Raw genomic sequence first — 111,916 nt, 5'->3', positions numbered from 1 at the left:
CCGGGTTGCCGAACTCATCGAGGTACTTCACCGAACTCCTCCTCGAGGATGCCCATCTTCTCGAAGTTCACAAGGGTCTGCCGGGCCGACTCCTCGTCGAGGAGCTGGATGGCGAAGCCGACGTGCACGACCACGTACTCACCGGCCGTCGCGTCCGGCACGTACTGCAGACAAACGTTCTTGCGGACGCCGCCGAAGTCGACCTCGGCCATCGGCACGCCGTCGGCCTCGGCGATGCTGACGATGCGCCCGGGAACTGCCAGACACATGGAAACCTCCCTAAGACGACCCGATCACCAACTGGCCCAGCGCGATGCCGCCGTCATTGGGTGGCAGCAGGCGCGGCCGCAGCACGGTGAAGCCCTGTCTCTCCAGGTCACGAACGGCGATGGCGATCAGCAGCGCGTTCTGGAACACCCCGCCGCCGAGCGCCACCACGTCGAGCCCGGTCTGTTCCCGGGCTCGTTCGGCCAGCGCCACGATCAGCTCGGCCACCCCGGCGTGGAACCGGGCGGCGATCACCGGTGACGGCACTCCGCCGAGAACATCACGCGCGATCCGGCGGATCACCGGACCGGCGTCGGCGACATCCGGGCCGTCCTGACTCACGCACAATTCGAAGTTGTACGGGTCATCGAGTCCCGCGTTCGCCAGGCGCGCGTGGCCTTCCAGCACGATCGCGGCCTCCGCCTCGTACTCCACCGTGTGCCGCACCCCCGCCAGCGACGACACCGCGTCGAACAACCGCCCCATGCTCGACGTCGGCACACACCCGGCGCCGCTGCCGAACTGCCGGGCGAGCAACTCACGCTCGGCGGGCGGGCAGACCACCACGGCCGGGAGCTCCGGGTGCCAGGCCACGCCGGCCGCGTGCAGATGCGCGAGCGCCATCCGGTACGGGCGGAGCACGCTCGCATCACCGCCGGCCAGCGGGACGTACGCCAGCCGGGCCGCCCGCTGGTACGACTTGTAGTCGGCGATCAGCAGCTCGCCACCCCAGACCGCGCCGTCCGGGCCGTAGCCGGTCCCGTCGAACGCGATCCCGATGACCCGCTCGTCCGGCCCCAGCCCGTGCTCGGCCATCACCGAGGCGATGTGCGCGTGGTGATGCTGCACCCGCCGGACCGGCCGCCCGTCCGCGTGCCGCCGGGCCCAGTCGCTCGACCGGTAGCCCGGATGCAGATCGGCCACCACGACCTCGGGCCGCACTCCCGTGAGCTCCTCGAGGTGCCGCTCGGTGGCGGTCAGCGCGTCGATCGTGGACAGGTCGTCCATGTCGCCGACGTGCTGGCTCAGCCACGCGTACCGCCCGCTCGCCACCGCGCACGTGTTCTTGAGATCGGCCCCCGTCGCCAGGATCGGCCCGACCTCGAACGGCAGCGCGATCGGCAGCGGCGCGTACCCCCGCGACCGCCGCACCGGCAGCTCGGCCCCCGCGACGTACCGGCTCACCGAGTCATCGCACGGCACCCGGATCGCCCGGTCGTGCCGCAGCCAGGCGTCCACCATCGGCGCAAGCTTCTCCAGCGCCACGTCGTCGTCGGTGACGATCGGCTCGCCCGAGAGGTTGCCCGACGTCATGACCAGCGCGTCCGGCCCCGGCGGGTCGCCCGGCAGCCCGAAGAGCAGCAGGTGCAGCGGCGTATAGGGCAGCATCAGCCCGAGGTCAGGATTGTCCGGCGCGACCTCGTCGGCCACCCCGTAGTCGCCCCGCCGGGGAACCAGCACGATCGGCCGCCGAACGTCGGTGAGCAGCCTCTCGTCGTCCTCGGTGAGCGTCGCCAGCTCGCGCGCCGTCTCCACGCCGGCCACCATCACCGCGAACGGCTTCCCCCCGCGCCGCTTGCGCCGCCGCAGCTCGGCCACCGCGGCCGGATTCCGTGCGTCGCAGGCCAGGTGATATCCGCCGAGCCCTTTGACCGCCACAATCTTCCCGTCCCCCAGCAGCCGCCGAGCCGCCGCGACCGCCCAGCCCTGGCTCTGCTCACCCCCACGCGCCGCCGTGCTCCCGCTCTGCTCACCCCCACGCGCCGCGGTGCTCCCGCTCTGCTCACCCCCACGCGCCGCCGTCGGTGGCCGCAGCACCAGCTCAAGCGTCGGGCCGCACGACGGGCAGGCGATCGGCTGGGCGTGGAAGCGCCGGTCGTCCGGGTCCGCGTACTCCGCCGCGCAGGCTGGGCACATCGCGAACCCCGCCATCGTCGTCGCCGCCCGGTCGTACGGCAGCGCCGTGATGATGGTGAACCGCGGACCGCAGTTGGTGCACGTGATGAACGGATGCCGGTACCGCCGGTCGGCCGGGTCGCTCAGCTCGCGGCGGCAGTCGGCGCAGATCGCCACGTCCGGCGAGGCCAGGGTCCGCGCCGCCGGGCCGCCCCGGGACGACTCGATCGTGAAGCCCGTGCCCCCTTCCCACGGCAGCTCCTCCTCGGCGACGTCCAGAACCATGGCCAGCGGCGGCGCGTCGGTGCGGAGCCGGATCCCGTACTCGTGAACCGCCTCGGCCTCGCCCTCCACCTCGACCACCACGCCGTCCGCCGTGTTGGCGACCGACCCGGAGAGCGCCAGCGCCGACGCCGTCGCGTAGGCGAACGGCCGGAACCCGACGCCCTGCACGAGCCCCAGCACCGTGAACCGGCGCCGCACCCGCCGGGCCTGGCCGACCAGCTCGAGCCCGCTCATCGCCCGGGACGCCTCCCGCGCGTCGATCACCTCGACCGCGAAGCCGAGGTGGATGAGCACCCACGCACCCGGGTCCGGCGGCTCGTCGAGCATGCCGATGTTGACCTGACGCTTGGCGCCCTCGACGTCGACGAGCGCGAGCTGCCCCGCGAAGCCGTCGACGATCTCGACGACCTGCCCGGGTATGCCGAGGCACATCTCAGACACCCCCGAGCGGCTTGTCGGTCAGGATGCGGTCCAGCAGCGTGCGCACGGCCGCCATCGCGGCCGGGACGGCCGCCTCCACCCGGGGAGTCAGGCCGATCTCCTCGGTCACGGTGTCGATCCGGACCCCGATCACGTACGTCGGGGGGAGTTGACCGCCGAGACGCTCCACGTTGCCGAGCACCGCCCCCGGGCTCATCGCGTGCGCGTCGAAGCCGACCGGCTCGATGTCGCCCGGGCCGACCTCGAGCACCACCAGCTCGCCCGGCGTGCCCGTGCCCAGCGGCAGCGCGTCCACGATCAGCAGCCGCTCGACGTCGTAGAGGATGTCGTAGGCCAGGTGCACGCCGCGGATGCCGTAGTCGTAGAAGCGCACGCCGTCGGGCGGCGGGCCCTCGGCGGCCAGCCGCCGGATCACCTCGGGGCCGAAGCCGTCGTCGCCGAGGAACAGGTTGCCGATGCCGGCTACCAGGATCTTCACATCGAGCGAATCTTGAGGTAGCGCTGGATGTCGGGCAGCGAATCGACCAGCAGCGTGGCGGCGTAGGCGGCGGCCGCCGCGGCCGCGATCGTGGTCAGGGCGCCGATGAGTTTCAGCATGCCTCCCCCTCGGTGATGGGTTCGAGCTCGTCGGGTGCGAAGTAGAAATAGCGGCCGTACCAGTCGTGCAGATCGGACGCCGGATCGTCGACCAGGACCAGGGCCACGTGCGTGCCGCCGTCCACATCGGAGACGACCGTGGTCACCCGGGCCAGTTGGCCGGCGAAGAACAGGTCCTGCGCGTCGGCCCGGCGGTTCGGGTGGACCCGCACGAGGCTGCCCTTGCCGACCCGGACCCCGGCGATCAGCACGGAGTCGGGCCCCGGCTCGTCGGCGGCCGGATCCCACCAGGGCGTGTCGTCGAGCCGGGTGCCGTGCAGGCTCTGCAGCTCGGCCGGGGACAGCGCGTCGCAGCGGTCGACGATCGTGCGGGCGCGCGGGTCGGTCGCACGGGCCTCGGCCTTCTCGTCGTCGGTCATCGTCATGACCCGCAGCGTGAGGATCTCGTCGATCTCGGTGGCGTCGAACAACGAGCCTGGGCTCTGCCCGGCGACGGCCGGGTGGTCGTACAGGATGATCGGCGCTCCCAGCAGCAACGTGTCGGAACCGGCCAGCACCGGCCAGCAGCGTTCCTGCTCGCAGCGTGCGGCGGCCTCGGCGGCCTCGGGCGGCGGATCCTGCATGGAGACGAAGGCCGCGTCACGCGCCTCGACCAGCAGATGCGCCCCGAGCAATGAGTGCCGGATCGCTTCGTCCTTGCTGGTGACGGGTTCCGGGTGCTCGTTGACCACGCGGATCGTGAGGCGCGTGTATCCGTCCGCCTCGGCGCTCTCGACGGTGACCCGTGCCGTCAGCGCCCACCGCCTGCGCACGATGGGTGGTTCCTCGTCCGTCGCCGCCGGGATGAAAACCGGAAAGTCTGACTTGTCGCCCAGGCTCGCCTCGAACGACACCTCGTGCTCGACGGCTTCGTCCCAGCTCAGCAGCGTCTCCCCGGCCAGTTCCCGGGACCCGACCGGCTGCCCGTCGACGTCGTGCACCTGGCGGGACTGCAATTGCAGGAACCGGACGTGAATGGTGACGCTTCCCGGGCGTACGGACGGAATCAGCAGACACCGCATCACCATGCTCGGGGATTCCGCGAAGGCCGGCGAGGTCGCCGCAGGCGGACCGAGCACGCCGAACTGCCACCGCGACCGATTCTTCGCCGCGCTCGCCCGATAGGGATAGAGCAGGTATCCCTCGTAGAGCACGGCATCGGCGACCGCCCGGGCCGCCTCGACGCTCACGGCGCCGTCCGTTTCGCGGCCTCGAGCAGCCGCTGCATGGTCTCGTCCCAGCTGATCAGGTCGTGCCGCGCCCGGAACGCCGCGAGATCGTCGAGCACGTCCGAGCTGACGCGCAGCCAGCCCGAGTTCGGGAAGAAGGCGTCGATCATGTCGCGCCACACCGACACCGGCAGCGAGTAGCGCGCCTCGCACGCCCACGGCACCTGCTCGACCTCGAAGCCGCCATCGCCCTTGGTGAAAATCGTGCCCGAGAAGAGCAGGTTGAGCGGTACCTCGCCACCGTTCAACGCGTGCAGGTAGCGGGTGCCGATCACTTCGAGGTCGTACGTGCAGGGCAGCGCCAGCTCGGCCTCGGTCGACCCGCTGAAGCCCTGCACGGTCGTGTTCGCCTGCATCCACTGGAACGACTTGAGCGTGTCACCCCACCGGGCCCGCTCCCCGAACAGCCCCCGCAGCGCCTCTTCCTCACCCACGTCGTACCGCCGCCGCTGCGGCTCGATCCGAACCTGACTGCGCAGCGCGATCGCGTGCACCCGCCGTCCGGTGGTCTCCTCGATCCGCAGCCGACAGGTGAGCTGCGGGGATGCGGCGTAGGTCTCGGCCAGGACATCCAGGATGGTGAAGGTGTACGCGCTCACGACGCCCTCGCCCGGACCCGCTCGAAGAACTCGGTTACGGCCGCGTGCGCCTGTTGGCCCCCGTCGAAGCCCCGCCAGAGTGTGCGGAGGCGCCCGATCAGCTCGTAGCAGGCATCGATGGGTACGACGTACGCCGCTTGCCCGCGCTTGATCAGTAGGGCCTCGACGTCGGGTTGTAGCTCGATGCGGCTGCCTGTGGATTCGCGCGCGGAATTGTCGTAGGCGGGTGGTTTGCTGGGCCCCGCCCACGACGGGGTGGGGCCGGCCGGCCCCGTTGAGTCCGCCGCGCCGGCAAACCGCAGCTCGATCCGCCCGCCTGTGGATGGCCGCTCGGAATTGTCATGGGTGGGCGCTTCAGTGGTGCCCACCCAGAACAGGGCGGGGGAGGCGGCGGCGGGGGCGGATGAAACGTCCAATTCAGACTCGGTCGCGCCCGCCGGCCCCGGATACAACACGACCATCCGCCCGAGCGCCGAATTGAAGAACAGGAATGCCAACCCGACCGGGATCTGCAACTCCTCCCACGCCCGCTCGTCGAACACCGAGCCGGCCGCCGCGTAGCGGTCCGGGACGGCCCGGTACCGCTGGTGCGCCCCCGAGTCCGTGAAGAGCAGGTAACAGGGCCGGCAAGCGCACAACAGCTGCCGGCTCTGCAGGTCGACCACGTGCCCGTGGGCCGGGTCGATCTCTACCGTGCACATCTCGCAGCGTTCGACGGCGGCCTTCGGGGGCTGCCGGACGACGCGGCGCAGGGTGGCGAGGACGTCGTCGGTCATGGCGTCGGCCGGGTGAACAGCGCCGAGACGGGGATCAGGGGCTTGGGGGCCTCGATCTCGATGGCGGTGATCTCGGGGGCGACGGCCTCGATCATTTGCTCGAGGCCGTGCGGGCGGCGGCCCCGCAGGCGGCACACGCCGCCGGCGGTGACCTCGATCAGCTCGACGCCGGTGCCCTTCAGCGCCAGGCCGATCCGGGTCGGTGCGTCGTGCGGGTGCAGGCCGTGCACCAGCAGCAGGCCGGCGACCAGGTCATCGGCGGCCAGCGCGTCGAGCGCCTCGTCGGACAGCGCGCCGTGGTCGTGGAGCAGCGTGAGCATCCGTTCGAGGCCGGCGCCGTAGAGGTCGGCCACGGTGCGTACGAGCTCGACGCCGTCGGGGCCGGCGGTCGGGAGCAGGGTGTCGATGCGGGCGGCGTACTCCCGCCAGTCGGTGCCGGCCACTCACTGCGCTCCGGCGGACTGCGTGGGGCTGTGCAGCAGCTCGAGCTTCTTGCCGCCGCCGAGGTACATGTGCACGCCGCACGGCAGGCACGGGTCGAAGCTGCGCACCGTACGCATGATGTCGATGCCCTTGAAGTGCTCCCGGTCGTTCTCCTCGAAGATCGGCTGACCCTGGACGGCGTCCTCGTACGGCCCGGGGGTGCCGTAGCTGTCGCGCGGGTTCGCGTTCCACGGCGTCGGCGGGTACGGGTGATAGTTCGCGATCTTCCCGTCCCGGATCACCATGTGATGCGACAGCACGCCCCGCACCGCCTCGGTGAAGCCGCAACCGATGCCCTCGTCCGGCACCTCGAACGGCTCCCACGTCTTGGTGCGCCCGGCCCGGATCTCGGCCAGCGCCTTCTCCGCGAAGTGCAGGGCGCAGCCGGCCGCGTACGCCTGGAAGTAGGTCCTCGCCCTGTTCCGCTCGATCGTGTTGCTCCAGCGCGGGATCTTCCACTCGAACTCGACCGGCCCCTTCAGGGCCGTCTTCGGCAGGTTGATCTTCACCGAGGACCCGGTCGCCTGCACGTACCCGATGTCGACCAGGCCGGCCAGCGCGGTCGTCCAGAGCCGGGCGAGCGGGCCGCCGCCGGTGTCGAGCGCGAGGTAGTCCTTCCCGTCGTACCAGCGCGGCGACATCACCCAGCTGTACTTGCCGTCGAGGTCGCGCTTCTGCGGGCGCGGGTTGGTGTGCTGGTTCCACGGGTGCCGGCGGTCGACCGGGTTGCCCAGGGGATCCCGCGACACGAACATCTCCTGGTCGGTCCAGTCCTCGTAGTAGGAGGAGCCGAGCAGGATGCGGATGCCCAGGTTGATCTCGACCAGGTCGGTGGTGATCAGGTTGCCGTCGACCACGATGCCGGGGGTCACGTACATCTTGCGACCCCAGTCGGTCATGTCCGCGTACTTGAAGTTGCAGGAGTCGGGATCCTGGAAGGAGCCCCAGCAGCCGAGCAGGATGCGCCGGTTGCCGACCTGCTCGTAGCCGGGCAGCGCCTCGTAGAAGAAGTCGAACAGGTCGTCGTGCATCGGGACGACCTTCTTCATGAACTCGACGTAGCGCATGAGCCGGGTCAGATAGTCGGTCATCAGCTGGATCGTGGCGACCGTGCCGACGCCGCCCGGGTAGAGCGTCGACGGGTGGACGTGCCGGCCCTCCATGAGGCAGAACATCTCCCGCGTCATGCGGCTGACCTGCAGCGCCTCGCGGTAGAACTCGCCGGTGAACGGGTTGAGCGAGCGCATGATGTCGCCGATGGTGCGGTAGCCGTGCGTGCCGGCGTGCGGGGCCTCGGTGCGGTTGGCCTGCTCGAGCACGCCCGGGTTGGTCTCGGCGACCATCTTCTCGCAGTAGTCCACCCCGACCAGGTTCTCCTGGAAGATGTTGTGGTCGAACATGTACTCGGCGGCCTCGCCCAGGTTCACGATCCATTCGCCCAGATGCGGGGGCTTCACGCCGTACGCCATGTTCTGCGCATAGCAGGAGCAGGTGGCGTGGTTGTCGCCGCAGATGCCGCAGATGCGACTCGTGATGAAGTGGGCGTCCCGCGGGTCCTTGCCCTTCATGAAGATGGAGTAGCCGCGGAAGATCGAGCTGGTGCTCTTGCACTCGGCCACGGTCTTGTTGGCGAAGTCAATCTTGGTGTAGATGCCGAGGCTGCCGACGATGCGCGTAATCGGATCCCAGGACATTTCCACTAATTCGGTCATGTCCTAACCTTTCGGTGCCGCCACTTGGGCTCCTGGTCCAGGGTGTGCGTGGTGATCTTGCGCAGCCGGGTGATGGTGGCGCCGTACCAGCCGACGGCCGTGGTCGACAGGCGGCCGCCGGGCGGCTCGTCCATGAACGGCATGAACTTGTCGGGGAAGCCGGGCATCGTGCAGCCGATGCAGATGCCGCCCACGTTCGGGCAGCCGCCGACGCCGTTGAGCCAGCCGCGCTTGGGCACGTTGCACTTCACGACCGGTCCCCAGCAGCCCAGCTTCACGATGCACTTGGGCGAGCCGTACTCGGTCGCGAAGTCGGCCTGCTCGTAGTAGCCGGCGCGGTCGCAGCCCTCGTGCACGGTCATGCCGAACAGCCAGGACGGGCGGAGCGCGTCGTCGAGCGGGATCATCGGCGCCTGACCGGTGGCCTGATAGAGCAGGTAGGTCAGCGTCTCGGAGAGGTTGTCCGGCTGGATCGGGCAGCCGGGCACACACACGATCGGGATGCCGGCCTTCGACTTCCACTGCCAACCCAGATAATCGGGTACGCCCATGGCGCCCGTCGGGTTGCCGGCCATCGCGTGGATTCCGCCGTACGTCGCGCAGGTGCCGACCGCCACGATGGCGGTGGCCTTGGGCGCGAGCCGGTCGAGCCACTCACTCGTCGTGATCGGCTGGCCGGTCGACGGGTCGTTGCCGAACCCCGACCAGTAGCCCTCGGCGTGCAGCGACTCGTCCGGGATCGAGCCCTCGACGACCAGAACGAACGGTTCGAGCTCATCGCGGTCGGCCTTGAAGAACCACGAGAGGAAATCGTCGGCGCCGCCGGCCGGCCCGCACTCGAAATCGATGAGCGGCCAGTGCACGGCGATGCGGGGCAGACCGGGAAGAGCGCCGAGGGCGATCTCCTCGACGCTCGGCTGAGTGGCCGCGGTCAGCGCGACCGAGTCTCCGTCGCAGCTCAGGCCCGCATTGATCCACAAGACATGGATGAGGGGATCGTCTGGCATGGAAGACCCGTCTCTCCGGGGTCGTCCCTGACCCCTGGCGGCACTGGGGTCGACGCTCGGCCCGTACGTGTGAGGCAGGTAACACCTTAGCCCTGCGGCGTGTGACAATGTCAATCCGTTCCGTAGATCACCACCTATCCGGGGCATGGGTCATGCACGAGCTGTCGATAGCCGAGAGCATCGTGGACGCGGTGTGCGAGAAAGCCGCGGGCCGCCGGGTGCACCGCGTCACTGTCCGTATTGGAGCATTGACGGCGGTGGTGCCGGCGGCCATGCGATTCTGCTTCGACCTGGCCGTCGAGGGCACGGTCGCGGACGGCGCCCGGCTCGAGATCGAGGAGCGGTCCGGCGCGGGTCGGTGCCGGGTCTGCGGCGAGGTGGTGGAGTTGCCCGACCTGATTCTGCTCTGCCCGTGCGGCAGCGCCGACCTCGACGTCACGTCCGGGCGCGAGTTGCAGATCGTCTCGATGGAGGTGGGCTGAGATGTGCGCGACCTGCGGGTGCGGACATACCCACGGGCATGAGCACGAGGAGATCACCCTCGAGCAGAAGGTGCTCGCGAAGAACGACCTCATCGCCGCCGCGAACCGGGAGCTCCTCGCGGAAATGGGGATCACGGCGATCAACCTGATGAGCTCGCCGGGATCGGGCAAGACCACGCTGCTCGAGCGCACGATCCGCGAGCTGCCCGGCCCGGTCGCGGTCGTCGAGGGCGATCAGGAGACGCGGTTGGACGCCGAGCGGATCCGCCGCACCGGCTGCCCGGTGGTGCAGGTCAACACGGGGGCCGGCTGCCATCTCGACGCGGCCATGTTGCGCGACGCCGTGGAGCACTTGACGCCCGAGCGGAACTCCCTGCTCTTCGTGGAGAACGTGGGGAACCTGGTCTGCCCGGCGTTGTTCGACTTGGGGGAACGGGGGAGGGTCGTGGTCATCTCGGTGACCGAGGGCACCGACAAACCACTGAAGTATCCATACATGTTCGCTGCTGCCGATCTGGTGGTGGTCAATAAGGTCGATCTGATGCCGTACGTGGACTTCGATCTCGCCGCCTGCCGGGAACACGTGGCTTCGGTGAACCCGAAGGCGGAGCTGGTGTCGTTGTCGGCGACCCGCGGGGACAACATGGACGCCTGGCTCGACTGGTTGCGCGCTAGTTGACGCTGGGTTCCGCGTGCCGCTGCCACACCTGGCACAGGTCGGCGCCCGCGCTCGTGCGCAGCACCCGCAGCACCCGGTCGGCGCGCAGGAAGCTCGTGATCTCCGCGGTCACGTCGTTCAGCGTCGCGAGCGGGGTGACCACCACCGGCAGCCGGCCGGCGTCGAGCAGGCGCTCCGCCGCGGCCGCGTCGCGCAGCAGGTCGTGATGGCGGTGGCGCACCCGCATCGGCACGACCTCCTGCCGGGGCAGCCGGACGCGCAGCTCGGCGACCATCGCGTGCTGCACCGACCGGGCGCTCGACCCGAAGACCACCAGGAGCGCGTCGTCGACGGCGAGGCGGGCCAGCCGGGCCACCACCATCTCGGGGTGCCAGGCGGCGTCGCTCTCCCGGACCGCGGCCACCGTGACCGTCTGCCGCGCCTGTTCGGCCCACCAGCCCGCCTCGGGCTCGCGGACCACCATCGGAACGTGCGGTGCACGGTGGGAGCGGCTGCCCCAGGAGCACTCCATGGGCGCCGCGGTGAGCGCTCTTCGCGTCGAGAGTCGTTGCCAGAGCAAGGCAGTCCCACCTCTTGAGTCGTCGGGGGCCGTCGCGGCGGGGGTCACACCGCGTAGCCGGTTGTATCCGGCGTGGTGACCAGGCTGCCCGACGTGGGGGAGTCGCACCAGACCCGCTTCTGTCCACCCAGTTGTGGAGCGAAGGACTTTCCCGCCGGACGAGAGAAACGCCAGGTCAGCGGCCCGACCGGACAGTTGTGTCCGGTGTCGTCGCGCCGGGCTCGCGGTACCCGCCGCTACTGGGCGATGGCATGGGACTAGGTGCTCAGCGGGTGGCGACCCGCAGCGTGAAGCCGCGGAGAGTGCGGATCAGGGGCGCGTAGCCGGGCGTCTCGGCCGCCGCGCTGGCCGGCGCCTCCATGAACGGCATGAACTTGTCCGGGAAGCCGGGCATCGTGCAGGCGATGCAGATGCCGCCCACGTTCGGGCAGCCGCCCACGCCGTTGATCCAGCCGCGCTTGGCCACGTTGCACCGCACGACCTGACCCCAGCAGCCGACCTTCACCAGGCAGTTGGTCGAGCCGTACCCGGTCGCGAAGTCGCTCTGGTCGTAATAGGACGCCCGGTCGCACCCCGCGTGCACGGTCGACTCGAACAGCCACTTCGGCCGCAGCGACTCGTCCAGCGCGATTTCCGGCGCCTGCCCCGACATCTGGTAGAGCAGTTGCAGGATCGTCTCGGCGAGATTGTCCGGTTGCGTGGGGCAGCCCGGCACGCAGACGATCGGCAGTCCCGCCTTCGACCGCCAGTCCCAGCCCAGGTAGTCGGGCACGCCCATGGCGCCGGTCGGGTTCCCGGCCATCGCGTGCACCCCGCCGTACGCCGCGCAGGTGCCCACCGCCATCACCGCGGTGGCCTTGGGCGCGAGCCGGTCCAGCCACTCGCCGGCCGAGATCGGCTGCCCGGTCTCCGGGTCGTTGCCGAACCCGGACCAGTAGCCCTCGGCCTTGTTCGTCTCGTCCGGCACCGAGCCCTCGACGATCAGGATGAACGGCTCGAGCTCGCCCCGGTCGGCCCGGTGCCACCACTCGATGAAGCTGCCCGAACCCTGGTCGGGGCCGCTGTCGAAGTCGAAGTAGGGCCAGTGCATCGCGATCGGCGGCAGGCCCGGCAGGGCCCCCGCGACGATCTCCTCGATGCTGGGCTGAGTCGCGGCGGTCAGCGCCACCGACTCTCCGTCGCAGCTCAGGCCGCCGTTCATCCACAGGATGTGCAGGACCGGCTCCATCGCGCGCACTCTATGCCGGTCGGCGGCGAGAGGAAAGGCCCTCGTCACTCGATCGGTGGTACCCGGTCACCGTAAGCTGCCGGGGGACGGCATTCTGTCGACGGGAGGCTCAATGCAGGAGAACGTCGAGATCCTGCCGGTCGAGGTGGTGGCGCAGGCGTTCCCGGCGCGCCCGGCCGCGCTTCCCGACGTCCGCGACTTCGTCCGCCGGCAGCTCACCGGCTCGACCGTGTCCGACGAGGACATCCGCATCCTCGGCGAGCGGGTGGCCGAGGTGCTGCTCGAGGGCGCCGGCGAGGCCGGCACCATCCAGGTCTCGCTGCGCATCTTCCCGGACGCGGCCGAGGTCGACGTCCTGTTCGCGCCGGAGACGAGTCCGGCCCGCCTCCCGGTGCCGACCTCGCCCGCGACGCGCCCCATCGCCGAGCCCGCGACGCCGCGGGCCGCGCAGTCCTTCGCGGCCTGGCTCCAGGGCCGGCTGCGCGACGAGGGGCTGACCATGGAGGCCGCCGCCCGCCGGCTCGACGTCTCGACCAAGACGATCGGGCGCTGGGTGGCCGGCAGCACCGAGCCGCGGCTGCGCGATCTCTACCGCATCCGGGAGACGTTCGGGGAGCCGTTCCACTGATGGAGACTCCCTACCTGCTCGTCGACGTCGACGTCGCGGTCGAGCAGTACCGGAAGATCGCGGCCGCGTTCGCGGGCACGCCGGTCTACTACGCGATCAAGGCCAACCCCGAGCCGGTCCTGCTGCGCGAGCTGGTCGCGGCCGGCTGCCACTTCGACGTGGCCGGGCGCAACGAGGTCGACCTCTGCCTCGCCGCGGGCGCGTCCCCGGACCGGCTGTCCTTCGGCAACACCATCAAGAAGGCCGAGGACATCGGGTACGCGTACGGGAAAGGTGTCCGTGTCTTCGCCTTCGACAGCCTCGGCGAGCTGGAGAAGCTGGCGGCGAACGCGCCCGGCGCCACGGTGATCTGCCGGGTGCTCGCCTCCAGCAAGGGCGCGTTGTGGCCGCTGAGCCGCAAGTTCGGATGCGCGCCCGAGATGGCGATCGACCTGATCCGGTACGCGGCACGCCATGGCCTCGACCCGGCGGGCGTGTGCTTCCACGTGGGATCGCAGCAGCTCGACCCCGGCCGCTGGGAGCCGAGCATCGCCGAGGCGGCCGGCCTCTTCGCGCGCCTGCGCGAGGACGGCATCGTGCTGCGGCTGCTCAACTGCGGCGGTGGGTTCCCGGTGGACTATCTGGCGCCGGCTCAACCCATCGGGGCGTACGCGTCGGCCATCGCCTCCGCCGTTGATCGGCATTTCCCCGCCCACCGCCCCGATCTGATGATCGAACCGGGCCGGTACATCGCGGCACCCTGCGGCGTCCTGCACACCGAGGTCGTGCTGGTCTCCCGCAAGTCCTACGCGAACGAGCCGCGCTGGGTCTACCTCGACGTGGGCCGGTTCGGCGGCCTGGCCGAGACCGAGGACGAGGCCATCCAATACCGGCTCAGCACGCCGCACGACGGCGCACCGACCGCGCCGGTGATCCTCGCCGGACCGACCTGCGACAGCGTCGACATCCTCTACCAGAACGCCCATTACGAGCTGCCGTTGGCGTTGCGTCCCGGCGATCGCGTGCAGATTCACGGCACCGGCGCCTATACCGCCACATATGCGTCCGTGAGCTTCAACGGTTTTCCACCCTTACGGACTATCGTGGTCCCCCCACGCCTCCCCTGAACGGTCGATTCCACCTAGGTCTATTCGTCAATAACGATGTGCGAACCCCGAGTGAGGATCGAGGTGCGCGCATGACTCTGGTGCTTTACGCGGTTGTCGCGGTGGTGCTCGTCGTTGCCCTCACCGTCGCCCATCGCCGCTCGTCCCGGTGGCGTGACCGGCGCGACCCGATCCTCCGCGACGGCTGGATCTGGTGCCCGTCCTGCCGGGCGACCGGCGAGTTCCGCCACGACCTGATCGTGCCCGGCTCGCGAACCGCCGCGGTCGACGCGTGCCCGACCTGTCACGGCGTGGGCCAGATCCGCCTCGACTCCCACGAATACCTGAATGCCCCGTATGTCCGTGGCATCGACCACCCCGAGTTGAACAACTGGTAAGCGTTCGTACAGTGGGCCGCGTGGTTGAGCGGCTGGATCTGCTGCCCGCCTCCGAGGAGCACGCCTACCGGCTGCTCGTGCGGATGTCCGGGGCAGGCGTGGACGAGCTCGCCGGGCAGGCCGGGATCGGTCTGGACGAGGCGGCCGTCCTGCTGGAGACGTTGCGGCGCAAGGGCCTGGCCTCGGGCGGCCCCACGCTCTACCACGCGCTGCCGCCCGATCTGGCCCTCGGCGAGGTGCTGCTGCGCGAGCAGGAGGCGCTGGAGTCGGCCCGGCAGATGGTCGCGGCGCTCAGCGAGGAGTACCGCTCGAGCACCCGTCGCCGCAGCGTCGAGCACCTGGTCGAGATCGTCGTCGGCGCCGGCCCGCTGCGGGAACGGATCCGCGAGATCCAGGACGGCGCGCGCGACGAGATTCTCTGGTTCTGCCGGGCCAACCCGCTGGCCATGCTGGGCCCGGACAACGCCGAGGAGAACAACGCGCTGACCCGCGGGGTGCGCTACCGGGCGATCTACGAGCGGGAGCTGCTGGAGAAACCGGACGAACTGGCGGGCATCCTCGAGGCGGTCCGGCTCGGCGAGCGGGCGCGCACTCTTCCGGTTCTTCCCGTACGCCTCGCGATAGCCGACCGTGCGCTGGCGCTCTGCCCCCTGGTGCCCGACGATGCCCGTGGCGTGGGCGAGCCGACGGCGGCGCTGATCCGGTCGGGGGAGTTGCTGGGCGCGCTGATCGCCCTGTTCGAGAGCTACTGGGAGCGCGCGACCCCGGTCCAGCCCGACGGCGGGCCCGAGGAGCCGGACCGGCTGCTGCTGTCGCTGGTGGTGGCCGGGATGCCGGACAAGTCGATCGCCACCCACCTCGGCGTGAGCAAGCGGACGGTCCAGCGGCGGCTCGACCGCCTGATGGCCGTGGCCGGCGTGGACAGCCGGCCGGGCCTGGCCTTCCAGGCCGCGCGCCGGGGATGGCTGTAACCACCGATCGGGATCACCGTGGCCGACCCCTTAAAAAGCCCGGCCGCACCGTCGCCGCGCACCCGGCGCCGCCCGCGGGGGCGTGCGGACGACGTCGTCGGTGGGAGGCGTTGTCGCCGGCGCGGGGGTGGTCGCGCGGGCGGGTGCGGCCGGGGTCAGCGGCAGCCCCATGTCGAGATCTCCTCATCGGTGAGCGCGGGGGCAGCGGTACAAATTTTCAGGACATTGACGGTCCGCCAACAGCCCCGGAAATGCCGCCATCGCGCCATGGCGCGAAGTGGACACCGATCGCCCCACTACGGTTGCCCTCATGAACGCCGTTGAAATCCGGCGGGCCGTCGGTCTCGCGCTCGACACTCTCGCCGCGGCCACCGACCGGGACTGGACGTCGACGCCGGCCGGCGGGCTCACCTGGAGCTGCTGGGAAACCGTCGAGCACATGGCCGACGATCTTTTCGCGTACGCGGCCCAGATCGCTCCGGCCAAGCCGTCGGTGACCACCCACGTCCCGTTCGGCTGGCGCCGCGACCGGCCGGACGGCCTGCCGCTGACCGTCTTCGTCGACCCGGCCGACGGACCGGCCGGCCTGCTCCAGGTGCTCGAGGCGTGCGGGGCGATGCTGGCCGCGCTGGTCGAGACCGTCCCGGCCGACCGCATGTCGTTCCACAACTACGGCCCGTCCGACCCGAGCGGCTTTGCGGCCATGGGCGTGGTCGAGGTCCTCGTGCACACGCACGATGTGGCTTCGGGGCTCGATCTCTCGTGGGCGCCGCCGGCCGACCTGTGCGGCCGGGCGCTCGGCCGTCTGTTCCCGGCGGCGCCGGCCGGGTTCGACCCGTGGCCGACGCTGCTGTACTGCACGGGCCGCGCCGACCTCGGCGAGCTGCGCGCGCCGTCGTCGTGGCAATGGACGGCTTAATGCGTCCAGTGGATGAATCGGTCGAAGAGCTCCGTCGGTGAGCCCTCCGGCAGGTCGCATGCCGCGTGGTCGAGCTCCGACCACATGTGGATGGCGAGCGCGACCCGGTCCATCCGGGCGGTCAGGTCGTCGCGGGCCGCATCGCACGGCCACGGGACGGCGCAGTTCCGGCAGCGCCAGGACGGTCGTTCGGGGGAGTGGTCCGACCCGCGGAGCACGACCTCTCCTTCCGTCGTGTCCGCTCATTTTGCGCGCGCATTTTTAGGCGGTCAATTACGGAGGTGGATGGTGTCACCGCAAAGAGTGAACGTGCGGCATTGATCGGGCACAATGCGCGCGTGGACAGTCCGACGTTCGTGCGCTTCCAGCTCGGCGCCCAGTTGCGCCGGCTCCGCGACGAGGCCCGGGTGCCGACCGAGCGCGCCGCCGACGTCATCGAGGTGTCGGCGAGCACGCTGCGGCGCATCGAGTCCGGGCGGGTGGGCATCAAGGGCCCGGCGCTCACGGCGCTGCTCGACCTGTACGGCGTCGGCGACCCCGAGCTGCGCGAGACGCTCCTGTCGATGGCCCGCGAGGGAAAGCAGCGCGGCTGGTGGGCGAAGTTCGGTGACCTGCCGCAGGCCTACCGGCAGTACATCGGGCTCGAGTCGGCGGCCGATCAGATGCAGAACTTCGAGACGATCGTGGTGCCGGGCCTGCTGCAGACCGAGGCCTATGCCCGGGCGATGACCTCTTCGGACGCGCTTCGGCCCACCCCCGAGGGTGTCGAGCAGCGGGTCACCGTACGGATGGAACGCCAGAAGCGGGTCCACGACGGCGGCCTGAAGCTGATCGCCGTGCTCGACGAGGCCGTGCTGCATCGGCAGATCGGCGGCCTGGCCGTCATGCGCGACCAGCTCACGGTGCTGCTCGAGGCGGCCGACCGGTGGAACGTGACGCTTCAGGTCATACCGTTCCGGGAGGGCGCGTACGCGTCGATGCTCTCGTCCTTCGCGATCCTCAGCTTCCCCGACCACGAAGGAGTGGTTTACATCGAAGGCTTGACCGGTGACCTTTACGCTGAGGGTGCTGACGTAGAGCGCTGCACGACCGTCTTCAACGATCTGCGCTCGTCGGCGTTGTCGCCATCCGAGTCAGCTGCGATCATCGCAAGCATTCGCGATGCGCAGCAGCAGCCCTAGGAGTACAGGATGCTCGACCAGAACTGGCGCAAGAGCACGCGCAGCGGCGGCAACGGCCAGTGCGTCGAGGTCCGCCGCGTCGGCGCCACGATCCAGGTCCGTGACAGCAAGGACCGCTCGGGGCCGACGCTTGCCTTCACCCTCGACGAGTGGGCGGCCTTCACCGGCGGCGTGAAGGACGACGAGTTCGCCGTCTCATAAGACCAGCTTCTTTTCGTCCCATAAGATCCGTCTCATAAGACCAGCTTCCGCAGCAGCGCATCGAGCGTGCGTCGCTCCTGCGGCGTGAGCGGTGCGAGCATGTCGCGCTCGTCCCGGTTCTCGGCCGCGGCGTGCCGCTCGAACGCGTCGTAGCCGGCATCGGTCAGCCGCACCTCCACCCGCCGGCGATCGTCGGTGTCGTGCGTGCGCACGATGAGCCCCGCCTCTTCGAGCGGCGCGAGCCGAACCGACAGCGCGCCCCGGGTCAACCCCATCGCGTCCGCGAGCAGCGAGGGGCTGGTCGCGTACGGCTTGCCCAGCCGGCGCAGGTTCAGCACGATCTTGAACTCCCACAACTTGAACCCGCTCCCGGCCAGCGCCCGCTTGCGCGACTGGGTGAGCCGCCGCGACAACGTCGAGAGCCGCACGGTGATCGCCTCGGTGAGCGGGTCCAGCCACGCCAGCTCCCGGCTCCAGACCTCCACATGCGCGTCGACCGGCCCGTCCATGCGGCCCTCCAGGTAGTTTTCTTGTGGATAGTTTTCGGCAAAACTACCGTCGGCGCCATGACAAGCGAAATCGCGGCCGCGGCCATCGACCTGTCCCTCGCCGGACGCTGGACCCGAGCACTGGCGCTGCTCGACGCCGTACCGGAGACGGATCCCGCAATCGCCCTGGCCGCCGCCGAGGTGGCCCTGGAGCAGGACTGGTGGGCAGGCACCGACGGCGCCGGCGAACGAATCACCACCGCCGAGAAGTCCGGCGCGACCGGTTGGCAGCTGGACTTCCTGCGGTTACGCAACGACTACCTGCGACTGATCCACCCACCCGGCGGATCTTTCGAACCGGGCCCGTGGGGCAAGGACCCCGACGCGATCACCGACCTCGAACGCCGCGCCGAAGACCTGCGCCGAACGGCCCCCGATACGGTCGCGGCCGGCTGGGCCGCGATGTATCGGGGCCTGGTAGCCGACAACTTGCGGGCCGACCGAGCCGCCGCCCCGCCCCATTACGAGGCAGCGTTGGCCGCGGCCGCCGGCGACGACTTGCTGGCCCGCGAGGCCTTGCGACACCTGGGCGACCACGACCACGACAACGGCAACCACAAGGCGGCGCTGGCCCGCTGGCAGCAAGCGACCGCTTTGGGCGCCGCCGCCGGAAAGGTGACCGGCACGCTGTCCCAGCAGCTTTTGCTGGCCGTGCTGGCTCGCGACGCGGGCAACGAAGAGGCCGCGCTCGCCCTGGCGACCGAGGTGTCCCGGTGGGCCGATGCGTTGGGGGCGGTCCGCATTCGGGACAATGCGGACGCTTTCCTGACCGGCGTCGATCCCACGGCCGCCCCGGAGGCAGCCGCGGCCGTGCACCCTGTGGATATCGCCCCAGAAATGTCGTAGCCCGGCCGTAACGTGGCCCCACCCAGTTCGGGGTGGGGCTGGGTTCGGGGCGGCGTCCTGTGGATGGCGCGCGGAAATTGTCGTAGGTCGGCGTTAATGTCGCCCCACCCAGTTCGGGTGGGGGTCGGCTTGCGGGGCGGCGGTGCGGACGGCGCGTAGGAATTGCGGCACTTGTGATCGATGTGTGGGTCGGTTCGGTGCATGTGCCGCCAGGGAGGCGGTGTGGGATGTCGTCACCGTTTCGGGCCGGGCGGCGCACGGTTGCATATCCGGCCGTTTTCGCGCCTCTTCTCGGGCGGGATTCGGCAGCGGCGACGGCGGCGAGATAGCGGCGGCCGGAAAAGCGGAAATGTGCGAGCCGGTGGCGAATCGGGTTCCGGCGACCGGGTGGTGGCCACCGGTTCGGCCGACGCCGTCGTCGTCCGCGTGGGCGGCGCGGCGGCCGGCGATGGGTCGACATCCGCCGTGGATGCTGAGGCTGCTTCGGCCGGCGTCGCGGGTGGGGCGGGCGTTGAGGTTGTGGCTGCTGCTTCGGCCGGCGTCGCGGGTGGGGCGGGCGTTGAGGTTGTGGCTGCTGCTTCGGCCGGCGTCGCGAATGTTGCCGGCGTCGATGCCGCGGGTGTCAATTCGGCCTGGGCCGAAGGCGTCACGGTCGCGGTGGGCGTGGGCAGCGTTGCTGGTTGGGCCACTGATGGCTGGGATACCGCAGGCCTGGCAGCGATCGGACTGCGGCTCCCCTCGGCTGCGCGGTCGATGCCGGTCGATGGGGGCGAAGCGCGTTCATCGGCCACGGCCGCCTCGCGGGCCCGGCGCAGACGGGCGGCGTGCCGGTGTGCCAAACCCCACTGCCGGTGCCGCTCATGATCGCGCCGAAATCGGTCACTCACCGGTGACCAGGCGCGAGATCTGCTGCGGTCACGCATCGCGGCCGATTCAGCTGGAGTGAACAATTGAATCTGCCGCATACACAATTTTCCCGCCTTCCGCTGCCGCGCGGTAAGTATTCGATCATGCCATTCGGGAGACCCGCGAGACATTTCCCGAATACGTGATCGGCGCAATTTTCCGGCGTGTCACGAGGCGTGCTCTCGGGGCCGTCGACCGAGGCATCTGCCGGCCCGGGCCTTGTCGCCGACGGTGGGTCGTGCGGATCGAGGATGGGCGTAGCCGGCGAGGACCCGATCCTTTGGCGGCCGCCTGGATGCCCCCTGTGGATTCTCCGCGGAACTGTCGTAGTGCGACGCTAGTGTCGCCCCACCCAGTTCGGGGTGGGCTGAGGTCGCAGCCGAGGGCGGCGCGCGGCGGCACTAGATTGCGCGGCAGGTGTGACGGCACGGGACGCCATGTGACCAATCAGCCCCGCCCTCAGAGCCGGCCGGCCACGAGCGTCGCCGCGCGCCCTGTGGACGGAGTGCGGGAAATTGTCGTAGGCCGGCGCTAACGTGGCCCCACCCAGTTCGGGGTGGGAACAGGCACGCAACGGCCGGGCACGCAACGGCCGGGCACGCAACGGCCGGGCACGCAACGGCCGGGCACGCAACGGCCGGGCACGCAACGGCCGGGCTCGCAACGGCCGGGCTCGCAACGGCCGGGCACGGCGTGCGACAAGGTTGCCAGGGCGAGGCAGCCGACCAAGGGCGAGGCGGCGCAGCCCCGAGAGCACCCAAGACTAGGGTCGATGGTCATGCACAAGATCTCCCGGGCGGAGGCGCGCCGCATTTCGGTTCGGGCTCAACTGCTTGATGCCGCCCGGCCCGACGGGCTTCTCGATGTCGTGCACGGGCTCACGCTTCTTCAGAACGACCCCACCGCGGCGGTCGCTCCCAGCGCGCACCTCGTCTGCTGGAGCCGGATCGGGTCCGCGTACTCGCCGGCCGACCTGACCGCCGCCCTCGCGGGTCGGAGTCTTATCGAGCTTCGCGGGATGATTCGGCCGGCCGAGGATATTGCGCTCTATCGGGCCGAGATGGCCTCCTGGCCGGGCGTCGGGCGGCTGCGGGTCTGGCAGGAGGAAATTCGCGATTGGGTACGCGCGAACGATGCCTGCCGCCGCGACGTGCTGGCCCGGCTCGACGCCGGCGGGCCGCTCTCGATCAAGGAGCTGCCGGACACGTGCGCGGTGCCCTGGCGGTCGAGCGGCTGGAACAACAATCGCAACCTCGACCGTCTCCTCGATCAGATGGTGCAGCGGGGCGAGGTCGCGCTGTCGGGGCGGCGCCGGGGGGAACGGCTCTGGGATCTGGCCGAGCGCGTCTACCCGGACGACCCGGTGGTGCCACTCCAGGAGGCCCTTCGCCAAAGGGACGAGCGTGAGCTGACCGCGATGGGTCTGGTGCGGGGGCGGCCCGAGCAGGTCGAGCCGTTCGTGGGGGAGACGGCCGAGATCGAAGGGGTGCGGGGCAAGTGGCGGGTGGATCCGGCCCAGCTGGACCAGCCGTTCGAGGGGCGGGTCGCGCTGCTGTCCCCGCTCGACCGCCTCGTCTTCGACCGCAAGCGGGCCGCCGAGCTGTTCGAGTTCGACTACCAGCTGGAGATGTACAAGCCGGCGTCGCGGCGGAAGTGGGGCTACTGGGCGCTGCCGATTCTGGACGGTGACCGGCTGGTGGGCAAGGTCGACGCCACCGCCGACCGGAAGGCGGGCGTGCTGCGGGTCGACGCCATCCACGAGGACATCGCCGTCGACGAGGCCGCCGTGGGTCGCGAGCTTGCCGAGCTCGCGGACTGGCTCGGTCTGGAGCCGGTCGGCTCGATCGCCGCCTGACTCTGCCCGTTGTGACATTGACCGTCATAACTTTGTAAACAATGCTAAAGATATGCGGAAGCTCATCATCGGAGTAGTGGCCGCGATAGCGAGTATCACGAGCACGCTCGTCGTGGCGAGCGGCGCCGACGCCGCGCAGACCAGCCTGCGGGCCGCCGATCCCAGCGTGATCCGGATCGGGAGCACGTACATCTCCGCGCAGTCCACCGGCGGCGGCATCTCCGTACGGATGGCCGCGTCCACCGACGCGCTGGCGGGCGCCGCCGCCCGGCAGGTCTGGGCCGACAGCCGTGGGCACGGCGAGGTCTGGGCGCCCGAGATCGTGTACGACTCGGGCCGCTACTACATCTACTTCTCGGCCGGGGCCGGATCCAACCATCGGATGTACGTGATCAGCTCGCCCACCGCGAACGGCGGGTACACGTCCGAGACGCAGCTCGCCCTGCCCGGCGACAAGTGGGCGATCGACGGCACGATGTTCACGTTCAACGGCCAGCGCTGGTTCGTCTGGTCGGGCTGGGCCGGCGACACCAACGTCGAGCAGAACCTCTACCTCGCCCGGATGAGCTCGCCGACCGCACCGACCGGCGCGCGCTACATCATCAGCCAGCCGCGCGAGAGCTGGGAGCGGGTCGTCGGCAACCCGTACATCAACGAGGCGCCGAACCCGATCAAGGACCCGAACGGCCAGCTGCACATCGTGTACTCGGCGAACGGCTCGTGGAGCGACCAGTACTGCCTCGGCGAGGTGCGCCTGCGGGCCGGCGGCGATCCGACGTACGTCTGGGACTGGTACAAGTCGAACGGCTGCCTGTTCGGCTCGAACCGGGCCACGATGATGGCCGGCTGGGACCCGACGCTGTACGTGAACGGGCCCGGCAGCCACAGTTTCGTGCTGCTCAACGGCGACATCGCGACCAGCCCGCCGGCCGGCCCCCGGTTCCCGCTGATGTTCCACGCCGTCCCGAAGGGCACGCCGTACTCGTGGTCGAACCGCTACTGGTACACCGGCACCTTCTGCTGGTGGGGAAACGTCACCTACAGCCGTGCCAATGTGCCGGGCGCCACCACCAGCACGGGTTTCGGTCTGAAGTTCTTCGAGTAGGATGACGCATCCATAGTCATCGATAAGAAGAAAGGCATCCGGGCGGCGTGGGAACGCCCGGGGAGGGTCCCCCATGCGTCGTCCCACGATCATCCTGCTCACCGCCGCGCTGGCAGTCGCCGCGGCAGCGGTCCCCGCGCAAGCGGCCACCACCATCACGGTGGCCGCCGACGGCTCGGGCAACTACACCACCATCCAGGCCGCCCTGGCCAAGGCGGTCTCCGGCGACACGATCTCGGTCAAGGCCGGCACCTACCGCGGCCAGGTCTCGATCCCGGCCTCGAAGTCCGGCATCACGATCAAGGGCGCCACCGGAACGGCCACCGACGTGGTCATCACCGGCAACACGCCCCAGGGGTCGGGCGGCGCATCCGGCAGCGCCACCGTGCTCAACCTGGCCGCGAACACCAGCATCACCGGTCTGACCATCGCCAACACGTACGGCTCGGGGATCCAGGCCCTGGCCCTCTACGCCGGCGGCGATCGGCAGGTCTACCGGAACGTGCGGCTGCTCGGCTACCAGGACACGTTCCTCTCCTGGGGCGGCACCGGCAGCAAGCAGGTCCGGCAGTACGTCTACAAGAGCTACATCGAGGGCGCGGTCGACTTCATCTACGGCAACGGCGCCCTGGTCATCGACAGCTCGACGATCCGCTCGCTCGACCGCGGCAGCAGCAACAACGGCTACATCACGGCGGCGGCGACCAACGCGTCCAACGCGTACGGCATTCTGATCACCCGCTCGACGCTGTCCTCGAGCGCGGCGTCGCAGACCGTCGCCCTCGGCCGCTGCTGGCACGCGGGTGGCGCCGCCGACGCGATCGGCCAGGTGCTGGTCCGCGACTCCGCGCTCGGCGGTCACATCCGGCAGGCCGGGGCCTGGCAGGACATGAGCGGCTTCTCCTGGAAGACGTGCCGGTTCACCGAGTACAACAACTCGGGCGCGGGCAAGACCCAGGGCACGTCGGACCGGCCGCAGATGAGCGCGTCCACCGCGGCCAACTACACCTCGCAGCGGTACCTGGCCGGCGCCGACGGCTGGAATCCCGTACAGCCGTAGCTCCCTAGATGTCCAACGCCGCCTCGATGTTGCGCAGCTGGTGCCGGGCCATCGCGAGATTGGCCCGGTCCTTGCTGAGCGCGAGGTAGAGGAACAGGCCGTGACCCGACCGGGCCTTGAGCGGCCGGATCAGGTGATATTGCGTGTCCAGCGTGACCAGCACGTCCTCGATCTCCTCGTGCAGGCCGAGCATCTCCATCGTGCGCAGCTTGGCCCGGATCACATCGGTGTTGGCCGCCGCGGCGGTGGTGAGGTCGAAGTCCTTGCTGCCGCCGACGGTGCCCAGCGCCATGCCGCTGGTGTGGTCGACGAGCGCGACCCCGATCGCCCCGCTGATCTGCATCGCGTCCTTGAGTGCCACGTCCATCTCGGCCATCACATCTCCCCTCGGTGCTTGTGCGTCGACCATGCATGGCCCGCGCGGACACCGGCCGCACATCAAGTCCGTCGAGATCGACTACGAGCCCTCCGTCGACCGGCGGCGGAAGCCCGCGCTGAGCACGCGCCGCGCTTGCCGGCACGGGACCACGCGAGCGTGTCCGGGCCGTTACTCTGCGATCTGTGTCAATACACGGGGGTCAATATAGGGGCGGGCGCTGGCCGGCCGCGGTCATGGGACTCATCCTGGCTCTGGCGGGCTGCCTCGTTCCCGCCGACATCGCCTCGGCGGCTCCGGGGTCTCCGCCGACCCTGAGCGCACCGTTCGTCACGTTCGTCTATCCCCGCGACACCGCGGCCCGGGTGACCTGGTCGCCGCCCGCCGAGGGCGCCGACAGCGTGGTCCAGTATCGAATCACCGTCTCGCCCGGCGGCCGCGGCGGCACGGTGGACGGCGCCGCGACCGAAACGGTCCTGACCGGGCTCACCAACGGCACGATGTACACCGTCACGGTCGTCGCCATCAACAGCAACGGTGACGGTGACCCGTCGCCGGCGTCCGAGCCGTTCACCCCGCGGGCCGCGGACGTTCCGCTGCCGCCGGCCGGGCTGCTCACCGTCGCCCTCGACGGAGCGGTCGACGTCCAGTGGGTTGCTCCGTCGGACGGCGGCGCCCCGATCACCGGATACCGGGTCACGGCCGAGCCCGGTGGTCACGAGCTCGCCATCGCCGCGGACACCACGGTCGCCCGGCTGACCGGGCTGACGAACGGCACCGCGTACACGATCGGCGTCACGGCTGCCAACCAGGCCGGCGCCGGGCGTGCGGCCGAGGCCGCCGGTGTCGTCCCGGCGGCCGCGCGTCCACCGCTCGCCCCGACGGATCTGCGGGCCGCCGCGGGCGGGACGGGGGCCGTCGACGTGCGGTGGAACGCGCCGGCCGACCCCGGCACCTCGCCGGTCACCGGCTACGTCGTCACCGCCGATCCGGGCGGCCAGACCGTGCGGGTGCCGGCCACCTCGACGCGGATGACCGGCCTCGACCCGGCGACGGACTACCGGTTCTCGGTGGCCGCGGTCAACGACGCCGGCACCGGCCCAGCCGCCCGGACCGCCGACGACGTCCGCCCGATGCTTCGCCTCAAGGCGACGCCCCGGCTGCTGACCTCGGCGGAAACGGCCACCCTGGCCCGGGCCGCCGGTGACACGCTGGAGTTCGCCAACCCGCCGGCCTCGATCACCGCCCTCGCCGGCGGGACCATCCTGGTCGTGCCGGTCACCCCGATCACGCCGCGTGGCCTGCTGGGCACCGTGACCGGGGTTTCGCAGCGCGGCGGCATCGTCACCGTCACGACCCGGGAGACACCCCTCACCAGCGTCTTCGACCAGGCCGATCTCAACTCGTCCACGGACATCGGCGATCAGGACATCCAGGAGGTGGTGTCGGAGTCGCCGGCGATCCGGCGCCGTGAACCCACGATCAAGGGCAAGACCCGCGCCCAGGGCGCCCGGGCCGGTGGGCTCGGCACCGACATCGGCATTCGCGACGGTCACCTCGTGGCCGAGATCGGCCTGTCGATCAACGCGGAGCAGGAGGACGACCCGCTGCACAACGCCGATCGGGTACCGCCGGTGGGCGGCCGGCTGGAGGCGAATCTCGACTTCGCCCCGCACCTGGACAACACCGTGACGATCTCGTCGGGCGATGTGCGGAGTCATCACCTCAACCGCATCGCGTTCAAGGCCGAGCTGCGGGCCAAGGTCGGCGCCATGCGTTCGGCGGAGCGCGAGCTGCCCGGCTTCAAGCTGCGAGCCCGGTGCTTCGACATCCAGGCGGGCCCGGTGCCGATCGTGCTCTGCCTGGAGCTGAACGTCCGGCCGAAGATCGAGGTCGACGGCTCGCTGGGCATCACCGCCGCGCTCAGCTTCGGCCGGATCGTCGGCGCCGAGATGTCGACCGCCAACGGCGTCGTCGACGAGGTGCACGGCATCAACGACTCGTTCGTCCCGGCCCGGCACGACGTCGACGCGTACGCCGACGGGAACCTGACGATCTCGCTGCCGGTGGAGAGCACCGTCTACTTCTACAACGTCGCCGGACCGGGTCTCGTCGTCCGGCCGTACACGCAGCTCAAACTGGACACCACCCAGGACCCGTGGTGGGAGCTGCGACTCGGCGTCACCGTCGGCGTCTTCCTGCGCAGCCGCGAGTTCTTCGGCAAGAAGATCGATTTCAGCAAGGAGGATCTCGCCAACTTCTTCGTGACGGTGGCGCAGGCGGACGGTCCCTTCCTCGGCCTGATGATCGATCCGGGCGAGATCGACGTGCTGCCCGGCCAGACCGCGACCTTCACCGCGAGCGGCGCCGGACTGCCGGAGACGCCCCGCGTGCGGTGGCGGATGATCTCCGGGCCGGGCGACATCGCCGCCGACGGCACGTTCCGCTCGGCGCTGGCCGGCACCGCGGTGATCGAGGCGGTGAGCGACCCGACGACGTGGCATCGCGAGCTGCGACAACGTGCCGTCGTCAACATCACCGGCGCGACCCGCCCGGGCGTGCCGCAACAACCGCACGCCGCGCCGCGACCCCTCGCCGCGCAGGTCACCTGGCAACCGCCGGTCACCGACGGGCGATCCGCGATCACCCGGTACGCCGTCGTGCCCATCCCGGCCGGCCCGGTCACCTATGTTCCCGGCACGCAGACGAGCGCCACCGTGACCGGCCTGACGCCGGACCTGCCGTACCGGTTCCAGGTGTACGCCATCAACGCCGTCGGCCAGAGCGGCGCCTCCGTCGCCACCGACGCGGTCAGCCCGCTCGTGGGGGTCCGCCCGAAGGGCGACGTCTACAACATCGCCGTCGACGCCGACGGCCGGCCGAACACCACCCACATCTACGACTCGACGCTGTCCGGCGACGGCCGCTACGTTTTCTTCCTGCTCAGCACCAACGACGCCATCGCGCCGCCGGAGGTGCGCGAGGGCGACGACAACGTCCCGGACAGCCCCGTCCACGGCTCCGGCTACGTCCTGGTCCGCAAGGACCGGGTCACCGGGGAGCTCATCGTCGTGTCCCGCGGCGTCGACGGGCACACCCCGGTCTCGGCCGACCTGACCGGCGCCGACCGGGTGGCCGACGTCAGCTACGACGGCAACCGGGTCCTGTTCTACAACGAGACCTGGGAGGGCGACGACTATCGCACCCGCGTCCTGATGCACGACGTCACCGCCGGGCAGACCGTGGTCGTCAACGAGGGCTTCTTCGACGACGTGGACCGGGTCGTCCTGCTCCGCAACGGGGGCGGCGCGATCGTCCTCGGTCATGAGGCCGGCGGGGACGGCTGGGGAAACCGCATCTACGTCATCGACGCCGCCGGATCGACCCCGAGACCGATGCTCTGTCCGGCCGAACTGTGCGGTGCGTGGACCGGGCCCGACGCGGGAACGGAGTTCGCGGCCGACCAGAACGGCGCCGCGATCCTCTACAACAGCTCCTACGCGAACGGCGACCTCCTCCGCTACGACATCGGGTCCGGCGCCACCACCGATCTCACCCCGCATTACCAGCCCAGCTGGGTGTGGTCGGCCGTCAGCGATCCGGTCATCTCCCGCGACGGCGCCTACCTGGCCGCGTACGGCGAGCACTACGGCACCACGGAGGCCGACGAGTGGCACGGCGTGGTCCGCGCGCCGGTCGGCACCGGACCGATCGAGCGGGGCGACCTCGTTCACCCGGATGTCTGGAGCAACTGGGTGCGGCCCTTCGGCATCAGCGAGGACGGCCGGCTGATCGGTTACACCACCGAGGTGACCGGCTCGGACGTACCGAACCAGGGCCTTCAGCAACTCATGCTGTACGACACCGCGACCGGTGAGGAGTTCTCGGTGGCGAGTGGAACGGACCTCTTCGCCTGGGACATCAAGCTCGCCGACAACCCGACGATCCTCATCTGGCAGCGGGAGGGCAGCGACGCCATCTGGGCCCAGGACCTCGGCGGCTGAGCGCGTGGCACAGTTGGCTCGTGAGTGAGTGGGCCGACTGGCGCCGAGACGCGTTCGGCGATCCCTATCTGGTCTGGCACGACGGGCCCGACTTCACCGAGATGCTGGACCGCGCCCGCACCGACGCCCCCACCGTGATCCGCATGCTGCGCGCCGGGCTGGCCGAGGGCGATCCGCTGGCCGCGCAGGGGTTCGCCGAGCTGGCCAACGCCGGCCGCGCCCCGACCGACGCGGTCGACGTGCTGCGCGCCGCGACCGCCGACGCGCGCGGCGAGCTGCTGATCCGGGTGGCGCAGGCGCTCTTCGCGCTGACCCGCGACCCGGCCTGGGCCGACCCGGTCGCTCGCGTGCTGCGCACCGACGGCTCCGAGTTCGTCCGGCTCGACGCCGCGATGGCGCTGGCCGGCTTCCCCGCCACCCGGGCGCTCGCCGCCGCGGCGGCCCGCGCGGTGCGTGAGGACCCGGCCTATCTGGTCCGCTTCCACGCCGCCAACACGCTGATCCGGTACGCCGGGGGCCGTGGCGACATCAGCGAACGACCGGAGCTGTTCGCCAAGCTGGCGGGTGAGGATCCGGCGGGGTGGAGCGCGGCGGCCGAAGCGCTCGCAGGCTAGCCACGGCCCGGTCGACGTCGTCGGCGGTGTTGTAGAGGGCGAAGCTCAGCCGGCAACTGGCCGGCGGGTCGAGGTCCAGCGCGTGGTGGGCCAGCGTCGCGCAGTGGCAGCCGGCCCGCGACTCGACGCCCTGGCGGTCGAGCGCCTGCGCCACGGCGAACGGGCTCAGGCCGTCGATGGTGAAAGCAACCAGCGGCGTGCGGTGCTCCGGCCCGTACGTCCGCAAGCCGTTGATCTCCCGTAGGCCGGCCATGCAGCGAGCCGTCAGCTCCGCGGTGTGCCGGCCCACCCGGGCCATCGTCTCCTCGATCGCGACGCGCGGCAGCGGGCCCCAGCCCTCGAAGAACGCGGTGGGCAGGACGAGGTCGACGAGCAGCCGCAACGCCTGGGCGGAGACGATCACCCCGAGGACGTTGGGGGTGCCGGCCGCGTATTTCCAGGGCAGGTCGTTCCAGGCGACGCTGGTCGGCGTGACGCCGCCCTCGGCGATCATGTCGCCGCCGTAGAGGAACGGGAGCGCGTGGTCGAGCAGGTGCTCCTTGGCGTAGAGGACGCCGACGCCGAACGGGGCCAGCATCTTGTGGAACGAGAACGCCAGGTAGTCGACGTCCAGGGCCCGCACGTCGACCGCGGTGGTCGGCACCAGCTGGGCGCCGTCGACCAGCAGCAACGCGCGGCGCTCGCCGGTGGGCTGGGGATAGCCGCCGGCATCCGCCAGCCGGCGCACGACCGACAAATCCGGTTTGGAGCCGAAAAAGTTGGAAGCGCCGGTGCAGCACACCAGCTTCGTGCGTTCGTCGATCAATGAAGCCAGGTGATCAAGGTCGAGCGAACCGTCAGGAAGAAAGCGCGCCAACCGGCACTCCACCCGGCGGCCGAAGCGCGGCAGGATCTCGCGGCAGAGTGCGTGCCAGGGCACGTAGTTCGAGTTGTGCTCGAGCATCGTGGTGACCACGTTGTCGCCGTCTTTGAAATCGACCATCAGCGAGTACATGACCGCATTGATCGCCTCGGTGGTGTTGCGGTAGGTCGCGATGCACCGGCGCGACGGCGCGTTCACCCACGAGGCGATCGTGTCGTAGGCGGACTCGAACATGGCGGTGGTTCGCCGGGAGGCCGCCGACTGACCACGGTGGACGTTCTCGTACCACGGGGTCAGCCGGCGGAACAGGTCGATCAGCTCGCGGGGCGGCTGGGTGCTCGCCGCGTTGTTGGTGACCACCCGGCCGGCCGCCGGGAAGTCGAAGTGTGCGCGGATGCGCTCGACGTCGAGGGCGGTCATCGCCGTTTCCAGGCGCCGATCATGAGCGGCCACAGCATCGGGCGGTCCGGGTCGCTGCGCACGTCCTCGTCCAGCGCCACCAGGGCTTCCTCGGCCGCCTCGGCGGTCGTGACGCCGTGCGCGATCGCCGCCGGCAGGATGCTGCGGAACGTGTTCTCCAGGATCACCCGGCCGGTGCCGAGCGGGTCGATCCGGCCGGCCACGTCGGTGCCGTCCGGCTCGCCGATGCCGGCCTCGGCGAAGAGCGTCGGCAGACGGCCGCCGGCGGCGACGTCGCAGCCCGCCGCCTCGAAGGTGTCCATGATCATGCGGCCCACGTGATCGGTGGGCGCCGACGGCGGGAACAGCGTGACCACGTCCATGTCGTAGTCCTGCACCAGCAGGTGGCCGCCGGGCGCGACGGCGTCCCACAGCCGCCGCAGCACGGCGACCCGCTCCGGCAGGTGGAACAAGAGCAGACGGGCGAACACCAGGTCGTACGGTCCACCCGGCAGTTCCTGGTCGGGCCGGATCCGGTGGGCGAGGACCGTGCACTGCCGCTGCCCCGACTCGTGCAGCATCTCCCGGGCGCTGCCCGCGAGCGCGGCGTCGGCGTCGATGCCGGTCACCCGGCCCGCGGGCCCGACCCGCAACGCCAGCAGCCGCATGGTCTCGCCCGGCCCGCACCCCGCGTCCAGGCAGCGGGCGCCCTCGGCGAGCCCGATCCGGTCCAGCAGGCGGCCGGTGGCGGCCTCCCACACCCGGGCCTGGGCCCGCAACCGCTCGTATTCCTCCGGTGCGCGCCGCAGCGCGTACTCCGTGGTCGTCGTCGTCATGTCCTGATGCTGGGCCGTCCGGGCGCCACGATGAATCGTGGATCCGACCACGAGGTTTTCCGACAGCGCGCGCGGGCCTACCGTCAGGGGATGCCTCGCGTGCTGCTCCAGCGCGACGCCGAGATGGCCGCCCTCGGCCGTCGGCTCGGTGCGGTGCGCGTCGGAACCGGTCGCCTGATCCTGGTCGAGGGGCCGGCCGGCATCGGCAAGTCGAGCCTGATCGCCGCCACCGCCGCCGCGGCCGCCGCCGACGGGATGCGAGTGCTGCGCGCGTGGGGCGGCCCGCTTGAGCACGACGCCGGCTGGGGGATCGCCCGGCAGCTGTTCGCCCCGTTGCGCGGCGGCGACGAGTGGGCGCCGCTGACCGTCGGCGCCGCGGCCCTGGCCCGGCGCGCGCTCGACGGCGAGGGCGCCGCGCCCGCCCTCGACGGCGACGCCATGCACGCGGCGGCGCACGGCCTGGTCTGGCTCGCGTGCGGGCTGGCCGAGCGCGGCCCGGCGCTGCTCGTGGTCGACGACGTGCACTGGGCCGACGCGCCCTCGCTGCGCTGGCTCATCCAGCTCGTCCGGCAGATCGCCGACCTGCGCCTCGGCCTGCTCTGCGCGGTCCGCTCGGGCGAGCCGCCGGCCGAGCCGGGACTGCTCGCCGACCTGCTGGCGGCCGCGCCCGACCCGCCGGTGCGACCGGCGCCGCTCGGCCCGGCCGCGGTCGAGTCGGTCGTGGACGACCGGCTGCCCGGCGCTGAGCCCGGCTTCGCGGACGCCTGCCACGCCGCGACCGCCGGCAACCCGTTCCTGCTCGGCGCCCTGCTCGACCACCTCGCCGCCGAACAGGCCGCCCCGACCGCCGAGGTGGCGGCGCGGCTCAGCACGTTCGGTCCCGAGCAGGTCGCCCGGGTCATCGAGCGGCAGCTGGCCCGCCTGCCGGCCGGCGCCGGAGCCCTGGCCCGGGCCTTCGCCGTGCTCGGCCGGGACGCGCCGCTGCGGCACGCCGCCGAGCTGGCCGGGCTGAGCCGGGTCGAGGCCGGGCGGCTGGCCGACCGGCTGCGGGCGGCGGGCGTGCTCGGCGACGGCGAGCTGGCGCACCCGCTCGTGGCCGGCGCGCTCTACCAGGGGTTGCCGCCGGGGGAGCGGGCGCTGTGGCACGGCCGGGCGGCGGCGATCCTGGACCGCGACCGGGCCGGGCCCGAGGCGGTCGCCCCGCATCTGCTGCGCAGCGAGCCGGGCCGGAACGCGGCGACGGTGGCGACGCTGCGGGCCGCGGCCGAGCGCGCGAGCCAACGGGGAGCGCCGGAGAACGCCGAGGCGTTCCTGCGGCGGGCGCTGGACGAGCCGCCGCCCGACCCGGCCGACGAGGCCGAGGTGCGGTGCCGGCTCGGGCTGGTGGTCGCCGCGCAGGTGGCGCCGGGCGCGCTCGGGCTGCTCGACGCGGCCGTGGAGCTCGCCGCCGACGCCGGGCAGCGGGCGCGGATCGCCCTGGACAGCGCCCGGGCGCTGGGCATGGCGGGCTACTTCGAGGACGCGATCCGGCTGTGCCGCCTCGGCCTGGTTCACTCGACCGATGCTGACCCCGGCGTGTTGACCAAGCTGGAGGCCGAGCTGGTCGGCAACTCCTGCCTGCTGGCGACCGGGATAGCCGAGGCGCACGAACTGGTCCGGCGCGCGGCCTTCCCCGACCTGCCGCTGTGGCGGATCTGCCGGGCCTGGGAGGCGCTCAGCGAAACCGTCCCGGCTGCCGAGTGCCGCGAGCTGCTGGTCACCCCGCTACCGCCCGAGGACCAGGACTCGATCCTGGCCACCTTCGCCAAGTTCACCCTCATCGCGTACGGGGAGATCGAGCTCGCCCGGGAGCGGTGCACCGCGCTGATCGACCTGGCCCGTCCCCGCGGTTGGCGGATAGCGCTGGCGCACGGCAGTTTCCTGCGCGCGATGGCCGACATCCAGGCCGGCCGGATCCGCGACGCCGAGGCCGACGCCCGGCTCGCCTACGACTTCAAGCGGCTCAACAGCCCGCCGCCGGCCCTGATCTGGTCGATCTTCCCACTCGCCGAGGCGCTGACCGAGCTGGACGAGCTCGACGCGGCCGACGAGGTGCTGGCGACGGTCACCGAGCTGCCGCCCGGCGCGATCACCACCGGCCTGCTGCTGGAGCGCCGCGCCCGGCTGCGGCTGGCCCAGCACCGGCCGGCCGAGGCGCACGCCGACCTGACCGCCGCCGCCGGCACGTGGAAGCTGCTCGACCTGCGGCACGTGGGGATGGCCGGCTGGCGGGTCGACGACTGCCGGGCGCTGGTCGCGCTGGGTGAGCCGGCCACGGCCCGGCTTCTGGCCGAGGAGCACCTCGCGATCGCCGGCCGGCTCGGCCTGCCCGGTCCGCGCGCCGCCGGCCTGCGGGCGCTGGCCGGGACGCTCGGCCACGACGAGGCGCTCGGCCCGCTGCGCGAGGCGGTCGCCCTGCTCGCCGGCACGCCGTTCCGGCTCGAGGAGGTGCGCGCGCTGGTCGAGCTCGGCGCCACGCTGCGCCGGGCCAACCACCGGGCGGCCGCCCGCGAGCCGCTCGGCCGGGCGCTGGCGCTGGCCGAGGCGGGCGGCATGCGGCTGCTGGCCCGCCGTTGCCGGGACGAGCTGCGGGCGGCCGGGGCCCGGCCGCGGCGGACCGCCGACTCGCTGACCCCGGCCGAGCACCAGGTCGCCACGCTGGCCGCGAGCGGGCTGAGCAACCGGGAGATCGCCCAGCAGCTCTTCGTGACCCGGCGGACGGTGGAGACCCACCTGACGCACGTCTTCCAGAAGCTCGGCTGCGAGTCGCGGGCCGACCTCAGGGCGCCTCGGCCGGGGCGATCGCCAGTAGCGAGATGATCGCCAGGCCGCGCTGGGCGAAGTCGTTGGTGGCGAAGTCGGCGGCCGTCGGGATCTCCTGCACTTCGGTGGCCACGACGTTGCCGCCGACCGTTACCGGGGCCGGCCAGGGCTTGCCGGCCGGGTCGTTGGTGAACTGGTCCCAGCCGCGCTTGCGCAGGGTCGGGTCGCTCAGTTGCTCGCCGGCCCAGGCGGTCACTCGGGAGTAGATGGTCGGGAAGGCGCCCGGGTTGAAGTCGAAGCCGAAGTGCGCGATCTTCTCGGCGCTGGGCGCCTGCACGTACCTGGCGAATTCCAGAAATTTCGCCTGGAACGCCGGAGCATCGACCAGCGAGAGTGCCTCCCACAAGATCTGCTCGCCGGCGAAGGCCATCGCCAGGTTGTATCCGCCTGTGTAGTCACCCTTGTTGAAATTGACTAAATGCCCCGTAGCCGGATCGAAGCCGACCGCGCCGCCGGCCTCGCCGGTGAACAGCCCGGCGGCAAATCCAGAAATATCGGCCATGCCGGTGAGGATCCGATCCCGCCACCGCGTGTCCCCGGTCCGCTCCCACTCGGTGAGCCAGTTGCTGACCAGGGCGTACCAGTCGGGCCCGATCCGCAGGCGGGTCGGCGCGATCGTCTGCGGCGGCAGCACCTCGCGCAGCGGCTCCACGGTCAGCAGCGTCCGGTCGGCCTGCAGCGACGACCGGATCAGATCCCCGAGCAGCTCGTCCGCGGTCAGGTAGTACGCGAACCGCTTCGTGAACGACTCGCCGATCCGCACCTCCTTGGCGCCGTCACCCCAGTGCGAGACGTTGTGCCGCGAACCGAGCCCCGCGAACCGGCCGGTGTGGTGCGTGTCGACCTCGCTGACGTGCCGGGTCATCGCCCGGGCCAGCCGGAACTGCGCGGGCCGGCCCGAGCGCAGGAACGCGTACCAGAGCAGGGCGTCGCTCCCCAGCTCGCCGTTGTCCCACGCGTAGCCGCCGACGTCGTACCGCCACTCGTGCCGGTCGAGGTCGTAGGTGTGCATGACGTCGCCGAAGTTCCAGAACCCGAACCACTGCCGCTGCTCGGCCTGCCCGGCGTAGAACGCGATCTCGTTCTCCAGCGCGGTCTCCAGGGCGGCGCGGGCCGGGGTGCTGCGGTCGGGCAGGCTCCAGCGCCCGAAGACGCCGGCCGCGTGGTACCACTCGGGGGCGGCGACCACCTGCGGGGGAGCGGTGAGTGCGGCCCCGAGCGCCACGATGCGATCTCTTGCGGGCGTACGGTCGAGAGCCCACAGAATCAGCTCGGTCGAGCCGACGATGCCCTCCGGCGTGCTGAACCCCTCCTGCACGTCCTCGTAGGCGAGATCCAGGCCGTGCGCCGTGGTGTCGTAGTGCCGCAGATCCATCGCCGGGGCGTGCGGCGACCACGACCAGAGCGTGACCTGAGCGGTGGCGCCGGCCGCGCCGCGGATGTCGAGCGCCCGCGGGAACCGCTGCCAGAAGTCGGTGAGGCCGAACCCGAGCCCGCCCGACGCCCCGCCGCAGTACCCGAACCCGTTCGCCCGCCGGCCCCGGCCCGCGTGCGGCAGCCAGGCGCCGTTCCCCGACGTGCGCTTCGCGACCGTGAACTGCTCGGGCGAGTCCTGCGTGAGGCGGAAGTCGTTCCACTCGGCCAGCTGCTGATAGCCGGCGCTGACCTGGGGGTTCCACTGCGCGACCGGGGGCGTCGCGGTGCCCTGGACCTGGGCGGTGTTGACCGCCGCGCCCGGGTCGCGCCGCAGCCCGGTGAGCACCCGCACCGGTTCGCCCCAGACGCCGCCACCGGTCACGCCGAAGCGCACGTGGCGGTCGTACGTCTCGTCGGTCATCGGCACGTCGAGGCGCACGCCGAGCCCCCGCACGAAGTCCCGCGCCGGGTCCGCGTCCCAGGTGAAGCTGTGCACGAGCCGGACCGCCTCGCCCGCGGCCAGGTAGACGCGCAGGGTCCAGGGCAGGATGCGGCGGCTGCCGCGGCGGTAGGCGCCGGTGAGCTTGACGACGGCGCGGACCGGGCCGTTCCGCTCGACGGTGGCGTGCTCGATGGTGGCGCGGTAGGCCGACCGGTTCGGGGTGCCGCTCTCGTCGTCGGGGCGGTCCTGGAGGTCGAGGACGAGGCGGCCGTTGCCGGCGGTGCGACGGCCGGCGCGGCGGATCTCGCGGATCGGGACGTCGCCGCGGGTGGCCAGGCGGACCTCGAGCACGCCATTGGTCAGCACCAGGTCGCTGCCGTCGCGGCGTACGGAAACCGTGTTTTGGGGTGTCGCCGGCGTGCCCGGCGCCAGCCGGTACCCGGACGCCTCGCCGCCCGCGCCGATCGCGTGTCCCGTCCACTTGAGGCTGCCGTCGGGCCAGTAGGCGAGCGGCCAGGACTGGACCGGAACCGGGGTGCCGTCGGTGGTCTCGAGCGCCAGCTTCGTGCCCTTCGTGAGGGCGCCGCGCGGCCAGGGAACGCCCCAGGCCGTGCCCGTGGTCTCGGCCGGCGTCCCGTCCAGCCAGTGCAGGTCGACGGCCGGATCGTCCTGGTCGGCGAGGTTCAGGGGCGGCGCGGCCGCCGCGGCCAGGGTGCTTGCGAGCAGGGTGCGGCGGGTGAGCGGTGGTGTCATGAGCTTTAGCCGTACGCGTCGCCGATGATCCATGTCAATCGATGGGTGGTGATCGCTCGGCATCTGCGGAAAGCGCTTACCTGTGGCCCGTTTGATCCATTCGGGGAAGTTTCACGTATCGTCGCGTACCTGTCCTAACCCGACGCCGTCGTTTCCCATCCAGTCAGGCGAGACATGACCGACGACCCCTCGCGGCCCGACCCCGTCCTGGTCCGGCCGTACATCAAGCCCTTGTCCGACAAGCCCGCGCGTGATCCCTCGGAGGCGCCGACCGTCGTGCAGCCCGCGGTCGCCGACGACACCGAGGTCCTGCCGCCGGTCGTCGATCCGCCGCGCCGCCGCGGCGTGCTCCGGCCGCTCGGGCTGCGCCTGCTGGTGCTGATCGTCGGGGTTGCCGTGGCGCTGGCCGTGGCCGGCTGGCTGATCTTCCACCCGGTGCCGGACAACACCCAGCCCGGCGCCGCCCTCCCGCAGGCGCCGCGCGCGACGCTCCCGACCGACGCCGCCTCGGCCGCCGCTGCCGCCCGCGCGTCCGCGTCCGCCTCGCCGTCCGTGTCGGTCTCGTCCTCGCCCTCCCTGTCGCCCTCCGCGTCCCTGTCACCGTCCGTGTCCGCCTCGGTCTCGGCGTCGCCCAGCGCCACGGCCACGCTCGCCCCGCCGCCGGCCTCCGATCGCACCGGCTCGATCAAGGCCGCGAGCGGCCGTTGCCTGGCGATGGGCGGCCTGCTCGGCCTCGACGGCAGCCCCGTCCAGGTGGCCGGCTGCGCCGACCTGCCGGCCCAGCGGTTCACCCTTGCGAGTGACGGCACGCTGCGGGTGTCGGGCCGCTGCGCCCAGGCGACCGGCGACGGCACGGTCCGGATAGCCGACTGCGGCGACGCCGGCGGATCGGCCCAGTGGCGGTCGGGCCCGGCGAGCTCCCTGGTCAACGCGGCGAACGGCCAGTGCCTGTCCGACCCCGGCCAGCCCGGCGCCACCACCCGGGTGGCCGGCTGCAGCGGCGGCAGCGACCAGAGCTGGCGGCTGCCGTAGGAGTGGTGCGCAGCTGCGTTCTTGTTCTCGACCGGCTACCTCTATTGGATCGACGTAACTGGATGATGCATCCGCTTACGTGAGGTAACTGCAGAAATGATGAGCGCAGCAACCACGTTGGTTCCGCCGAACCCCACCGGCGTCACGCCGGTCGAGTACGCCAGACGCCTGCGCGCGCTGATGCGCGAGCGCGGCCGCTCCCTGGACAGCGTCGCCCGCCGCAGCCGCGACGCCGGCACCCCCATCTCCCGAGCCACCGTCCACAACCTGGTAACCGGCAGCGGCGTCCCCCGCCGCGACTCCGTCGTAGCCTTCCTCCGCGGCTGCGGCGTCCCCGCCCGAGAGCAGATCCCCTGGCTGATCGCCTTCGGCCGCGCCTACCCCGAGCCCGGCTTCGGCGGCGCCCGCCGCCCCACAGCGGTCCACTGACCGCGTCCGCCCCACCGCGGTGCACTGACCACCGGCTCCCACCTCGATCCACTGATCGCTGCGGCCCTGGTCCTGGTCGGTTTACCGCCCGCCCCATCTCCATCCCGGTCCGCCGATGGCCGCCCTCCACGGTCCACCCTGCCGACCGCCGCCCCCGCCCCCGCCCCGCTCCGGTTCGCCGATGGTCGCCCTCACCCAACTCCGGTCCGCCGATGGCCGCCCTCCACGGTCCACCCCGCCGACCGCCGCCCACCCCACTCCGGGTCGGCCGGCGCCCACCCTCCACGGTCCAATCCGCTGCCGAACCTCGCTGCGGTCCACTGACGGCCGCCCCACCCCCACTGACCGCCCGTCCGCATCCCCGCCCCTCCGAGCCCGCGACCGCGGCCTCACCGCCGCGGGGCGGAAATCCGGCGCGCGCCGCTTCACCTCGGCCGGTTGCTACGGCGCGCGCCACCAAACCTCGGCCGGCAGGCCGGGCATACGCCGACCGAACGGAACGCCCGCTCGAGGTTCGCGAACTTGCCCGGCCCTGGTCCACCCCACCCCGGACTGGGTGGGGCGACAGTACGGGGTGGCTACGACAAAACCGGGCGGCAATCCACAGGGCGGCCATCCACCGGGCGGCGATCCACAGGGCGGCCATCCACCGGGCGGCGATCCACCGGGCGGCGATCCACAAGCTCGGCCGGTGCGGGGCGGGCGATCAACCATCCCCGGTGGGGAGCTTCGCGCCCAACAGCGAGTCGAGCCCGCCCGTCCGGCGCAGCTTCTGCCAGCCCAACCTGATCCCGCCCAGCGCCGCCAGCACCGACTGGATCAGCACCAGGTACATCAGCTGGCGATACACGAACTGCTGCAACGGCAGCCGCCACAATGGCCGCGGCGACTCGCCGTCCAGGTGGAACGCGTAGATCGTGCTCAGCAACTGCACCAGCAGCATGCCGACCCAGGCCAGCACCGTCTCGAGCGGGTTCAGGAACAGCAGGCCGTAGATCAGGAACACGTCGATCAACGGGGACAGGAGTGGCAGCAACGTCTGGAACAGCACCATGTTCAGCAGCCCGCGCCGGCCGAAGCGGCCGCCGGGACCGCGCTCGACCAGCGTCCGGCGGTGCTTCCACATCGCCTGCATGGTGCCGTAGCTCCAGCGGTAGCGCTGCCGCCACAGCTGGGACATCGTCGCGGGCGCCTCGGTCCAGGCGCGCGCCCGCTCCTCGTACACGACCCGCCAGCCCGCCCGGATGATCGCGATGGTCAGGTCGGTGTCCTCCGCCAGCGTGTCCTCGCTCAGGCCGTTGACCTCGAGCAACGCTGAGCGGCGAAAGGCGCCGACGGCGCCGGGCACGGTGGCCATGCAATGCATCACGTCGTACGCGCGGCGGTCGATCGAGAAGCCGACCACGTACTCGATGTGCTGCCACAGCGCGACCATGCCCGTACGGTTGGCGATCTTGGCGTTGCCGGCGACGGCGCCGATCGTGGGGTCGGCGAAGGGCTGGACGAGCAGGCGCACGGTGTCCGGCTCGAACACGGTGTCGCCGTCCATCATCACGACGACGTCCGTGCCGGCGTGCGCGATGCCGTTGTTGAGCGCCGTGGACTTGCCGCCGTTGGGCTGCCGGATCACGGTGACGTTCGGCAGGTCGAGGGCGGACGCGATGTCGGCGGTCCCGTCGTCCGAGCCGTCGTCGATCACGATGATCCGCACCGGGTGGGTGGAGGCGGTCAGCGACCGCAGCGTCGACGCGATGATCTCTTTTTCGTTGTACGCCGGAACCAGCACCGTGACGAGGTCGGTGTAGGCCGGAGCCCCGTCCCGGGACCGTCGCACGTGCCGCCGCCCGAGGACCAGCACCAGGATCAGCCGCGCGATGGTCAGCACGCCCACCACCAGCAGCAGCCAGGCGAACCCGGTCGTCACCGCCTTGGCGAACCGCACCGCCCCGACCAGCCCGAGCCCGAGCGCCCGGTCCTTGCCGCCCGCCGCCGGGTTGACGGTCGTCATGCCGGTCAGCTTGGTGACCGTGGTGAACGTGTAGCCCTCGTTTTTCAGCGCCGGGATCACCGACTCCAGCGCGGTCGCCGTCTTGGCCCGGTTGCCGCCGCCGTCGTGGAACAGCAGGATCGCGCCGGCGTCGCCGGCCGGGGTGACCGCGTCGACGATGTCGTTCACGGTGGTCGCCGCTTCCCAGTCCCGGCTGTCCAGGTCGTTGATCACGGTCAGGTAGCCGCGCTCGCCCATGTCGGCCATCACCGACCAGGTGTTGTCGTCCAGCGCCTTGACCGTCGACGAGTAGGGCGGCCGGAAGAGCACGCTGGTCACGCCGGCCGCTCCGGCCAGCGAGAACTGCGTCTCCTGCATCTCCACCGCGCGCCGCCACTCGCCCTTGGTCGACAGGTCCGGGTGGGTGAAGGTGTGGATGCCGATCTCGTGTCCGGCGTCGCGCACCCGGCGGACGAGCCCCGGGTACTGACTGACCTGGGAACCGATCATGAAGAAGGTGGCCGGAACGTCGTACCTGGCCAAGACCTTCAAGATCTCCGGCGTGTACGTGGGACTGGGGCCGTCGTCGAACGTCAGAACAATCTCGTTGTACGGCACCTCGACCGTTCTCGTGGTGGTGCCGTCGGTCTGGATGATCGGGCCGCCGGTCAGCGCGGCCGAGGGCACCTGGTCGGTCTGCGACGTCGACTCGACCGCCCCGTCCTGCGTGAACTCCCCCTGGACCAGCCCGTTGACCAGCAGCACGCTGGCGAAGAGGGCGAGCATCACCGCGAGCAGAATCCACCGCGGCTTCGGCACCGGAACGCGCCGCCGTGACTTCCGCGCCGTCTCGACGGACACCGATTTCCCCTCGCGCAGATGCTGGCCCATCGTCCCGTTCGGCAGCGCGCCCAGTTTGCTGAGTCACGGATTGCTGAGTCGCCGTGAAATTTCGTATTAATCGGTCATCGAGCCAGCGAGCGCCCGGCCGAGGGGAGACGCTTCACTGATGGCGATGGCGCGCCGAACCGCCCGCCCGCGGCACGACGTCGCGGCGATGCCCGCGTCGCCACAACCCGCCCGCCCGCGGCGGGATGACGTCGCGGCGGCGGCGCAACCGGCCGGGCCGCGGCGGGATGAAGTCGTGGCGGTGGCGCAACCCGCCAGGTCGCGCGGGCGTCGGCTCCGGCGTGCCGGCGGCCGGCCGAATCCGCGTGCCGCTCTGGCCGGCGCGATTGCCGCCCTCGTGGCCGTCTCCGCCGCCGCGTGCTCGGGCTCGGGCTCGGGGTCGGACTCGGGGTCGGGCGAGTCCGGCCAGGCGGCCACGGTCGTGACGGCGCCCGCGATCGCGCCCTACCTGGATGTCCTCGGCGGCGGCGCCGACCTCGACGCGATCCATGACAAGACCGGGCAGGCCAGCTTCACCGCGTCGTTCGTGGTGGCCGACGGGAGCGGCGGGTGCACGCCGACGTGGGGCGGCGACACCGCCATCACCGACAGCGAGGTCGCGAGCGAGTTCGCCAAGATCGCGGCCAACGGCGGGAAGGTGATCGTCGCGACCGGCGGCGAGACGGGGACCTATCTGGAATCCGTCTGTTCCGAGAGCGAGCTGGTCACCGCGTACGGGAAAGCCTTGGACGCCGCCGGCAGCAACTATCTCGACGTCGACCTCGAGAAGGCGGTCACCGCCGGCACGGTCACCGCGGCGCTCGCCGCGCTGCAGAAGGACCGGGGAACCGCGATCACGCTGACGCTGCCGGTCGAGGGCACCGAGGCCGGCCTCACCGATGCCGCGGTCGCGTTGCTGACCAGCGCCAAGGAGGCCGGCGTCGACGTCACGGTCAACGCCATGACGATGAACCTCGACGTCGGCAGCGGCGACCGGGGCACGGCGCTGACCGCGGCCGCCGAGGCGGTGAAGGACGACGTCGCGGGTGTCTGGACCGGCCTGTCCGACGCCCAGGTCTACGACATGCTCGGCGTGACCCCGATGATCGGCGTCAACGACACCGACGGGACGACCACGCTGGCGGACGCCAAGACGCTGCTGAGCTGGGCCGAGCGGAAAGGGCTGGGGTTCGTCCGGTTCTGGTCGGTCAACCGGGACAACGGCGGCTGCACGGACGGTTCGCTGACCGACACGTGCAGCGGGATCGCCCAGGCGAACTACGAGTTCACCTCGTTGTTCGCCGGCTTCACGACTTAGTGGCGGACGCCGAGGGAGACACCAAGACTGTCGCCTTGGTGGTGAGCCCGGAGTCGGAGGCCCGCACCACGCTCGCGCCGACGACTCCGATGTAGAGCGCCGCGAAGATCGCGACCAGCAGGCCGGCGAGCGCCAGGAGCCGCTTCCGCCGCCCGGTGGGGTCGACGAAGATCTGGGTAGCCAATATGTGCCTCCAAGAATCGGCGGAACAACGTCCGACGGCCACGCTAGGAACGGATCTTTAGAGGTCCCTTTGCGCTCACTGCGTACTCTCTGTGATCGCATTGGCAATTACTTAGGGTGACCGCGAGCATGCAGAGATCCTGCGTGCTATTGACGGAGTTCGATCGTATGATTTCGAGAACGCCCTGAGGTAAGCGCATTCCTGGAGGCTCCATGAGTTGGATGACGGCAATCGCGGTGGGAGCCCTACTCGTGAGCGGTCCGGCGCCCGGCACCACGACCCGCCCGGTTCTCACGACGGACGAGGCCCGTCCCTATGTGACCTCCAGCTACTTCGGCCAGTCCGGTGAGTACGCCGCGCCGACGGCCGATCCCTGGCGCCCGCAGCCGATCCGTGAGCGCCGCCCCGACTTCGAGGTCGGCGGCCGCGGCTTCGCCACCGTCCAGGAAGCGGTCAACGCCGCCTACCGCGCCGGCGGCCCGCAACGCCGCTACATCGCCATCCATCCGGGCGTCTATCGGGGCACCGTCTTCATCCCGGCCGGCTCCCCGCCGCTGACCCTCTACGGCCGGGGCGACGTGCGCCTCGAGTTCACGGTCGACGCCACCATCACCCCGGCCGCGTGGGCGGCCCTGGTCAACGCCGACGGCCGCTACGCCGAGGGCGACCCCGCCTGGCCGATGTTCCAGTCCTGCGCCACCAAGACCAGCGCCACCGCGGGACTGTGCGCGACCGTCGTCTGGGCGCAGAGCACCGACCTCCAGCTCAAGGGCCTGACCATCACCAACACGCTGCTCGACACCGTCGACCGCGGCACCCATCAGGCCCTCGCCCTGCGCACCGACGCCGACCGCACGCAGCTCGAGCGCATGCGCCTGATCGGCCGGCAGGACACGTTCCTCGCCAACGCCGACGACGTGAGCCGCATCGCCCGCGTCGATGTCAAGGACAGCTACATCGAGGGCGACACCGACTTCGTCTTCGGCCGGGCCGCCGCCGTCTTCACTCGCACCCACTTCCACCTGGTGAGCAGCCGCAAGTCGTCGGGCGGCGTGATCTTCGCGCCCAACACCGCGCCGAGTTATCCCTACGGCTTCCTCGTCACCCGCTGCCTGATCACCGCGGACGAAGGGTATGCAAGCGCGCCGACCGGATTCCTCGGCCGGGCCTGGGACCAGGGCGCGAGCGCGACCGGCTACCTGCCCGGCGTCACCCCGAACGGCCAGCTCGTCATCCGCGACAGCATCCTCGGCCCGGGCTTCAACGAACTCACCCCCTGGGCGCCCGCCGCCACCACGGCCCGCCCCTTTGCCGCCCGCATCGACGAGGGCCGCGACCTCAACGACATCAACTTCAACCGGCTGTGGGAGTACGCGAACCGCACCGTCACCGGACGAAGCTGAAATCCGCCACCTTGTCCGGCGTGAGCCCGGCCGGCATCAGCCCCGCATCCGCCAGCTCGGCGATGCCGGCCGCCACCCGTTGCTGATCAAGCTTGCCGAGTGGCGCGACGTACGGCTGCATGGCCTTGATCTCGCCGATCGCCGCCGGGATCGCCGCCGTCGGCTCGGCCTTGTTGAGGATCGCGGCCGCCTCGTCCGGGTGGTCGAGCGAGTACTGGAGGCCCTTGAGCGCCGCGTCGGTGAACCGTTGCACGAGATCCCGGTTGGTCGTGATCAGGTCGGCCCGCGTCACGATCACGTTCCCGTAGAGGTTCTTGAGGTAATCGCCGTACGGCATGACCGTGACCGGCTTTTTCGAGGCCGTCTCCAGCGCCTTCTTGCTGAGCAGGAACGTGCTCACCGCGTCGACCTTGCGCTGGGCCATGAGCCCGTTCAGCGCCGTCGGCTGGGTTCCCTGGATCTTCACCGATGAGGCGTCGAAGCCGGCCAGTTTCGCGTACGCCGGGAAGAGCAGTTCGCTCACCGAGCCCTTCGCCGTCGCGATGGTCTTGCCGGCCAGGTCGGCCGGCTTGGTGATGCCGGTGTCCGAGGTCGTCATGATCGAGACGAGGGTCTGCTGGTGCACGGCCGCGACCGCCCGCCAGTCGGTGAACTTGCCGGTGCCGGCCAGCACCTCGCCGCCGGAGAAGTCCATGGCCGCGAACTGGGCCTTGCCCGACTTGAGCAGCGTCAGGTTGGGGATGTTGCCGGCGCCCTTCTGGATGTCGACCTCGATGCCGGCGTCCCGGAAGAAGCCCTTGTCCCGGGCCACCCAGACGAACGCGTCCCGCCCGACCGCGCCGAACCCGGTCGCGTACGTGACCTTGGTCGGCTGCGCCACGCTGACCTTCGGCCCGCCGCCGTCGTCGGCCTCGTGCACACACCCGGTCGCGATCATCAGCACGGCAAGCGTCGCCACGGCAGTTTTGAGCCTCATGCGGCGGATGGTCCCGCCGCGACCGGCGCCGCCGCGACCCCGCCCGGCCGAAATCATTGATCCCTGTCATTTGATGCGAATATTGAGTCCATGAAGGACACTGGCGAGCCGCTGCTGAGTCTGCGCACGTTCCTGGCCGAGGTCGAGAAGATCGGCGAGCTGCGCGAGGTGCGCGGCGCGCACTGGGATCTCGAGCTCGGTGCGATCGCCGAGCTGAGCTACCGAGCCGCCGCCCCGAAAGCGCTCCTCTTCGGCGACATCCCCGGCTATCAGCAGGGCCGCGTGTTGACCGGCAGCACCGGCTCGGCCCGCCGCCTCGGCCTGACCCTCGGCCTGGGCGCCGACCACACCGGCGAGTCCCTGGTCGAGGCCCTCCGCGGCAAGCCGTCGGCGTGGGCCGCCGCCGCCCGGGACTTCCCGGTGCTCCCGGTCGACGACGCGCCGCTGCTGGCCAACGAGGTGACCGGCGACATCAACCTGCTCGACTTCCCGGTGCCGCGCTGGCACGAGCACGACGGCGGCCGGTTCATCGGCACCGGCTGCCTCGTCGTCACCAGCGACCCGCGGACCGGCGTGCACAACGGCGGCTGCTACCGGATGGAGGTGCAGGACGACGGGCGGTCGGTCACCATCGCCGCCGTGCCCGGCAAGCATGGCGCCCAGCACATCGCGGCCTGGTTCGAGCGCGAGGGGCGGGCGCCGGTCACCGTCTCGTTCGGACACGACCCGCTACTGCTCGCGCTGGGCGGCACCGAGGTTCCGCTGGGCGTCTCCGAGCTGGAGTACGCGGGGGCCGTCGCCGGTTCGCGGGTGCCCGTGATCATCGCGCCCGACACCGGCCTGCCGATCCCGGCCGGCAGCGAGCTCGCGATCGAGGGCTGGCTCCGGCCCGGCCGGGTGCGTGACGAGGGCCCGTTCGGCGAGTGGACCGGCTACTACTCGGGCGCCCGCCGCGCCGACTTGGCCATGGAGATCACCCGGCTCTATCACCGGGACGACCCGATCCTGCTCGGCGCCCCGCCCGGCCGTCCCCCGCACGACTACTCCTACATGCGTACGGTGATGAAGTCCGCCATGATCCACGATGAGCTGGTGGCCAGCGGCGTCCCCGGGATCGTCAAGGCCTGGGCGCACGAGGCGGGCGGCGGGCGGCTCTTCGTCGGGGTCGCCATCGAGCAGCGCTACGCCGGCCACGCGCGCCAGGTCGGCCACCTGACCGCCCAGCTCCCGGCCGCCGCCTACATGAACCGATACGTCGTGGTGGTCGACGACGACATCGACCCGGCCGACCTCGACCAGCTGATCTGGGCCGTCTCCACCCGTACCGACCCGGCCGAGGACATCGAGATCCAGCGCCGCACCCGGGGCAGCCGGCTCGACCCGATGCTCGCCGACGGCGCGACGCCGCACAACAGCCGCGCGGTGATCGACGCCTGCCGCCCCTGGGAGCGGCTGCGCACCTTCCCCCGCGTCGCCGAGAGCGACCCGGCCTACCTGGCCGAGGTCCGTTCCCGCTGGGGTGGGGTTCTCGAATAGGCCGGGCCGCGGTTCCACCAGAGCGACAGCCCGACGCCGGCGAACACCAGCAGTGCGGCCAGCAGCACGAACCAGACCGTGATCTCGACCTTCTGCTTGTGCAGGCCGATCTCGCTGGGCAGGTCGTTGAGCACGCCGACGAGCTGGTCGGAGTCCTCGGCCCGGAAGTAGCGGCCGCCGGTCGTGTCGGCGACCTTCTGCAGCGCGTCCTCGTCGATCTCCTGGTTGCGGCCGCCGGCCCCGCGCCCGCCGAACCCGCCGCCCGGGAACCCGCCCCGGCCGGAGAACTGGTCGGCGCCGATCTGGTCGGCCGTGCAGACCATCGGCGCCGGTTCGGTGGTGCCGAAGCCGATCGTGTAGACCCGCACCCGCCGGGCCGCCGCCTGCTCGGCCGCGGTCACCGGGTCGACGCCGGTCGTGTTCGACCCGTCGGTGAGCACCACGATCGTGTCCGGCTGGTACTCGCCGAGCGTGTCCGGCGCCGCGTCGCCGAGATCGACCCCGGTCTTTGCCACGTTCGGGTTGTACTCGGCGATCGAGTCGATCGAGGTGAGGATGGCCTGGCCGATCGCCGTGCCGCGGGCCGTCTTCAGCGTGTCGATCGCGTCGAGCAGCTGGTCCTTGTCGGTGGTCGGGGCGACCAGCAGGCCGGCGATGCCGGAGAACGCGACCAGGCCGATCCGGGTGCCGTCGTCCTGCTGCTTGATGAACTTGCGGGCCGCCTCGCTGGCCACGGTCAGCCGGTTGGGGCTGACGTCGGTGCTGCACATCGAGCCGGAGACGTCGATCGCCAGCAGGATCGAGGTGTTGTTGGACGGCACCGAGACCGTCGCCTGCGGCCGGGTGATCGCCGCGCCGAGCATGAGCAGGCCGGCCAGGAACAGCCAGACCGGGATCCGGCGCCGCCACGAGCTGCGGCCGGGCAGCGCGGCCCGGATCAGCGCCACGCTCGAGACGGTCACGGCCGAGCGTTTGCGCCGCCGGTTCATCCACCACCGAGCGAGCAGCAGCAGCGGCACCACGAGCAGGGCGGCGAGCGCCCACGGCCAGCTGAGCGACATCAGACGATCCTTCCGTGCCAGCGGGTGCCCAGGAGCGCGCCCGCCGCGAGCAGCAGCAGGGCCGCGCCGGCGAACGGCGCGGTCAGCTCCAGCGGCTCCTTCTTGGAGGTCAGGCGAAGGTCGATCGACTTGGTCGTGTCGGCCAGCGACGCCGCGTCGCCGGCCTGGTGGTACGCCCCGCCGGTGGTCTGCGCGACGGTGGTGAGCAGGGCCTCGTCGAGCGAGGTGCCGAGCTGGTAGCCGTCGACCTCGACGGTCGCGCCCTTGGCCGTGCCCACCCCGACGGTCTGGATGCGCACGCCCGCGGCCGCGGCGAGCTCGGCGGCGGCCTCGGCGTCCGGCCCGCCGGTGTCCTGCCCGTCGGAGAAGACCACGATCGTCGCCGACGGCCAGTAGCCGAGCGCCGACGTGTCGGGGGTGGCGCCGTCCTGGGGGAGCGTGACCGGCTTGCCGGTGATCGTGCCGAGCGAGACCAGGATCGCCTGCCCGAGCGAGGTGCCGCCGCTGGCCGCCGCCCGGTTGATCGCGGCCAGCGCCAGCGCGTGGTCGTCGGTCGGGGCCTGGGTGAGCAGCGCCTGCTCGCCGAAGACGACCACGCCCACGTCCACGCTGTCCGGCTGCTCCTCGACGAAGCCGCCGGCCGCCTTCTGCGCCGCCGCGAGCCGGGAGGGCTGCACGTCGGCGGCCTTCATGCTGTTGGAGACGTCGAACGCGAGCAGCACGGTGCCGGAGACCCGCGGAACGGCGACCTCGGCCTGCGGACGGGCCAGACCGACGATCAAAATCGGCAGAGCGCCCAACAGCAGCGCGTACGGCAAATGGCGCCGTACCGTGGCGCGGCGGCCGGCCGCCGGGGCGAAGCCGGCCGCGGTGAGCGCCGCCGTCCTCCTTCTCTGCACCCCGAGATACGCGACGATCGCCGCGACCGTGACCACGACGGCGACCGCGAGCAGCAGCGGGTAGAGGAAGCTCACCGCCGCCCCCGTCCCGAGCCGCGCACCATCGTGACCATCGCGGCCAGCAGATCCTGGTCGGTGGTGATCCGATGCGCGTCGACGCCGGCCCGGCGCATGCCGTCGGCCACCGCCTCCTCGCGCGCGCCGACCTCGGTCGCCAGCCGGCTGCGCAGCAACGGGTCACTGGTGTCGACCAGCAGCTGCTCGCCGGTTTCGGCGTCCTCGACCAGGATCACGCCGAGGTCGGGCAGGTCGAGCTCGGCCGGGTCGACCACCCGGATCACCACGACCTCGTGCCGGTGGGTGAGCTGCGCCAGCGGCCGGTCCCAGCCCGGGTCGCCGATGAAGTCGCTCATCACGAAGACGAGGCTGCGCCGTCTCAACGTGGTGGCCGCGGCCAATCGCAGCATCGCCGTGAGATCGGTCGTTTTGCCCCGTTTGCCGGTGGATGGCGTCAACAACTCGCGCGTGATCCGCAGGATCTGGTCGCGGCCGGTCCGGGGCGGAATCACCTGGTGCGCGTCGTTGTCGAAGAGGATCGCGCCGACCCGGTTGCCGCCCTGCGACACGACCCGCCCGAGGCTGACCGCCAGCTCGGTGGCCACGGATTCCTTGCCGTCGTGGCCGGCCTCGCCCTTCCTGCCGAACCTCATCGACGCCGACCGGTCGATCACCAGCCAGCAGGTCAGTTCCCGGTCCTCGGTGTAGAGGCGCACGTACGGCTCGTCGACCCGGGCGGTCACGTTCCAGTCGATGTGCCGGACGTCGTCCTCGGGCAGGTAGACCCGCAGGTCGGTGAAGTCGATGCCGGCGCCGTGCCACACCGTGCGGTAGGCGCCCTGCAGCCGCCCGTCGAGTCGGCGGCCGAGCCGCCACTCCAGGCGCCGCAGCAGGCGATCCGGTACTCTGCCATCCCGCGGCGGAAAACCGAATTGAACCCCGGATGAGACCATCGATCAGCGGCCCCGGCCCGCGGGCTCGGGGATCGGTAGGTTCGCCATGATCTTGGAGAGGATCAGGTCGGGCGTGACCTCGTCGGAGAGCGCCTCGTAGGAGAGCACGAGCCGGTGCCGCAGCACGTCCAGGGCCAGGTCGGCGAGGTCTTCGGGCACGACGTACTCGCGACCGCGGATGTACGCGAGCGCGCGGGCGGCGAGCACCAGGCTGATCGACGAGCGGGGGCTGGCGCCGAACGTCACGTACCGGGCGAGGTCGCTGAGTCCGGCGCGGGCCGGCTCCCGGCTGGCATGAGCGAGTTGTACCGCGAACTCGATGAGCGACGGGTCCACGTACACCTGGTCGGCCTGTTCCTGAAGCCGCACCAAGGTCTCCGGGTCGATGATGCGCTGGATCACCGCGGCGGGCGTGAGCGCCCGCTCGACCACCACGAACTCCTCGGTCGCCGAGGGATAACCGACCAGCACCTTCATCATGAAGCGGTCGACCTGCGCCTCCGGCAACGGATAGACGCCCTCGTTCTCGATCGGGTTCTGCGTCGCCATGACCAGGAACGGGTTGGGCACCTTGTGGGTCTCGCGGCCGATCGTCACCTGCCGTTCCTGCATGACCTCGAGCAGCGCGCTCTGCACCTTCGCCGGCGCGCGGTTGATCTCGTCGGCCAGCAGCAGGTTGGTGAAGACCGGGCCGAGCTGCACCTGGAACTCGCCCGTCGGCTGGTGATAGACGCGGGTGCCGACGATGTCGGCCGGCACCAGGTCGGGGGTGAACTGCACCCGGTGGAAGTCGCCGCCGACGGCCTGCGCCAGCGACTTCACGGCCAGCGTCTTGGCCAGGCCGGGCACGCCCTCGACCAGGATGTGCCCGCGGGCCAGCAGCGCCACGAGCAGGCGCTCGAGCAGCGCGTCCTGACCCACGATGGTCTTCTTGACCTCGTAGAGCACCTTCTCGATCGGGCCGGCGGACGCGGGCGGCACCACGGCGTCGCTCCAGTTCATGCGGTCAGTCCCTCGTCTCTCACAGTGGTGGCGTGCGGCCGTCGCCCTGGCCGGCGCCGAGCGCGGCGCCGATCGGGACGGCGAAGCCGATGCCGATGAAGGTGCCGGCGTCGGTCGGGTTCGCGAGGGCCACCACGATCCCGGTCACCTGCCCGCGGTCGTTGATCAGCGGGCCGCCCGAGCTGCCCGGGTTGACCGCCGCGTCGAACTGGATGAGCCCGGCGATGTCGCCGCCCTTCTCCCGGGCCATGGTGCGGTTGAGGCCGGAGACCACGCCGCTGGTCGTGCTGGCGGTCAGCCCGAGCGGGTTGCCGATCGCCACCACGTCGTCGCCGACCTGCACGCCGCCGCCGAGCGTGGCCGGCACGACCGTGTCGGGCAGCTGGGCCGGGGTCAGGGTGGCGATGTCCTGCTTGGCGTCGGCGGTCTTCACCTCGGCGGCCGAGGTGGTCCCGTCGGTGTAGGTGATCTTGATGGCCAGGGCATCCTCGATCACGTGGTACGCCGTGAGGATGGTCCCGTCCGCGTTGGCGATCACGCCGGTGCCGGTCGACGACTCGGCCATGCTCTTCGCCGTCGCCGAGGCGCCGGCCTTGCCGGTCGACTGGATCAGCACCACCGAGGGCAGCACGGTCTGGTAGACCTGCGAGACGGTGAGCGGAGCGTCCGATGCGGACGGTGACGCCGACGGACGGGTGGCGACGGGCGTCTTCGCCTCGCCGCCACCGTCCCGGAAGATCACTACGGCGGTGATCACCACGGCCCAGATCGCCACGACGCCGATCAACGCCTTTTTACGCAGGTCAGGGGTGTTCCAGCGGCGCACGGGTGGTTCCGGCGGTTTGTCCGGCGCCGCACCGTCCGCCGCGGGGATCACCGTCATCACCGGACGATCGCCCACGCTCTGCATTTCTCGACTGTAGGAGCGTTTTCTCAAAATAGGTTGTGAGTGGCCTTAGGAAATGTGGTCACGTGAGACGCCGGTAGCGACGTATCGCCAGCGGCACGAACACGGCCAGTAATGCCAGCGGCCAGAGCACGGCGAGCAATATGGCGTTATCGCCGTCGAAACCGGGATTGCCGAACAATTGACGCGTCGCCTCGGCGGTGGCCGACAGCGGATTCCACGCGGCGATCGTGCCGAGCCAGCCCGGCATCGTCTCGGGCGAGGTGAAGACGCTGGAGAGGAAGCCGAGCGGCCAGACCAGAATCTGGAGGGCCATCAGGGTCTCGGGCTTGCCGGCCGCGAGCGCCAGCCAGATGCCGAGCCACAGCAGGGCGTACCGCAGAAGCAGCAGAAGCCCGACCGCGGCGAGCGCGTCACCGATGCCGTTGTGCCAGCGCCAGCCGATCGCGAGCCCGCAGGCGATCATCACGAGCAGCCCCACGGCGGCGTCGAGCAGGTCGGCCACGCTGCGTCCGGTCACCACCGACGCGGCCGAGATCGGCATGGTCCGGAACCGGTCGGTCACCCCGCGCTGCGCGTCGGCGGCCACCGCGGTGTAGGTGCCCTCCAGCCCGAACGCCATGGTCAGCGCGAACATCCCCGGCAGCAGGAACTCGCGGTAGTCGCCGCCGCCCGGCACCAGCATGGCGCCGCCGAACAGGTAGGCGAACATCAGCAGCACCATCACCGGAAACAGGAGCCCGATAGTCAACTGCGCCGGTTGGTTGCGCCAGTGCAGAAGCGTGCGGCGGGTGAGGACCCACCCATCCGAGGCCATCCAGTACGCGTTCACGCCGCGCTCCTCTCGGTAGGTGCTCCGGTCAGGGCCAGGAAGACCTCGTCGAGGGTCGGCCGCCGCAGCGCGATGTCCTCGGCCTCGACGCCGTGCTCGGCCAGCACCCGCGCGGTGGCGGTGAGCCCCGCGACCCGATCGGCGACCGGGATGCTGGCCAGCCGCCGGTCCGGGTCGAGCCGTGGTGCGCCGGCCCCCACCGCCGCCAGCAGCCCCGCGGCCTCGTCGAGCCGGTCCGGATCGCGCACCACGACGTCCACGTGATCGTCGCCGAGCCGCCCCTTCAGCTCGTCGGACGTGCCGGCCGCGACGACGGTGCCGCGGTCGATGACGGTCAGCGCGTCGGCGAGCTGATCGGCCTCCTCCAGATATTGCGTGGTGAGCAGCACGGTGGTGCCCTCGGCGGCGAGCGACCGGATCACCCGCCAGACCTCGTTGCGGCCCCGCGGGTCGAGCCCCGTGGTCGGTTCGTCGAGAAACAGCACGGCCGGCCCCGTGAGCAGCCCGACCGCGAGATCGAGCCGCCGGCGCATGCCGCCCGAGTACTTCCCCGCCGCCCGCTCGGCGGCCTCCGCCAGCCCGAACCGCTCGAGCAATTCGGCCGCCCGCCGCCGGGCCGCGCTCGCGCCGAGGTGATGCAGCCGCCCGAACATCTCGAGGTTCTGCCGCCCACTGAGCTGCTCGTCGACGGCGGCCTGCTGCCCGACGAGCCCGATGCTCGCGCGCACCCGATCGGACTCGCGCACGACGTCATGCCCCGCCACCGTCGCCCGCCCCGCGTCGGGCCGCAGCAGCGTGGTCAGAATCCGCACCGCGGTGGTCTTGCCCGCCCCGTTGGGCCCGAGCAGCCCGTGGATGGTCCCGCCGGGAACCACCAGGTCAAACCCGTCAAGCGCGACGGTGGTGCCGAACCGCCGAGTGAGGCCTTCGGCGACAATCATGTCATCTCCTTACAGCGTACGGAGTTCGAAGGTACCGCGAGACTCCGTACGCTGTAAAGGGTGACCACCGATTTCACCGGCGGCGGCGACCCGAAGCGCAGCATCGAGCTGCTCTGGGGCGTCCGCGCGGACGAGTCCCCGCGTCCCGGCCCGAAGCCCCGCTTCACCGTCCCCGAGGTGGCCGCCGCCGCGATCGCCCTGGCCGACGCCGACGGCTTGGGCGCGCTCTCGATGCGCAAGGTCGCGGACAGGCTGGGCGTGAGCGCGATGTCGCTCTACACCTACGTCCCCGGCAAGGCCGAACTGATCGACCTGATGCTCGACCGGGCCTTGGCCGAGATCCCCCGCTCCGACACCGATCCCCCCACCACGTGGCGCCGACGTCTGGAGCAGGTGGCCCGAGACAACTGGAACCTCTACCTACGCCACCCCTGGCTCCTCCAGGTGGCAACCGCCCGCCCGCCGCTGGGCCCCAACGTGGTGGCGAAATACGACCACGAGCTCCAGGCCGTGGACGGCATCGGCCTGACCGACATCGAGATGGACCTGGTAGTGCAACTGATCGGCGACTACGTCCACGGCGCCGCCCGCTCCGCCGTGTCGGCCACCCTGGTAGCCCAGCGAACCGGCCTGACCGACGAACAGTGGTGGGAAAAGGCGGCCCCCGTCCTCGAAAAGGTCATAGACCCCACCGCCACCCCCACCGCAACCCGCGTAGGTTCCGCCGCCGGCGCCGAGTACAACGCCGCCGGCGACCCGGCGCGCGCCTTCGAGTTCGGCCTGGCCCGCCTGCTCGACGGCATAGCCACCCTGATCGACAACCGCCCCTGACCGCCCCTGCCGCAACCCCATTACCCGCGTCGCGCCTCCTCGCCGCACCGGACCAACTCGCGGGCCGCACTCGCTCGCTCGCCGCGCTGGCCCGCCGGTCGCCGCCCGCGGGTTTCGATCCGTTGGTGGCCGCGGCGCGACGAGGCGGGCTCTTGGGTTCGGGGCCGCCGGCTGGACCGCGCGAGCCCGCGACGCAGGTGGTTCTCAGAGGCCGAGGCCTCGGCGGCCGATCTCGTTGAGGTCGTCGACCCGGAAGCGGTTGGGCCACTCGCGCTCGTAGTGCTCGGGCGGGAAGTCCGACGGGCTCTCGCCCTTCACGAAGGCGTCGCGCACCTTTTCGGCGTAGGCCTCGTTGCGCGGGCACCACGGGGCGGCCGGGATGTACATGACGTTGCCCCAGCCCTTCTGGGCCTCGACCGGGGCGACGCTGTGAATCATGTCGCAGTGCCACCAGACCGAGTCGCCGGCCTTTACGTCGGGGATGCCGGACAGGGCCTCCATCAGCGGGGTGTGCCACTTGTGCCCGGCCGGGAAGACCTGGTTGACGGTCACGCCGCACATGTCGTCGTCGGGGACGTCGCTCAGCAGCGGGCGCAGCATCAGGTAGGCCATCGCCTCGGGGATCGGCACGGTGTGCAGTACCCCCTGGTCGTGGTCCATGTCGGACAATGCCGTCCAGCCCTGGAACGTGCGGAACACCGAGCACATCGTCGACCCCGGGTATTGCGGGCCGGCCGTGCGATGCGCCGCGTCCCACGGGTCGTACTGCTCGACCGTGCCGTCGAACAGGTGCCGGAACGCCTGCTGGTAGGCCTGCGTCATCCACAGGTCGAGCGTGCCGGGGTCGAGGTGGGTGCCCAGGCCGGCCGAGTCGGCGCCCTCGGGACGGCGGCGGATGCGGTCGGGGTAGAGCGAGTCACGCTGCGGGTCGAACCACTGCACGCCCTCGGACTCGTGCTTCCACTGCGCGTTCAGAAAGGCCTGGACGTTGGCCATCCGCTCGCTCTGCCGGGCCTGCATCTGCGCCGGCGACCAGTAGATCGGGTAGATCTCGGGCTTCGACCCGACGCTGCCGAAGAAGTCGTCGCCGGGGCCGCGGTAGTTCTCGAAGAAGTGGTTGCCCTCGACGTAGTCGACGATGTCGGAATCCCACCGCAGAGCCTGGGACCGCTCGAAATGGCCACGCACCACCAGGCAGCCGCGCTTCCGGAGCTGCTCGACGAGCGACGGCGAGACCGTGCCGGCGGCGATGTCGGCGTAGTCGATCACCGGCCAGACCGTCTCGCCCCGGCGCCGGGCCGCGACGATGTCGTCGATGGCGGCCTGCACCCGCTGCTCGACGACGGCGAACACCTCGTCGACGGTGCGCCCGGAGGCCTCGATGCGCTCGCGAAGGGCCGCCTTGACCTCGCGAGTCGCGGCGGCCAGGTCGGCCGGCGTCTCTTCCCAATGGGGCAGCAGGGTGGGGGTCGGCACGGCTTCTCCTTCTAGTCAGTGGTCTTTACTTGAAAGGGACTCTAGGGGGTCGGGCTTCTTCTAGGCAAGAGGGTTGCCTAGAATTGGCACGTGGATCCCGCGAAGCCGTCGTTCGACCTCGTCCGCGCGCTGACCGACGAGCACGTGCTGCGGGCGCTGATGCGATGGCGCCGGCTGACCCGGGCCGAGCTGGCCGCCGAGACCGGCATCTCGAAGCCGACGGCGGGGGAGAGCGTGCGCCGGCTGACCGAGCGCGGCCTGGTGGCCGACACCGGCGAGCGCACCCCGGGCGGGCGCGGCCGGGGCCGGGTGGGCTCCTATTACTCTCTGGCCACCGACGTGGGCACGGCCCTGGCGATCAGCATCGCGCCGGCCGGCCTGGTCGCACTGAGCCTGAACGCGTACGGCGAGGTGGTCCATCGCGCCGAGCGCGAGATCGGCCGCCCGGCCCGCCCCGCCCGGGTCGCCGCCGCCCTGCGCGAAGTCGCGATCGAAGCGAGCGGAGCGGGCGAAGCGGGCGGAGCGGGCGAAGCAGGCGAACGAGGCCGGCCGCGGCTGGCGGTGGTGAGCGCCGCCGACCCCGTCGATCGCGAGAGCGGCCGCCTCGTCCAGCTGCCCGACTCCCCGTTCCTGGTCGGCGCGCTCGACCCGGTCCAGGTTCTCGCGCCCTACGTCGACGGCCCGATCGTGGTCGACAACGACGTCAACTGGGCGGCCGCCGCCGAGCGGGCCCGGGCCGGGGGCGAGTTCGCCTACCTCTTTCTCGGCGAGGGCCTGGGCTGCGCGATCGTCGGCGACAACGAGATCAGGCGCGGCAGCGCGGGGCTGGCCGGCGAGATCGCGCACGTCCTCACGGTCGGTCCCGGCGGCCGGGCGGTCCCGTTCATCGAGATCTTCGCGGAGCTCGATCTCCGGCGCGACAAGACCACGGCGATCGACGTCGGCCGCCTCCTGACGTATAAATCGGAAATGTCCAATTCAATCGCACAAGCGACCGCCGGAGTGATCGCGGCAACGATCGCGCTCGCCGACCCCGCGCGGATAGTGATCGGTGGCTCGTGGGGCCCCGAGCTCCTCCCCGAGATCGAAGAGGCGGTCCAACGGCTCCCGCGCCAGGTCCCGGTGACGAGGGCGGCGATTACCGACGAACCATCCCTCGCCGGCGCCCGCGAGCACGCCGTCGACCGGCTACGGTCCGCAATCGTCGGTTAACGGGATAGATGCCAATCTTGGTCGATGGCTTCCGCTGACCCCCTCGGTCACTGCATGATGATCGCGGGGACACCATGAGTGATCTAGGCCTGCCGACGCATGTAGTGACCGAGATCGACAGCCCGATCCGGGAAACTCGTATGACCGCGGTCGACGAGCTGTCCCGGATTGCGAGTGGCGCCGACCTCGCGATGGCGGCTGCCGCCCGCCGCGCCCTCGAGAGCCTCACTCAGGACGACAGCCGCAGCGTCTCGTCCGCGGCCGCCGGCGCCCTCGAGCGCACCACGATCCGCCTGCGCCCCGACCGCGTCGACTTCGGACAGATCGCGCCCGGCACCCCGCGCGTGGTCGCCGACGTGCTGGTCGAGGGCCCGCCGCTGGCCACCGCGACGGCCACGGTCACCGTCTCCGGCCCGGGCCTGCGCGCCATGCTCGCCGGCCGCCAGCTGCGCATCCTCTGGCAGCCGCGCTCCGAGTGGCTGGACGGCTCGGTCACCGTCCGCGGGCCGGCCGGCTGGGCCGAGGTCCGGGTGACCGGCCAGGTCCTGGCCACCACGCCGCCGATGTCCCGGATGGGCGTCGAAGCTCAGATGCGCGCGGTCAACGGCCTCAGCACGTACGGGCCACCGCGCGTCACCGTGCTGCCGCCCCCGCGCGAGAACCGCCGCCGGCTCGGCGCCGCCGCCCTGATCGCCGGCCTCACCGCGCTGATCGTCCTGGGTGGTGTCGGCGTGGCGTTCGCGCTGGTCAACCGCCCCGACGACAACCGCCAGGCGGCCCTGATCGAGGCGCCGCAGACCCCGGCCATGGGGGTGGGCGAGGCGCCCACCACCGCCGCCGCGCCGAGCAAGATAGTCCGCGAGCCGCTGGCCGCGAAGATCGTCAGCGTCGGCAACCCCGCGGTGATCGGGACGATCAAGGTCGGCAACGAGCCCGAGGGCATGGCGGTCTCGCCCGACAGCAAGACCGTCTACGTGGCCAACCAGGGCGCGAAAGTCCTCTCGGTGATCGACGCCGGCACCAGTCAGGTGACCGCGATGCCGCTGCGGAACACCCCACGGTTCGTGGCCGTGTCCCGCGACGGCCGCACGGCGTACGTCTCCATGTACGAGAACGACAAGTCCGGCAGTGGCGTGGCCGTCATCAACGCCGCGGCCAAGAAGGTCGACCACTACCTGACCACCGGGCCGCAGCCGTACGCGTTGTCGGTCAGCCCGGACGGCAAGATCTGGGTGCCGATCCACTCGAGCGGGCGCATCGAGATCTACACGGCCGGGAACCAGAAGGAGGCCGGTCGCATCACCGTCCCGCCCAACCCGCACGCGATCGGCTACGCGGGCGACCTCATGCGGGCGTTCAGCGCCAACCACGAGTCGAACGTGGTCGCCGTCGTCGACATGCGCAGCGACACGCTGCTCAAGTCGGTGCCGGTCAGCAAGGCCCCGCACAGCCTCGCGGTCTCGCCGGACGGGCGGCGGGTGCTGGTCGCCGGCTACGAGGCGGACGCGGCCGACCTCGTCGACACGATCAGTCTCAAGCGGACCGGCCCGTTCAAGGTCGGTCACGAGCCGCAGAGCGTGGCGTTCGCGGCCGACGGCAACCACGCGTACGTGGTGAACGAGGGTGACAACACGATCTCGGTGCTGGACGGGCACACCGGCAAGGTGACCGCCACGGTCAAGGTGGGCCGCAGCCCGCGCACGGTCGCGGTGTCGCCGGACGGCCGCTTCGCCTACGTCTCGAACGGCGACGACGACACGGTCTCGGTGCTGCGGGTGGGGGAGTGAGCCGACGGTCGCGGGCCGCCGACGAGATCCTCGTGCGGCGGGTGTTCGAGGAGCACGGCGCGGCGCTTCTCGCGTACGCGTCGAGGTTGGTCGGTGATCGTGTCCGCGGCGAGGTGGTGGCGCGGGAGGCCCTGGTCCGCGCCTGGCAGGACCCCGAGATCCTGGACGGCCCGGCCCGGGCGCGGCTGTTCACGATCGTCCACGGCATCGTCGGCGCCGGTCCGGAACCGAGCACGATGGCCCTGCTCGGCGCGATGGAGACGCTCGAGCCCGAGGACCGCGAGGTGCTCCACGCGCTCTACTTCCAGGGGCGCGACCTGGCCGAGGCGTCCGAGTCGCTGGGCGTGCCGGCCGGCGCCGTGAAGACGCGCAGCTATCGGGCACTCCGGCAACTGCGCGAGGCGGTGGCCGGATGACCGATCATGAGACGGAGCTGCTGGGCGCGTACGTCCTCGGCGTCCTTGATCGTCATGAGCAGGCCACGGTCCAGGCCCATCTCGACGGGTGCCCGCATTGCCGCCGTGAGGTCGAGGACCTCCGCGAGATGGAGGCGGCGCTCGGTGAGCTTCCCCCGGAGGCGTTCTTGGAGGGGCCGCCGCCCGACGGTGAGCTGTTACTTCGGAAAACCCTCGCCGAGGTACGGGGTCAGAGCCGTCGCCTGGCCTGGCGCAATCGCGCGCTGCTGGCCGCCGCGGCCGTGCTCGTGGCGCTGGTCGCGCTCGCCGCCGGGACGCTGATCGGTCGCGGCGCCCGCGAATCGGTCACCCCCGTCGCCGACGCCACCACCTCGGTCCCCGCGTCCGGCCCCGCGGCCCGCACCGGCTCGGCCACCGACCCCGACACCGGCGTCGCGATGAGCGCCACCGTCAAGCCCGCCGCCGGCTGGGTCCGGGTCAGCGCCACCGTGACCGGCGTTCCCGCAGGTGAGCAGTGCCGGCTCTTCGTCGTCGCCGGGGACGGATCGCGCGAACCGGCGGGCAGCTGGCTCTCCTCGGCCTCCGGAAGCACCACCTTGGACGGCGCCGCGCTGATGGCTCCGGCCGACGTCGTGGCCGTGCAGGCGGAAACCTATGCAGGACAGATCCTCGTGGCCGTTCCGATCTAGGAACCGCGCACATATCATCAGAGTGTGACTGGTCAATATACACAGCGTCATCAAGGCTGGTGGGGTCCGTGACCGCCGCTGGGTGGGTCGCGTTGGCCATCACCATCTTCGGCGCGTTCGCCTATGCCGCCGCATCGATCCTCCAGGCCGTCGGCGCCCGCCGCTCGTCGAGCACGGTCAAGTCCCTCGGTCATCCCCTCTACCTGCTCGGCACCGGCTTCGACCTGCTCGCCTGGGTCGGCTCGATGATCGCCCTGGGCACGCTCGCGGTCTACGTGGTCGAGTCCGTGCTGGCCGGCTCGCTCGCGATCACCGTCGTGGCCGCCCGGGTCATCCTCAAGTCGCGCCTGCGCACCGTCGACGTGCTCGCGGTCGCCGTGGCCGTCGCCGCCCTGACCGTGCTGGCCATGTCGGCCGGTCCACAGGAGAGCGTCGCCGCCTCGACCGAGCTGCGGCTCTGGTTCTGCGGCGCCGCGGTGTCGATCGCGCTCGCCGGCTGGGGCGCCACCAAGTACGCGCCGCCCGGCGTGGTCGCCGGTCTCGCCGGCCTCTGCCTCGGCGGCGCCGCGCTGGTCGGCCGCGCGCTGACGCTGCCCGGCGACGCGATGAGCGGCTTCGCCTCGGCGGCGCTCGCGATCGTGACCGAGCCGCTCGTCGCGGCGCTGCTGGTGTTCGGCGTGACGGGCATGATGCTGTACGCGAACGCGTTGCAGCGCGGCCAGGTCGGCCCGGTCACCGCCGTGCTGTGGATCGCCGAGGTCATCGCCCCGTCGTTCGTCGCCGTGATGTTCCTCGGCGACACCGTCCGGCCCGGCTGGGCGATGCCCGCGATGATCGCCGGGCTCGTCACGGTCGGCACCGCGGTCGTGCTGTCCACTGCCCCGGCCAACAAGGCCACCGCCATCCCCGCCGAGCCGGCCCGCCCGGCCCTGCCTACCGCCGAGCGCCCGGCCCTCCCGGCCGCGCCGGTCCCGGCCGCCCGGGTCGCGGCCACCCAGTCGGCACCCGCTCCGGCGCCACCCGCCCGCGTGCCCGCCCCCTCGCACAGCGAGCGGGTGATCTGGTGGGGTCCGCCACCCATCTGGGTGCCGCCGGAGCGGGTGCGCCACGCGCTGGCCGGCCATCCGGCCCGGGCCCTGACCTGGGCCCCCGCCGAGCGACGCCCGGCCTGGGATCAGCCCCGGCCCGCCGACGCCGACGCGCTGACCGCCCACGCGGCGGCGGCCTGGCACCAGCCCCGGCCCGCCGACGCCGACGCGCTGACCGCCCACGCGGCGGCGGCCGACCCGTTCGCCGCCACGCCGTTCGCCATCGAGGTTTTCGAGCCCGAGCCCGCGCCGGCCCGCCCCTGGCACGATTTGTCCGCCTGAGAACCGCGCCTTATCCGCCCGAGAGCGACGAGCCCGGCGGACCGGAGGCGCGTATGGGTAAGCAGAGCGACGAGTCCGGCGGACCGGAGGCGCGTATGGGTAAGCAGAGCGACGAGTCCGGCGGACCGGAGGCGCGTATGGGTAAGCAGAGCGACGAGCCCGCCGGCCCGGAGGCGCGTATGGGTAAGCAGAGCGACGAGCCGTCAACCGCGCGCAACGCCCTCAGGCGACCGCGCGCGACGACTCAGGGCAGCGGCGCCGGAGACGTCGCGGGCGCGCTCGGCGGCCGAGTCGTCGACAGCGGCGGCTCCGGCCGCCACGGACTCACCCCCAGCCGCCCGGTGCTGCCCATGTCGACGCCACCCTCGGGGGACACGACCTGCACCGGCCGGCCCGCCGCCGGGGCGATCTCCAGGTGCGGCGCGTTCACCGGCGGTGCGGTGATGTCGTCGTACGTATTCCGCCACACGACGATCGCCATCGCGCGCCCGCCCGGCTCGATCACCACCGGCCCCGGCGGTCCCGACCAGGTCGGCAGCGATCCCGCGATCTCGTCGACGCCGGCCAGCACCTTGACCGCGAGCGGCTTCTCCCCGTCGTCCAGCGCGCGCACGACCGGATACCCGTTCAGCCGGTACTCCGCCGCGCCGCAGTTCACCAGGCTCATGCCCTGCGCCCGCAAGCCCATCGCGGCGTCGATCTCGTCGAGCTCGAGCCGCACCCCCGACGGCGGACAGGTCACGGCCGGCGATTCCGGGAGCGAGCGGATCGGCGCCGGCGACGGGCCCGGAGTGGTGCAGCCGCCGATCAAGAACACGACCGTCAGCGCGTACGGGATGAGCCTCTTCACCGGCCCGATCATGCCCCACCTACGCTCCCCGGTATGGAGCTCGTTCCCGCCCGCACCGCCCTGATCGCCGTCGACCTCATGCCCCGGATCGTCGAGCAGGACATGGGCCCCCATCCCGGCGCCGACGTCGTGGCCCGGACCGTCGCGCTGGCCACCGCCCTGCGCCGGGCCGGCGGCACCGTCGTGCTGGTGCGCGTCGAGCGGCCGGGCGTGGCCGAGCAGCCGCCCGGCAGCGACTTCGTCCCCGAGCTCCGGCCGCGGGAGGGCGACGTGGTCGTGGTGAAGCGGACGATCGGCGCGTTCTACGGCACCGGGCTCGCCGACCGGCTGCGCGAGCGCGGCGTCGACACGGTGGTCATGGCCGGCCTGGCCACCACCATGGGCGTCGAGTCGACCGCGCGGGCCGCCGCCGACCACGACTTCGAGGTGGTCTTCGCGGCCGACGCGATGAGCGGGATGACCGCCGCCGAGCACGAGCACGCGCTGACCATGGTGCTGCCCCGCTTCGGCGACGTCGCCGGCACCGAGCGCCTGCTGTCGATATTCGGCTGAGTTCTCGTGCAACCTTCCGCCGTCCGCGCCCGACATGGATGGTGGACACGGGGATAGGGGGAGCCGGGATGCGGCCCGAGCACGAGCGGGAGTACGTCGAGTATGTGTCGGTGCGTCTGCCCCGGCTGCATCGGCTGGCGTATCTCCTCTGCTCCGACGCCCACCAGGCCGACGACATCGTGCAGGCGGCGATGACCTCGCTGTATCTGAGCTGGAAGCGGGCCCGCCGGGCGGACAACCTCGACGCGTACGTGCATCGGATCGTTGTTCGCCGTTATCTCGACGAACGCCGCCGACGATGGTCGAGGGTGTTGCTCGGCGACGCGATGCCGGAGATCGCCACCGGCGGCGGTGAGCATTCGATCGAGGCCCGCGACGAGCTGGTGACCGCGTTGCGCTCGCTGCCGAAGGGCCAGCGGGCCGTGCTGGTGCTGCGCTTTCTCGGCGACCTGTCGGTGGAGGCGACGGCCGAGGCGCTCGGTTGCTCGGTGGGCAACGTCAAGAGCCAGTCGTCCCGCGGCCTGGCCACGCTGCGCGGGCTGCTCGACCCCGGTCAGCTCGGCGCCGGCCGGTTCCGGCTCTCGGAGGGAAAGGCGTGAACGGCGTGGACGAGGAGCGGGAGCTGCGGGCGCGGCTCGAGTCGGTGGGCGTGCCGCCGACCCGCCTCGAGGTGGGCGCGCTGCTGCTCGACGGCCGCCGGCGGCAGAAGCGGCGGCGGGCGGTGCTCGGCGCGGCGGTAGCGATGGCGTTGCTGGTGACGGTGCCGTCGATCCTGCTGCGCGAGGCCCGGCAGTCGGCCCCGGTGGTCGGCGTGGTGGTGAAGCCGTCGTCGTCGGCGCCGGCCTCCCCGGCGGCGCCGGTCGCGTGCTCGGTGCGGGCCCTGCCGGTGCCGGCCGGGATGAAGAACGTGACGCCGACCGGGGTCGATCCGACCGGGCGGTTCATCGTCGGCAACGGGACGGTCGGCCAGAACTTCCACCCGATCCTGTGGACGGACGGCAAGCCCCAGGCCCTGGAGATGGTGGGTCAGTCGGTCGAGCTCGACGCGGTCAACTCCGGCGGCGTGGTGGTCGGGCTGGTCGCGAACGGGCCGTCCGAGTACGCCTTTCGCTGGCAGAACGGCAAATACACCAGATTGCGTACGCCGGCCGGCAGCTGGCACGTTTATCCCTGGCCCCGCATCAACACCGCCGGCGACGTGGTCATGATGGCCGAGCCGAGCGCCAACATCGAGGGCAAGGGCGCCATCGCCATCGTGTGGAAGGCCGGCTCGACCAAGGCCACGAAGCTGCCGCTGCCCAAGAACGCCGGCATCAGCGACATCGGCGACAACGGCCTGATCCCCGGGGACATGGACACGAACGGCGACGGCTCCGCCGACCTCGGCTACGTCTGGGACCAGCAGGGCCACGGCATCAGGCTGAAGGTCGCGGCCGGCCAGGAGGCGGCCGCCCGCTCGATCCGCGGCGACTGGGTGACCGGCGGGTTCTGGCCGCGCCAGTCGGCGGTCCGCTGGAACCTGCGTACCGGCGAGATGAAGGAGTTCGCGACCCCGAAGGACGCGGACCTGCCGCCCGCGCTGACCGGCGTCGGCCCCGGCGAGATGGTCAACGCCAAGGGCTGGGTGGTCGCGAGCGGCTACGTCCTGCGCGACGAGGGCCCGGCGAAGCTCACCGTGCCGAAGGGCCTGACCGCCAAGGCCGCCGCCGTCTCCGACGACGGTGTCGTGGTGGGGATCGCTCAGTCCGAGGCCACGGACGCGACCGCCAACAAGGGTCCTCGCGTCTGGCAGTGCTGAGGTGCTCGGGTCCACTCGACAATGGGCATGACGTCGAGCTTGGCCGGGGCGCCGATCGCTCACCAGAGACTTCACCGGTAACTCACCCGTACTATCGCGGGGTGACCGGAGGATCGGCGTTCGGGCTCGCCGTGCGGGCGCACCGCCGGCGGCTGGGGCTCTCGCAGGAAGATCTCGCCGCGCGGATCGGGGTCAGCACGAGCACGATCGGCAAGGTGGAGGCGGGGCGGATCAGCCAGCCCCGGCCGGTCACGATGCGCCTGCTCGCGGACGCCTTCGGGCTGACCGGCGACGCCCGCGATTCGTTCTGTCAGACACCCCGAGCCCAGCCTGCCCAGCTGCCCCCCGACGTTCATTCGTTCACCGGCCGCGCGGCGGAACTGGCCCGGCTGGACGCGCTGCTGGCGGTGCCCGGCGAACGGCCGACCGTAGCGGTGATCTCCGCGCTGTCCGGCATGGCCGGGATCGGGAAGACGTCCCTCGCGGTGCACTGGGCCCACCGGGTGTCCGGCCAGTTCCCCGACGGTCAGCTGTACGTCAACCTGCGCGGCTTCGACCCGTCCGGACGGGTGATGGATCCGGCCGACGCCGTCCGCGGGTTCCTGGACGCCCTCGGCGTGGCCCCCGACCAGATCCCGGCCGGCCCGGACGCCCAGGCCGCCCGCTATCGGAGCCTGCTCGTCGGCAAGCGCGTCCTGGTCGTGCTCGACAACGCGCGCGACGCCGAGCAGGTCCGGGCCCTGCTGCCCGCCAGCCCGGCCGCGCTGGTCCTGGTGACCAGCCGCAACCAGCTCACCGGCCTGCTCGCCACCGACGGCGCCCACCCGCTCCAGCTCGGCGTGCTGAGCCCGGAGGAGTCCCGCGACCTGCTCAACGAGCGGCTCGGCACCGATCGGGTCGCGGCCGAGCCGGGCGCCGTACCGGAGATCGTCGCGGCCTGCGCCGGGCTGCCGCTCGCGCTGGCGATCGCCGCCGCCCGGGCCCGGCAGTCCGGCTTTCCCCTCGCCGCCCTCGCCGCCGACCTGAACGCGGCCGGTCACCGGCTCAACGTGCTGGACGCCGGTGACCCGCTCAGCGACGTACGCGCCATCTTCTCCTGGTCGTACGCGACCCTCACGCCCCCCGCGGCGCGCCTGTTCCGCCTGCTCGGCCTGCACCCCGGCGCCGATCTGTCCACGATGGGCGCCGCCGCCCTGGCCGGCGCGCCGGTGGCCGAGACGCGCCGGATGCTGTCCCAGCTCACCCGGGCCAACCTGGTCATCGAACACCGGCCCGGCCGATTCACCCAGCACGACCTGCTCCGCGCCTACGCCGCGGAGCTGGCCTCGGCGTCCTCGCCGGGTGAGGCCGGCGAGGCGCCGGCCCGGCTCATCGCCCATTACGTGCACACCGCCTGCGCGGCCAACCGGCTCGTCTACCCCAACCTGGACGCCATCGCGGTGCCGCTCGAGCCGCTGCCGGACGGCGTCGACGCCGAGCGGATCGCCGACCACCAGACGGCCATGGCGTGGCTGGAGGCCGAGCACGCCAACCTCCTCGCGGCCGCCGCCTTTGCCGCCGGCGCGGGCCTGCACGCCTGCACCTGGCAGCTCGCCTGGGGCCTGGACACGTTCCACCGCCGCCAGTGGCACCTGCAGGACCGGATGGACGCCTGGCTGGCGGCCGTCACCGCGGCCCGTCATCTGGGCAGCCCCGGCGTGCTGGCCTACACGCACCGCCGGCTCGGCGAGGCCTACCGCAGCCTCGGCCGGGCGACCGAGGCCGCGGCCCAGGCCCGGGAGGCCCTGCTCCTCTTCGACGGCATCGGCGACCGGTGCGGCGAGGCGGACGTGCATCTCGACCTGTCCATGCTCGCCGAACGCCAGGGCAATCTCCGGGAGGCGCTGGAGCACGCCGAGCGGGCCCTGGCCGCGACCCGCTCCGGCGAGACCCCCGCCGCCACGCCGGAGCCGGTCGAGCTGCGGACGGCCCGCGCCCTCAACACGGTCGGCTGGTTCCGCGCGCTGCTCGGCGACCACGCCGAGGCCCTGGTCTACTGCAACGAGGCGCTGGCCATCAACACCCGGCGGGGCGACCACGAGAACATCGCCTTCACCCTGGACAGCCTCGGCTACGCCCACCAGCACCTGAGCCACCACGACCAGGCCGTCGACTGCTACCGGCGCGCCATCGAGATCTTCCACGGGCTCGGCCACGCCTCGATGACAGCCGACGCCCTGGAACGCCTCGGCGACACCCACCACGAGGCGGGCCAGGGCGAGGCCGCCCGCGAGGCCTGGACGCGCGCCCTGGACATCCGCACGAAGCTCGAACACGAGTCGGCCGAGAAGGTACGGGCGAAGCTCCGCGCAGATGCGGAGGCGTGACACGTTCAGCCGTTCGACCGGCTCGTCCCAGCCCATGCCACCGGGTCGGAGCCTCGTCCGCCCAGCCAGGCCGCGCACCCGGTGTCCCACGGTGTCCCACGTGCGGTGCGCCGCCCGGTGCCGCGATGGTCGGATCACTCCCGTCCGACGCCAGCACAACAAGGGAGACAGCACATGACCGCGCACATCGGCGTGACCGTACCGGGCGTCCACGAGCAGGGCCGCAAGAAGTGGCTCACGCTCAACGGCGGCCTGTGGGCCCTTCAGCTTCTCTGGGGCTTCTTCTTCGCCGGCAGCGGCTTCGGCAAGATCCTGCTCGTCGACGACGCCCTCTATGCGGATGCACCCCGGGCCGTCGCCTGGTACGCGGCGGTGCCGCAGCCCCTGATCGTCTTCATCGGGGTCTGCGAGGTCCTCGGCGGCATCGGCCTCATCCTGCCGGCCGTGACCCGGGTGAAGCCGAAGCTGACGCCGCTCGCCACGGCCGGCCTGGCGCTGACCATGATCCTGGCCGCCGGCTTCCACCTGACGCGCGGCGAGTACGCGCTGATCCCCGCCAATGTCGTGCTCGGGGCGGTCTCCGTCTTCATCGCGGCCGGCCGCTGGACCCGGAGGCCGATCGCGCCCGCCCCGCTCACCACCCGGCGCGTGCTCACGTCGCTGGCGGTTCTGATCGTGCTGGTCCTGACCGCGTTCGTCCCGACCTGGTACACGATGACCCACGCCCAGTTCTGATGGCGTCCGGCAAAAGACCGAGGCCGTATAGCCTGATGGCTATACGGCCTGGTGAAGCGTGGTGCGCCGCGTAGGACTTGAACCTACAACCCGCGGATTAAGAGTCCGCTGCTCTGCCAGTTGAGCTAGCGGCGCTCTCCGGCAACGACGGAAACGTTAGCACGCACCCCCTAGATCATTGAAATCGGCCCTCCTCCCATCACCTTCACAGCTTGAATCAGCCTCAGGGAGGACCCGCGCCTTGCATCCATGAGGCAGGATGTGCCCGCAAACAAACTGCAGAACGTGATCTCACGGGGATGGTCGGCATGCGGCGCTCGCTGGTGGCTGTGGTGGTGGCGGCGGTGATCGCGCCTCTTGCGCTGTCCGGCTGCGGTGACAACAAGAAGCCGGCCGCCGCCGCCGCGGCGAGCGCGCAAGCCGGGGCGCCGAGTGCCGCCGCCAGCGCGCCGCAGCCCGAGTCGGCCGCGGTTCCGATCGAGCTGAGCGTCACGCCGGCCACCGGTAAGAAGGACGTGCCGGTCAGCGCCGAGATCGGGGTCAAGGTCGCGGGCGCCAAGGTCACGTCGGTCACCCTCAAGGACAGCAAGGGGCAGGCCGTCTCGGGCGAGCTGCGCGACGACGGTTCCAGCTGGGTGCCGGGCAAGACGCTCAAGACCAAGGAGAGGTACGCGGCGAGCGTCGTCGCCACCAGCGACGTCGGCCTCACCAAGACCGCGAGCACGACGTTCACCACGATGGGCGCGCCGGGCCACAAGACGGGCACCGGGCTCTACCTGTTCGACGATCACACGTACGGCGTCGGGATGCCGGTCGTGGTCGAGTTCAGCCCGGGCATCAAGAAGGCCGACCGCGCCGCCGTGCAGAAGCGCATGTTCGTCAAGACCGACCCGCCGCAGCCCGGCGTCTGGTCGTGGACCCCGAGCGGCACCCAGGCCTACTACCGCGCCAAGGACTACTGGCAGACCGGCACCACGCTGACCGTGCGCATCGCGGTCGGCGGCGTGCCCACGGGCGCCGGCCGCTACGGCGACCGCGACCGCTCGGCGACCGCGAAGATCGGGCGCAAGTTCGTGATGACGGTCGACAACAAGACCAAGAAGATGACGGTCGAGCAGGACGGCAAGGTCGTCAAGACGATGCCGGTGAGCCTCGGCCGGCCGAGCAAGCCGTCGGCGAGCGGCACCATGGTCGTGATGGACAAGCTCGCCGAGACGGTCTTCGACACCACCGACACCGACGGCGCGTCCGGCTATCGCACCGAGATCCAGTACGCGCAACGCCTCACCTGGAGCGGGCAGTACATCCACTCCGCCCCCTGGTCGGTCGGCGCTCAAGGCCACCGCAACGTGTCGCACGGCTGCGTCAACGTCGGCCCGGGCAACGCCCGCTGGCTGTTCGACAAGACCCTGATCGGCGACCCCGTCCAGGTGAACGGCACCGGCAGCAAGCTCGGCTACGGCGACGGCTGGACGCCGTGGAACGTCAGCTGGTCGGAGTTCGTCAAGGGCAGTGCTCTACCCGTACCGGCGACTCTGAATTAAGAAACTGAGTGGTTGCACCACGGCAAGGTGTCCCTAAACGGGCGACTTGCCCCCATGACTTGTGTGACGGTGAATGCCGCGGCACGAATCCGGGATTGGTCACCGGGCTTTCATAGAGCAATATTGGGCGCCGGGGACGAACGACGCCGTGAGGGGACCATGAAGATCAGTCGAGTGAGCCGGCCGTGGCGCATCGCCGCAGCCGGGTTGATCGCAGGCACCGTCCTGCTGAGCTCGGGCTGCGGTCACGGCGACAAGTCGCCGAGCTGGCAGGGCGGCGGCAATGGCAGCAGCGCGCAGGCCGACGGCGGCAGCACCTCCGCCGAGCCGTCCCCGTCGCCGACGCTGAGCACGGTCGCCGTCGTCTCACCCAAGGCGGACGCCACCGGCGTCGTCGCCGGCGCGGTCGAGGTGAAGTACACCAGCGACGACCCGGAGAACACCTCGGTCACGGTCACCGACGCCAAGGGCGCCGACGTCAAGGGCACGCTCGACAAGGACGACAAGGTCTGGCGGCCGGAGAAGGCCCTCGACTACGGCACGAAGTACACGGTCACCGTGAACGGCACCGCGTCCGAGGGCAAGGGCGGCACGACCACCAGCGCGTTCACCACGATGGCCAAGCCGACGAAGGTCGTGCGAGTGACGAGCTTCCTCGGCGACGGCAACGTGGTCGGCGTGGGCATGCCGCTGATCATCAAGTTCAGCCGGTCCATCCCGGCGAGCTACCGCGACGACGTCGAGCGCCGCATGGCCGTCACCGCGAGCCCGGCGCAGGAGGGCTCCTGGGGCTGGATCAGCCCGACCGAGGTGCACTACCGGCCGAAGGAGTTCTGGAAGGCCAACTCCAAGGTCTTCTACAAGGTGCAGCTGGCCGGCGTGCCGCTGGGCAACGGCTACTACGGCAAGAGCGACCTCACGGTCGACCTCAAGATCGGCCGCTCGTTCGTCATGACGGTCTCCAACAAGACCAAGCAGATGACGGTCAAGCAGGACGGCAAGGTCATCAAGACACTCCCGGTCAGCCTGGGCAAGGCGAGCACCCCGTCGTCGAGCGGCACGATGATCGTGATGGAGAAGGCGAGGCACACCGTCTTCGACACCACCGACACCGACCCCGTGAACGGCTACAAGACGCCGATCGACTTCGCCCAGCGCATCACCTGGAGCGGCCAGTTCATCCACGCCGCGCCCTGGTCCGAGGGCAAGCAGGGCAAGGTCAACGTCTCGCACGGCTGCGTGAACGTCTCCGAGGCGATGGGCGCCTGGCTCTTCAGCCGCACGATGATGGGCGACCCGATCACGGTGAGCGGCACCGAGGAAAAGCTGAAGCAGGGCAACGGCTGGACCGACTTCAACCTGAGCTGGGGCGCCTGGAAGAAGCTCAGCTACCTGTAACCACGGCGGGTGCGAAAGGCGCGGTCGATTATCGGCCGCGCTTTTTTCATCCCGTACGAGTAAATGGCGCATAATCTTGGTTGGTGCACCGAATTGCGCTGTTAGTTCTGCTTGTCGCGTTCACGGCCGGCTGCGGTGGCCGTGACAACGCCCCGTCGTCGCCGGGCGCTCCGTTACCGAGCGTGAACCTCTCGGGGGAGAGCGCAATGGCCGACGACCCGCCCGGGACCGTCGGTTGCGCCCAGCTCGGCGCCGCCATCGTCGCCGGCTCGCTCATGACGCCCGGAGTGGTCGACGCCATCGTCGCGGCGACCCGAACCGCGGACGCTCCGCTCGCCGACGCCGCCACTCGCCTCGGCGACGCTTACGAGGCCGCCGCGGCCGCAAGCGGCAAAGACGACGAACCGGACAAGATCGCGGCAGTTGGTGCGGCCGCTTCCGAAATGTCTGGCGTTTGCGCGGAGAGCGGGCTCAAGACCGCCGGTTGATCGACATCGCCCGAGATCAATGCCGGGCTGACCTGGAGATTCGCGGCCAACGCGAGGTTCGTGCGTTGTTTCGACATCTGTATCCGGAACGCGACGCAACCTGCGTCACACTCCTTCACAAGGTGGCGATCAAGCAGGCAATATGCACCGCGGACGTGGGGCACCGAGGAGGGGACCGGCAATGGCGCAGATCCATCATTTCGATCACGGGTGGATCACACCAACGATCAGTTATGTGCTCTCCGTACTCGGATCACTCCTCGGACTCACGCTCGCCGTGCGGTTCCGGTCGGCCCGCTCGAACTCCGAGCGCGTCTGGTGGCTGATCCTGGCGGCGGTCGCGATCGGCGGCACGGCGATCTGGAGCATGCACTTCGTCGCCATGATGGGCTTCAGCGTGGTGGGCACGCCGATCCGGTACGACGTGGGCCTCACCTTCGCGAGCGCCATCATCGCGATCGTGGCGGTGGCCCTCGGGCTGGTGATCGCGCTGTTCGGCAAGACCGCGCAGAACTTCCGCATCCTGGCCGGCGGCATCATCGCCGGCCTGGGCGTCGCGGCGATGCACTACACGGGCATGGCCGCCATGCACCTCAACGGCGAGATCGCGTACTCGACCACCCGCGTCGGCATGTCGGTCGGCATCGCCGTGGTCGCCGCCTCGGTGGCGCTCTGGCTCGCCGTGACGGTCCGCAAGCCGCTGGTCGTCTTCGCCTCGGCCTTGGTCATGGGCATCGCCGTCAACGGCATGCACTTCACCGGCATGTCCGCGATGTCGGTCACCGAGCACGACCCGATCGGCACCCTCTCCGGCGCCACCGCCACCGCGATGATCGTCCCGGTCGGCCTCACCGTGGTCTTCGGCATCCTGGGCCTCGCGTACGCCCTGATGGCCGCCCCGACCGAGGAGGACCGGGCCGCCGCCGAGTACCTGGCGGCCCGCCGCGAGTCGACCGGCCAGACCGGCATGATCCCGCGCCAGACGGCCGCCCCCGAGCCCGAGCAGCCGTCCCGCGGCGCCTCGGCCCTGGGCGGCGGTTCCTGGACCTACCGCGACCGCTCCCGCTGACCCGGAACCGGGCCGCCCGAACCGGGCGGCCCGCGTTGCCGCTCTGCTTACCGATACGCGCGGGCGTGGGGTTTAGCTCTGCTTACCTATGCGCGCGGGCGTGGGGTTTAGCTCTGCTTACCTATGCGCGCCGGCGGAGCGGCGTCGGGCGCTCTGCTTACCTATGCGCGCGGGCGGAGCGGCGTCGGGCGCTCTGCTTACCTATGCGCGCCGGACGGCCTCGCGGCCCGCGGCGTCAGTGCGGCTGGACGAGCCAATCCCACGCCTTCTTGAGGCTGTGCGTGAGCGACTCGTCCTTCTCGGTCTGCCGCGCGGCCGGGTCGGCGCTCGGCTCCGGCAGCTCGCCGGCCGCTGCCGTGATGATGACGCCGTGCTCGAAGAGGCCGTCGACCAGCGAGGCCCGCGCGAACCGGTGCCCGGCGGCCGTCTTGATCAGCAGGCCGTGGAACACGTCGCCGTGCTCGTCGGCCACCACGTGCTCGACCTCGCCGGCGCGGCTGCCGGAGCGGTCGAAGACGGGCGTGCCGTCCGCCAGCACCAGGTACGACACCGGGGCGCCGAGATCCTCGGGAGCTTCCTTGTGGGTCATACCCCGGTGGTACCCCGAGCGCGTGCCCGGTACACGGCGATTCAGGAGCCCGCGGGCGGCAGGCTGGCGACCTCGCGGTAGAAGCGGTTGATCTGGCGCACGGTCGACTCGAAATCATCGAGACCGAACGGCTTCGTCACGTACGCGTTGGCCCGTTGCTGATAGCTGGCAACGATGTCCGGCGCCGCGCCCGAGGTCGTCAGGATCACCACGGGGATGGCCTTGAGCCGGTCGTCCGTCTTGATCGCGGCCAGCGTCTCGCGCCCGTCCATGCGCGGCATGTTGAGGTCGAGCAGGATCAGGTCGGGGCGCAGGGCCTCGCTGAACGGGCCCTCGCGGCGCAGGTAGTCGAGCGCCTCGCGACCGTCGTGCACCCGCTCGACGCTGGCGTCCGTCTCGGTCGCCAGCGCCTCGGAGATCATGAGGGCGTCGGCATCGTCGTCGTCGACGACGAGGATCTGCAGGTTGCGCACGGCCGTACCCCCTGTATTTGCAGTGTCGCAAGCATAGGGGCACCGGTCGATCCGAACTACCGCTGGGTCGTGTGAATCCCGGCGTCGTCCGTCGCCTCCGGCTCGAGCTCCGAGAACCAGCGCAACACCTGGCCGGGCGTCATGTCGTACCCGGTCGCGCGCGCCCCGGCCCAGTTGACGCCGACCATCATCTCGTCGTGCTCGAGGCTCGTCATCCAGCCGGAGAGCCAGTCCTCGACCGAGATCGGAACAACTTCGAAGCCTTCGTACGCGGTGACGTGCTTGACGATCAACTGGGCGCGCGTGGGCTTGGACCAGAACGGCACCGCCCGCCGCCCGTCCTCGCCGACCGGGGCCGGGAAGCCGTCCGGGTCGCGGATCGCGTAGACCTGACCCGCCTGCGTGACCTCTCGTCGGAAAGCCGCTTTATGGGCACCGCTGAGCGACATGGGAGCTCCTTCCGGCGTACGCCTTCTTATCGTGGCCGATCGCGTGGGTCCACGTCCCAACATCATCTTTTCGGCCGATCGGCACTAAACATTTTGTACAGGAAAGAGTAGATAAGTCCGAAACACCGGCTAAAACCGCACCACGGAGGTTGATTGCCCATAGTGTCCGTTTTGCCCGCCACGGCTTGGGGCGGACGAGACTGATCAGCCACCGGAGGAATTGATGAACAAGAGTCGGCGTATCGGAGCGCTGGTGGCCCTCGCCACCGCGACGGTCGGCGCGGCCGCGATGACCACAGCGGCACCCGCGTCCGCCGCTCCGCGTGGGCCGCAGCCGGTCACCAGCTGGCTGCGTGCGGTGCGCGCGCACACCGACAACTGGATCAACATCAACTGGCGTACGGACCGCCGGGTCTGCGACTTCTCGGTGCGGCTGGTCGCCCGCGACGTGGACGTCGACTACGCCGGCCGCCACCCCTACGCGACGTTCTTCCGGGGCGACACCCTCCGCCCCGGCCGCACGGACTTCACGCCGATCCGGGTGAACGCCGACTTCGACCGCTCCGGCATCGCCCGGCTGCGCGCGATCGTCTCCTACAACGACTGCACCCGCCGCGCCCGCACCGAGTGGCGCTCGTTCAGCCTGGCGCTGCCGGTCGTCCGCAACGACAACCGGCCGGGCCACGGCTTCCCCGGCGGCCCGGGCGGGCCCGGCTTCCCGGGCGACCACGGCGACCACGGCGACCACGGCGACCACGGCCAGGGCGGCCCCGGCGGCCACGGCGACGACCACGGTCAGGGTGGCGACCACGGTCAGGGTGGCGACCACGGTCAGGGTGGCGACCACGGTCAGGGTGGCGACCACGGTCAGGGTGGCGACCACGGTCAGGGCGGCCAGCAGGGCGGTCAGCAGGGCGGTCAGCAGGGCGGTCAGCAGGGCGGTCAGCAGGGCGGTCAGCAGGGCGGTCAGCAGGGCGGTCAGCAGGGTGGCCAGCAGGGTGGCCAGCAGGGCGGTCAGCAGGGCGGTCAGCAGGGCGGTCAGCAGGGTGGCCAGCAGGGTGGCCAGCAGGGTGGCCAGCAGGGTGGCCAGCAGGGCGGTCAGCAGGGTGGCCAGCAGGGTGGTCAGCAGGGCGGTCAGCAGGGCGGTCAGCAGGGCGGTCAGCAGGGTGGCCAGCAGGGCGGTCAGCAGGGCGGTCAGCAGGGTGGCCAGCAGGGCGGTCAGCAGGGCGGCCAGCAGGGCGGCCAGCAGGGCGGCCAGCAGGGCGGCGACCAGGACGACCACGGCCAGCACGGCCACGGCCACAACTGATCCGGCGTCCGTCCCCATCCCATCCCCACCACCCCCGCACAAACCCGAAATTTCGGGAATGAGCGCACCGGGGCGACGCGGCTTCTACTCTCGGAGGGTGGCCGCGGCCTCAACGGGGGGAATGACGTGAGAAGGGGCCGGCGCGTCATCGACGACCGGCCTCGACTCGCGCGACGCGGCAAGCGACGTACTTACCCGGCGACTTTGCCGAACATATAAAAGGGATGCGCCCGGCCGGCTGGGGGGCAGTACCGGCCGGGCGCAGGTCCTCTTGCCGACGTCCGATCCGCGACGTCGATGAAATCCAAGGTAGTAACCCGTCGTAATCGGGACCACGGGAGAGCGGGCACCCTCGTTGCCGCCGTCCGGAGTGGACAGCCGCCCGTTCGGATGATCTTTGTTGCCGGCGTGACAGCGTGTGACAGTGGCTCGATCACAGCCAGCGAGCGCGCTTGAACCGCCAGTACAGACCGCCGCAGATCACCGCGATCGCGGCGATCACGCCCCAGAATCCGTACGGCGAGTCGAGGAACGGCATGCTCGAGAAGTTCATCCCGTAGATCCCGGCGATGACCGTCGGCACCGCCGCCATCGCCGCCCAGGCCGCGATCATGCGCATGTCGTTGTTCTGGCCCATCGACACCTGGGCGAGCCGGGCCTGCAGGATCGAGTTGAGCAGGTCGTCGAAGCCGGCCACCCGGTCGACGGCCCGCGCCAGCCGCCCCCGCACGTCGGTGAAATAGGGCCGCAGCGCGACCGGCAGCCCCGGGTCGTCGAGCAGCCGGGCGAGCGGCTCCTGCAGCGGCAGCACCGCCCGCTTGAACTCCACCATCTCCCGCTTGAGCTGGTAGAAGTGCGCGATCTCGGGCGAGCGCTGGTCGGCGAAGGTCTCCTCCTCGAGCCGTTCCAGGTCGCGCTCGACGGCGGCCGCCACGTCGAGGTACTCGTCGACCATCCGGCCCGCGATCGCGTACGCCACCGTCCAGGGTCCCAGCCGCAGCACCGTGGGCCGCTTCTCCAGGTCCTGCCGGACCGGCCAGAGCGCGCCGGCCGCGCCCTGCCGGACGCTGATCACGAAGGACGGCCCGATCAGCACGGTCACGTCGCCGGTGTCGACCACCTCCGACGTCGCGGTCAGCTCCTCGTGCTCGACGTAGCGGGCGGTGCGCAGAACCAGCCGGGTCACGTCGCCGATGACCTCCAGCGCCGGGCGGTGACCGCCCTCGACGGTCTGCTCCACGATCAGCTCGTGCAGGTCGAACGTCTCGGCGATCGCGCGCATGGTGGCCAGGTCCGGTTCATGCAGACCCAGCCACACGTACGCGCCACGCCGTCGCGCCAAGCGCGCCGCCTCGGTGAAATGGACCGTCCCCGGCCGCCGCGCCCCGGCCGTGTAGACCGCGCAGTCGACGACCGCATCCGGGTTGTGCCGCCGCTGCCGAGGCGGCGGCGCGTGCCGGGTACGCCGCGGGGTGATCCCGTCGATGAGCCGCCGCAACCCGAACATCGCCCCACCGTAGTGGTCAGTCGGACCGGCGCATCGCTCGCACGCCGATGAGCAGCCCGAGCGATCCCACTATGGCGGCGGCCAGCAAGCCGGTGACGGTCGTCGAGCTCCAGATGTCGCCGGTGAACAGCGCCCGCTCGGCGTCGACCACGTAGCGCAACGGATTCCACGCGGCGAGCGCGCGCAGCCAGCCCGGTCCGCCGTCGAGCGGCAGCAGCACGCCGGCGAGCAGCAGGATCGGGAAGAGCACGGTCTGCTGCACGGTCCAGAAGAGCCATTCCTGGTGCTTGGAGGCGAGCGCGAGCGTGTACGAGAGCGCGCCGAGCCCGACGCAGAAACCGGCCAGGATGATCAGCCCGAGCAGCGCGCCGCCGAGGCTGAGCCGGTAGCCGAACGGCAGGCAGACGATCACGATGAGGGCCGCCTGCGCGACCATCGGGACGATCTCCTTCAGCGCCCGCCCGATCAGCAGGGCCGGCCGGCGCAGCGGGGTGACCAGCATCCGCTCGTGCGAGCCGGTCTGGATCTCGAAGAGCAGGTTCGACCCGGTCATCGAGGACGCGAACAGGCACGACATGACGACGATGCCGGGCACGAACCAGCGCAGCGAGTCGCTCTTGTCGCCCGGCAGCAGCGGCGCGAACAACGCCAGGAACACCAGCGGCTGCACCATCGCGATGATGAGCGTGAACGGGTTGCGCAGCGTGGGCCGCAGCTCGCGGCTGAACACGGTCATGGTGTCGGTGAGCATGATCAGACCTCCACGAGTTCCTTGATCGGCTGCTGCTCGCGCAGGCTGCGGCCGGTGAGCTTGAGAAAGACGTCGTCGAGCGTCGGCCGGGCGACCTCGACCTCGGCCGCCGGCACCCCCGCCGAACGCAGATCTTCGAGAATCCCGGGCACCTGCCGCGGCCCACCCTGCGTGCGGATCACGATCCCTTTCCCGTACGCGGTGAGCTCCCGCCCGTGAAGTTGACCGGCCGCCCAGGAAGCTTCGTCGGCCGAGTCGAACCCGAGCCGGATGGTGTCGCCGACGTGCTCGGCCTTGAGCCGTTCCGGGGTGTCGTCGGCGATGATCCGCCCGTGGTCGACGACGATGACCCGCTCGGCCATCGAGTCCGCCTCGTCCAGGTAGTGCGTGGTCAGCACGATCGTGGTGTCGTGCTCCTTCCGCAGGCGCAGGATGTGCTCCTGGAGGTTGGCCCGGTTCTGCGGGTCGAGACCGGTCGACGGCTCGTCGAGAAAGAGCAGCTCGGGCGCGTGGATGAGCCCCATCGCGATGTCCAGCCGCCGGCGCTGCCCACCGGAGAGCGTCGCGACGGTACGGTCCGCCACCTCGGCCAGCCCCAGCGACTCGATCAGCTCACCGGCCCGCCGCCGCGCGTCGCGCACGCTCATCCCGTACGCCCGCCCCTGGCTTGTGAGTTCGTCCCGCCCGCGCTGGCTGTGACCCGCCCCGTTGCCCTGACCGATGTAGCCGATCCGCAGTCGCACGTCCCGCTGCCGCTTGACCACGTCGAACCCGGCCACGGTCGCGGTGCCCGAGGTCGGCGGTATCAGCGTCGTCAGCATGCGCAGCGTGGTCGACTTGCCGGCCCCGTTCGGCCCGAGCAGCGCGACCAGCTCCCCGCGACGCACGCTCAGGTCGATCCCCTCAACGGCGCGAACGTCCTTGAAGTGCTTGGTCAGACCCTGTGTCTCAATCATGATGTCGACGCTAGGGTTCGTTGCGGACAGTTTCTGGCCTCAATGCGGTGGAGTCTGAATTCATGGCGAACACGAGTGCCCGGATGCTGCGACTGCTGTCGCTGCTGCAGACCCACCGCTACTGGCCCGGCGGCGAGCTGGCCGACCGCCTCGAGGTCAGCCCGCGCACCCTCCGCCGCGACGTGGACCGCCTGCGCGAGCTCGGCTACCCGGTGGACGCCAACCGTGGCTCGGCCGGCGGCTACCAACTCCAGGCCGGCGCCGCCGTGCCCCCGCTGCTGCTGGACGACGACGAGGCGGTGGCCATCGCGGTAGGCCTGCGAACCGCCGCGGCCGGCGCGGTGGCCGGCTTCGAGGAGACCTCGGTCCGGGCCCTGGCCAAGGTCATCCAGCTCCTCCCACCACGCCTGCGCCGCCGCATAGACGCCCTGCGCGCCGTGACCACCCCCGGCGTCCTGGGCGGCGGCCCCACCTTGGACCCCGACGTGCTGACCACGATCGCCCTGGCCTGCCGAGGCGAGGAACGTCTCCGCTTCAGCTACACCGCCCGCGAGCGCGAGGTGGCCCCGCGCCAGGTGGAGCCCCACCGCCTGGTCCCGCTGGGCCGCCGCTGGTACCTGATCGCCTGGGACCTGGACCGAGCCGACTGGCGAAGCTTTCGAGTGGACCGCCTGACCGACCCGTCCCTGACCGGGGCCCGCTTCCGCCCAAGGGACATCCCGGGCGGTGACGCGGCGGCCTGGCTCCGCTCCCGCATGCGTTCCCTGCCGAACCGCTTCGATGTCTCGGTTGTCATCCAGGCCTCCGCCGACCAGGTCCGGGCCGTCGTGGGTCACTGGGGCACGGTCGAGCCCCTCGAACCCGACGACACCGCGTGCCGCCTCCGGATGAACGTCGACGACCTCTCCTGGCCCGTCCTGACGCTCGGCGTGCTCGGCGCGTCGTTCACCATCGAGTCGCCGCCTGAGCTGCGCGACCGCGCCCGTGAGGTGGGCGAGACCCTCCTGCGCAACTCTGCCTGACGGTCGTTTGGACGGATCGGCGCCCCCGTGGCGCCGATCCGCAGCCAACAAGCTATCGGCGCCCACCGACATTTTCCGGGGCTGCTTCAGCCCGTACTTATATAAGCCTCAATGAATTTCCGCGCCGGCCTGGCAGAGTAAGTGACCATGACGACCCTGGGTGCCATCTCGCTGCCGCAGAATCCGCCGGAGAAGCTTCGCGACATCGCCGTCGCGGCCGACCGGGCCGGCCTCGAGGAGCTCTGGCTGTGGGAGGACTGCTTCCTGGCCGGCGGCGTCTCGGCGGCCGCCGCCGCGCTCGCCTGGACCGAGAACCTCAAGGTGGGCATCGGCATCATGCCGCTGCCCTTCCGCAACGTCGCCGCCTGCGCCATGGAGATCGCCACGCTCAGCCGGATCTCCGGCGGCCGGGCGCTTCCCGGCATCGGCCACGGCGTGCAGGAGTGGATGGGCCAGGTCGGCGCCCGCGCCGCGTCGCCACTCACGCTTCTCCGGGAGTACGCCACCGCCCTGCGCGCCCTGCTGAACGGCGAGGCGGTGACGACCAAGGGCCGCTACGTGAACCTGGACAACGTCAAGCTCGACTGGCCGCCGGCCGCGGTCCCGCCGATCTACGTCGGCTCGACCGGCCCCAAGACGCTGGCCCTCGGCGGCGAGGTCGGCGACGGCACGATTCTGACCGGCGGCACGTCCCCGGAGGGCGTCGCCCGCGCCAAGGGCCACATCAACGCCGCCGGCCCGCACGAGCTGGTCGTCTTCGTCCCGGCCGCCTTCGGTCCCGGCGCGGCCACGCGACTCGAGGACCAGCGGCGCCGGTACGAGATCGACGTCCCCGGCGTCTCCGGGACGGCCGAGCAGATGGCGGCCGGCCTGCGTGAGTTCGTCGACGCCGGTGCCACGAAGCTGATCCTCCAGCCGACCGTCGACGACCCGGACCCGGTCGCCTTCGTGCGCCAGGTGGCCGAGGAGATCAGCCCTCACTTCGCCTGAGTGGACGAGGCTCGCCTCGAGGCCGCCTGGTTCGCGACCGGCCGGCCCGCCCTGGGTTGAACCGAGCGGGCGACTTCGGTCACGTGCCGCGCGTGACGGGGCCTTGCCGACCCGACCGTTCGGTAACGTCGGTCCGGAAACGCGGGCCGGAGCGGAGGACATCAGTGACGCGGTATGTCGCGATCGGGGACAGCTTCACCGAGGGCCTCGGCGATACGCTGCCGGACGGGAGCCAGCGGGGCTGGGCCGATCTCGTCGCCGCCGGCTTGGCGGCGGGCGAACAGCAGACCATCCGGTACGCGAACATGGCGATCCGTGGCCGGCTGCTCGAGCCGATCGTGACCGAGCAGCTCGATGCCGCGCTCGCCCTGTCGCCGCAGCCCACGCTGCTGTCGCTGAACGGTGGCGGCAACGACATGATGCGTCCCGGCAGCGACATGACCCGGTTGGTCACCCTCACCGAGCAGGCCCTGCAAAAGTGCGCCGACGCGGGCGTACGCGTGCTGCTCCTCAGCGGCGCCGACCCGTCCGACCGCCTGCCGTTCGGCAGCATGATGCGCCGCCGCGGCGAGATGCTGACCACCGCGATCGCCCCCTTCGCCGACCGGTTCGACCTCACGTTCGTGGACGTCTTCCACGACCGCGAGATCCGCCGGGCCGGCTACTGGTCGGCCGACCGCCTGCACCTCAACGCCGCCGGCCACCGCCGCGTGGCCGGCCTGGTGCTGACCGCGCTCGGTCACACCACCGAGGCCCACGTCATCGACCCCGGCCCGGCGGAGTCCCGCGGCGTCCTGGCCGAGGCGCGCTACTACCGCGAGCACGTCCTCCCGTGGGTGAACCGCCGGCTGCGCGGCCAGTCCTCGGGCGACGCCCGCACCGGCAAGTACGTCGACTGGGTCAAGATCGACGCGGCCTGACAAAGATCAAGGCAAAAGCGGCCGCACCCGTACGTGGTCGTCGTGCCAGACGTCGCCGACCAGGAACCGCTTGACCCCGACCACCTCGAAGCCCTGTTTCGCGTAGAAGCGGGCGGCCCGGACGTTCTCCTGGTTCACGCCGAGCCAGCACGACTCGGCCCCGGTCGCCGCCGCCTCGGTCAGCGTCGCGGCCATCAGCGCGGCCGCCGCCCCCGACCCGTGCCGATCCTCCGCCAGGTAGAACTTGCTCAGCTCGATGCTCGTCTTCTCGTCGACCACCGCGGCCACGTCCGGGTCGAGGATCGGCCCGTCGATCAGCATCGAGTAGCCGACCGGCGTCCCGTCCTGGGCCGCGATCAGGAGGACGCGCGCGGGATCGGCCAGGTACTCGGCGAAGCGCTCCCGCGACAGGTGCCGCGTGACGAACGCGTCGATGTCGCTTTGCCGGGTTCCGGGCGGGCAGGCTAGTCCGAACGTACGAGCCGCGAGGTCATGCAGCAGGTCGGCATCGGCGAGATCGGCGCGACGGGTCGTGATCGACATGGAAAGACAGTTTAAGGTTTCGATCGTGCCCGCACTCCGACAGCTCGGTGACGTCATCCCCCTTCCGGCCTCGGTGCGACCCGATCCGGCCGCGAATTTCCGCATTCCGACAGATCTGTCCGTGAGCGCCGCGTCGGCCGCCGGAGACATCGCCGATCAGCTGGTCGAGCTGCTGCGGCAGGTCACCGGCCGGCCGGTGACGCGGGCGAGCGGCGGACCGTTCCGGATCCTGCTCGACCGGTCCGCCAACGGCACGCCCACGGAGGCGTACGGGCTGGAAATCGATCGGGAAAGCGTGACCCTGCGCGCCTCGAGCAACCAAGGTCTGTTCCTGGGTCTCCAGACCCTGCGGCAGCTCCTGCCGGAGGGCCGCGCCACCGGCGAGATCATCCTGCCCGGCGGCACGATCGAGGACCGGCCGCGCTTCGCCTATCGCGGCACGATGCTCGACCTGGCCCGGCACTTCTTCGCGCCGGCCGAGATCCGGTCCTACATCGACTCGATCGTCCAGTTCAAGATCAACTACCTGCATCTGCACCTGACCGACGATCAGGGCTGGCGGCTGGAGATCCCGGGCTGGCCGCGGCTCACCGAGATCAGCGGCGGCGCGGGCACCGGGGTGGACGGCGCGGGACCGGGCTTCCTGACCGCCTGGGAGTACGCCGACCTGGTCGAATACGCGGCGAGCCGGTACGTCACGATCGTCCCCGAGATCGACATGCCCGGCCACGTGAACGCCGTCCAGGTCGCCTATCCCGAGCTCACCCGCGACGGAAACCCGATCGGGCCGCGCACCGACGCCGAGGTCGGTTACAGCTCGCTGGTCGCGAGCAAGGAGCGGACGTACGAGTTCGTCGACGATGTGATCCGCGAGCTCGCCGCCATGACCCCCGGGCCCTACCTGCACATCGGCGGCGACGAGGCGTTCTCGACCCCGCCCGAGGACTACCGGGTCTTCATGAGCCGGGTGCTGCCGATGGCCGGAAAATACGGCAAGCGGGCGATCGGCTGGCACGAGATGGCCGCCGTCGACCTGCCGCCGGACGCGATCCCGCAGTACTGGCGGATCGAGCCGGCCGACGACGGCATGGCCCGCGCGGCCGCGGCCGGACACCAGGTGATCATGTCGCCGGCCGACCGCAGCTACCTCGACATGAAGTACGACGAGGACACCCCGCTCGGGCTGGACTGGGCCGGGCTGGTCGGGGTCGAGCGGTCGTACGACTGGGATCCGGCCGACCGCCTGCCCGGGGTGGGCGAGGAGTCCCTGCTCGGCGTCGAGGCCCCGCTCTGGTCCGAGACGCTGCGCTCGATCGCCGACGTGCAGTTCATGGCGTTTCCCCGCCTGCCCGCGATCGCCGAGATCGGCTGGACACCGCGCGCAGCCCGGGACTGGTCGTCGTTCCGTGCGCGGGTGGCCGCCTTCGGGCCGCGCTGGACGACCCAGGGCGTCACGTTCCACCGCTCGCCGGAGATCGACTGGGCCTAGTTCTGCGGGACCATGATCTGCGGGCCGTCGTGCACGCGGGCCGGGATGCGGGACAGGTCGATCGGCCGGCCGTCGGCGTGGTGGTGCGCGATGGCGGACAACGGCGACGGGTGACGGTCTACACGCCGTACCTCCGCAATGATGGTGGCCAGCCGACGCTCCGCCCACCATCTTGACCAGCGTGTCGATGCCGTCCTCGGCCATCAGCAGCCCGACGAAGAGCGCCTTGCGCAGCTCGTGCGCCGGCCCGTCGAGGGTGTGCACGGCGCCCTTGCCGAAGAGCCTCGCCACCACCGGGCGCGGCAGCGCGTCGTGCCGTTTGAGGTTGCCGTCGTCGTAGAAGAAGCGCGCCGCGTCCGGATCCCCTCTCAAGACTTCCTTAATTCTTACCGGCGCCGGACTCGCCGTCTGGGTTTTCTGTCGGTGGGCTTGTCTAGGCTGTGCCCGTCCGGTTCTCCTCGGTTCTCCTCGGTTTCTTCGGGTTCTTCGTGTCGGAGGTTCGGTGCGCGACGGCAAGCGGGCGGCGTTCTCGGCCGCCGGGTTCGCCGGTTTTCTGCTGGCGGCCTGGTCGCAGGTGGTGCTGGTGCTGCTGGCCGTGCTGCTGGTGCTGTCCGCGCTGCCCGGCGCGGCCGCCCTGCGGATCGCCGTCCCGCTCGTGATCGCCACCGCCGGGCTGCTGTGGTTCGCGACGGTTCGCGCCCTGCGCCTGCGCCGCCCGGCCCCGGCCGGCGTGCCGGTGACCCGGGCCGACGCGCCCGATCTCTGGGCGATGACCGACGCCGCCGCCGAGGCGGCCGGGGTCCGCCCGCCCGGCGAGATCGTCGTCGTGGCCGGCGCCGCCGCCACGCTGGTCGAGCACGTGCGGCTGACCGGCCTGCGGGGTGGCCGCCGGGTGCTGTTCCTGGGCCTGCCGCTGCTCCAGGCGTGGGACGAGAAACGTCTGCGGGCCGCCGTCGCGCACGAGCTCGCCCACGGCACGCCCCGGCTCGGCCGCTTCGCCCCGATGGCCTACCGCGGCCGGCTCGCGATCGCCCGCATCGAGCCGCGCATCCCGCGCCGCAGCCCGGCCGGGCCGCTGCTCCGGGCGTACGCGCGCTGGTATCGCAAGGTCGACGCGCCGTTCGCCCGCGAGCAGGAGCTGGCCGCCGACCGCATCGCGGCCGAGTTCGCCGGCGGCCGGGCGATGGCCGAGATCCTGCGCGACGGGCCCGCGCTCGACGGCATGCAGCGGCTCTTCCACGCCGAATACCTCAGCCCCGGCTGGCAGTCCGGCTACGTGCCGGAAGACGTGTTCGGCGGCTTCCTGCGGGTGCTGGCCGCCCGGCCCGAGGACATGGCGCTGCTGCGCGCCCGCGAGCCCGAGCTGCCGCCCGTCGGCGACCCGCACCCGCCGCTCACCGACCGCATCGCGGCCCTGGTCGCGCTGACCGCCGAGGGCCCCGAGCCGGCCGAGCGCGGCGCCGCCGGCGACCTCGTGCCCGACCTGCCCGGGCTCGGCCGCGCGCTGCAGGCGGTGGCGTTCCCGCCGGCCGGCCGCGCGGTCGTGCCGTGGGACGAGTTCTTCGGCGCGGCCCGGGTCGCCGAGATGGAGCGCGAGGCCGACGCCTCGCTGCGGGCGATCTCCCGGGCGGCCGGCTCGCCGGTCACCGGCCCGGCCGAGGTGCTCGACCTCGCGACCGACGGGCGGCTCCGGAAGATCGCCGAGACGGTCTTCGACGACCGGCCGGCCGACGAGGTGGCCGGCCGCGTCACCGACCTGATCGCCCTGCTGTTCGCGCTGGCGGCGCTGCACGGCGGGGTGGCCCGCTGGCGGCACAGCTGGACGGGCACGGCCGAGCTGGTCGCGATGGACGGCGCCCACCTCGACCTGGTCGGCGCGGCCGAGCTCGCCGCCGACCCGGCCACCGTGGCCGAGGCCCGCGAGCGCCTGGCCGCCATCGGCATCGACCTGGCCACCACCGGCCCGGCCGCCGCGAGCCGGCCGCCGACCCGGGTGCCGGTGATCGGCGGGGTGGTGAACGTGCTGGTCGACGGCGTGCGCACCGACTTGCTCGTGGTCGAGACGGGCCTGTTCCTATTGCCCGGCCTGCCCAGGTCGCGCAACGGCGAGGCGAAACGGCGGCTCACCAAGGTCGCCTCCGACGGCGTGCTCGCGGACGGCACGGCGGTCGAGGCCGCCGAGGGGGACAGCCGGTTCGTGCCGTTCGCCGACATGGCCGGGGCGTCGGCCACGCGCAACGGGCGCCGCTCCTGGGAGATGAGCCTGCGCGACGGCGGCACGATCAGCGTCCGCACCGGGCTCGACTCCGACGAGCTGCCCGGCGGCTGGACCGCCCTCGACGACGCCGTGGCCTTCCTGACCAGCACCCGCTGAGGCGGCTTCCCAGCCCGCACCCGCGCCCGCACCGGCTGGGTCGGGCCGCGCCACGCCGGTTGCAGACTGCGCTCAATCCGGCACGCCCGGGCTGAACTCCCTGAGCTGCGGATCCGTGGGTCCGAGGCAGAAGCGTCTCATCCGCGACGAATGAGCAACCGACTGATCACCTTGGGTCACAATAGCCTCAGTGGTTGTTCGCTTGGCGTTTCCCGAAATGGGTAGTCCTGAGGCGGGGATCGCGCGGATGATCGCCTGTATACGGGGGAGGTCACTCATGCATCGGGGTCCCGCGGCGCTCTTCGGGGCGATCGTCGCGGTCGGGCTGGGTCCAGCGATGTGGTTGGGGGTCCGGCTCGGCGCGGTCGAGGTCGCGCCGGTGACGCCGCCCGCCGTAGTCGGCGAGCACACGTCAGGGCCGGAGACGCTGCTCGGCGGCGAGGGCGCCGGCGACAGCGAGATCGGCAACGAGCCAACCATCAAGGCAACGCACCGGGCGAAGGTCCTGCCGCTGCGCGCCTCCACGTCGCCCAAGCCTTCCGCCACCGCCACCACAACCTCCCCGGCGCCCGCGACCACCTCGGCCTCACCGAGCGCGTCCCCGTCGCCGACCACGGGCGGCCCGAGCACCCCGCCGACCGAGTCGACCGCCCAGCCGAGCACCCCGCCCACCGACTCGCCCACCGACCCGACGACGCCGCCCTCCCCGCCGACCGAGACGGGCGGCCCCGGCGGCCCGACTTATCCGGACAACGACCTGGTCGGCGACACCGGAGGCATCGGCGCCGGCCAGCCCGGCTGACTTCGCCGCCCTTTGCTCTGCTTACCAATACGCGCGGGCGCGGGGTTTCGCTCTGCTTACCTAGACGCGCGGGGGTGGGGTCTTCGCTCTGCTTACCAATACGCGCAGGCGTGGCGTTTTCGCTCTGCTTACCAATACGCGCGGGCGTGGCGTTTTCGCTCTGCTTACCAATACGCGCCGGGCTCGGCAGCGATCCGGGCGGGGCGGGCGTCGATCCGGGCCGGCTGGCGCTGACCCCGGCGGGCCGGCGCTGACCCCGGCGGGCCGGCGCTGACCCCGGCGGGCCGGCATTGATCCCGGTCGGCGGCATTGATCCCGGCCGGACCGGCTTACCAGCCGGGGCGGTCGTCCGGGGCCGGCCACGTCTCCTTGGCCGCGGTGACCGAGGCGGCAGCGGGAGGACCGCCGGCGGTGAGCTGGGCGGTGGGGGTGCCGCCGGCGGTGAGCTGGGCGGTGGGGGTGCCGTCGGGGGTGAGCTGGGCGGTGGGGGTGCCGTCGGGGGTGAGCTGGGCGGTGGGAGAGCCGTCGGCGGTGAGCTGGGCGGCCGCGGTGCCGTCGACGGTCAGGTAGGTGGCGGCCAGGGCGCGGGCCGTTTCGGCGAAGCGGGAACGCAACTCGGCCGGCTCCAGGACCTCGGCCTCGGCGCCCAGCTTGAGCAGCTCGATGTGGCCGTGGCGGACGGACTCGATCGGGACCGTGGTGATCAGCCAACCGTCCTCGTCGAGCGGGCCGGCCGCCTCCCGGGCCGCGCGGGCCATCTCGGGCGGGAAGACGAAGGCCATCAGACGCAGGGCGGCCTCGGTCATGCGTACGGTCGCGGTCGCCCGGTAGACGCTCTGCTCATAGCGGTCGGCCCACTCGTGCCAGTACTCGGCCAGGTCGAAGCCGGGCGGCCGGGTGGCGGGCTCGTCGAGCACCTCGGCCTCGAGGATGTTCGACACTCGGTAGGCGGTGACGTGGTCGCCGGCCGTCGCCACCAAATACCACCGGCCGGCCTTCAGCACCACGCCGAGCGGGTGCAGCAGGCGGGTCACCTCGCGCGGCGCCTTCCAGCGGCGGTAGCGGACCTCGAGCAGCCGGGAGCCCCACACCGCCTCGGCCACCGTGGACAGGTGTGGCGTCGGTTCATCGCCGCGGAACCAGCCGGGTGCGTCGAGATGGAACCTTTCCCGTACGCGATCGGCTCGGTCGGCCAGCTCGCCCGGCAGCGACGCACGCAGCTTGAGCTCCGCCGCCGCCAGCACCGACCCCAGCCCCAGCTCCGCCGCCGGGCCCGGCATGCCGGCCAGGAAGAGCGTGCCCGCCTCGTCGCCGGTCATCCCGGTCAGCCGGGTGCGGTAGCCGTCGAGCAGCTGATAACCGCCGGCCGGGCCGCGGTCGGCGTAGATCGGCACGCCGGCCGAGCCCAGCGACTCGACGTCGCGGTAGACCGTGCGCACCGACACCTCGAGCTCGTCGGCCAGATCGCGCGCGGTCATCCGGCCCCTCGTCTGCAACAGCAGGAGGAGCGAGACGAGACGGCCCGCGCGCATGCTCGCACGCTAACCGTCGGGTACGACAAAGGGGGAGCCGAGGCTCCCCCTTCGAAGGTGACAGGCGATCAGAGCGCGGACAGGCGGTTCAGCAGATCGCGGTAGCTGCGCAGCTGGACCCGGAGCTGCTCGGTGTCGTCCGACTCGCCGGCGAGCGAGTCCTTCTGCGCCTTCAGGGCGGTGGTCAGCTTGTCCACGGCCTCGCCGACCAGGGCGGCCGCCTCGGCGGTGGCCTCCTTGGGGCTGTCCACGAAGCGGAGCTGGATGTCGCGGAACCGGTCGGCGAACGAGTCGCCGTCGGCGAACAGCCGGTCGAGGGCGGGCGCGGGGACGCTGCCGGGCGTCGCGGCGACGGGCTCTTCGTCCGGCGTGGTGGCGGCGACGGCCACCGGCTCGGCCGCGACCTGCGGCTCGTCGGCCGGGGTGGTGTCCTCGGCCTCGGCCCGCTGCTCGTCGGCCCGAGCCTCGTCGACGGTCTCGTGCGCCTCCGCCTCGGCCTCGGCGCGGTCCTTGGCCGTGTCGTCGCCGACGGGCGAGTCGACGTCGTCGCGGCGGATCGCGTCGCCGGTGGCCGGGTCGACTGCCTCGGGGCTGTCGAAGGTGCCCTCGTCCTTGATGCCGTCGTCCTCGACCGAGTCGTCGGCCGACGCCGGCGTGACCGTGCCGTCGGGCCCATAGGTGACGGCCTCGGGCTCGTTGACGTCGTCGCGACGCGAGGCGGGCTCGTCGTCGCCGTCGGTGTCGTCGCGGTCGGTGTCAAGACGGTCGGTGTCGAGACGGTCGGTGTCGTCGCGGTCGGTGTCGAGACGGTCGGTGTCGAGACGGTCGGTGTCGAGACGGTCGGTGTCGAGACGGTCGGTGTCGTCGCGGTCGGTGTCGAGACGGTCGGTGTCGTCGAGGTCCAGGTCGACCGGGTCGTTCTCGTCGCGGCGGACGGCGGTGTCGTCCTCGTCGGTGCCGTCGCGGCGCTCCCGGTCGGCGAGCTCGTCGTCCGGGCTGCTGTCCTCGAGATCCCGGTCCTCGTCGGCGGCGTGCGCACCCGTGGCGGGCTCGCCCGGCGCGTCGCTCCACGGCGAGCCGGCGCGCTGCTGCGGCACGGCCACCGGGTCCGACGTCACCACGTCGGAATGTTCACGGTCGTACTCGGACTCGTTCTCTTTGGCTTCGTTGGAGAAGAACTTCATGGCTCGATGACTCCCTCAGCGGCTGGTGTCGGGGGCGGCGTCGGTGTCGGCGGCCCTGCGGGGAGCGGGCACCGGCTCATCGTCGGAAACGGAATCGGGAACGGAGGAATCGGGGACGGACGAACGGGGGACGGAAGAGTCAGGAACAGAGGTGTCGCGAACGGAAGAATCGCGAACGGAAGTAGTAGTACCAGGATTCGTCGACACCGGGTCGGTGCCGAGCAGATCGGCGAACAGGGCCCGGTAGTGCACGAGGGCCTGACGCAGGTCCTCGGTGCTGGCCGACCCGGCCGTGTTGCGCTCGCTGATCTCGTGCGCGTCGCGGTAGTGCTGGAGCGTGTTCGCGTGGGCGACCGACAGGTCGGCCAGCCGCTCGTCGTACTCGCCGTGGCTCGGGTAGCCACGCTCGCCGATGAGCCGGGTGACCAGCTCGTCGGCGGTGCTCACGGCGTCGGACGGGTTGTCGACGAACTGGATCTGCACCTCTTCCCAGGCGGCGCGGTACCGCTGCTGGGACTCGGGGGTCAGCTCCTTCAGCTCGAGCTCGGCGTGCCGCTTCTCGCGCTCGCGCAGTTCCTTCTCGGCCTCGGTCCGGTTGCCGGTGTCGGCCACCACGCGGTCGTACTCGGGTCCGAAGGTGCTCTGGAGCTTCTTGCGCCTGCCGGCCTGCACGCCGTACACGATCGCGGCGATGACCACCAGGATGACGATGATCAGGACGATGGTGACTGTGGGGGACATCGGCCTCCTCCTTCTTCATCCCCGTTATGCCCACTCACCGAGGGTCGTCAATCCCCTTTGGTCGGACCGGTTCGGTTACTACTCGGTAGGGGGCCTGTCGCAAGGTCGACTCTGCGGACGCATGCCAATCCCCTGGGCAATTAGGACAGAGAGGGCATATTTCGGCCGTGCGGGTGGTAGTGCCGGTTGAAGGTTTTACGTATTCTCCGGAAGGCGCGAGCGCACGGTCACGTCCTGCGACGACCGGGCGGGACGCCGGAAGCTGTCAACCCTCGGGCGGAGCCTGATGAGAACCCGCAACTGGTCGATTCGCTCGAAGATCATCACGATGGTCACGGTCCCGCTGACCGCGTTGCTCGTCGTATGGCTGTTCGCGACGGCGCTGACCGCGAGCCCGGTGCTGACCCTGCTGTCGGCCCGCACGCTGGCCACCAACGTGGCCAACCCGGGCGAGGTCGTGATCACCGAGCTCCAGCGCGAGCGCCGCCTCTCGGTGCAGTACCTGTCCGACCCGAGCGCCTCGGTCGCCATGCTCACCCCGCAACGGGCCGCCACCGACCGCGCCATCGAGGACTTCCGCGCGGCCGCCCGCGGCGGCGACGCCTGGCGTTCGGCCAGCGACACCCTGCGCGGCCGGATCAGCCAGTTCTTCACCGAGCTCAACGTGCTGGGAGCCCAGCGCACCCACATCGACAACCGCGAGCTCGACCCGATCGGCGCGCAGAACCTCTACAACGGCATGGTCGCGGGCGGGTTCGACATGTTCACGGCCACCGCGACCTTCCCCGACGACGAGATCGACCGGCAGATCCGCGCGCTGGCCACCGTCGGCCGCGGCCAGGAGTACCTGAGCCGGGTCGACTCGGTGCTGGCCGGCGCCACGGTGGCGGGCAAGTTCTCCGACTCGCTGCGCTCGGCCATGGTGCAGGATGTGGGCACCGCCCGGTTCTTGCTGGCCCAGGGCGTCGACGACCTGCCCGATACCAGCCGCGCGGCCTTCCAGAAGCTCAGCAGCGACACGGCGTTCACGCAGCTCAACAGCATGATGGACCGGCTGCTCACGGAGAGCCGGCCGGGCCAGATCTCGCCCGTCGGCGCGGACAGCTGGCACGGCGCGTACGCGTTGACCGCGGGCCAGCTGCGTGACTTCGAGGACGTCGCCATCCAGGACCTGGCCGACCGCGGCTCGTCGCTGGCCATCACGATCCTGGTGCGGCTGGCGCTGGCCGGCGTGCTCGGCCTCATCGCGTTCGCCGTCTCGGTCACCGTGTCGATCAAGGTGGGCCGGTCGATGGTCGGCCGGCTGCGCCGCCTGCGCGGCGAGGCGCTGGAGATGGCCACCGAGCGCCTGCCCAACGTGGTCCGGCGCCTGCAGCGGGGCGAGGTCGTCGACGTCGACGTCGAGACCCCACCGCTGGAGTACGGCAAGGACGAGATCGGCCAGGTCGGGCAGGCGTTCAACGACGTGCAGCGCACCGCCGTACGGTCCGCGGTCGAGGAGGCCAACGTCCGCCGCGGCCTCAACGAGGTGTTCCTCAACATCGCCCGCCGCAGCCAGACCCTGCTGCACCGCCAGCTCGCCCTGCTCGACCGCATGGAACGCCGCGAGACCGAGCCGCAGGAGCTCGAGGATCTCTACCGGGTCGACCACCTCGCCACCCGGATGCGGCGTCACGCCGAGGACCTGGTCATTCTCGCCGGCGCCGCGCCCGGCCGCGGCTGGCGCAACCCGGTCCCGGTCATCGACGTGGTCCGCGGCGCGATCAGCGAGGTCGAGGACTACAAGCGCGTCGACATCCGCTCGATCGAGTCCTCGGCCGTGCTCGGCCGCGCCGTCGGCGACATCATCCACCTGCTCGCCGAGCTGCTCGAGAACGCGACGTCGTACTCGCCGCCGCAGACCCGGGTCCAGGTCTCCGGTCAGGTGCTGCCGAACGGGTACGCGATCGAGATCGAGGACCGCGGCCTCGGCATGACCCACGAGGGACTCGACGAGGCCAACCGCAAGCTGGTCGAGCCGCCCGACTTCGACCCCGCCGACAGCGCCCGCCTGGGCCTGTTCGTGGTGGCGCAACTGGCGAACCGGCACGGCATCCGGGTCTCACTGCGCCAGTCGCCGTACGCGGGAGTGACCGCGATCGTGCTGGTGCCCGGTGACCTGGTGGTCGGCGGTCCCGGCCAGGCCGCCCTGCCCCCGGGCGCGCCCACCGACAAGCCGTGGGAGCGGCCGCTGGTCGGCTCCGGCACCGAGGACCGCCGCTCGCTCGCCGCCCTCCAGTGGCAGGGCACCGAGCAGTTGCGTGAGGTCACCGTGGCCGGTCGCCCGGTCACCCTGGCCGGCGCACTGGCCGCGCTGCCCCAGGTCGCCGAGCCGCTGCCGGCCCGGGAGAAGGCCGAGCCGCGGGAGAAGGCCGAGCCGTGGGAGAAGGTCCAGCCACGGGAGAAGGCCCAGCCGGGCGAGGAGGAGCAGCCGGCGATCGGCGGCCCGGTCCCGTTGTCGGTGGCCGACGGCGTCAGCCCGGACGGCCTGGTGCAGCGCCGCCGGGTGCGCCGCCCGATCGACCTCGCGACCGCGACCGAGCCGATCAAGGCGCTGCCGGCGCCGGAGGGAGCAAAGGCGCCGGAGAGAGCAAAGGCGCCGGACAGAGCAAAGGCGCCGGCGAAAGCAAAGGCGCCGGAGAAGGCGAAGACGGCCGAAACCGACGAGACCACCGAGGACGGTCTGCCCAAGCGCGTCCGCCAGGCCAGCCTGGCGCCCCAGCTGCGGCGCCCCGCCGGCGCGCTCCCCGACGAGCCGACCGTCCCGCTACGCTCGCCCGAGCAGGTGCGCAGCATCATGAGCGCCCTCCAGAAGGGCACGACCCGGGGGCGCATCGACGCGTCCCGCGAGATCCCGCTGCAGCGCGTTCACTCTTCATCTGAAGATCGACCGAAGCCGGAGGAACCGGGCAACGGGGGATCACCCGGAGGCGCGTCGTTCGCCGATGCGGCTACCGTCAGTTTCCCGGCGATCGTGAACCTCGCGCTCGCCCGAGCGAACGAGTCGAGCGGCAGCGACAACGGCAACGAGAACGGGCACGGGAACAGGAACGAGAACGGGCACGGGAACGAGAACAGACACGAGGACGCGGATGGCAACCGCGGGCAAGACCAGGTGACCAGGCCGGAAAAGGACGCATAGTGACCCAGACGACCAACCAGAGCGCGAACCTGACCTGGCTGCTCGACGATCTCGTCGAGCGGGTGCCCACCGCGCGGCAGGCGGTGGTGCTGTCGGCCGACGGGCTGATGATGGGCTCCTCGGCCGGGCTCAAACGGGAGGACGCGGAACACCTGTCGGCCATGGCGGCCGGCTTCCAGAGCTTGGCCAAGGGCGCGAGCCGGCACTTCCGGGCCGGGCCGGTGCGGCAGACGGTGGTCGAGATGGAGTCCGCCTTCCTGTTCGTCACTGCCGCGGGCCAGGGCGCCTGCCTCGCGGTGCTCGCCTCCAGCGACGCCGATCTCGGCCTCATCGCGTACGAGATGGCGATGCTCGTCACCAGGGTCGGTCAGAACATGAACGCGCCCGAACGCACGCCGGTGACGCCCTCCGATGCCGGCTGACCCGCCGCGCGTCGTCCACGACTGGCTCGACCACGACGCGGGCCCGGTGGTTCGTCCCTATGCGATGACCCAGGGCCGGGTCGCGCCCACCGGCGGCGACATCGACATGATGGCGTTCGTCGTGGCGGCCCACGCGGAGACGCATCTCGATGGCCCGCTCCAGCCGGAGCACCACGCGATCGTCGCCGCGGCGTGGGAGCCCATCCCCGTGGTGGAGCTGGCCTCCACGCTTGACCTGTCGGTCGGTGTCGTCCGGGTTTTGCTCGGTGATCTACGCTCGGCAGGTCTCATCTCGATGTACGAACCCCCGGCGGCCACGAAGCCGCACGACGTCGACGTACTCAAGGCGGTTGTCAATGGACTCCGTGCGCTCTGACCGCAACGGCGCGTCGTCGCGCATCCCGGTGGCGCTCAAGATCCTGATCGCGGGCGGTTTCGGCGCCGGCAAGACCACCATGGTCGGGTCGGTCAGCGAGATCCGCCCGCTGCAGACCGAGGAGATCCTCACCGGAGTCGAGGGCGCCGATGATCTCGACGGCGTGGAGAGCAAGACGACCACGACCGTGACGATGGACTTCGGCCGCATCACCATCACCGAGGACCTGCAGCTCTACCTCTTCGGCACCCCGGGCCAGGACCGTTTCTGGTTTCTCTGGGACGAGCTGTCGCAGGGCGCGCTCGGGGCCGTGGTGCTGGCCGACACCCGCCGCCTGGCCGATTGCTTTCCGTCGATCGACTACTTCGAGCAGCGCGGCACCCCGTTCGTGGTGGCCGTCAACTGTTTCGACCAGCACCAGCGCTTCGCTCCGGACGCGGTGGGCCGCGCGCTCGACCTCGACCCGGGCGTCCCGGTGGTGCTCTTCGACGCGCGCGAGCCGATGGGGGCCCGCAACGTGCTCATCGAGCTGGTGGAATATGTGGCCCGCCGGCAGCTGACGGCGGCGGGATCGCGCTGACCGGCGGGATGCAGATCAAGGCAGGAGCAAGGCGGTTGACCGTACGGGCATCCGCCAGCCCCCGCTCGACCAGGTCACCGGGCTGCTGAAAGGGCCCCCGCGCGGTCCGGTCGGCGACGATCGCGAGGGCCTGCGGCACCGGCAGCCGGGTGGCCGCCGCGAGCTCGTGTCCGCCCAGGTGGTTGAGGTCGGCGAGGCCGCCGTCGTCGATCGGCCGGTGCGGCAGGTCGGGCCGTCCGACGCCGGCCCGCAGCGCCCGCTCGGGGGAGACGAGCGCGAGCTGCCGGGCCCGGTCGCGTAGCGTCCTCCGCCGGTCGGAGCCGTCGAGCAGCAGGGCGAGGATCACGCCGTGCACGGTCGCGATCAGCCCCAGGAAGATCAGGACGGTTTCGCCCGCGTCCTCGGTCGCGGTCGAGTAGTCGGCGTCGAGCGGCGCCTGGTCGATGACCCATCCGAACAGGAACCCGACCGCGACGGCCGCGAAGTACACCCCCGCGACGACGTAGTGCCCGGGTGTGCGCCGGCGCACGGCCACATAGACGAAGAACGCCCAGGAGCCGAGCAAGCAGGTCAGGGCCGGGGCGAGCAGGGCGAAGAGGACCTCCAGCACCACCCGCCGGCGGCGCGGCGGCGGCGTGAGCTCGAGCGGCGGCATCGGGGCGATCGGCTCGGCGGCGGCGGGCGCCGGCTCGTTTCGCAGGACCAGCCGGTGCGCCTGCTGCATGCGCTCGCCGGGTTCGGTGCCGAGCTCGTCCAGCAGGTATTCGCGGGCGTCCCGGAAGACGGCCAGCGCCTCGGCCGGACGGCCGGTCTGGTGCAGGGCCAGCATCAGCTCGGCCCGCAGCCCCTCGCGCAGCGGGAACTCGCCGATCAGCCGGGTCAGCTCGCCGATCAGGGCGGCGGCCCGGCCCTGCGCGATCTCGAGGTCGGCCCACGTCTCCCAGGCCGCGGCGCGCTCCTCGGTGAGGCGGGCCCGGGCCGCGTCGAACACCGGGCCGGTCAGCCCGGCCAGCGCGTCCGCCCGCCACAGCTCGAGGCCGCTCCGCAGCGTCTGCGCGGCCGCCTCCGGCCGGCCGGCCGCTCGCTCGGCGGTTGCCCGGTTGACGGCGGCCCGGAACTCGTCGGTGTCGAACACCGCGCCGGCGGTCCGCAACACGTACCCGCCGCCGGTCAGCTCGATCAGCTCGCGCCCGAGCGCCTTGCGCAACCCGGCCACGTATTTCTGCACCACGTTGGCGCCGTTCTCGGGGGGATCGTCGCCCCAGACCGCGTCGACGATCTGGTGGGTCGGCACCGGCCGTCCCGGTGAGAGCATCAGCACCGCCAGCACGGCACGCTGCTTGGCCGGGCCGAGCGGCAGCTCGGCGCCGTCACGCCGCACCCGAACCTCGCCGAGCACCTCGAATCGCAGCAATCGTCCGCCCCCGACCCATGCCGATGAAACGGCAGCTAGCAGCATAGTTAACCGAGAATCCGGAGCAAGCGCCGCGCGGCCCGGCCGCAGACCGGCGCCAGCGGCAGCCGATGGCGGGCCGTCACCAGGTCGGCGCCGCCTTCGCGGTGACGGGTCATGGTCCCGGCGATCCGCGGGTAGCGGTCGGCCACGCCGAGGGCGGTGAGCACCGAGGTCAGCGGCACCGCGACGGCGGTCTCGTCGGTGCCCATCGCGGTCAGCAGCGCCGCCGCGTGCGCGGTGCCGACCTCGGCCAGCTCGGTGCGCACCCGCATCGGCCGGGCGGCCGTCGCCGCGTACGGGAAGGAGAACAGCAGCCCGTCGGAGCGCCAGAGATGGAACCGCCGGGCGGAGCGGCTGCCGTGCAGCCGCCATCGCACGCCGTCCTCGACCCCGCCGAGCCAGACCGGCCAGCGCGACCGGTGATAGTCCTCGACGGCTTCGGCCCAGGCCTGCGCGCAGCTTTGCTCCTCGAGGCAGCGGACGTGGCAGGGACCGGCCGGGACGCCGCTGCCGGCCGCGATCATCCACGGCAGGGCCGTCCAGTCGTGCCCGGCCAGGCCCAGCACCAGCCGGTCGCAGAGCATGCACCGTTCCGCGCGTCGTGGATCACGATGTTCCGTTCACAAAGGAGGGTGGGCCGCGCGGACCCCCGTCGAACCCGCGCGGCCCGGAGGATCAGCTCAGCAACTCGTAGACGACCGGGGTCGCCTTCTGCTGCTCGCCCGCGGCCGGGATCGCCGGGGTGGCGGTGCTGCCGAACCCGCTGTAGCGCACGGCGTACGTCTGCGCCTTGGTCTTGCCCGACGCCGGGATCGTGACGGTGAGCGTGCTCAGGTGCCCGTCGCCGCCGACGACCGCCTCGAACGGCACCTTCTTCGCCTTGTCGCCGAGCGCCTTCAGGGTCTTGTCGGCGAGGATGCCGGCGTCGGTCGACCGGGTGAGATCCGTCGTGCCGGCGAAGTGGCCGGCGCCGGTCCGCCGGATCCCGGCGCCGTTGTCGATCAGCTGCTCGGCGTAGCCGGGATCGGTCGACCCGTCGTAGCCGACCAGATCCTGGGCGTCGGCGCTCATCCTGGCCTTGTCGATCAGCAACCACTTCTTCGGGATCTTCGGGAGCCCGGGGGTGCCGGCCGGATCGAACGCGAGCTTGACCCAGCTCGTCTCGCCGATCGCCCGGATGTCCATGGTCATCGTGAAGGCCTGTCCCCGGCCCTCGGTGAGGCGCATCTCGATGGCCTTCCTCGGCGCGTCGAGGACGCCGGAGTACGGGGACTCGTTGCCCCGCACGTCGAACGCGTAAGCGCCGACGGTCTCGTCCGGCACCGCGGCGAGCAGCGCCTCGCGGGGGTCGGCCGCCGGGCTCGGGGAGTCGGCGACGGCGCTCGGGGAGTCGGCCACGGCGCCGGAGCCGGCGACTCCGCCGCAACCGGCGACGGAGAGGGCCAGGACGGTGGCGAGCCCGGCGAGCTGTGCCTTCTGTGCGGTCATCATCGTCGTCCTTCTCGGGTGGGAGTTTCGGATGTGGATCGCATCCTTCGCATCCCCGCTGCCGCATCGCTGCGGTCGGCTGCCGTCTCGCTGCCGTCTCCCGTTCGGGTCCGGCCGCCGTCCTCTCCCGGTGACCGATGCACCCCGGATGTGATGGGATCGGGGGCATGGCTGCGAACGCGGAGTACGTCTACGTCGGTGGGTACACGGGTGACAAGGGCGGTGAGGCCGAGGGCATCGCCCTGCTGCGCCGCGATCCCGCCTCGGGCGTGCTGACCCGGCTCGGCGTGGCCGCCCGCACCCCCTCGCCGTCGTTCCTCGCCCAGCACCCCACGCTGCCGATCCTCTACGCCGTCAACGAGCTCGAGTCGGCCGGCACGATCAGCGCGTTCACGGTGGCCGGCGACGGTGAGCTCACCCCGCTGTCGGTCCAGGCCACCGGCGGATCCGACCCGGCACACGTCTCGGTCACCCCCGACGGCCGGTTCCTGCTGGTGGCCAACTACAGCAGCGGGTCGGTCGCGGTGCACCCGCTCGACCCCGAGGGCGCCCCGGGCGAGCGCTCCGACCTGCTCGACCTCGAGGGCTCCGGCCCCGACGCGGAGCGCCAGCAGGGCCCGCACGCGCACATGGTGGTCGCCGACCGGGGCCGGGTGCTCGTCGCCGACCTGGGCTCGGACCGGGTGTGGTGCTGCCGGCTCGACCCGGTCAGCGGCCGGCTGAGCATGCTGCCGCCCGCGATCACGGCCAAGCCCGGCACCGGCCCGCGACACCTCCGCTTCGCCCCCGACGGTGCCCTGCTGCTGGTCGGCGAGCTGGCCGGGAACCTCACCTGGTACCACCCGGCCGCCGACGGCTCGCTCGAGTTGGCCGGCGAGGTGGCCGCCAGCACCTCGGACGGGTTCAACTTCCCGTCCGAGATCACCACGGGCCGTGACGGCCGGTTCATCTACGTCGCGAACCGCGGGCCGAACACGGTCTCGGCCTTCAGCTGGGACGGTGAGCGGGCCGAACTGATCGCCGAGGTGCCTACCGGCGGTGACTGGCCGCGGCACATGATCTTGCTCGGGGATCACCTCTACGTAGCGAACCAGCTGTCACACAGCGTGACAGTGTTCAGGATCGATCCCGAGTCCGGCATCCCCGCGGCGCAGGGTGAGCCGATCGCCGAGGCCAGCCCCACATGCCTGCTGCGCTGGACATCGATGACGGTCAGATGATGCGTGAGATGGGGCGTTTCCCGACCGATCCGGAAAATCGGTGAAAACCCGGCAGGGGCGCGCACTGATCGAGAGGACGTCAGCACGGTGCGTAATTTTGTCGGGCAGATGACCTAATCCGAGTAACTTTCCGCCGAACGTATATGGCGCTCAGGTTCCCGGGTGCGCACTATAGAGCGCGTGTCAGGCCGCCATCGTCGAAACTTTAATTTCCGAGGAGCGGGCGTCGTTGGGGCAGCGATGGCGATCATCGTCGTCATTGCCGGGTCGTACCTTGGCTACCAACAACTGTCCGACTCCGGATGCACCGGCTCCGTCCGGTTGACCGTCGCCGCCGCGACGGAGATTGCGCCTGCCGTCGAACAGACGGCGCAGCGCTGGATCCAGGACGGCGCCAACGTCAACGGGACCTGTGTCGCCGTCACCGTGAACGCGGTGAACCCCGCGACCATGGCCGCGGCGGTAGCGAGCGAGCACAAGGTCACGCTGACCGGGCTCGGCGCCGCTCCCGAGTCGGTGAAGGTGCCCGACGTCTGGATCGCCGACTCGTCCACCTGGCTTCTGCGCCTCAAGCAGGAGGCGCCGGGCTTCGTGCCGACCGACGGCAAGCCGATCGCGCAGAGCCCCGTCGTGGTGGCGATGCCGCAGCCGGTCGCCGAGCGGGTCGGCTGGCCCAACAAGAAGCTCGGCTGGAAGGACCTTCTCACCCAGCTGACCACCAGCACCCAGCTGCGCACCGGCCTGGTCGACCCGACCCGCGACGCGACCGGCCTGTCCGGCCTGCTCGCGCTGGGTCAGGCGGCGGGCGCCGGGGCCAAGGCGCAGCAGGCCAAGGTCGGCGCGGTCAAGGCGCTGGCGCAGAGCGCGTCCGCCCTGCGTGACGACCTTCTCCAGAAGTTCCCGCACTCGGCCGACGCGAACGACATCGCGACCAGCCTGAGCGCCGCGCCGCTGTCCGAGGAGGACGTGGTCGCCTACAACGCCGAGAAGCCGCCGGTGCCTCTGGTCGCGCTCTACCTCGACCCGAGCCCGCTGCCGCTCGACTACCCGTACGCGATCATGCCGGAGGTCGACCTGCAGAAGTCGGCCGCCGCGCAGGGCCTGCGCCAGCAGCTCGCCACCGCCTCGTTCAAGAACGCGCTGGCCTCCGCGGGCCTGCGGGCTCCGGACGGCTCGGCCGGCGCCGGGTTCGCCGCCCCGCTCGGCGCGCCCGAGGCATCGCCCGCGATCAGCAGCAGCAGCGGCGCCGAGGGCAAGTCGTCCGGCGGTTCGGCCGCGGCCGGCCTCGAGGCCAGCGCGCTCAGCCAGGTGCTGGGCAGCTGGGCCGCCATCACGCTGCCGGGCCGGGTGCTCGCCGTCTTCGACGTGTCGGGCTCGATGCAGACGCCCGTGCCCACGGCCGGCGGCGCCGACCGAGCCACGGTCACCCGAGGCGCGGCCAAGGGTGGTCTCGATCTCTTCGACGACAAGTGGGCCGTCGGTGTCTGGCTGTTCTCCACGAACATGGACGGCACGAAACCGTACAAGGAGATCGTGCCGATCAGCCCGCTCTCCTCGGCCCGCAGTGACCTCGAGAAGTCGATCGGCAAGATCGTGCCGAAGAGCGGTGGTCAGACCGGTCTCTACGACACGCTGCTCGCCGCCTACCAGCGGGTGCAGAATTCCTGGGAGCCGGGCAAGATCAATTCGGTCATCCTCTTCACCGACGGCGAGAACAAGAACCCGGACGGCATCAGCCAGCAGACTCTGGTCAATAAGCTCAAGCAGCTCAACGACCCGAAGCGGCCGGTGCGTGTGGTCGTCATCGGTATCGGCACCGAGGTCAACCAGAAAGAGCTCGAGACGATCGTGAAGCCGACCAGCGCGGGTGGCGTGTTCATCGCCGAGGACCCCGCGAAGATCGGCGAGATCTTCCTCGAGGCGATCGCGTCGCGCTCCGGGGCGAACTAAGACCCCGCAGACGTACGAGTCAACGGCCGTCACCGCTTGCGGTGGCGGCCGTTGCTGCCTCCGTGAGCCGCCGCAGGGTAGTGTCTGCTGCACCATGGCGCTTCACGAAGGGCCGGACCCGATGCACGCCGCGGCGATCGACGACGCCGCGCAAGCCCTGCTGTTCGCCTGGGATCAGGCGCGCGAGCAGGTCACCCCGCGCTTGTCCTGGCCTCAGCTGAACGCCCTGCTCGCCGTCGAGCGGGCCGAGGGCGTCAATCTGGGCGGTCTAGCCGCCGAGCTCAACATGCTGCTCTCCTCCGCGAGCCGCCTGTGCGACCGACTGGTGGCGTCGGGCATGGTCGAGCGCGTCCCGGGCCGGGCCGACCGGCGCGAGATCGCCCTCTACCTGACCCCGTCGTCCCGGGCCCTGCTGGCCGAGCTGCGCCACATCCGGCGCCTGGCCCTGTCCGCCACTCTCGAGCGCATGTCCGGCTCCGGCCGAGCCGCCCTGCTGCGCGGCCTGACCGAGTACGCCGAGGCCGCCGCCGACGGCGAGACCACCGCCGCCGCGCCCGCCTCGGCCCGCACCGCCTGACCCACCGCGGGCGGGGCCGGCTCGGTCAGCGGCTCAGCCAGGCGGCGGGATCGTCGCGTACGGCCTGGATCACCGTGTCGGCCGCGCCGCGCATCGCGGCGTCCGCGCCCAGCGTGGCCGCTCGCAGCGAGACCGGCGCGAGGCCGGCCGTGAGGACCCGCCGGGCGAGTTCGGTCTCGATGCCGGCGGCCAGCGTGGGCAGCGACGGCGCGTAGGCGCCGCCCAGCACGATCGTGCCGACGTCGAGCAGGTTGACCACCGCCGACAGGGCGATGCCGAGTGCCGAGGCGGCCAGCGCGGCGTCCGCCGCCATCGCCTCCTGGCCCGCGTACTGCTCGAGGCAGCCGTTCGCGCCGCAGCGGCACGGCCGGCCGTCGGGGAAGACCGTGACGTGGCCGATCTCGCCGCTCCAGCCGCGCACGCCGCGGAACAGCTCGCCGTCCAGCACGATGCCCGCGCCGATGCCGATCTCGCCGGAGACGTACAGGAACGTCTGGTTGCCGTCGGGGGCGGCCCGCAGCTCGCCCAGGGCGGCCAGGTTCGCCTCGTTGTCGACCATCAGCGGCAGGCCGGGCAGCAGCGGCGGGATCGACACGTCCTGCCAGCCGAGGTTGGGCGCCACCCGCACCAGGCCGTCGGCGGCGACCAGGCCGGGCACCGCGAGCGCGGCGCCCGCCACGGTCAGCCCGTCGGCCGCGGCGGCGGACAGGGCCCGCTGCGCCAGCGCGCCGAGCGCGTCCAGCGTGGCGGCGGGGGAGAGCGGGCGCTGGTCGCCGTGCTCGACGAACCGGTGCCGTACCTCCCCGGTGAGCGAGACCACGCAGGCGGCCAGGTAGTCGACGTTGATCTCGAGGCCGAGGCCGGCCGGGCCCTCGGCGTTGAGCGCCAGCCCGGCGGCCGGACGCCCGGCCCCGGTGCGCGGCGCCGGGTCGTGCTCGGTCAGCAGCCCACCGGCGATCAGGTCGTCGACCAGCGCCGAGACGGTGGCCCGGGCCAGCCCGGTGGCGGCCGCGATCGCGGCCCGCGATGGGCGGTTCGCGCTGTTTGCCGCTGTCTGCAACACGAGCGCGAGATTGTGGGCTCGCACGCTCGATTGCCGGACGGGAGCCCGGGAAGCACTGAGAAGACGGCCGCTCACGGCCTTGACAATGCCACACCGCGGTCAAATAATTCAACCAATAAACAAATCCGATCTGTTACGTGGAGGCAACCGTGCCGGTCCAGCCCACTCGCGAAGACAAGTTCTCATTCGGCCTGTGGACCGTCGGGTGGCAGGCCCGCGATCCGTTCGGTGACGCCACCCGCGCCCCGCTCGACCCGGTCGAGGCGGTGCACAAGCTCTCCGAGCTCGGCGCCTACGGCATCACGTTCCACGACGACGACCTGGTGCCGTTCGGCGCCGACGCCCAGACCCGGGACGGCGTCATCGCCGGGTTCAAGAAGGCGCTCGACGAGACCGGCATGATCGTCCCGATGGTGACCACCAACCTGTTCACCCACCCGGTGTTCAAGGACGGCGGCTTCACCAGCAACGACCGCTCGGTCCGGCGCTACGCGCTGCGCAAGGTCATGCGCCAGATGGACCTCGGCGCCGAGCTCGGGGCCAAGACCCTGGTGCTGTGGGGCGGCCGTGAGGGCGCCGAGTACGACGTGGCCAAGGACATCCGGGCCGCGCTCGACCGCTACGCCGAGGGCCTCAACCTGCTGGCGCAGTACTCCGAGGACCGCGGTTACGGCCTGCGCTTCGCCATCGAGCCCAAGCCCAACGAGCCCCGCGGCGACATCCTGCTGCCGACCGCCGGCCACGCGATCGCGTTCGTGAACGACCTCGAGCGTCCCGAGCTGTTCGGCATCAACCCCGAGGTCGGCCACGAGCAGATGTCGAACCTCAACTTCGCCCAGGGCATCGCCCAGGCGCTGTGGCACAAGAAGCTGTTCCACATCGACCTGAACGGCCAGCACGGCCCGAAGTTCGACCAGGACCTGGTCTTCGGCCACGGCGACCTGCTCAACGCGTTCGCGCTGGTCGACCTGCTCGAGTTCGGCGGCCCGCAGGGTGGGCCGGCCTACGACGGCCCCCGTCACTTCGACTACAAGCCGTCCCGCACCGAGGACTACGACGGCGTCTGGGCGTCGGCCGCCGCCAACATGCGGATGTACCTGCTGCTCAAGGAGCGCGCCGAGGCGTTCCGGGCCGACCCGGCCGTGCAGGAGGCGCTCGCCGCCAGCGGCGTGGCCGAGCTCAACACCCCGACCCTGAACCAGGGCGAGAGCTACCAGGACCTGCTCGACGACCGCAGCGCCTTCGAGGACTTCGACGCGGACGCGAAGGGGGAGAGGGGCTACGGTTTCGTCAAGCTCCACCAGCTCGCCATCGACCACGTTCTCAAAGCCAACTGAGCCCGAAGGCCAACTGACATGACGCTTGTCGCCGGGATCGACAGCTCCACCCAGTCCTGCAAGGTGGTCATCCGCGACGCGGAGACCGGCAAGCTGGTCCGCCAGGGCCGGGCGAGCCATCCGGACGGCACCGAGGTGCATCCGGACGCCTGGTGGGCCGCGCTGCAAGAGGCGATCGACCAGGCCGGTGGCCTGGACGACGTGGCCGCGGCCTCGGTCGCGGGTCAGCAGCACGGCATGGTGGTGCTGGACGAGAACGGCGACGTGGTCCGCCCGGCGCTGCTGTGGAACGACACGCGCAGCGCCGGGGCGGCCGCCGACCTCATCGCCGAGCTGGGCGGCGGGGACAAGTGGGCCGACGCCGTCGGCATCGTCCCGGTGGCCAGCTTCACGCTGACCAAGCTGCGCTGGCTCGCCCGCAACGAGCCGGCCAACGCGGCCCGGGTCGCCGCCGTCTGCCTGCCGCACGACTGGCTGACCTGGAAGCTCTCCGGGTCGACCGACATCGCGACGCTTCGGACCGACCGCAGCGACGCCAGCGGCACGCTCTACTGGTCGGCCAAGACCAACCAGTACCGGCCCGACCTGCTCGAGCTCGGCTTCGGCCGCCTGATCGCGACACCCGAGGTGCTCGGCCCGACCGGCGTCGCCGGCCACCTGCCCAACGGCGCCCCGCTCGGCCCCGGCGCCGGCGACAACGCGGCGGCCGCGTTCGGCACCGGCGCGGGCCCCGGCGACGTGGTCGTCTCGATCGGCACCTCGGGCACCGTCTTCGTCAGCTCCGGCGTGTCGCCCGACGACCCGAGCGGCACGGTGGCCGGCTTCGCCGACGTCACCGGCCGGTTCCTGCCGATCGTGGTGACGCTCAACGCGGCCCGGGTGCTCGACGCGGCGGCCAAGCTGCTGAGCGTCGACCACGAGCACCTCTCCCGGCTGGCCCTGCAGGCGCCGGCCGGGGCCGACGGCCTGGTCCTGGTGCCCTACCTCGAGGGTGAGCGCACCCCGAACCGGCCGGACGCGACGGGCGCGATCCACGGCCTCACGCTCAAGACCTCCGACCCGGCGCACCTGGCCCGGGCCGCCGTCGAGGGCATGCTCTGCGCGCTGGCCGACGGCCTCGACGCGCTGGTCCGGCATGGCGCCACCGCCAACCGCATCGTGCTGGTCGGTGGCGGCGCGCGCAGCGAGGCGGTCCGCCGCATCGCGCCCGAGCTGTTCGGCCTGCCGGTGCTCGTCCCGCCGCCGGGGGAGTACGTGGCGGACGGCGCCGCCCGCCAGGCCGCGTGGGTGGCCCAGGGCGGCGAGGAACCGCCGGTCTGGTCGGCCGAGACACCGGAGACGTACGACGCCACGCCCGTCCCGCTGATCCGCGAGCAGTACGCGGCCGCTCAGGACGCGGTCATCGACCGTCCCCGCTAACCTTCCTCGGGTGAGCAAGGGCGGCACCGCGCACCGCGTCTACAGCGTCGTGGTCTTCGTGATCCTGGCGTCGCTGGACAACGTGGCGATCGGCCTGGTGCCGCCCCTCTACGGCAGCATCGGCGACACGTTCGGGGTCGGCGAGGGACACATCGCGCTGGCGACCACGATCATGTTCCTGATCAGTGCGGTGGCGGCGATCGGTTTCGCGTACGCCGGGGATCGCACCGACCGCAAGCCGGTGCTCATCCTCGGCACCACCATCTGGGTCGCCGGCACCGCCTGGTCCGGGCTCTCCACCGGCTACCCGTCGTTCCTGCTCGCCCAGGTGGTGGCCGCGTTCGGCCTCGGCGCCGTCGCGTCGGTCAGCTTCGCCGTGGTCAGCGACCTGATCTCGCCGAAGCGCCGCGGCCTGGTGATGAGCTTCTGGGGCCTCTCCCAGGGTGTCGGCACCCTGGCCGGCACGCTGCTGGGCGGCCTGCTCGGCCACAACGACTGGCGCAAGCCGTTCCTGGTCGCCGCCGCGGCCGGCGTGATCGCCACGATCGCCTACCTGTTCACCTACAACGTGCCCCGCGGCGAGAGCCAGCCCGAGCTGGCCGGCGTCGAGTACGACGAGCGGATCCACGTCGGCGACCTGCCGGTGATCCTCGGCCGGCGCACCAACGTCTGGCTGATCTTCCAGGGCTTCTCGGCGCAGATCGCGCTGGGCTCGCTGGTCTGGCTGCCGATCCTGTTCCGCGCCCGGGCCGAGGACCAGGGCTATTCGCCGGGCACGGCGGTCCTGGTCGGCAGCGTCTTCGCCACCCTGTTCCAGCTGGGCGGGGCGCTGAGCATCCTCGGCGGGCTGGTCGGGGACCGGCTGCAACGCCGCACGCCTCGGGGCCGGGCACTGGTCGCGTCCGTCGGCGTGCTCTCGGCCGTACCCTTCTATCTGGTTTTGTTCTTTGTCCCCATGACCATCGACGTGCCCGACGGGGCCGGTTCCGGCACCGTGATCCGGGCCGTCCTCACCGACGTCTTCACCGAGCCGACCGTCGGCTTCTGCCTCGCGATCGCCGTCTTCGCGCTGATGCTCACCTCGGCCAACTCGCCGAACTGGTTCGCGCTGATCGCCGACGTGAACCCGCCCGAGCACCGCGGCACCGTCTACAGCCTCGGCAACCTGGTCAACGGCTTCGGCCGGGCCGGCGGCAACGCGATGGTGGCGGTGGCGTTCCGGGGGCTGGCCGGCGCGTTCCCGCCGCCGCTGAACTACGCCGCCGGGCTCGCCGCCTTCCAGTTCTTCTGGGTGCCGACCGGCGTGATGTTCTGGCTGGCCAGCAGGACGGTGGCGAAGGACATGCGGGACACGCACAACGCCCTGCTGGCCGCGGCCGACTTACGTCAAAGCCCAGACGGTGACGTCGGTGGGGACCCGCCCGTCGGCGTCGAGGGGCTCGCTCGTTAGCAGCACGGTCGCGCCCTCCGGCAGCGGCACGGGCTCGGCGCCGAAGTTGGTCAGCACCAGCACGTCGCCGTTGTGGAACGCCAGGACGTCGTCGGGCGCCTGCTGCCACGCGATCGAGCCGTGGCCGAGGGCGTGCTCCTTGCGGGCCGCCAGCGCCGCCCGGTAGAGCTCCCAGGTCGAGCCGGGGACGCCCTGCTGACGGTCGAGCGCGTACTCGGCCCAGCTGGCCGGCTGCGGCAGCCAGCTCGCGTCGGAGGGGCCGAAGCCGTACGACGGGGCGTCCGCCTCCCACGGGATCGGCACCCGGCAGCCGTCGCGGCCGACCACGGTGCCTCCCGACCGCGGCCGGGCCGGGTCCTGCCGGTGCTCGTGCGGCATGGTGGTGTGCTCCGGCAGCCCGAGCTCCTCGCCCTGGTAGAGGTAGGCCGATCCGGGCAGCGCCAGCATCTGGAGGGTGGCCGCGCGGGCCCGGCGCAGGCCGAGTGCCGTGTCCGGCTGGGGGTCCTCGGGGCCGACGCCGTGCAGCCGGCCCTGCCCGGCCGGGAACCCGAGCCGGCTGGCGTGCCGCACCACGTCGTGGTTCGACAGCACCCAGGTCGTGGTCGCGCCGACCTCGTCGTTCGCCTCGAGCGTGGTGTTGATCGTGTCGCGCAGCGCGGCCGGCCGCCACGGCGCCTCGAGGTAGAGGAAGTTGAACGCCTGGTGCATCTCGTCCGGCCGCACGTAGCGGGCGAGCCGCTCGGCCGGCTGCACCCAGGCCTCGGCGACCAGAATGCGGCCACCGGCGTACGTGTCGAGCAGTCGCCGCCACTCCCGGTAGATCTCGTGCACGCCGTCCTGGTCCCACATCGGCGGCGGCGGGCCGACCGGCTCGAGCCCGCCGAGCACCGACGTGGGGTAGTCGTACTCGGCCAGCGTCGCCTCCTTGACCAGGCCGTGCGCGACGTCGACCCGGAAGCCGTCCACGCCCCGGTCGAGCCAGAACCGCAGGACGGCCTCGAACTCGGCGCGCACCTCGGGGTTGCCCCAGTCGAGGTCGGGCTGGCTGATGTCGAACAGGTGCAGGTACCACTGGCCGTCCGGCACCCGCTCCCAGGCGCTGCCGCCGAACATGCTGGTCCACGAGTTGGGCGGGAGCGCGCCGTCCGGGCCGCGGCCCTCGCGGAAGATGTAGCGGTCGCGCTCGGGGCTGCCCGGCGCCGCGGCCAGCGCCTGCCGGAACCATTCGTGCGCGCTCGACGTGTGGTTCGGCACCAGGTCGACGATGATCTTCAGGCCCAGGTTGTGCGCCTCGGCGATCAGCTTGTCGGCGTCGCCGAGGTCGCCGAAGAGCGGGTCCACCGAGCGGTAGTCGGCCACGTCGTAGCCGGCGTCGTTCTGCGGGGAGGGATAGAAGGGCGAGAGCCAGACGGCGTCGACGCCGAGGTCCCTGAGGCGGGGCAGGCGCCCGGTGATGCCGGGCAGATCGCCCATCCCGTCGCCGTCGCTGTCCGCGAACGAGCGGGGATAGACCTGGTAGATGACGGCGTCGCGCCACCATTGGTTGACCATGCCGCCAGGCTAGTCGTCGAGGATGGCGGCGAATCTCTCCTCGGCGAGGTCGAGCTGGTCGAGGATGTGGTCCTTGGCCGCCAGCGAGAGCGGCGTGTCCGGCCGGCCGACCAGCTCGCGCAGCTTGGGCACCAGCGGGCGGTACTTGGTGGCCGACGAGAACGCCTTCGCCGGCGTGGTGTGCACGACGCCCACGCCGTTGTCGGTGAAGTCGGACACCTTGATCACCCGAGCCCACGGGTCGCGCTCGAGGCTGGCGGCCACGTGCTCGCGGTACTGCTCGTGGCGGTCGCGCTCGGGGTCGTACTCCGGGTTGGTGACCGAGCGCACCAGCTCGGCCACCCGCGGGTTGAAGCGCCGCGTCAGCTCGGCGATGGCCGCCTCGGTGAGCTCGGTGTGCGTGCCCTCGGCGAGCATGCCCAGCTCGGCGGGGTGGTCCTCGACGGCGTCGTGCAGCAGGGCCGCGGTCAGCACGTCGACGTCGTGGATGCCGTAGTACTTGATGATGCGGATCGCCACCCGCAGCAAGTGGTTCAGGTATGGCTCGCGCACCCGCCGGTCGTCGGCGTGCAGCTTGGCGGCCAGGTCGAGCGCCGTGACGAGCTGGTCGCGCTCCTCGGGCGGGAACGACTCCACCTCCAGGAGGAACCGCTCGCGCAGCCCCTCCACGCCATAGACCTCGGTGATCGCATGCAACGGCATCGACAGCAGCATCCGTGGCGCCATGCCGACACTTTAATGGTCAGTTCCCGGTGGTGGAGCGCATCGGGACCGGCCGGGGTGACGGGCGCCGGGCGCCGGGCGCGGCCGGCGTGGCGATCGACGCCTGCTTGAGTGACCAGGCGTTACTGCTTTCGGCGTGCACGCCCCGCTTCGGGTTGCCGGCGCCGTCGGTGAACTCCTCCTCGGTCATCGCCTGGAGAGCGCTCAGCGCCACCCCCACGATCGTGGCCGCGGTGATCAGCGTGATCGGGACGATCATGGTGAGCGGCGTGATGCCGTGCACCTGCGCGACGACGTCCGGGTCGAGGTGGACGGCCATCGCCGCCATGCCGGTGTAGTGCATGCCGCACACGGCGATCCCCATGATCCCGGCGGCGAGGCTGACCCGGGCCCAGCCGCGCACCGAGACGGCGAACCAGAGCGCGACCGTGGCCGCGACGACGGCGATGATCACCGAGGCCACCACCAGCGACAGGTTGTAGCTCATGTGGCCGGCCACGTGCAGGCCCTCCATGCCGGTGTAGTGCATGACGATCACGCCCCCACCGGTCAGCGTGCCGGCGACGATCACCTTGGGCAGGCTGCGCTTGCCGTGCCCGACGATCAGCAGGCCGAGCCCGACCGCGACGACGGCGGCGATCATGCTGAGCAGGGTCATCGGGAGGTCGTAGCGGACCGGGCTGGCCGGCACGTCGAAGCCGAGCATCGCGGCGAAGTGCATGAGCCAGATCGCGCCGCCGCCGATGGCGAACGCGGCGATCCCCAGCCATCGGTTGCGCCGGCCGCGGGTGCGGGCGTCCCGGGCGCGGGCCGTGCAGAGCAGCCCGAAGAACGAGCCCAAGTAGGCCAGCAGGTAGGCGGCGAGGGGGTTGAAGACACCGTACGTGAAGTGATGGACCTCGGTCACTGCGGCAACCTCGCGAAAGATCGACGAATATTCGCAGGTGATTTACGGCCAAATACGCGGACGCTCATCGCACGCTGTGTGCGGGCCCATCACAAAGAGGAACCGGGACCGCCATGTCGGCGATCCCGGTTCTTCGGTTCGGTTCGGGGGGAGTGGCGATGATCAGGTGAAGATGCTGACACCGCCGGGGCCCACCAGCAGGCCGACAATGATCAACACGATGCCCCAGAGGAGCTGCCGCCGGAACAGCGCGAGGATGCCGGCGACCACCAGGATGACTGCGAGGATCCAGAGGAGAACGTCCATGCAGACCGGTTACCCGGACGCCCCGAAAAGGAAACCCACTTACGTGGCGACCAGTTCGAGATCGACTTCTTCGGAAAGAAGCTGGTAGACGTTGTACGCCTGCTTGATCACCGGGTGGGCCACGTTGCGCACCGGGACCCCGCCCGGCGTACGCCCGCGCTCCGACCCGTGGTGGGCGTGCCCGTGCAGCGCGAGCGCCGTCGGGGCCGCGTCGATCGCCCGGCCGAGCTGGTAGCAACCGAGGAACGGGTAGATCTCCAGCGGCTCGCCGAGCAGCGTGTCCGGCACGGGGGCGTAGTGCGTCAGCGCCACCAGCGCGTCGACCTGGAGCGACAGCAGCGCGTCCTGAAGGCGCTCGGCGATCACCTCGGTGGTGCCCACGAAGTCCTTCATCTCGCGCTCGCCGAAGTTGCTGGCGCACGCGCCCGCGAACCCGCCGCCGAAGCCCTTCACGCCCGCGATGCCGAGCCGGTGCCCGTGCAGCTCGAGGACGGTCGTCTCGCCCTCGAGCACGGTGATGCCCGACTCGGTCAGCACCTCGGTCACCCGGGCCTGCTGGTCGCTCTGGTGGTCGTGGTTGCCCAGCACGACCACCACCGGCACGCCCAGCCCGCCGAACTCGGTCGCGAAGCAGCGCGCCTCCTCGACGGTGCCGTGCCGGGTCAGATCGCCGGCGACGAGCAGCGCGTCGGCCCGCTCGGGCAGCTGCTCGAGGGCCGGCCGAAACCGGCCCAGCACGTCCTCGTCCACGTGCACGTCGCCCACGGCGGCGATCCTGATCATGAAATCTCCTCCACCTCGCTGGGCGCCTGGGCCCGGGTGATGCCGATGTCGCAGGTGATCTGCACGTCCGGGAAGCGCTCGTTGATCTGCCGGCAGATCTCGTCCCGCCGGTGCGGGCTCTCCACCTCGCCGCCCAGCACGAGCACGTGCTCGCGGCGGTGCACGGTGATGCCGAGTTCGGCGATCCGCCCGTCGGTGAGCAGGCTCTGGATCTCGGCTTCCAGGTATTCGTCGAGTTGAGTGCTCATCTGTCTCCCCTACCCCCATCCGGCTCGTTCCCACCGAAGGGAACGACGTCCAACCGGTCGAGCAGAATCAGGAACGCCTCGGCGTACGGCGATCGGGTCGTCTCCCGCCGGACCCGCGCCCAGTCGATCTGCTCACGCAGCGACCGAGCCACCGGGAAGCCGGTGGCGAAGTCGCAGTAGTGCTGGCTGTAGCTCAGCAGTTTGTGAATCATCAGCTGGGTGGCCGAGATCACCGGCATGCTGATCGCCTCGACCGAGATCAGCTCGGTGTCGCGCAGCGTCTCGTCGGTGACCGGCGACTCGACCGGCCGATGGATGAGGTCCACCATCCGGTCGTCGTCGTAGACCTTGACCAGCCAGTCCTCCGGGGGCTGCTCGGTGCGGAAGCCGACCGCCGAGAGGGCCTTCAGCGCCTGCTCGGCGTCCTGCTCACGGAGCAGGAAGTCGACGTCGTGGTCGCTGGAGTGACCGCCGTGCGCATACACCGCGAAGCTCCCCCCGAGCGCGAACGGGATGTCGGCCGCCTTGAGGGTGGAGGCCACCCGCTTGAGCGTGCCGGCCAAGCCTTCGTCCACGTGGTGCGGCATGGGCGTTCTCCTGTTCGACGTGTGTGCGGTCCGTGCCGTAGTGCCGTACCCGGGCCCGCTTACCCTTGAACCTCACGTCAAAATCAACTGCTACACCCGATTTTGGTACGGAATGAGCACCGTCGCTGTGAAACGCCCTGGCCAGGCCCGGTTACCGTTGGTAGGCATGACCCGCCAGCCACGAACCATCGCCCTGGTCGGCATCGACGGATCGGGCAAGACCACCCAGGCCCACCGCCTCGCCGACGACCTGGCCGCCTCGGGTTTGCGAGCCGCCTACCGCCGCAACGCGGGCGGCCGCCGCTGGTTCGGCCGCCTGGCCCAGCGCCTCGGCCGCGGCGACGACGCCGAAGACCTGCTCGGCCGCCCCGGCATGCTGTTCGTCGAGTCGCTGCTGCGCTGGCTGGCCATCCTGCGCACCCTGCTGCGCCGCGCCTTCACCGGCGAGATCACCGTGATGGACCGCTACGCCGCCTGCCAGTACGCGAGCCTGCGTGCCCGGGCCGCGGCCCCGCACGCCGAGCGCCGGGCCCGCCTGGCCTACCGCCTGTTCCCGCGCCCGGACGTGACCTTCCTGCTGGCCGTGGACCCGCAGACCGCCCACGACCGCATCGAGCGCCGCGGCTACGACCACGAGACCACCGACTACCTGTCCGCCGCCGAGGCCGCCTATCGTTCGCTCCCCGAGTACGACGACTTCGTCGTCATCGACGCCAACGGCACCCCGGCCGAGGTGGCCGCGGAGATCCGCGCCCGCCTGCCGCTCCCGGCCCCCGTCACCCCGGCCCGCTCCCGAGTCCGCACCATGATCCTGGCCGGCGCCCCGCTGCTCGCCGGCGCGACCGCCCTCGGCTACCAGCTGGCCGAGGCCCTGTAGACCGCCGCCCGCCACCCTCAGCCAGCCGCTGTCTGCTTACCTCCGGCTCTGCTTACCTCCGGCTCTGCTTACCTCCGGCTCTGCTTACCTCCGGGCTCGCCCACTGCTGGCTCTGCTTACCTCCGGCTCTGCTTACCTCCGGGCTCGCCCACTGCTGGCTCTGCTTACCTCCGGGCTCGCCCACTGCTGGCTCTGCTTACCTCCGGCTCTGCTTACCTCCGGGCTCGCCCACTGCTGGCTCTGCTTACCTCC

The 111,916-nt window shown here is 71.5% G+C and carries 106 protein-coding genes and 1 tRNA gene (1 of these 107 only partly in view); 53 read left to right on the top strand and 54 right to left on the bottom strand.

Annotated elements, in window-relative coordinates:
- The 11 genes in view from hypD to ACZ6TB_RS20925 are tightly spaced (at most 10 nt apart) and all read right to left on the bottom strand, a layout consistent with a single transcriptional unit that may run on beyond the window.
- Window positions 1-31, bottom strand: the start of a protein-coding gene (gene hypD, locus ACZ6TB_RS20975) for a hydrogenase formation protein HypD (RefSeq protein WP_465556210.1). Its footprint begins 1,073 nt before the window's first position; 31 of the gene's 1,104 nt are visible here — the first part of the coding sequence; it begins with the start codon at window positions 29-31; its stop codon lies off the left edge, out of view.
- Window positions 15-269, bottom strand: coding sequence for a HypC/HybG/HupF family hydrogenase formation chaperone (locus tag ACZ6TB_RS20970; RefSeq protein WP_465556209.1), 255 nt, complete (start codon window positions 267-269; stop codon window positions 15-17). The genes hypD and ACZ6TB_RS20970 overlap by 17 nt, the downstream gene beginning before the upstream one ends.
- A 10-nt stretch (window positions 270-279) precedes the next feature.
- Complete coding sequence (hypF, locus tag ACZ6TB_RS20965; RefSeq protein WP_465556208.1) at window positions 280-2,880, bottom strand: carbamoyltransferase HypF; 2,601 nt, start codon at window positions 2,878-2,880, stop codon at window positions 280-282.
- Between the two features lies 1 nt (window position 2,881).
- Window positions 2,882-3,367, bottom strand: coding sequence for a hydrogenase maturation protease (locus tag ACZ6TB_RS20960; protein WP_465556207.1), 486 nt, complete (start codon window positions 3,365-3,367; stop codon window positions 2,882-2,884).
- Complete coding sequence (locus tag ACZ6TB_RS20955) at window positions 3,364-3,486, bottom strand: DUF6893 family small protein (RefSeq protein ID WP_465556206.1); 123 nt, start codon at window positions 3,484-3,486, stop codon at window positions 3,364-3,366. The genes ACZ6TB_RS20960 and ACZ6TB_RS20955 overlap by 4 nt, the downstream gene beginning before the upstream one ends.
- Window positions 3,480-4,715 carry a hypothetical protein gene (locus ACZ6TB_RS20950; RefSeq protein ID WP_465556205.1) on the bottom strand — a complete coding sequence of 412 codons (1,236 nt, stop codon included), beginning with the start codon at window positions 4,713-4,715 and terminating at the stop codon, window positions 3,480-3,482. Before ACZ6TB_RS20950 ends, ACZ6TB_RS20955 begins: the two co-directional genes overlap by 7 nt.
- Window positions 4,712-5,353: a DUF6084 family protein gene (locus tag ACZ6TB_RS20945; RefSeq protein ID WP_465556204.1), complete on the bottom strand. Its 642-nt coding sequence runs from the start codon at window positions 5,351-5,353 to the stop codon at window positions 4,712-4,714. Before ACZ6TB_RS20945 ends, ACZ6TB_RS20950 begins: the two co-directional genes overlap by 4 nt.
- Window positions 5,350-6,129, bottom strand: a complete 780-nt coding sequence (locus ACZ6TB_RS20940; RefSeq protein WP_465556203.1) for a DUF5947 family protein — start codon at window positions 6,127-6,129, stop codon at window positions 5,350-5,352. The genes ACZ6TB_RS20945 and ACZ6TB_RS20940 overlap by 4 nt, the downstream gene beginning before the upstream one ends.
- Window positions 6,126-6,572 (bottom strand): hypothetical protein, encoded by a 447-nt coding sequence (locus tag ACZ6TB_RS20935; RefSeq protein WP_465556202.1) that lies wholly within the window; start codon window positions 6,570-6,572, stop codon window positions 6,126-6,128. Before ACZ6TB_RS20935 ends, ACZ6TB_RS20940 begins: the two co-directional genes overlap by 4 nt.
- Window positions 6,573-8,324, bottom strand: a complete 1,752-nt coding sequence (locus ACZ6TB_RS20930; RefSeq protein ID WP_465556201.1) for a nickel-dependent hydrogenase large subunit — start codon at window positions 8,322-8,324, stop codon at window positions 6,573-6,575.
- Window positions 8,321-9,331 (bottom strand): NADH-quinone oxidoreductase subunit B family protein, encoded by a 1,011-nt coding sequence (locus tag ACZ6TB_RS20925; RefSeq protein WP_465556200.1) that lies wholly within the window; start codon window positions 9,329-9,331, stop codon window positions 8,321-8,323. Before ACZ6TB_RS20925 ends, ACZ6TB_RS20930 begins: the two co-directional genes overlap by 4 nt.
- Window positions 9,332-9,483: 152 nt before the next feature.
- Here ACZ6TB_RS20925 and hypA point away from each other — a divergent pair, with 152 nt between their 5' ends.
- Both hypA and hypB read left to right on the top strand, forming a co-directional pair.
- On the top strand, window positions 9,484-9,813 hold the full coding sequence (gene hypA, locus ACZ6TB_RS20920) for a hydrogenase maturation nickel metallochaperone HypA (protein ID WP_465556199.1): 330 nt from the start codon (window positions 9,484-9,486) through the stop codon (window positions 9,811-9,813).
- A gap of 1 nt (window position 9,814) precedes the next feature.
- A complete protein-coding gene (gene hypB / locus ACZ6TB_RS20915) occupies window positions 9,815-10,492 on the top strand; it encodes a hydrogenase nickel incorporation protein HypB (RefSeq protein WP_465556198.1) in 678 nt (225 codons plus the stop codon).
- Here the strand turns inward: hypB and ACZ6TB_RS20910 are convergent.
- On the bottom strand, window positions 10,485-10,955 hold the full coding sequence (locus tag ACZ6TB_RS20910; RefSeq protein WP_465556197.1) for a hypothetical protein: 471 nt from the start codon (window positions 10,953-10,955) through the stop codon (window positions 10,485-10,487). The genes hypB and ACZ6TB_RS20910 overlap by 8 nt on opposite strands.
- A gap of 361 nt (window positions 10,956-11,316) precedes the next feature.
- On the bottom strand, window positions 11,317-12,279 hold the full coding sequence (locus ACZ6TB_RS20905; RefSeq protein WP_465556196.1) for an NADH-quinone oxidoreductase subunit B family protein: 963 nt from the start codon (window positions 12,277-12,279) through the stop codon (window positions 11,317-11,319).
- 112 nt (window positions 12,280-12,391) lie between these two features.
- Here ACZ6TB_RS20905 and ACZ6TB_RS20900 point away from each other — a divergent pair, with 112 nt between their 5' ends.
- The 5 genes from ACZ6TB_RS20900 (at window position 12,392) to ACZ6TB_RS20880 (ending at window position 16,280) form a co-directional block, all read left to right on the top strand.
- Entirely contained in the window at window positions 12,392-12,907 is a 516-nt protein-coding gene (locus ACZ6TB_RS20900; RefSeq protein ID WP_465556195.1) for a helix-turn-helix domain-containing protein, read from the top strand.
- On the top strand, window positions 12,907-14,013 hold the full coding sequence (locus ACZ6TB_RS20895; protein ID WP_465556194.1) for a type III PLP-dependent enzyme: 1,107 nt from the start codon (window positions 12,907-12,909) through the stop codon (window positions 14,011-14,013). Before ACZ6TB_RS20900 ends, ACZ6TB_RS20895 begins: the two co-directional genes overlap by 1 nt.
- Before the next feature lie 71 nt (window positions 14,014-14,084).
- The gene (locus tag ACZ6TB_RS20890) at window positions 14,085-14,390 is read left to right on the top strand and encodes a hypothetical protein (RefSeq protein ID WP_465556193.1); all 306 of its coding nucleotides are present in this window, start codon (window positions 14,085-14,087) and stop codon (window positions 14,388-14,390) included.
- Between the two features lie 20 nt (window positions 14,391-14,410).
- The gene (locus ACZ6TB_RS20885; protein ID WP_465556192.1) at window positions 14,411-15,361 is read left to right on the top strand and encodes a helix-turn-helix domain-containing protein; all 951 of its coding nucleotides are present in this window, start codon (window positions 14,411-14,413) and stop codon (window positions 15,359-15,361) included.
- 310 nt (window positions 15,362-15,671) lie between these two features.
- Window positions 15,672-16,280, top strand: a complete 609-nt coding sequence (locus ACZ6TB_RS20880; RefSeq protein WP_465556191.1) for a hypothetical protein — start codon at window positions 15,672-15,674, stop codon at window positions 16,278-16,280.
- Here the strand turns inward: ACZ6TB_RS20880 and ACZ6TB_RS20875 are convergent.
- On the bottom strand, window positions 16,277-16,498 hold the full coding sequence (locus ACZ6TB_RS20875; RefSeq protein ID WP_465556190.1) for a hypothetical protein: 222 nt from the start codon (window positions 16,496-16,498) through the stop codon (window positions 16,277-16,279). The two genes, ACZ6TB_RS20880 and ACZ6TB_RS20875, sit on opposite strands and share 4 nt — an antisense overlap.
- Before the next feature lie 120 nt (window positions 16,499-16,618).
- On the opposite strand from ACZ6TB_RS20875, the gene ACZ6TB_RS20870 reads away from it, so the two are divergent.
- On the top strand, window positions 16,619-17,461 hold the full coding sequence (locus tag ACZ6TB_RS20870) for a helix-turn-helix domain-containing protein (RefSeq protein ID WP_465556189.1): 843 nt from the start codon (window positions 16,619-16,621) through the stop codon (window positions 17,459-17,461).
- Window positions 17,462-17,470: 9 nt separating this feature from the next.
- Entirely contained in the window at window positions 17,471-17,662 is a 192-nt protein-coding gene (locus ACZ6TB_RS20865; RefSeq protein WP_465556188.1) for a DUF397 domain-containing protein, read from the top strand.
- Window positions 17,663-17,694: 32 nt separating this feature from the next.
- Here ACZ6TB_RS20865 and ACZ6TB_RS20860 read toward each other — a convergent pair whose 3' ends face one another.
- Entirely contained in the window at window positions 17,695-18,171 is a 477-nt protein-coding gene (locus ACZ6TB_RS20860) for a MarR family winged helix-turn-helix transcriptional regulator (protein ID WP_465556187.1), read from the bottom strand.
- Here ACZ6TB_RS20860 and ACZ6TB_RS20855 point away from each other — a divergent pair.
- From ACZ6TB_RS20855 to ACZ6TB_RS20840, 4 genes are all read left to right on the top strand, one after another.
- Window positions 18,148-19,056: a hypothetical protein gene (locus ACZ6TB_RS20855; protein ID WP_465556186.1), complete on the top strand. Its 909-nt coding sequence runs from the start codon at window positions 18,148-18,150 to the stop codon at window positions 19,054-19,056. The genes ACZ6TB_RS20860 and ACZ6TB_RS20855 overlap by 24 nt on opposite strands.
- A 1,684-nt stretch (window positions 19,057-20,740) precedes the next feature.
- Window positions 20,741-21,817 carry a DNA glycosylase AlkZ-like family protein gene (locus ACZ6TB_RS20850; protein WP_465556185.1) on the top strand — a complete coding sequence of 359 codons (1,077 nt, stop codon included), beginning with the start codon at window positions 20,741-20,743 and terminating at the stop codon, window positions 21,815-21,817.
- A gap of 52 nt (window positions 21,818-21,869) precedes the next feature.
- Window positions 21,870-22,922, top strand: coding sequence for a glycoside hydrolase family 43 protein (locus ACZ6TB_RS20845; protein WP_465556184.1), 1,053 nt, complete (start codon window positions 21,870-21,872; stop codon window positions 22,920-22,922).
- A gap of 73 nt (window positions 22,923-22,995) precedes the next feature.
- Window positions 22,996-23,982, top strand: a complete 987-nt coding sequence (locus ACZ6TB_RS20840; protein WP_465556183.1) for a pectinesterase family protein — start codon at window positions 22,996-22,998, stop codon at window positions 23,980-23,982.
- A gap of 4 nt (window positions 23,983-23,986) precedes the next feature.
- Here ACZ6TB_RS20840 and ACZ6TB_RS20835 read toward each other — a convergent pair whose 3' ends face one another.
- Complete coding sequence (locus tag ACZ6TB_RS20835) at window positions 23,987-24,358, bottom strand: hypothetical protein (RefSeq protein WP_465556182.1); 372 nt, start codon at window positions 24,356-24,358, stop codon at window positions 23,987-23,989.
- A 236-nt stretch (window positions 24,359-24,594) separates the two neighbouring features.
- Between ACZ6TB_RS20835 and ACZ6TB_RS20830 the strand changes: the two genes are divergently transcribed.
- Window positions 24,595-28,362: a fibronectin type III domain-containing protein gene (locus tag ACZ6TB_RS20830; RefSeq protein ID WP_465556181.1), complete on the top strand. Its 3,768-nt coding sequence runs from the start codon at window positions 24,595-24,597 to the stop codon at window positions 28,360-28,362.
- 20 nt (window positions 28,363-28,382) lie between these two features.
- On the top strand, window positions 28,383-28,976 hold the full coding sequence (locus ACZ6TB_RS20825; protein ID WP_465556180.1) for a hypothetical protein: 594 nt from the start codon (window positions 28,383-28,385) through the stop codon (window positions 28,974-28,976).
- On the opposite strand, the gene ACZ6TB_RS20820 is transcribed toward ACZ6TB_RS20825, so the two are convergent.
- The gene (locus tag ACZ6TB_RS20820) at window positions 28,891-30,258 is read right to left on the bottom strand and encodes an aminotransferase class V-fold PLP-dependent enzyme (protein ID WP_465556179.1); all 1,368 of its coding nucleotides are present in this window, start codon (window positions 30,256-30,258) and stop codon (window positions 28,891-28,893) included. The genes ACZ6TB_RS20825 and ACZ6TB_RS20820 overlap by 86 nt on opposite strands.
- The gene (locus tag ACZ6TB_RS20815; protein WP_465556178.1) at window positions 30,255-31,073 is read right to left on the bottom strand and encodes a class I SAM-dependent methyltransferase; all 819 of its coding nucleotides are present in this window, start codon (window positions 31,071-31,073) and stop codon (window positions 30,255-30,257) included. The genes ACZ6TB_RS20820 and ACZ6TB_RS20815 overlap by 4 nt, the downstream gene beginning before the upstream one ends.
- Window positions 31,074-31,163: 90 nt before the next feature.
- Between ACZ6TB_RS20815 and ACZ6TB_RS20810 the strand changes: the two genes are divergently transcribed.
- Window positions 31,164-33,932, top strand: a complete 2,769-nt coding sequence (locus tag ACZ6TB_RS20810; protein WP_465556177.1) for an ATP-binding protein — start codon at window positions 31,164-31,166, stop codon at window positions 33,930-33,932.
- Here ACZ6TB_RS20810 and ACZ6TB_RS20805 read toward each other — a convergent pair.
- On the bottom strand, window positions 33,892-36,546 hold the full coding sequence (locus tag ACZ6TB_RS20805; protein WP_465556176.1) for an exo-rhamnogalacturonan lyase family protein: 2,655 nt from the start codon (window positions 36,544-36,546) through the stop codon (window positions 33,892-33,894). The genes ACZ6TB_RS20810 and ACZ6TB_RS20805 overlap by 41 nt on opposite strands.
- A 174-nt stretch (window positions 36,547-36,720) precedes the next feature.
- Here ACZ6TB_RS20805 and ACZ6TB_RS20800 point away from each other — a divergent pair, with 174 nt between their 5' ends.
- Window positions 36,721-37,578, top strand: a complete 858-nt coding sequence (locus tag ACZ6TB_RS20800; RefSeq protein ID WP_465556175.1) for a ricin-type beta-trefoil lectin domain protein — start codon at window positions 36,721-36,723, stop codon at window positions 37,576-37,578.
- A gap of 96 nt (window positions 37,579-37,674) precedes the next feature.
- Entirely contained in the window at window positions 37,675-38,007 is a 333-nt protein-coding gene (locus ACZ6TB_RS20795) for a helix-turn-helix domain-containing protein (protein WP_465556174.1), read from the top strand.
- A gap of 706 nt (window positions 38,008-38,713) precedes the next feature.
- On the opposite strand, the gene ACZ6TB_RS20790 is transcribed toward ACZ6TB_RS20795, so the two are convergent.
- Window positions 38,714-40,855, bottom strand: a complete 2,142-nt coding sequence (locus ACZ6TB_RS20790) for a bifunctional polysaccharide deacetylase/glycosyltransferase family 2 protein (RefSeq protein ID WP_465556173.1) — start codon at window positions 40,853-40,855, stop codon at window positions 38,714-38,716.
- A 385-nt stretch (window positions 40,856-41,240) separates the two neighbouring features.
- On the opposite strand from ACZ6TB_RS20790, the gene ACZ6TB_RS20785 reads away from it, so the two are divergent.
- Complete coding sequence (locus ACZ6TB_RS20785) at window positions 41,241-42,200, top strand: glycoside hydrolase family 18 protein (RefSeq protein ID WP_465556172.1); 960 nt, start codon at window positions 41,241-41,243, stop codon at window positions 42,198-42,200.
- Here the strand turns inward: ACZ6TB_RS20785 and ACZ6TB_RS20780 are convergent.
- Complete coding sequence (locus tag ACZ6TB_RS20780) at window positions 42,190-42,384, bottom strand: hypothetical protein (protein WP_465556171.1); 195 nt, start codon at window positions 42,382-42,384, stop codon at window positions 42,190-42,192. The genes ACZ6TB_RS20785 and ACZ6TB_RS20780 overlap by 11 nt on opposite strands.
- A gap of 251 nt (window positions 42,385-42,635) precedes the next feature.
- On the opposite strand from ACZ6TB_RS20780, the gene ACZ6TB_RS20775 reads away from it, so the two are divergent.
- Window positions 42,636-43,787, top strand: coding sequence for a putative acyl-CoA thioester hydrolase (locus ACZ6TB_RS20775; protein ID WP_465556170.1), 1,152 nt, complete (start codon window positions 42,636-42,638; stop codon window positions 43,785-43,787).
- On the opposite strand, the gene ACZ6TB_RS20770 is transcribed toward ACZ6TB_RS20775, so the two are convergent.
- Entirely contained in the window at window positions 43,771-44,763 is a 993-nt protein-coding gene (locus tag ACZ6TB_RS20770) for an ABC transporter substrate-binding protein (RefSeq protein WP_465556169.1), read from the bottom strand. The two genes, ACZ6TB_RS20775 and ACZ6TB_RS20770, sit on opposite strands and share 17 nt — an antisense overlap.
- Window positions 44,764-44,853: 90 nt before the next feature.
- Here ACZ6TB_RS20770 and ACZ6TB_RS20765 point away from each other — a divergent pair, with 90 nt between their 5' ends.
- Window positions 44,854-46,299, top strand: coding sequence for a UbiD family decarboxylase (locus tag ACZ6TB_RS20765; RefSeq protein WP_465556168.1), 1,446 nt, complete (start codon window positions 44,854-44,856; stop codon window positions 46,297-46,299).
- Here ACZ6TB_RS20765 and ACZ6TB_RS20760 read toward each other — a convergent pair.
- Genes ACZ6TB_RS20760 through ACZ6TB_RS20730 form a run of 7 tightly spaced genes read right to left on the bottom strand, consistent with a single transcriptional unit; the run spans window position 46,254 to window position 52,951 of the window.
- Window positions 46,254-47,360, bottom strand: coding sequence for a VWA domain-containing protein (locus ACZ6TB_RS20760; RefSeq protein ID WP_465556167.1), 1,107 nt, complete (start codon window positions 47,358-47,360; stop codon window positions 46,254-46,256). The genes ACZ6TB_RS20765 and ACZ6TB_RS20760 overlap by 46 nt on opposite strands.
- Window positions 47,360-48,334 (bottom strand): VWA domain-containing protein, encoded by a 975-nt coding sequence (locus tag ACZ6TB_RS20755; protein WP_465556166.1) that lies wholly within the window; start codon window positions 48,332-48,334, stop codon window positions 47,360-47,362. Before ACZ6TB_RS20755 ends, ACZ6TB_RS20760 begins: the two co-directional genes overlap by 1 nt.
- On the bottom strand, window positions 48,331-49,269 hold the full coding sequence (locus tag ACZ6TB_RS20750) for a DUF58 domain-containing protein (RefSeq protein WP_465556165.1): 939 nt from the start codon (window positions 49,267-49,269) through the stop codon (window positions 48,331-48,333). Before ACZ6TB_RS20750 ends, ACZ6TB_RS20755 begins: the two co-directional genes overlap by 4 nt.
- A 3-nt stretch (window positions 49,270-49,272) precedes the next feature.
- Window positions 49,273-50,271, bottom strand: coding sequence for an AAA family ATPase (locus tag ACZ6TB_RS20745; protein WP_465556164.1), 999 nt, complete (start codon window positions 50,269-50,271; stop codon window positions 49,273-49,275).
- Window positions 50,272-50,290: 19 nt separating this feature from the next.
- Window positions 50,291-51,181, bottom strand: coding sequence for a S1C family serine protease (locus tag ACZ6TB_RS20740; protein ID WP_465556163.1), 891 nt, complete (start codon window positions 51,179-51,181; stop codon window positions 50,291-50,293).
- 58 nt (window positions 51,182-51,239) lie between these two features.
- The gene (locus ACZ6TB_RS20735) at window positions 51,240-52,010 is read right to left on the bottom strand and encodes an ABC transporter permease (RefSeq protein ID WP_465556162.1); all 771 of its coding nucleotides are present in this window, start codon (window positions 52,008-52,010) and stop codon (window positions 51,240-51,242) included.
- Window positions 52,007-52,951, bottom strand: a complete 945-nt coding sequence (locus ACZ6TB_RS20730) for an ATP-binding cassette domain-containing protein (protein ID WP_465556161.1) — start codon at window positions 52,949-52,951, stop codon at window positions 52,007-52,009. The genes ACZ6TB_RS20735 and ACZ6TB_RS20730 overlap by 4 nt, the downstream gene beginning before the upstream one ends.
- 60 nt (window positions 52,952-53,011) lie before the next feature.
- Between ACZ6TB_RS20730 and ACZ6TB_RS20725 the strand changes: the two genes are divergently transcribed.
- On the top strand, window positions 53,012-53,782 hold the full coding sequence (locus ACZ6TB_RS20725; RefSeq protein ID WP_465556160.1) for a TetR/AcrR family transcriptional regulator: 771 nt from the start codon (window positions 53,012-53,014) through the stop codon (window positions 53,780-53,782).
- Between the two features lie 204 nt (window positions 53,783-53,986).
- Here ACZ6TB_RS20725 and ACZ6TB_RS20720 read toward each other — a convergent pair whose 3' ends face one another.
- Window positions 53,987-55,258 carry a YbiU family protein gene (locus ACZ6TB_RS20720; protein WP_465556159.1) on the bottom strand — a complete coding sequence of 424 codons (1,272 nt, stop codon included), beginning with the start codon at window positions 55,256-55,258 and terminating at the stop codon, window positions 53,987-53,989.
- A gap of 90 nt (window positions 55,259-55,348) precedes the next feature.
- Here ACZ6TB_RS20720 and ACZ6TB_RS20715 point away from each other — a divergent pair, with 90 nt between their 5' ends.
- The 5 genes from ACZ6TB_RS20715 to ACZ6TB_RS20695 all read left to right on the top strand — a co-directional run bounded on the left by ACZ6TB_RS20715 (window position 55,349) and on the right by ACZ6TB_RS20695 (window position 60,732).
- Window positions 55,349-56,470 carry an ROK family transcriptional regulator gene (locus tag ACZ6TB_RS20715; RefSeq protein WP_465556158.1) on the top strand — a complete coding sequence of 374 codons (1,122 nt, stop codon included), beginning with the start codon at window positions 55,349-55,351 and terminating at the stop codon, window positions 56,468-56,470.
- Between the two features lie 74 nt (window positions 56,471-56,544).
- Complete coding sequence (locus tag ACZ6TB_RS20710) at window positions 56,545-58,257, top strand: YncE family protein (protein ID WP_465556157.1); 1,713 nt, start codon at window positions 56,545-56,547, stop codon at window positions 58,255-58,257.
- Window positions 58,254-58,673 (top strand): sigma factor-like helix-turn-helix DNA-binding protein, encoded by a 420-nt coding sequence (locus ACZ6TB_RS20705; protein WP_465556156.1) that lies wholly within the window; start codon window positions 58,254-58,256, stop codon window positions 58,671-58,673. Before ACZ6TB_RS20710 ends, ACZ6TB_RS20705 begins: the two co-directional genes overlap by 4 nt.
- Window positions 58,670-59,362 carry an anti-sigma factor family protein gene (locus ACZ6TB_RS20700; RefSeq protein ID WP_465556155.1) on the top strand — a complete coding sequence of 231 codons (693 nt, stop codon included), beginning with the start codon at window positions 58,670-58,672 and terminating at the stop codon, window positions 59,360-59,362. Before ACZ6TB_RS20705 ends, ACZ6TB_RS20700 begins: the two co-directional genes overlap by 4 nt.
- Window positions 59,363-59,430: 68 nt before the next feature.
- Window positions 59,431-60,732 (top strand): hypothetical protein, encoded by a 1,302-nt coding sequence (locus ACZ6TB_RS20695; protein ID WP_465556154.1) that lies wholly within the window; start codon window positions 59,431-59,433, stop codon window positions 60,730-60,732.
- Between the two features lie 244 nt (window positions 60,733-60,976).
- On the opposite strand, the gene ACZ6TB_RS20690 is transcribed toward ACZ6TB_RS20695, so the two are convergent.
- Window positions 60,977-61,582 carry a DUF4232 domain-containing protein gene (locus ACZ6TB_RS20690; RefSeq protein ID WP_465556153.1) on the bottom strand — a complete coding sequence of 202 codons (606 nt, stop codon included), beginning with the start codon at window positions 61,580-61,582 and terminating at the stop codon, window positions 60,977-60,979.
- A 33-nt stretch (window positions 61,583-61,615) separates the two neighbouring features.
- On the opposite strand from ACZ6TB_RS20690, the gene ACZ6TB_RS20685 reads away from it, so the two are divergent.
- The 5 genes from ACZ6TB_RS20685 (at window position 61,616) to ACZ6TB_RS20665 (ending at window position 67,033) form a co-directional block, all read left to right on the top strand.
- Window positions 61,616-62,134, top strand: coding sequence for an isochorismatase family protein (locus tag ACZ6TB_RS20685; RefSeq protein WP_465556152.1), 519 nt, complete (start codon window positions 61,616-61,618; stop codon window positions 62,132-62,134).
- 68 nt (window positions 62,135-62,202) lie between these two features.
- Window positions 62,203-62,733 carry a SigE family RNA polymerase sigma factor gene (locus ACZ6TB_RS20680; RefSeq protein WP_465556151.1) on the top strand — a complete coding sequence of 177 codons (531 nt, stop codon included), beginning with the start codon at window positions 62,203-62,205 and terminating at the stop codon, window positions 62,731-62,733.
- The gene (locus ACZ6TB_RS20675) at window positions 62,730-63,932 is read left to right on the top strand and encodes a hypothetical protein (protein WP_465556150.1); all 1,203 of its coding nucleotides are present in this window, start codon (window positions 62,730-62,732) and stop codon (window positions 63,930-63,932) included. The genes ACZ6TB_RS20680 and ACZ6TB_RS20675 overlap by 4 nt, the downstream gene beginning before the upstream one ends.
- A 101-nt stretch (window positions 63,933-64,033) precedes the next feature.
- Entirely contained in the window at window positions 64,034-66,298 is a 2,265-nt protein-coding gene (locus ACZ6TB_RS20670; protein WP_465556149.1) for a tetratricopeptide repeat protein, read from the top strand.
- Window positions 66,299-66,472: 174 nt separating this feature from the next.
- Complete coding sequence (locus ACZ6TB_RS20665; protein ID WP_465556148.1) at window positions 66,473-67,033, top strand: DoxX family protein; 561 nt, start codon at window positions 66,473-66,475, stop codon at window positions 67,031-67,033.
- A gap of 59 nt (window positions 67,034-67,092) precedes the next feature.
- On the opposite strand, the gene ACZ6TB_RS20660 is transcribed toward ACZ6TB_RS20665, so the two are convergent.
- A tRNA-Lys gene (locus ACZ6TB_RS20660) sits at window positions 67,093-67,168 on the bottom strand.
- 164 nt (window positions 67,169-67,332) lie between these two features.
- On the opposite strand from ACZ6TB_RS20660, the gene ACZ6TB_RS20655 reads away from it, so the two are divergent.
- From ACZ6TB_RS20655 to ACZ6TB_RS20640, 4 genes are all read left to right on the top strand, one after another.
- Entirely contained in the window at window positions 67,333-68,577 is a 1,245-nt protein-coding gene (locus ACZ6TB_RS20655; RefSeq protein WP_465556147.1) for a L,D-transpeptidase, read from the top strand.
- 159 nt (window positions 68,578-68,736) lie between these two features.
- Window positions 68,737-69,975 (top strand): L,D-transpeptidase, encoded by a 1,239-nt coding sequence (locus tag ACZ6TB_RS20650; protein WP_465556146.1) that lies wholly within the window; start codon window positions 68,737-68,739, stop codon window positions 69,973-69,975.
- 206 nt (window positions 69,976-70,181) lie between these two features.
- The gene (locus ACZ6TB_RS20645; RefSeq protein ID WP_465556145.1) at window positions 70,182-70,463 is read left to right on the top strand and encodes a hypothetical protein; all 282 of its coding nucleotides are present in this window, start codon (window positions 70,182-70,184) and stop codon (window positions 70,461-70,463) included.
- Between the two features lie 235 nt (window positions 70,464-70,698).
- Window positions 70,699-71,532 (top strand): MHYT domain-containing protein, encoded by an 834-nt coding sequence (locus ACZ6TB_RS20640; RefSeq protein WP_465556144.1) that lies wholly within the window; start codon window positions 70,699-70,701, stop codon window positions 71,530-71,532.
- Window positions 71,533-71,767: 235 nt separating this feature from the next.
- Here ACZ6TB_RS20640 and ACZ6TB_RS20635 read toward each other — a convergent pair whose 3' ends face one another.
- From ACZ6TB_RS20635 to ACZ6TB_RS20605, 7 genes are all read right to left on the bottom strand, one after another.
- A complete protein-coding gene (locus ACZ6TB_RS20635; RefSeq protein WP_465556143.1) occupies window positions 71,768-72,121 on the bottom strand; it encodes a PRC-barrel domain-containing protein in 354 nt (117 codons plus the stop codon).
- Window positions 72,122-72,162: 41 nt separating this feature from the next.
- Window positions 72,163-72,594, bottom strand: a complete 432-nt coding sequence (locus ACZ6TB_RS20630) for a response regulator (RefSeq protein ID WP_465556142.1) — start codon at window positions 72,592-72,594, stop codon at window positions 72,163-72,165.
- A 56-nt stretch (window positions 72,595-72,650) separates the two neighbouring features.
- Window positions 72,651-73,043, bottom strand: coding sequence for a DUF2750 domain-containing protein (locus tag ACZ6TB_RS20625; protein WP_465556141.1), 393 nt, complete (start codon window positions 73,041-73,043; stop codon window positions 72,651-72,653).
- Window positions 73,021-74,370, bottom strand: coding sequence for a hypothetical protein (locus ACZ6TB_RS20620; protein WP_465556140.1), 1,350 nt, complete (start codon window positions 74,368-74,370; stop codon window positions 73,021-73,023). Before ACZ6TB_RS20620 ends, ACZ6TB_RS20625 begins: the two co-directional genes overlap by 23 nt.
- A gap of 415 nt (window positions 74,371-74,785) precedes the next feature.
- Window positions 74,786-75,859 carry a magnesium and cobalt transport protein CorA gene (locus ACZ6TB_RS20615; RefSeq protein WP_465556139.1) on the bottom strand — a complete coding sequence of 358 codons (1,074 nt, stop codon included), beginning with the start codon at window positions 75,857-75,859 and terminating at the stop codon, window positions 74,786-74,788.
- Window positions 75,860-75,875: 16 nt separating this feature from the next.
- Window positions 75,876-76,610: an ABC transporter permease gene (locus ACZ6TB_RS20610; protein ID WP_465556138.1), complete on the bottom strand. Its 735-nt coding sequence runs from the start codon at window positions 76,608-76,610 to the stop codon at window positions 75,876-75,878.
- 2 nt (window positions 76,611-76,612) lie between these two features.
- Window positions 76,613-77,566, bottom strand: a complete 954-nt coding sequence (locus ACZ6TB_RS20605) for an ABC transporter ATP-binding protein (protein ID WP_465556137.1) — start codon at window positions 77,564-77,566, stop codon at window positions 76,613-76,615.
- Between the two features lie 62 nt (window positions 77,567-77,628).
- On the opposite strand from ACZ6TB_RS20605, the gene ACZ6TB_RS20600 reads away from it, so the two are divergent.
- The 3 genes from ACZ6TB_RS20600 to ACZ6TB_RS20590 all read left to right on the top strand — a co-directional run bounded on the left by ACZ6TB_RS20600 (window position 77,629) and on the right by ACZ6TB_RS20590 (window position 80,498).
- Window positions 77,629-78,588, top strand: coding sequence for a helix-turn-helix transcriptional regulator (locus ACZ6TB_RS20600; protein ID WP_465556136.1), 960 nt, complete (start codon window positions 77,629-77,631; stop codon window positions 78,586-78,588).
- Between the two features lie 147 nt (window positions 78,589-78,735).
- Window positions 78,736-79,578, top strand: coding sequence for an LLM class flavin-dependent oxidoreductase (locus ACZ6TB_RS20595; RefSeq protein ID WP_465556135.1), 843 nt, complete (start codon window positions 78,736-78,738; stop codon window positions 79,576-79,578).
- 164 nt (window positions 79,579-79,742) lie between these two features.
- Complete coding sequence (locus ACZ6TB_RS20590) at window positions 79,743-80,498, top strand: SGNH/GDSL hydrolase family protein (protein ID WP_465556134.1); 756 nt, start codon at window positions 79,743-79,745, stop codon at window positions 80,496-80,498.
- 6 nt (window positions 80,499-80,504) lie between these two features.
- Here the strand turns inward: ACZ6TB_RS20590 and ACZ6TB_RS20585 are convergent, their stop codons facing one another.
- Window positions 80,505-81,041, bottom strand: coding sequence for a GNAT family N-acetyltransferase (locus ACZ6TB_RS20585; protein WP_465556133.1), 537 nt, complete (start codon window positions 81,039-81,041; stop codon window positions 80,505-80,507).
- Window positions 81,042-81,066: 25 nt separating this feature from the next.
- Between ACZ6TB_RS20585 and ACZ6TB_RS20580 the strand changes: the two genes are divergently transcribed.
- The 3 genes from ACZ6TB_RS20580 (at window position 81,067) to ACZ6TB_RS20570 (ending at window position 85,706) form a co-directional block, all read left to right on the top strand.
- Window positions 81,067-82,530, top strand: coding sequence for a family 20 glycosylhydrolase (locus ACZ6TB_RS20580; RefSeq protein WP_465556132.1), 1,464 nt, complete (start codon window positions 81,067-81,069; stop codon window positions 82,528-82,530).
- Between the two features lie 502 nt (window positions 82,531-83,032).
- Window positions 83,033-84,904 (top strand): M48 family metalloprotease, encoded by a 1,872-nt coding sequence (locus ACZ6TB_RS20575; protein ID WP_465556131.1) that lies wholly within the window; start codon window positions 83,033-83,035, stop codon window positions 84,902-84,904.
- 277 nt (window positions 84,905-85,181) lie between these two features.
- Entirely contained in the window at window positions 85,182-85,706 is a 525-nt protein-coding gene (locus ACZ6TB_RS20570; protein WP_465556130.1) for a hypothetical protein, read from the top strand.
- Window positions 85,707-86,035: 329 nt separating this feature from the next.
- Here ACZ6TB_RS20570 and ACZ6TB_RS20565 read toward each other — a convergent pair whose 3' ends face one another.
- The 3 genes from ACZ6TB_RS20565 to ACZ6TB_RS20555 all read right to left on the bottom strand — a co-directional run bounded on the left by ACZ6TB_RS20565 (window position 86,036) and on the right by ACZ6TB_RS20555 (window position 89,163).
- Complete coding sequence (locus ACZ6TB_RS20565; protein ID WP_465556129.1) at window positions 86,036-87,238, bottom strand: helix-turn-helix transcriptional regulator; 1,203 nt, start codon at window positions 87,236-87,238, stop codon at window positions 86,036-86,038.
- A 68-nt stretch (window positions 87,239-87,306) separates the two neighbouring features.
- Entirely contained in the window at window positions 87,307-88,422 is a 1,116-nt protein-coding gene (locus ACZ6TB_RS20560) for a hypothetical protein (protein ID WP_465556128.1), read from the bottom strand.
- 15 nt (window positions 88,423-88,437) lie between these two features.
- Window positions 88,438-89,163 (bottom strand): hypothetical protein, encoded by a 726-nt coding sequence (locus tag ACZ6TB_RS20555; RefSeq protein WP_465556127.1) that lies wholly within the window; start codon window positions 89,161-89,163, stop codon window positions 88,438-88,440.
- Window positions 89,164-89,449: 286 nt separating this feature from the next.
- On the opposite strand from ACZ6TB_RS20555, the gene ACZ6TB_RS20550 reads away from it, so the two are divergent.
- The 4 genes from ACZ6TB_RS20550 to ACZ6TB_RS20535 are packed head-to-tail and all read left to right on the top strand — an operon-like array spanning window position 89,450 to window position 93,722.
- A complete protein-coding gene (locus ACZ6TB_RS20550; protein ID WP_465556126.1) occupies window positions 89,450-92,344 on the top strand; it encodes a sensor histidine kinase in 2,895 nt (964 codons plus the stop codon).
- Window positions 92,341-92,766, top strand: a complete 426-nt coding sequence (locus ACZ6TB_RS20545; RefSeq protein WP_465556549.1) for a roadblock/LC7 domain-containing protein — start codon at window positions 92,341-92,343, stop codon at window positions 92,764-92,766. Before ACZ6TB_RS20550 ends, ACZ6TB_RS20545 begins: the two co-directional genes overlap by 4 nt.
- Window positions 92,756-93,142, top strand: a complete 387-nt coding sequence (locus ACZ6TB_RS20540) for a DUF742 domain-containing protein (protein ID WP_465556125.1) — start codon at window positions 92,756-92,758, stop codon at window positions 93,140-93,142. Before ACZ6TB_RS20545 ends, ACZ6TB_RS20540 begins: the two co-directional genes overlap by 11 nt.
- Window positions 93,123-93,722 carry a GTP-binding protein gene (locus ACZ6TB_RS20535; RefSeq protein ID WP_465556124.1) on the top strand — a complete coding sequence of 200 codons (600 nt, stop codon included), beginning with the start codon at window positions 93,123-93,125 and terminating at the stop codon, window positions 93,720-93,722. Before ACZ6TB_RS20540 ends, ACZ6TB_RS20535 begins: the two co-directional genes overlap by 20 nt.
- On the opposite strand, the gene ACZ6TB_RS20530 is transcribed toward ACZ6TB_RS20535, so the two are convergent.
- The 3 genes from ACZ6TB_RS20530 to ACZ6TB_RS20520 all read right to left on the bottom strand — a co-directional run bounded on the left by ACZ6TB_RS20530 (window position 93,664) and on the right by ACZ6TB_RS20520 (window position 96,669).
- Window positions 93,664-95,136: a BTAD domain-containing putative transcriptional regulator gene (locus ACZ6TB_RS20530; RefSeq protein WP_465556123.1), complete on the bottom strand. Its 1,473-nt coding sequence runs from the start codon at window positions 95,134-95,136 to the stop codon at window positions 93,664-93,666. The two genes, ACZ6TB_RS20535 and ACZ6TB_RS20530, sit on opposite strands and share 59 nt — an antisense overlap.
- A gap of 47 nt (window positions 95,137-95,183) precedes the next feature.
- Complete coding sequence (locus ACZ6TB_RS20525; protein ID WP_465556122.1) at window positions 95,184-95,762, bottom strand: hypothetical protein; 579 nt, start codon at window positions 95,760-95,762, stop codon at window positions 95,184-95,186.
- 91 nt (window positions 95,763-95,853) lie between these two features.
- A complete protein-coding gene (locus ACZ6TB_RS20520; protein WP_465556121.1) occupies window positions 95,854-96,669 on the bottom strand; it encodes a hypothetical protein in 816 nt (271 codons plus the stop codon).
- A gap of 164 nt (window positions 96,670-96,833) precedes the next feature.
- Between ACZ6TB_RS20520 and ACZ6TB_RS20515 the strand changes: the two genes are divergently transcribed.
- The 3 genes from ACZ6TB_RS20515 to ACZ6TB_RS20505 all read left to right on the top strand — a co-directional run bounded on the left by ACZ6TB_RS20515 (window position 96,834) and on the right by ACZ6TB_RS20505 (window position 100,413).
- Complete coding sequence (locus ACZ6TB_RS20515; RefSeq protein ID WP_465556120.1) at window positions 96,834-97,886, top strand: lactonase family protein; 1,053 nt, start codon at window positions 96,834-96,836, stop codon at window positions 97,884-97,886.
- Between the two features lie 240 nt (window positions 97,887-98,126).
- On the top strand, window positions 98,127-99,836 hold the full coding sequence (locus tag ACZ6TB_RS20510; protein WP_465556119.1) for a VWA domain-containing protein: 1,710 nt from the start codon (window positions 98,127-98,129) through the stop codon (window positions 99,834-99,836).
- Between the two features lie 94 nt (window positions 99,837-99,930).
- Window positions 99,931-100,413 carry a MarR family winged helix-turn-helix transcriptional regulator gene (locus ACZ6TB_RS20505; protein WP_465556118.1) on the top strand — a complete coding sequence of 161 codons (483 nt, stop codon included), beginning with the start codon at window positions 99,931-99,933 and terminating at the stop codon, window positions 100,411-100,413.
- 25 nt (window positions 100,414-100,438) lie between these two features.
- Here ACZ6TB_RS20505 and ACZ6TB_RS20500 read toward each other — a convergent pair whose 3' ends face one another.
- Window positions 100,439-101,476, bottom strand: coding sequence for an ROK family protein (locus tag ACZ6TB_RS20500; protein ID WP_465556117.1), 1,038 nt, complete (start codon window positions 101,474-101,476; stop codon window positions 100,439-100,441).
- A 149-nt stretch (window positions 101,477-101,625) separates the two neighbouring features.
- Here ACZ6TB_RS20500 and xylA point away from each other — a divergent pair, with 149 nt between their 5' ends.
- From xylA to ACZ6TB_RS20485, 3 genes are read left to right on the top strand one after another with little or no spacing between them, the layout of a single operon-like run.
- The gene (gene xylA, locus ACZ6TB_RS20495; protein WP_465556548.1) at window positions 101,626-102,813 is read left to right on the top strand and encodes a xylose isomerase; all 1,188 of its coding nucleotides are present in this window, start codon (window positions 101,626-101,628) and stop codon (window positions 102,811-102,813) included.
- 18 nt (window positions 102,814-102,831) lie between these two features.
- Window positions 102,832-104,232 carry a xylulokinase gene (gene xylB / locus ACZ6TB_RS20490; RefSeq protein ID WP_465556116.1) on the top strand — a complete coding sequence of 467 codons (1,401 nt, stop codon included), beginning with the start codon at window positions 102,832-102,834 and terminating at the stop codon, window positions 104,230-104,232.
- A gap of 10 nt (window positions 104,233-104,242) precedes the next feature.
- Window positions 104,243-105,682, top strand: a complete 1,440-nt coding sequence (locus tag ACZ6TB_RS20485) for an MFS transporter (RefSeq protein ID WP_465556115.1) — start codon at window positions 104,243-104,245, stop codon at window positions 105,680-105,682.
- Here the strand turns inward: ACZ6TB_RS20485 and ACZ6TB_RS20480 are convergent.
- From ACZ6TB_RS20480 to ACZ6TB_RS20450, 7 genes are all read right to left on the bottom strand, one after another.
- A complete protein-coding gene (locus tag ACZ6TB_RS20480; protein WP_465556114.1) occupies window positions 105,614-107,233 on the bottom strand; it encodes a glycoside hydrolase family 13 protein in 1,620 nt (539 codons plus the stop codon). The two genes, ACZ6TB_RS20485 and ACZ6TB_RS20480, sit on opposite strands and share 69 nt — an antisense overlap.
- Window positions 107,234-107,242: 9 nt before the next feature.
- Window positions 107,243-107,959 carry an HD domain-containing protein gene (locus tag ACZ6TB_RS20475; protein WP_465556113.1) on the bottom strand — a complete coding sequence of 239 codons (717 nt, stop codon included), beginning with the start codon at window positions 107,957-107,959 and terminating at the stop codon, window positions 107,243-107,245.
- A gap of 16 nt (window positions 107,960-107,975) precedes the next feature.
- Window positions 107,976-108,863, bottom strand: coding sequence for an MHYT domain-containing protein (locus tag ACZ6TB_RS20470; protein ID WP_465556112.1), 888 nt, complete (start codon window positions 108,861-108,863; stop codon window positions 107,976-107,978).
- A gap of 162 nt (window positions 108,864-109,025) precedes the next feature.
- Complete coding sequence (locus ACZ6TB_RS20465; protein WP_179855124.1) at window positions 109,026-109,169, bottom strand: GPGG-motif small membrane protein; 144 nt, start codon at window positions 109,167-109,169, stop codon at window positions 109,026-109,028.
- Between the two features lie 39 nt (window positions 109,170-109,208).
- Window positions 109,209-109,952, bottom strand: coding sequence for a metallophosphoesterase family protein (locus ACZ6TB_RS20460; protein ID WP_465556111.1), 744 nt, complete (start codon window positions 109,950-109,952; stop codon window positions 109,209-109,211).
- Entirely contained in the window at window positions 109,949-110,200 is a 252-nt protein-coding gene (locus ACZ6TB_RS20455) for a hypothetical protein (protein ID WP_465556110.1), read from the bottom strand. The genes ACZ6TB_RS20460 and ACZ6TB_RS20455 overlap by 4 nt, the downstream gene beginning before the upstream one ends.
- Entirely contained in the window at window positions 110,197-110,787 is a 591-nt protein-coding gene (locus ACZ6TB_RS20450) for a nucleotidyltransferase family protein (protein WP_465556109.1), read from the bottom strand. Before ACZ6TB_RS20450 ends, ACZ6TB_RS20455 begins: the two co-directional genes overlap by 4 nt.
- Before the next feature lie 166 nt (window positions 110,788-110,953).
- On the opposite strand from ACZ6TB_RS20450, the gene ACZ6TB_RS20445 reads away from it, so the two are divergent.
- Window positions 110,954-111,664, top strand: a complete 711-nt coding sequence (locus ACZ6TB_RS20445) for a dTMP kinase (protein ID WP_465556108.1) — start codon at window positions 110,954-110,956, stop codon at window positions 111,662-111,664.
- Window positions 111,665-111,916 lie beyond the last annotated feature (252 nt).

The sequence above is a fragment of the Actinoplanes sp. NPDC051537 genome (genome assembly GCF_055586105.1).
The sequence above is the reverse complement of the archived record's forward strand: the minus strand, read 5'-3'. Positions and strand labels throughout refer to the sequence as shown.

Bases quoted from the DNA above. Each gene is read 5' to 3' on its own strand.
- ACZ6TB_RS20970 (WP_465556209.1), bottom strand. From the start codon at position 269: ATGTGTCTGGCAGTTCCCGGGCGCATCGTCAGCATCGCCGAGGCCGAC.
- hypF (WP_465556208.1), bottom strand. From the start codon at position 2,880: ATGTGCCTCGGCATACCCGGGCAGGTCGTCGAGATCGTCGACGGCTTC.
- ACZ6TB_RS20955 (WP_465556206.1), bottom strand. From the start codon at position 3,486: ATGCTGAAACTCATCGGCGCCCTGACCACGATCGCGGCCGCGGCGGCC.
- ACZ6TB_RS20940 (WP_465556203.1), bottom strand. From the start codon at position 6,129: ATGACCGACGACGTCCTCGCCACCCTGCGCCGCGTCGTCCGGCAGCCC.
- ACZ6TB_RS20930 (WP_465556201.1), bottom strand. From the start codon at position 8,324: ATGACCGAATTAGTGGAAATGTCCTGGGATCCGATTACGCGCATCGTC.
- ACZ6TB_RS20925 (WP_465556200.1), bottom strand. From the start codon at position 9,331: ATGCCAGACGATCCCCTCATCCATGTCTTGTGGATCAATGCGGGCCTG.
- hypA (WP_465556199.1), top strand. From the start codon at position 9,484: ATGCACGAGCTGTCGATAGCCGAGAGCATCGTGGACGCGGTGTGCGAG.
- hypB (WP_465556198.1), top strand. From the start codon at position 9,815: ATGTGCGCGACCTGCGGGTGCGGACATACCCACGGGCATGAGCACGAG.
- ACZ6TB_RS20910 (WP_465556197.1), bottom strand. From the start codon at position 10,955: ATGGTGGTCCGCGAGCCCGAGGCGGGCTGGTGGGCCGAACAGGCGCGG.
- ACZ6TB_RS20905 (WP_465556196.1), bottom strand. From the start codon at position 12,279: ATGGAGCCGGTCCTGCACATCCTGTGGATGAACGGCGGCCTGAGCTGC.
- ACZ6TB_RS20900 (WP_465556195.1), top strand. From the start codon at position 12,392: ATGCAGGAGAACGTCGAGATCCTGCCGGTCGAGGTGGTGGCGCAGGCG.
- ACZ6TB_RS20895 (WP_465556194.1), top strand. From the start codon at position 12,907: ATGGAGACTCCCTACCTGCTCGTCGACGTCGACGTCGCGGTCGAGCAG.
- ACZ6TB_RS20890 (WP_465556193.1), top strand. From the start codon at position 14,085: ATGACTCTGGTGCTTTACGCGGTTGTCGCGGTGGTGCTCGTCGTTGCC.
- ACZ6TB_RS20880 (WP_465556191.1), top strand. From the start codon at position 15,672: ATGAACGCCGTTGAAATCCGGCGGGCCGTCGGTCTCGCGCTCGACACT.
- ACZ6TB_RS20865 (WP_465556188.1), top strand. From the start codon at position 17,471: ATGCTCGACCAGAACTGGCGCAAGAGCACGCGCAGCGGCGGCAACGGC.
- ACZ6TB_RS20855 (WP_465556186.1), top strand. From the start codon at position 18,148: ATGCGCGTCGACCGGCCCGTCCATGCGGCCCTCCAGGTAGTTTTCTTG.
- ACZ6TB_RS20860 (WP_465556187.1), bottom strand. From the start codon at position 18,171: ATGGACGGGCCGGTCGACGCGCATGTGGAGGTCTGGAGCCGGGAGCTG.
- ACZ6TB_RS20850 (WP_465556185.1), top strand. From the start codon at position 20,741: ATGCACAAGATCTCCCGGGCGGAGGCGCGCCGCATTTCGGTTCGGGCT.
- ACZ6TB_RS20845 (WP_465556184.1), top strand. From the start codon at position 21,870: ATGCGGAAGCTCATCATCGGAGTAGTGGCCGCGATAGCGAGTATCACG.
- ACZ6TB_RS20840 (WP_465556183.1), top strand. From the start codon at position 22,996: ATGCGTCGTCCCACGATCATCCTGCTCACCGCCGCGCTGGCAGTCGCC.
- ACZ6TB_RS20835 (WP_465556182.1), bottom strand. From the start codon at position 24,358: ATGGCCGAGATGGACGTGGCACTCAAGGACGCGATGCAGATCAGCGGG.
- ACZ6TB_RS20830 (WP_465556181.1), top strand. From the start codon at position 24,595: ATGGGACTCATCCTGGCTCTGGCGGGCTGCCTCGTTCCCGCCGACATC.
- ACZ6TB_RS20820 (WP_465556179.1), bottom strand. From the start codon at position 30,258: ATGACCGCCCTCGACGTCGAGCGCATCCGCGCACACTTCGACTTCCCG.
- ACZ6TB_RS20815 (WP_465556178.1), bottom strand. From the start codon at position 31,073: ATGACGACGACGACCACGGAGTACGCGCTGCGGCGCGCACCGGAGGAA.
- ACZ6TB_RS20810 (WP_465556177.1), top strand. From the start codon at position 31,164: ATGCCTCGCGTGCTGCTCCAGCGCGACGCCGAGATGGCCGCCCTCGGC.
- ACZ6TB_RS20805 (WP_465556176.1), bottom strand. From the start codon at position 36,546: ATGACACCACCGCTCACCCGCCGCACCCTGCTCGCAAGCACCCTGGCC.
- ACZ6TB_RS20800 (WP_465556175.1), top strand. From the start codon at position 36,721: ATGACCGACGACCCCTCGCGGCCCGACCCCGTCCTGGTCCGGCCGTAC.
- ACZ6TB_RS20795 (WP_465556174.1), top strand. From the start codon at position 37,675: ATGATGAGCGCAGCAACCACGTTGGTTCCGCCGAACCCCACCGGCGTC.
- ACZ6TB_RS20770 (WP_465556169.1), bottom strand. From the start codon at position 44,763: ATGAGGCTCAAAACTGCCGTGGCGACGCTTGCCGTGCTGATGATCGCG.
- ACZ6TB_RS20765 (WP_465556168.1), top strand. From the start codon at position 44,854: ATGAAGGACACTGGCGAGCCGCTGCTGAGTCTGCGCACGTTCCTGGCC.
- ACZ6TB_RS20760 (WP_465556167.1), bottom strand. From the start codon at position 47,360: ATGTCGCTCAGCTGGCCGTGGGCGCTCGCCGCCCTGCTCGTGGTGCCG.
- ACZ6TB_RS20750 (WP_465556165.1), bottom strand. From the start codon at position 49,269: ATGGTCTCATCCGGGGTTCAATTCGGTTTTCCGCCGCGGGATGGCAGA.
- ACZ6TB_RS20745 (WP_465556164.1), bottom strand. From the start codon at position 50,271: ATGAACTGGAGCGACGCCGTGGTGCCGCCCGCGTCCGCCGGCCCGATC.
- ACZ6TB_RS20740 (WP_465556163.1), bottom strand. From the start codon at position 51,181: ATGCAGAGCGTGGGCGATCGTCCGGTGATGACGGTGATCCCCGCGGCG.
- ACZ6TB_RS20730 (WP_465556161.1), bottom strand. From the start codon at position 52,951: ATGATTGTCGCCGAAGGCCTCACTCGGCGGTTCGGCACCACCGTCGCG.
- ACZ6TB_RS20710 (WP_465556157.1), top strand. From the start codon at position 56,545: ATGAGTGATCTAGGCCTGCCGACGCATGTAGTGACCGAGATCGACAGC.
- ACZ6TB_RS20700 (WP_465556155.1), top strand. From the start codon at position 58,670: ATGACCGATCATGAGACGGAGCTGCTGGGCGCGTACGTCCTCGGCGTC.
- ACZ6TB_RS20685 (WP_465556152.1), top strand. From the start codon at position 61,616: ATGGAGCTCGTTCCCGCCCGCACCGCCCTGATCGCCGTCGACCTCATG.
- ACZ6TB_RS20680 (WP_465556151.1), top strand. From the start codon at position 62,203: ATGCGGCCCGAGCACGAGCGGGAGTACGTCGAGTATGTGTCGGTGCGT.
- ACZ6TB_RS20665 (WP_465556148.1), top strand. From the start codon at position 66,473: ATGACCGCGCACATCGGCGTGACCGTACCGGGCGTCCACGAGCAGGGC.
- ACZ6TB_RS20655 (WP_465556147.1), top strand. From the start codon at position 67,333: ATGGTCGGCATGCGGCGCTCGCTGGTGGCTGTGGTGGTGGCGGCGGTG.
- ACZ6TB_RS20650 (WP_465556146.1), top strand. From the start codon at position 68,737: ATGAAGATCAGTCGAGTGAGCCGGCCGTGGCGCATCGCCGCAGCCGGG.
- ACZ6TB_RS20645 (WP_465556145.1), top strand. From the start codon at position 70,182: ATGGCCGACGACCCGCCCGGGACCGTCGGTTGCGCCCAGCTCGGCGCC.
- ACZ6TB_RS20635 (WP_465556143.1), bottom strand. From the start codon at position 72,121: ATGACCCACAAGGAAGCTCCCGAGGATCTCGGCGCCCCGGTGTCGTAC.
- ACZ6TB_RS20625 (WP_465556141.1), bottom strand. From the start codon at position 73,043: ATGTCGCTCAGCGGTGCCCATAAAGCGGCTTTCCGACGAGAGGTCACG.
- ACZ6TB_RS20620 (WP_465556140.1), bottom strand. From the start codon at position 74,370: ATGGGGACGGACGCCGGATCAGTTGTGGCCGTGGCCGTGCTGGCCGTG.
- ACZ6TB_RS20615 (WP_465556139.1), bottom strand. From the start codon at position 75,859: ATGTTCGGGTTGCGGCGGCTCATCGACGGGATCACCCCGCGGCGTACC.
- ACZ6TB_RS20610 (WP_465556138.1), bottom strand. From the start codon at position 76,610: ATGCTCACCGACACCATGACCGTGTTCAGCCGCGAGCTGCGGCCCACG.
- ACZ6TB_RS20605 (WP_465556137.1), bottom strand. From the start codon at position 77,566: ATGATTGAGACACAGGGTCTGACCAAGCACTTCAAGGACGTTCGCGCC.
- ACZ6TB_RS20600 (WP_465556136.1), top strand. From the start codon at position 77,629: ATGGCGAACACGAGTGCCCGGATGCTGCGACTGCTGTCGCTGCTGCAG.
- ACZ6TB_RS20595 (WP_465556135.1), top strand. From the start codon at position 78,736: ATGACGACCCTGGGTGCCATCTCGCTGCCGCAGAATCCGCCGGAGAAG.
- ACZ6TB_RS20585 (WP_465556133.1), bottom strand. From the start codon at position 81,041: ATGTCGATCACGACCCGTCGCGCCGATCTCGCCGATGCCGACCTGCTG.
- ACZ6TB_RS20570 (WP_465556130.1), top strand. From the start codon at position 85,182: ATGCATCGGGGTCCCGCGGCGCTCTTCGGGGCGATCGTCGCGGTCGGG.
- ACZ6TB_RS20565 (WP_465556129.1), bottom strand. From the start codon at position 87,238: ATGCGCGCGGGCCGTCTCGTCTCGCTCCTCCTGCTGTTGCAGACGAGG.
- ACZ6TB_RS20560 (WP_465556128.1), bottom strand. From the start codon at position 88,422: ATGAAGTTCTTCTCCAACGAAGCCAAAGAGAACGAGTCCGAGTACGAC.
- ACZ6TB_RS20555 (WP_465556127.1), bottom strand. From the start codon at position 89,163: ATGTCCCCCACAGTCACCATCGTCCTGATCATCGTCATCCTGGTGGTC.
- ACZ6TB_RS20550 (WP_465556126.1), top strand. From the start codon at position 89,450: ATGAGAACCCGCAACTGGTCGATTCGCTCGAAGATCATCACGATGGTC.
- ACZ6TB_RS20540 (WP_465556125.1), top strand. From the start codon at position 92,756: ATGCCGGCTGACCCGCCGCGCGTCGTCCACGACTGGCTCGACCACGAC.
- ACZ6TB_RS20535 (WP_465556124.1), top strand. From the start codon at position 93,123: ATGGACTCCGTGCGCTCTGACCGCAACGGCGCGTCGTCGCGCATCCCG.
- ACZ6TB_RS20525 (WP_465556122.1), bottom strand. From the start codon at position 95,762: ATGCTCTGCGACCGGCTGGTGCTGGGCCTGGCCGGGCACGACTGGACG.
- ACZ6TB_RS20520 (WP_465556121.1), bottom strand. From the start codon at position 96,669: ATGATGACCGCACAGAAGGCACAGCTCGCCGGGCTCGCCACCGTCCTG.
- ACZ6TB_RS20515 (WP_465556120.1), top strand. From the start codon at position 96,834: ATGGCTGCGAACGCGGAGTACGTCTACGTCGGTGGGTACACGGGTGAC.
- ACZ6TB_RS20510 (WP_465556119.1), top strand. From the start codon at position 98,127: ATGGCGATCATCGTCGTCATTGCCGGGTCGTACCTTGGCTACCAACAA.
- ACZ6TB_RS20505 (WP_465556118.1), top strand. From the start codon at position 99,931: ATGGCGCTTCACGAAGGGCCGGACCCGATGCACGCCGCGGCGATCGAC.
- xylB (WP_465556116.1), top strand. From the start codon at position 102,832: ATGACGCTTGTCGCCGGGATCGACAGCTCCACCCAGTCCTGCAAGGTG.
- ACZ6TB_RS20480 (WP_465556114.1), bottom strand. From the start codon at position 107,233: ATGGTCAACCAATGGTGGCGCGACGCCGTCATCTACCAGGTCTATCCC.
- ACZ6TB_RS20475 (WP_465556113.1), bottom strand. From the start codon at position 107,959: ATGGCGCCACGGATGCTGCTGTCGATGCCGTTGCATGCGATCACCGAG.
- ACZ6TB_RS20465 (WP_179855124.1), bottom strand. From the start codon at position 109,169: ATGGACGTTCTCCTCTGGATCCTCGCAGTCATCCTGGTGGTCGCCGGC.
- ACZ6TB_RS20460 (WP_465556111.1), bottom strand. From the start codon at position 109,952: ATGATCAGGATCGCCGCCGTGGGCGACGTGCACGTGGACGAGGACGTG.
- ACZ6TB_RS20455 (WP_465556110.1), bottom strand. From the start codon at position 110,200: ATGAGCACTCAACTCGACGAATACCTGGAAGCCGAGATCCAGAGCCTG.
- ACZ6TB_RS20450 (WP_465556109.1), bottom strand. From the start codon at position 110,787: ATGCCGCACCACGTGGACGAAGGCTTGGCCGGCACGCTCAAGCGGGTG.
- ACZ6TB_RS20445 (WP_465556108.1), top strand. From the start codon at position 110,954: ATGACCCGCCAGCCACGAACCATCGCCCTGGTCGGCATCGACGGATCG.